The 115,343-nt window shown below is 35.2% G+C and carries 89 protein-coding genes (2 of these 89 running past the window's edge); 60 read left to right on the top strand and 29 right to left on the bottom strand.

The genetic code is table 11. The features are described from left to right. From HN014_RS16215 to HN014_RS16150, 14 genes are all read left to right on the top strand, one after another. Window positions 1-231, top strand: the 3' portion of a protein-coding gene (locus HN014_RS16215; protein ID WP_254884024.1) for a class I SAM-dependent methyltransferase. It extends 441 nt beyond the left edge of the window; the window shows 231 of its 672 coding nt (coding positions 442-672); its start codon lies off the left edge, out of view; its stop codon occupies window positions 229-231. A gap of 23 nt (window positions 232-254) precedes the next feature. After that, window positions 255-698: a GNAT family N-acetyltransferase gene (locus HN014_RS16210; protein ID WP_176029896.1), complete on the top strand. Its 444-nt coding sequence runs from the start codon at window positions 255-257 to the stop codon at window positions 696-698. 251 nt (window positions 699-949) lie between these two features. Further along, a complete protein-coding gene (locus HN014_RS16205) occupies window positions 950-2,266 on the top strand; it encodes a short-chain dehydrogenase (protein ID WP_176029895.1) in 1,317 nt (438 codons plus the stop codon). A gap of 234 nt (window positions 2,267-2,500) precedes the next feature. After that, entirely contained in the window at window positions 2,501-4,426 is a 1,926-nt protein-coding gene (locus tag HN014_RS16200; protein ID WP_176029894.1) for a BatA and WFA domain-containing protein, read from the top strand. After that, on the top strand, window positions 4,423-5,676 hold the full coding sequence (locus tag HN014_RS16195; RefSeq protein ID WP_176029893.1) for a dihydroorotase family protein: 1,254 nt from the start codon (window positions 4,423-4,425) through the stop codon (window positions 5,674-5,676). Before HN014_RS16200 ends, HN014_RS16195 begins: the two co-directional genes overlap by 4 nt. A 21-nt stretch (window positions 5,677-5,697) precedes the next feature. Further along, complete coding sequence (locus HN014_RS16190) at window positions 5,698-6,027, top strand: hypothetical protein (protein WP_176029892.1); 330 nt, start codon at window positions 5,698-5,700, stop codon at window positions 6,025-6,027. 216 nt (window positions 6,028-6,243) lie between these two features. Beyond that, window positions 6,244-6,840 (top strand): hypothetical protein, encoded by a 597-nt coding sequence (locus tag HN014_RS16185; protein ID WP_254884023.1) that lies wholly within the window; start codon window positions 6,244-6,246, stop codon window positions 6,838-6,840. 12 nt (window positions 6,841-6,852) lie between these two features. Next, complete coding sequence (locus HN014_RS16180; RefSeq protein WP_176029891.1) at window positions 6,853-7,515, top strand: alpha/beta hydrolase; 663 nt, start codon at window positions 6,853-6,855, stop codon at window positions 7,513-7,515. A gap of 385 nt (window positions 7,516-7,900) precedes the next feature. Then, window positions 7,901-8,521, top strand: coding sequence for a GNAT family N-acetyltransferase (locus tag HN014_RS16175; protein ID WP_176029890.1), 621 nt, complete (start codon window positions 7,901-7,903; stop codon window positions 8,519-8,521). A 219-nt stretch (window positions 8,522-8,740) separates the two neighbouring features. Then, window positions 8,741-9,715: a sterol desaturase family protein gene (locus HN014_RS16170; RefSeq protein ID WP_176029889.1), complete on the top strand. Its 975-nt coding sequence runs from the start codon at window positions 8,741-8,743 to the stop codon at window positions 9,713-9,715. Window positions 9,716-9,738: 23 nt separating this feature from the next. Continuing rightward, window positions 9,739-10,836: a heparan-alpha-glucosaminide N-acetyltransferase domain-containing protein gene (locus tag HN014_RS16165; protein WP_176029888.1), complete on the top strand. Its 1,098-nt coding sequence runs from the start codon at window positions 9,739-9,741 to the stop codon at window positions 10,834-10,836. 63 nt (window positions 10,837-10,899) lie between these two features. Beyond that, window positions 10,900-11,991, top strand: coding sequence for an alpha/beta hydrolase (locus tag HN014_RS16160; RefSeq protein ID WP_217704339.1), 1,092 nt, complete (start codon window positions 10,900-10,902; stop codon window positions 11,989-11,991). A 38-nt stretch (window positions 11,992-12,029) separates the two neighbouring features. Then, window positions 12,030-12,869, top strand: a complete 840-nt coding sequence (locus HN014_RS16155; RefSeq protein ID WP_176029887.1) for a crotonase/enoyl-CoA hydratase family protein — start codon at window positions 12,030-12,032, stop codon at window positions 12,867-12,869. Window positions 12,870-13,027: 158 nt separating this feature from the next. Then, window positions 13,028-15,898, top strand: coding sequence for an esterase-like activity of phytase family protein (locus tag HN014_RS16150; RefSeq protein WP_176029886.1), 2,871 nt, complete (start codon window positions 13,028-13,030; stop codon window positions 15,896-15,898). Window positions 15,899-16,311: 413 nt separating this feature from the next. On the opposite strand, the gene HN014_RS16145 is transcribed toward HN014_RS16150, so the two are convergent. Together HN014_RS16145 and HN014_RS16140 are read right to left on the bottom strand one after the other, a co-directional pair. Next, entirely contained in the window at window positions 16,312-16,809 is a 498-nt protein-coding gene (locus HN014_RS16145; RefSeq protein ID WP_176029885.1) for a hypothetical protein, read from the bottom strand. A 2-nt stretch (window positions 16,810-16,811) separates the two neighbouring features. After that, window positions 16,812-17,573, bottom strand: coding sequence for an MBL fold metallo-hydrolase (locus HN014_RS16140; protein ID WP_176029884.1), 762 nt, complete (start codon window positions 17,571-17,573; stop codon window positions 16,812-16,814). A 387-nt stretch (window positions 17,574-17,960) separates the two neighbouring features. Between HN014_RS16140 and HN014_RS16135 the strand changes: the two genes are divergently transcribed. After that, the gene (locus HN014_RS16135; RefSeq protein WP_176029883.1) at window positions 17,961-18,218 is read left to right on the top strand and encodes a hypothetical protein; all 258 of its coding nucleotides are present in this window, start codon (window positions 17,961-17,963) and stop codon (window positions 18,216-18,218) included. Window positions 18,219-18,398: 180 nt separating this feature from the next. Next, window positions 18,399-19,844, top strand: coding sequence for a TonB-dependent receptor (locus HN014_RS16130; protein ID WP_176029882.1), 1,446 nt, complete (start codon window positions 18,399-18,401; stop codon window positions 19,842-19,844). Between the two features lie 90 nt (window positions 19,845-19,934). Here the strand turns inward: HN014_RS16130 and bcp are convergent, their stop codons facing one another. Then, window positions 19,935-20,384 (bottom strand): thioredoxin-dependent thiol peroxidase, encoded by a 450-nt coding sequence (gene bcp / locus HN014_RS16125; RefSeq protein ID WP_176029881.1) that lies wholly within the window; start codon window positions 20,382-20,384, stop codon window positions 19,935-19,937. A 271-nt stretch (window positions 20,385-20,655) separates the two neighbouring features. On the opposite strand from bcp, the gene nth reads away from it, so the two are divergent. After that, a complete protein-coding gene (nth, locus tag HN014_RS16120; RefSeq protein ID WP_176029880.1) occupies window positions 20,656-21,324 on the top strand; it encodes an endonuclease III in 669 nt (222 codons plus the stop codon). Window positions 21,325-21,338: 14 nt separating this feature from the next. Here the strand turns inward: nth and HN014_RS16115 are convergent, their stop codons facing one another. Both HN014_RS16115 and HN014_RS16110 read right to left on the bottom strand, forming a co-directional pair. Further along, entirely contained in the window at window positions 21,339-21,482 is a 144-nt protein-coding gene (locus HN014_RS16115) for a hypothetical protein (protein WP_176029879.1), read from the bottom strand. A gap of 78 nt (window positions 21,483-21,560) precedes the next feature. Beyond that, complete coding sequence (locus HN014_RS16110; RefSeq protein WP_176029878.1) at window positions 21,561-22,145, bottom strand: RNA polymerase sigma factor; 585 nt, start codon at window positions 22,143-22,145, stop codon at window positions 21,561-21,563. Between the two features lie 239 nt (window positions 22,146-22,384). On the opposite strand from HN014_RS16110, the gene uvrA reads away from it, so the two are divergent. From uvrA to HN014_RS16070, 8 genes are all read left to right on the top strand, one after another. Beyond that, a complete protein-coding gene (gene uvrA, locus HN014_RS16105) occupies window positions 22,385-25,165 on the top strand; it encodes an excinuclease ABC subunit UvrA (protein WP_176031138.1) in 2,781 nt (926 codons plus the stop codon). A gap of 71 nt (window positions 25,166-25,236) precedes the next feature. Then, window positions 25,237-25,872 (top strand): peroxiredoxin-like family protein, encoded by a 636-nt coding sequence (locus tag HN014_RS16100; protein WP_176029877.1) that lies wholly within the window; start codon window positions 25,237-25,239, stop codon window positions 25,870-25,872. 137 nt (window positions 25,873-26,009) lie between these two features. Further along, window positions 26,010-26,696, top strand: a complete 687-nt coding sequence (locus tag HN014_RS16095; RefSeq protein WP_176029876.1) for a hypothetical protein — start codon at window positions 26,010-26,012, stop codon at window positions 26,694-26,696. 168 nt (window positions 26,697-26,864) lie between these two features. After that, entirely contained in the window at window positions 26,865-27,590 is a 726-nt protein-coding gene (locus HN014_RS16090) for an AraC family transcriptional regulator (protein WP_176029875.1), read from the top strand. 138 nt (window positions 27,591-27,728) lie between these two features. After that, window positions 27,729-28,403, top strand: coding sequence for a peroxiredoxin-like family protein (locus HN014_RS16085; protein ID WP_176029874.1), 675 nt, complete (start codon window positions 27,729-27,731; stop codon window positions 28,401-28,403). A 20-nt stretch (window positions 28,404-28,423) separates the two neighbouring features. Continuing rightward, window positions 28,424-29,497, top strand: a complete 1,074-nt coding sequence (locus HN014_RS16080) for an L-dopachrome tautomerase-related protein (protein WP_176029873.1) — start codon at window positions 28,424-28,426, stop codon at window positions 29,495-29,497. 445 nt (window positions 29,498-29,942) lie between these two features. Further along, the gene (locus tag HN014_RS16075; RefSeq protein ID WP_176029872.1) at window positions 29,943-31,466 is read left to right on the top strand and encodes a hypothetical protein; all 1,524 of its coding nucleotides are present in this window, start codon (window positions 29,943-29,945) and stop codon (window positions 31,464-31,466) included. 290 nt (window positions 31,467-31,756) lie between these two features. Further along, the gene (locus HN014_RS16070) at window positions 31,757-33,061 is read left to right on the top strand and encodes a hypothetical protein (protein WP_176029871.1); all 1,305 of its coding nucleotides are present in this window, start codon (window positions 31,757-31,759) and stop codon (window positions 33,059-33,061) included. Window positions 33,062-33,129: 68 nt separating this feature from the next. Here the strand turns inward: HN014_RS16070 and HN014_RS16065 are convergent, their stop codons facing one another. The 4 genes from HN014_RS16065 to HN014_RS16050 all read right to left on the bottom strand — a co-directional run bounded on the left by HN014_RS16065 (window position 33,130) and on the right by HN014_RS16050 (window position 38,662). Beyond that, window positions 33,130-34,590, bottom strand: coding sequence for a polysaccharide biosynthesis C-terminal domain-containing protein (locus HN014_RS16065; RefSeq protein WP_176029870.1), 1,461 nt, complete (start codon window positions 34,588-34,590; stop codon window positions 33,130-33,132). 31 nt (window positions 34,591-34,621) lie between these two features. After that, window positions 34,622-35,905 (bottom strand): glycosyltransferase family 4 protein, encoded by a 1,284-nt coding sequence (locus HN014_RS16060; protein ID WP_176029869.1) that lies wholly within the window; start codon window positions 35,903-35,905, stop codon window positions 34,622-34,624. Window positions 35,906-35,911: 6 nt separating this feature from the next. Continuing rightward, window positions 35,912-38,251 (bottom strand): YfhO family protein, encoded by a 2,340-nt coding sequence (locus HN014_RS16055; RefSeq protein WP_368660060.1) that lies wholly within the window; start codon window positions 38,249-38,251, stop codon window positions 35,912-35,914. Window positions 38,252-38,389: 138 nt separating this feature from the next. Further along, the gene (locus HN014_RS16050; RefSeq protein WP_176029867.1) at window positions 38,390-38,662 is read right to left on the bottom strand and encodes a DUF4834 family protein; all 273 of its coding nucleotides are present in this window, start codon (window positions 38,660-38,662) and stop codon (window positions 38,390-38,392) included. A 100-nt stretch (window positions 38,663-38,762) separates the two neighbouring features. On the opposite strand from HN014_RS16050, the gene HN014_RS16045 reads away from it, so the two are divergent. The 3 genes from HN014_RS16045 (at window position 38,763) to HN014_RS16035 (ending at window position 42,279) form a co-directional block, all read left to right on the top strand. Beyond that, window positions 38,763-40,424, top strand: a complete 1,662-nt coding sequence (locus HN014_RS16045) for a transporter (protein WP_176029866.1) — start codon at window positions 38,763-38,765, stop codon at window positions 40,422-40,424. 91 nt (window positions 40,425-40,515) lie between these two features. Beyond that, entirely contained in the window at window positions 40,516-41,634 is a 1,119-nt protein-coding gene (locus tag HN014_RS16040) for a GTP cyclohydrolase (protein WP_176029865.1), read from the top strand. Between the two features lie 150 nt (window positions 41,635-41,784). Then, window positions 41,785-42,279: a hypothetical protein gene (locus HN014_RS16035; RefSeq protein ID WP_176029864.1), complete on the top strand. Its 495-nt coding sequence runs from the start codon at window positions 41,785-41,787 to the stop codon at window positions 42,277-42,279. Between the two features lie 118 nt (window positions 42,280-42,397). Here HN014_RS16035 and HN014_RS16030 read toward each other — a convergent pair whose 3' ends face one another. From HN014_RS16030 to HN014_RS16020, 3 genes are all read right to left on the bottom strand, one after another. Beyond that, window positions 42,398-43,657 (bottom strand): aminotransferase class I/II-fold pyridoxal phosphate-dependent enzyme, encoded by a 1,260-nt coding sequence (locus HN014_RS16030; protein WP_176029863.1) that lies wholly within the window; start codon window positions 43,655-43,657, stop codon window positions 42,398-42,400. Window positions 43,658-43,905: 248 nt separating this feature from the next. Beyond that, complete coding sequence (locus HN014_RS16025; protein WP_176029862.1) at window positions 43,906-44,946, bottom strand: PLP-dependent cysteine synthase family protein; 1,041 nt, start codon at window positions 44,944-44,946, stop codon at window positions 43,906-43,908. Between the two features lie 74 nt (window positions 44,947-45,020). Next, window positions 45,021-47,159 (bottom strand): S9 family peptidase, encoded by a 2,139-nt coding sequence (locus HN014_RS16020; RefSeq protein ID WP_176029861.1) that lies wholly within the window; start codon window positions 47,157-47,159, stop codon window positions 45,021-45,023. Window positions 47,160-47,229: 70 nt separating this feature from the next. Here HN014_RS16020 and HN014_RS16015 point away from each other — a divergent pair, with 70 nt between their 5' ends. Then, a complete protein-coding gene (locus tag HN014_RS16015) occupies window positions 47,230-47,553 on the top strand; it encodes a YbaB/EbfC family nucleoid-associated protein (protein ID WP_176029860.1) in 324 nt (107 codons plus the stop codon). Window positions 47,554-47,627: 74 nt separating this feature from the next. Here HN014_RS16015 and HN014_RS16010 read toward each other — a convergent pair whose 3' ends face one another. Next, window positions 47,628-48,731 (bottom strand): OmpA family protein, encoded by a 1,104-nt coding sequence (locus HN014_RS16010; RefSeq protein WP_176029859.1) that lies wholly within the window; start codon window positions 48,729-48,731, stop codon window positions 47,628-47,630. Window positions 48,732-48,965: 234 nt separating this feature from the next. Between HN014_RS16010 and HN014_RS16005 the strand changes: the two genes are divergently transcribed. Then, window positions 48,966-49,286, top strand: coding sequence for a YegP family protein (locus HN014_RS16005; RefSeq protein ID WP_176029858.1), 321 nt, complete (start codon window positions 48,966-48,968; stop codon window positions 49,284-49,286). A gap of 77 nt (window positions 49,287-49,363) precedes the next feature. Here HN014_RS16005 and HN014_RS16000 read toward each other — a convergent pair whose 3' ends face one another. Together HN014_RS16000 and HN014_RS15995 are read right to left on the bottom strand one after the other, a co-directional pair. Continuing rightward, complete coding sequence (locus HN014_RS16000) at window positions 49,364-50,374, bottom strand: low specificity L-threonine aldolase (protein ID WP_176029857.1); 1,011 nt, start codon at window positions 50,372-50,374, stop codon at window positions 49,364-49,366. A gap of 24 nt (window positions 50,375-50,398) precedes the next feature. Then, complete coding sequence (locus tag HN014_RS15995) at window positions 50,399-52,732, bottom strand: zinc-dependent metalloprotease (RefSeq protein WP_254884022.1); 2,334 nt, start codon at window positions 52,730-52,732, stop codon at window positions 50,399-50,401. 192 nt (window positions 52,733-52,924) lie between these two features. Between HN014_RS15995 and prfB the strand changes: the two genes are divergently transcribed. The 3 genes from prfB to HN014_RS15980 all read left to right on the top strand — a co-directional run bounded on the left by prfB (window position 52,925) and on the right by HN014_RS15980 (window position 55,538). Then, window positions 52,925-54,023 (top strand): peptide chain release factor 2 gene (gene prfB / locus HN014_RS15990; protein WP_176029855.1). Its coding sequence is split into 2 segments (ribosomal slippage): window positions 52,925-52,987 and window positions 52,989-54,023, totalling 1,098 coding nucleotides; the frame shifts between segments, so codons are not numbered across the junction. 18 nt (window positions 54,024-54,041) lie between these two features. Then, the gene (arsC, locus tag HN014_RS15985; protein WP_176029854.1) at window positions 54,042-54,383 is read left to right on the top strand and encodes an arsenate reductase (glutaredoxin); all 342 of its coding nucleotides are present in this window, start codon (window positions 54,042-54,044) and stop codon (window positions 54,381-54,383) included. Window positions 54,384-54,536: 153 nt separating this feature from the next. Next, window positions 54,537-55,538 (top strand): hypothetical protein, encoded by a 1,002-nt coding sequence (locus tag HN014_RS15980; RefSeq protein ID WP_176029853.1) that lies wholly within the window; start codon window positions 54,537-54,539, stop codon window positions 55,536-55,538. Between the two features lie 73 nt (window positions 55,539-55,611). On the opposite strand, the gene HN014_RS15975 is transcribed toward HN014_RS15980, so the two are convergent. Continuing rightward, a complete protein-coding gene (locus tag HN014_RS15975) occupies window positions 55,612-57,114 on the bottom strand; it encodes a hypothetical protein (protein ID WP_176029852.1) in 1,503 nt (500 codons plus the stop codon). Window positions 57,115-57,453: 339 nt separating this feature from the next. Here HN014_RS15975 and HN014_RS15970 point away from each other — a divergent pair, with 339 nt between their 5' ends. Next, complete coding sequence (locus tag HN014_RS15970; RefSeq protein ID WP_176029851.1) at window positions 57,454-59,895, top strand: outer membrane beta-barrel family protein; 2,442 nt, start codon at window positions 57,454-57,456, stop codon at window positions 59,893-59,895. Window positions 59,896-59,974: 79 nt separating this feature from the next. On the opposite strand, the gene HN014_RS15965 is transcribed toward HN014_RS15970, so the two are convergent. Then, entirely contained in the window at window positions 59,975-60,151 is a 177-nt protein-coding gene (locus HN014_RS15965) for a hypothetical protein (RefSeq protein ID WP_176029850.1), read from the bottom strand. 184 nt (window positions 60,152-60,335) lie between these two features. Between HN014_RS15965 and fumC the strand changes: the two genes are divergently transcribed. Both fumC and HN014_RS15955 read left to right on the top strand, forming a co-directional pair. Then, window positions 60,336-61,733, top strand: coding sequence for a class II fumarate hydratase (gene fumC / locus HN014_RS15960; RefSeq protein WP_176029849.1), 1,398 nt, complete (start codon window positions 60,336-60,338; stop codon window positions 61,731-61,733). Window positions 61,734-62,276: 543 nt separating this feature from the next. Continuing rightward, window positions 62,277-62,732 (top strand): Lrp/AsnC family transcriptional regulator, encoded by a 456-nt coding sequence (locus tag HN014_RS15955; protein WP_176029848.1) that lies wholly within the window; start codon window positions 62,277-62,279, stop codon window positions 62,730-62,732. 17 nt (window positions 62,733-62,749) lie between these two features. On the opposite strand, the gene HN014_RS15950 is transcribed toward HN014_RS15955, so the two are convergent. Continuing rightward, the gene (locus HN014_RS15950; protein WP_176029847.1) at window positions 62,750-64,000 is read right to left on the bottom strand and encodes a cystathionine gamma-synthase family protein; all 1,251 of its coding nucleotides are present in this window, start codon (window positions 63,998-64,000) and stop codon (window positions 62,750-62,752) included. Between the two features lie 293 nt (window positions 64,001-64,293). Between HN014_RS15950 and HN014_RS15945 the strand changes: the two genes are divergently transcribed. Further along, complete coding sequence (locus tag HN014_RS15945) at window positions 64,294-65,028, top strand: SDR family oxidoreductase (protein ID WP_176029846.1); 735 nt, start codon at window positions 64,294-64,296, stop codon at window positions 65,026-65,028. 11 nt (window positions 65,029-65,039) lie between these two features. Here HN014_RS15945 and holA read toward each other — a convergent pair whose 3' ends face one another. Next, window positions 65,040-66,044 carry a DNA polymerase III subunit delta gene (gene holA, locus HN014_RS15940; protein WP_176029845.1) on the bottom strand — a complete coding sequence of 335 codons (1,005 nt, stop codon included), beginning with the start codon at window positions 66,042-66,044 and terminating at the stop codon, window positions 65,040-65,042. Between the two features lie 26 nt (window positions 66,045-66,070). Here holA and HN014_RS15935 point away from each other — a divergent pair, with 26 nt between their 5' ends. The 4 genes from HN014_RS15935 to HN014_RS15920 all read left to right on the top strand — a co-directional run bounded on the left by HN014_RS15935 (window position 66,071) and on the right by HN014_RS15920 (window position 70,809). Then, entirely contained in the window at window positions 66,071-66,514 is a 444-nt protein-coding gene (locus HN014_RS15935) for a type I restriction enzyme HsdR N-terminal domain-containing protein (RefSeq protein ID WP_176029844.1), read from the top strand. Window positions 66,515-66,552: 38 nt separating this feature from the next. Continuing rightward, window positions 66,553-67,539, top strand: a complete 987-nt coding sequence (locus HN014_RS15930; protein WP_176029843.1) for a glycosyltransferase family 2 protein — start codon at window positions 66,553-66,555, stop codon at window positions 67,537-67,539. 107 nt (window positions 67,540-67,646) lie between these two features. Next, window positions 67,647-68,513, top strand: a complete 867-nt coding sequence (locus HN014_RS15925; protein WP_176029842.1) for a flagellar motor protein MotB — start codon at window positions 67,647-67,649, stop codon at window positions 68,511-68,513. A gap of 193 nt (window positions 68,514-68,706) precedes the next feature. Then, window positions 68,707-70,809 carry a DUF5723 family protein gene (locus HN014_RS15920; protein ID WP_176029841.1) on the top strand — a complete coding sequence of 701 codons (2,103 nt, stop codon included), beginning with the start codon at window positions 68,707-68,709 and terminating at the stop codon, window positions 70,807-70,809. Between the two features lie 93 nt (window positions 70,810-70,902). Here HN014_RS15920 and HN014_RS15915 read toward each other — a convergent pair whose 3' ends face one another. Then, the gene (locus HN014_RS15915; protein WP_176029840.1) at window positions 70,903-71,523 is read right to left on the bottom strand and encodes an L-threonylcarbamoyladenylate synthase; all 621 of its coding nucleotides are present in this window, start codon (window positions 71,521-71,523) and stop codon (window positions 70,903-70,905) included. An 81-nt stretch (window positions 71,524-71,604) separates the two neighbouring features. Beyond that, a complete protein-coding gene (locus tag HN014_RS15910) occupies window positions 71,605-73,938 on the bottom strand; it encodes an ATP-dependent helicase (protein ID WP_176029839.1) in 2,334 nt (777 codons plus the stop codon). 269 nt (window positions 73,939-74,207) lie between these two features. Between HN014_RS15910 and HN014_RS15905 the strand changes: the two genes are divergently transcribed. From HN014_RS15905 to HN014_RS15880, 6 genes are all read left to right on the top strand, one after another. Then, window positions 74,208-74,495, top strand: a complete 288-nt coding sequence (locus HN014_RS15905; protein WP_254884021.1) for a hypothetical protein — start codon at window positions 74,208-74,210, stop codon at window positions 74,493-74,495. A gap of 249 nt (window positions 74,496-74,744) precedes the next feature. Next, entirely contained in the window at window positions 74,745-77,129 is a 2,385-nt protein-coding gene (locus tag HN014_RS22745; protein WP_176029838.1) for a PKD domain-containing protein, read from the top strand. Between the two features lie 211 nt (window positions 77,130-77,340). Beyond that, on the top strand, window positions 77,341-77,961 hold the full coding sequence (locus HN014_RS15895) for a DsrE family protein (protein ID WP_176029837.1): 621 nt from the start codon (window positions 77,341-77,343) through the stop codon (window positions 77,959-77,961). Window positions 77,962-77,965: 4 nt separating this feature from the next. Beyond that, window positions 77,966-79,258, top strand: coding sequence for an amidohydrolase (locus HN014_RS15890; RefSeq protein ID WP_176029836.1), 1,293 nt, complete (start codon window positions 77,966-77,968; stop codon window positions 79,256-79,258). Between the two features lie 4 nt (window positions 79,259-79,262). After that, window positions 79,263-80,834, top strand: coding sequence for an FMN-binding glutamate synthase family protein (locus HN014_RS15885; RefSeq protein WP_176029835.1), 1,572 nt, complete (start codon window positions 79,263-79,265; stop codon window positions 80,832-80,834). 20 nt (window positions 80,835-80,854) lie between these two features. Continuing rightward, window positions 80,855-81,367 (top strand): hypothetical protein, encoded by a 513-nt coding sequence (locus tag HN014_RS15880; RefSeq protein ID WP_176029834.1) that lies wholly within the window; start codon window positions 80,855-80,857, stop codon window positions 81,365-81,367. 70 nt (window positions 81,368-81,437) lie between these two features. Here the strand turns inward: HN014_RS15880 and HN014_RS15875 are convergent, their stop codons facing one another. The 3 genes from HN014_RS15875 to HN014_RS15865 are packed head-to-tail and all read right to left on the bottom strand — an operon-like array spanning window position 81,438 to window position 85,378. Then, window positions 81,438-82,361, bottom strand: a complete 924-nt coding sequence (locus HN014_RS15875; protein ID WP_176029833.1) for a patatin family protein — start codon at window positions 82,359-82,361, stop codon at window positions 81,438-81,440. Window positions 82,362-82,364: 3 nt separating this feature from the next. After that, a complete protein-coding gene (locus tag HN014_RS15870) occupies window positions 82,365-83,258 on the bottom strand; it encodes a patatin family protein (protein ID WP_176029832.1) in 894 nt (297 codons plus the stop codon). 8 nt (window positions 83,259-83,266) lie between these two features. After that, window positions 83,267-85,378: a M1 family metallopeptidase gene (locus HN014_RS15865; RefSeq protein WP_176029831.1), complete on the bottom strand. Its 2,112-nt coding sequence runs from the start codon at window positions 85,376-85,378 to the stop codon at window positions 83,267-83,269. Window positions 85,379-85,576: 198 nt separating this feature from the next. On the opposite strand from HN014_RS15865, the gene recG reads away from it, so the two are divergent. Next, window positions 85,577-87,679 carry an ATP-dependent DNA helicase RecG gene (gene recG, locus HN014_RS15860; protein WP_176029830.1) on the top strand — a complete coding sequence of 701 codons (2,103 nt, stop codon included), beginning with the start codon at window positions 85,577-85,579 and terminating at the stop codon, window positions 87,677-87,679. 71 nt (window positions 87,680-87,750) lie between these two features. Here the strand turns inward: recG and HN014_RS15855 are convergent, their stop codons facing one another. Beyond that, window positions 87,751-89,331, bottom strand: coding sequence for an endonuclease (locus tag HN014_RS15855; protein WP_176029829.1), 1,581 nt, complete (start codon window positions 89,329-89,331; stop codon window positions 87,751-87,753). Window positions 89,332-89,736: 405 nt separating this feature from the next. On the opposite strand from HN014_RS15855, the gene HN014_RS15850 reads away from it, so the two are divergent. Then, complete coding sequence (locus tag HN014_RS15850; RefSeq protein ID WP_176029828.1) at window positions 89,737-90,474, top strand: outer membrane lipoprotein-sorting protein; 738 nt, start codon at window positions 89,737-89,739, stop codon at window positions 90,472-90,474. A gap of 180 nt (window positions 90,475-90,654) precedes the next feature. Then, window positions 90,655-93,723, top strand: a complete 3,069-nt coding sequence (locus HN014_RS15845) for a hypothetical protein (RefSeq protein WP_176029827.1) — start codon at window positions 90,655-90,657, stop codon at window positions 93,721-93,723. Window positions 93,724-94,235: 512 nt separating this feature from the next. On the opposite strand, the gene HN014_RS15840 is transcribed toward HN014_RS15845, so the two are convergent. Then, on the bottom strand, window positions 94,236-94,937 hold the full coding sequence (locus HN014_RS15840; RefSeq protein WP_176029826.1) for a VWA domain-containing protein: 702 nt from the start codon (window positions 94,935-94,937) through the stop codon (window positions 94,236-94,238). 885 nt (window positions 94,938-95,822) lie between these two features. Here HN014_RS15840 and HN014_RS15835 point away from each other — a divergent pair. From HN014_RS15835 to HN014_RS15805, 7 genes are all read left to right on the top strand, one after another. Then, on the top strand, window positions 95,823-97,640 hold the full coding sequence (locus HN014_RS15835; protein ID WP_176029825.1) for a type VI secretion system Vgr family protein: 1,818 nt from the start codon (window positions 95,823-95,825) through the stop codon (window positions 97,638-97,640). Between the two features lie 20 nt (window positions 97,641-97,660). After that, window positions 97,661-98,122: a PAAR domain-containing protein gene (locus HN014_RS15830; RefSeq protein ID WP_176029824.1), complete on the top strand. Its 462-nt coding sequence runs from the start codon at window positions 97,661-97,663 to the stop codon at window positions 98,120-98,122. Between the two features lie 11 nt (window positions 98,123-98,133). Next, on the top strand, window positions 98,134-102,138 hold the full coding sequence (locus tag HN014_RS15825; RefSeq protein ID WP_176029823.1) for a hypothetical protein: 4,005 nt from the start codon (window positions 98,134-98,136) through the stop codon (window positions 102,136-102,138). Next, window positions 102,104-103,150: a M949_RS01915 family surface polysaccharide biosynthesis protein gene (locus HN014_RS15820; RefSeq protein ID WP_176029822.1), complete on the top strand. Its 1,047-nt coding sequence runs from the start codon at window positions 102,104-102,106 to the stop codon at window positions 103,148-103,150. The genes HN014_RS15825 and HN014_RS15820 overlap by 35 nt, the downstream gene beginning before the upstream one ends. 2 nt (window positions 103,151-103,152) lie before the next feature. Further along, the gene (locus HN014_RS15815; RefSeq protein WP_176029821.1) at window positions 103,153-103,449 is read left to right on the top strand and encodes a hypothetical protein; all 297 of its coding nucleotides are present in this window, start codon (window positions 103,153-103,155) and stop codon (window positions 103,447-103,449) included. A 20-nt stretch (window positions 103,450-103,469) separates the two neighbouring features. Continuing rightward, window positions 103,470-103,694, top strand: coding sequence for a hypothetical protein (locus HN014_RS15810; RefSeq protein WP_176029820.1), 225 nt, complete (start codon window positions 103,470-103,472; stop codon window positions 103,692-103,694). A gap of 185 nt (window positions 103,695-103,879) precedes the next feature. Then, window positions 103,880-104,698 (top strand): YARHG domain-containing protein, encoded by an 819-nt coding sequence (locus HN014_RS15805; RefSeq protein ID WP_176029819.1) that lies wholly within the window; start codon window positions 103,880-103,882, stop codon window positions 104,696-104,698. A 295-nt stretch (window positions 104,699-104,993) separates the two neighbouring features. On the opposite strand, the gene HN014_RS15800 is transcribed toward HN014_RS15805, so the two are convergent. The 3 genes from HN014_RS15800 to pta form a co-directional block, all read right to left on the bottom strand. After that, on the bottom strand, window positions 104,994-105,599 hold the full coding sequence (locus HN014_RS15800; RefSeq protein WP_176029818.1) for a hypothetical protein: 606 nt from the start codon (window positions 105,597-105,599) through the stop codon (window positions 104,994-104,996). Between the two features lie 285 nt (window positions 105,600-105,884). Then, window positions 105,885-107,069, bottom strand: a complete 1,185-nt coding sequence (locus tag HN014_RS15795; RefSeq protein ID WP_176029817.1) for an acetate/propionate family kinase — start codon at window positions 107,067-107,069, stop codon at window positions 105,885-105,887. 9 nt (window positions 107,070-107,078) lie between these two features. Then, window positions 107,079-109,172, bottom strand: coding sequence for a phosphate acetyltransferase (gene pta / locus HN014_RS15790; protein WP_176029816.1), 2,094 nt, complete (start codon window positions 109,170-109,172; stop codon window positions 107,079-107,081). Window positions 109,173-109,627: 455 nt separating this feature from the next. Between pta and HN014_RS15785 the strand changes: the two genes are divergently transcribed. The 3 genes from HN014_RS15785 to HN014_RS15775 all read left to right on the top strand — a co-directional run. Next, on the top strand, window positions 109,628-110,965 hold the full coding sequence (locus tag HN014_RS15785) for a LamG-like jellyroll fold domain-containing protein (RefSeq protein ID WP_176029815.1): 1,338 nt from the start codon (window positions 109,628-109,630) through the stop codon (window positions 110,963-110,965). A gap of 133 nt (window positions 110,966-111,098) precedes the next feature. Then, complete coding sequence (gene pheT / locus HN014_RS15780; protein ID WP_176029814.1) at window positions 111,099-113,525, top strand: phenylalanine--tRNA ligase subunit beta; 2,427 nt, start codon at window positions 111,099-111,101, stop codon at window positions 113,523-113,525. Window positions 113,526-113,787: 262 nt separating this feature from the next. Continuing rightward, window positions 113,788-115,343, top strand: the 5' portion of a protein-coding gene (locus tag HN014_RS15775; protein WP_176029813.1) for a PQQ-binding-like beta-propeller repeat protein. 307 nt of this gene lie beyond the right edge of the window; 1,556 of the gene's 1,863 nt are visible here — the first part of the coding sequence; it begins with the start codon at window positions 113,788-113,790; its stop codon lies off the right edge, out of view.

The raw sequence follows: 115,343 nt of genomic DNA, 5'->3' as shown, positions 1-115,343 counted from the left end.
GTATTAAAAGGGAATGGTCGAGTAAATATCACTTATGCTCATAAAGATTTTATGGAAAAATTACCTTTTACAAAATACGGTTTCACCTTATATGATGATGAAAAAATAGTAGAACTAATTAGAAAATCTCCTTTTAAAATAGAAAAAAAAACTACGTTTACAGAAACAATTACCAGCAAAACAGGAACAGCTGTTGAACGCTTCTTTTCTGTTGTTTCTCTGATTAAATAACCAGTATTTTAGTTTGATTCTACATGAATGTTTCCATCAGAATAAAAAATGCGACACTTGATGATATGCAATGGGTAAATAACACCTATTCCAGCATTGGGTTTACACATTCTGATTTTTCAAATGAATTTATTGTTATCGCAGAAACTGATCAACAAAAATGTGGAGTCGGACGCCTGGTATTCATTAATAACATACATAAAGAACTAGGAGGAATTTTTGTTGCTAAAAAATATAGAGGACTAGGAATTGCAAAAAAAATTGTCTTGCGGCTTCTCCAGGAAAAAAGCAAAGGACAAAAAATATGGTGCCTTCCTTTTAAACATCTATTTCCCTTTTATAAACAATGTAATTTTATACTATACGATCATAAAACACAACGCGATGTTCCCCAGAGTATTCTAGATAAGCATCAATGGTGTAATAAGACATATGATCAAAAAGTACTACTTCTTGTTCAAGAATAACGTAAGACAAACAGTTTCTCGAAATTCCTGAAGCTGTTTGTCATATATTTTGTCTCTATATTTAACAGGACTTTTAGTTTTAAGAATGACATAAATTCGTTTTTTAGTTGATATTTGTCAGCTACAATCCTGTATTGTCTTTTTATAGAACGTTCATATATTCAGGTCTCTTGTGAATGATCTATAGATAGCCAATCTGTTTTTTATTAAAATGTAGAAGATCTATCTGATGCACTTGTAACTTAGACCCTATGAGAATTCAATTTTTACTTATCATTTCCTTTCTTTTTTGTAGTTGTTTTAATGAAAAATCGGATAAAGCCCTCTTAGAACAAGATAAATTAGCCTTGGAATCGCAATTAGACTCCGATAAAGTACTCCTCTATAAGTTTGGAAAAATATGTATTCGATCCGCTGGTGCCGAAAATCATAAAAATCAGGAATATCAAAAATTCAAAAAAACATTAGACAAAGTATCGAATACTTTTCTCTCAGAACAGGCTAAATCTCCTGAAGAATGGTCTCTAATGGATTATATAAACCTCTATAAAGATTATAATTCTATTAAAAAATTTATAAAAAAAACAGATGAAGATTCTTTTCCTACCCTCTTAGAAGTATTCCATAAAATTAGTGGGGACTCCATCTTGGTACAACATCCGATTGCCGAAAAAAATGATAAAGAATTTATTCAAAACATGGAACATGCTTTATTAAGCATTATTGTCATTGCCAGCCGTGATCTGGGAAAAGAAATTTCATTATATGAAAGTGCAAAAACGCATCCAGAACGTCTCCCTGATGGAGAAATCAAAGCACTATTACAATTCTTCAGAGGATTTCTCTTCTTTGAGAAAAAATTATTTTATTTATCAGAAGATGAAATTTCTAAAAATATCGAATGGCTGGAAAAACACCCTACAATAGACCTGGCTTTTACCAGAACAATTTTTCAGTGGGGAAAGCTGGATAATAAAAAAACGCACATTGCATTTCATGCGATTAATCATTTGTTCAGAGGTTTCGATCGATTAATGATGGATCGCGAAATTGATGAAAAAAGAGCCCTTAAGGATTTTGAAAGTTTTATTTCAGATGCAAAAGAAATAGGATTAGACAATGAAATTGTCTGGGCAATAGAAACGTTTTTGTACCTAAAAAATGAAGAACCCGAAAAAGCAATTATTGCCATAAAAAAACTAAAAACCAGTCCCCTGCTATCAAATACCGAAAGAGCATCTATGAATGAATCAATAACATACCTGCAAAACAGAGAGACCGGAAAAGTACTAAATGGGGTATACGACAAATATTTCCTCAGTAAGGTTGCCACAAAATATATGATTTCGATACTTATCAAAGTGGATTGGAAAAAGCTGATGAAAGCACATGAAATCCCTTATACTGACGAGGTTTTTGACACGATCGATTCCTTTAATCATTTTATTGAAAATATCGACAAATACTCAAATATGGAAACTATCGAAAATGCAGGAAAAACACTGAAAGATGAAGGGAGTAAATTATGGGATAAGGCAAAGGAATTATTACCCGAAAAAGAAGAATAACCCCTTAAAATAAGTATCTATCTAAAATCTTCTTTTATAAAGAATCTTAATTCCGATGCATCTAAGTACTGATGATCAGAAAATAACTGTGTTTCAAATTGACCATTCGCATGAAAATTTCTCTCATACTAAATCATTAAGTTTAAATCTTATAGTATATTTACGAAATAGAAGAAAATCCTCATTTTTTTAGAGGATATGTATAACTAAACTTATTACCTACGTACCATAGAAATGCAATTCAAACATCCTGATTTTCTATATGCACTTTTAGCACTTATCATTCCGATACTCGTTCATTTATTTCAATTAAGAAAATTCAAAAAAGTTGCTTTTTCTAATGTACAGTTCTTACAATCAGTAACACTCCAGACCCGAAAGAGTTCTAAAATAAAAAAGTGGCTAACTCTCTTGACCCGTTTGTTGCTTTTGGCATGTGTTATTATTGCTTTTGCTCAGCCATACTTTTCTGCAAAAGAAAATAGCAGTAAGCAAACTGAAACTGCAATCTATCTCGACAATTCATTTAGTATGCAGGCTAAAGGACAAAAAGGACCTCTGTTGCAACGAGCCATTCAGGAATTATTAGCAGCAATAGACGATGATGAACAAATTTCTATTATTACCAATAATGAAAGTTATAGAAAAGTCTCCAAAAAAGATATTCAGAATGATTTACTCCAATTAGATTATAGTGCTAATCAATTACCGTATAGTGCAGCCTATCTAAAAGCGAAACAATTACTCAGTACAGATTCCAAAACGAACAAACGGGTAATCATGATTTCAGATTTCCAGCAAAAAGAAGAATCCTTGTCAATCCCTACCACTACAGATACTCAAACAAACCTCGTACAACTACAACCAGTAACGCATCAAAATCTTTCTATCGATAGTCTATATGTAAATTACGATACGAATAATGAGTTGCAACTTCATGTAGAGCTTAGTAGTTCTGATAATGCAGTGGATAATGTTCCTGTGGCGGTATACAATGAAGAGCAGTTATTGGCTAAAACAACCGTTTCTATCCCCGAAAAAGCAAAAAACACCGTTACCTTTAGATTAGAAGAAAACACAAAAATAAATGGGCGTGTTCTAATTGAAGACCCAACGATCTCCTTTGATAATTTTAGATATTTCAATATCAATACCCCTGAAAAGATTAAGGTTATAGCAATTAATGAGAGTGATGATAAGTTTTTAAAAAGTATATATACTCCTGATGAGTTTACCTTAATCAGTAGCCTTTTACAGGATGTTAACTACAATAATTTACAAGATGCCAATTTAATTATACTGAACGAAGTAAAACAAATCCCGGTATCGCTTATTGATGTACTTCAATCGTTCTATAAGCAAGGAGGCACACTTTGTTTTATTCCTGCTACTGACGGTAATATTCCTTCGTATCAGCAATTAACCAGTCAACTTGGGGTTACAGGACTAACAGCAAAAAAAACACAGGAAAAGCAAATCACAACTATTGCTTTTTCTCATTCATTATACAATGGGGTTTTTGATAATACGGTTCGTAATTTTCAATACCCAAAAGTAAACAGTCTCTATACAACAAATGCATCCAACACGATCCTCGCTTATGAAGATAAAAGCCCGTTTCTCTATACATCAGGAAATTTTTATGCCTTTACTGCTGCTATAAACACTGAAAATTCTAATTTCAAAAATTCTCCTCTAATCGTTCCTACTTTATATAACATAGGAAAACAAAGTTTACAATTATCTGATATATCATATACTATAGGGCAAAATAATTCTTATGATGTCGCTATAAAACTAGGACAAGATGGGATCCTCTCATTGGTGAATGAAGAAGAAAATATCATTCCCCAGCAACATAGTTTTTCTACGAAAGTTAGAATTACAACAAATGAAATTCCGACAAAAGCAGGAATTTATTCCCTACAAAACAAAGAAAATATCATACAGCATATCAGTTATAATTATGACACCTCAGAAAGTGATTTACAATACTATAGACTAACTACTAACGATCAGTATGAGGTTTCTGATGCAGTATCCAGCCTTTTTAATCAAATAAAAGAAGACTCCAGAGTCAACGAACTTTGGAAATGGTTTATTATTTTTGCGCTGTTATTCCTCATTATTGAAATACTATTATTAAAATATCTGAAATGAACTTTTTATTAAAGGCAGCTACCATAATCGATCCACAATCAAGTTTTCATAATAAAACTGTAGATATTCTTATCAAAGACGGAATCATTAGGTCTATCGGTTCTTTAATTGAAAAAACAGAAGACACCACAGAAATCAATTTAAAAAATCTTCATATATCACAAGGATGGTTTGATAGTAGTATTAGCTTTGGAGAGCCCGGGTATGAAGAAAGAGAAACTATTTCTCAAGGGCTGGATGTTGCCGGAAAAAGTGGTTTTACTACTATTGCTCTTAATCCGGATACGAATCCTATTATCGATAACAGTACAGCAATAGGATTTGTAAAAAACAAAGCATTGGGGCACCCGGTAACCGTACACCCGATTGGAGCACTAACTATCGGATCTAAGGGAATAGATCTGGCAGAATTGTACGATATGAAAAAAGGGGGAGCAATTGCTTTTGGTGATTTTAAAAAATCAACTCCTAATCCTAATCTGATGAAACTTGCCCTGCAATATGCACAAAACTTTGACGGGCTGGTGTTATCTTATCCACAAGACAATGATATTGCCGGAAAAGGTATGGTAAATGAAGAAGAACAAGCTACGTTATTAGGATTAAAAGGAATTCCTGCCCTCGCTGAAGAATTACAAGTATCCAGAGATCTATTTCTATTACAATATACAGGAGGTAAATTACATATTCCAACAATTTCTACCGCTAAATCCGTAGCCCTGATAAGAGATGCTAAAGAAAAAGGATTACATGTAAGCTGTAGTGTAGCGATCCACAATACAGTGTTAACAGATGAGGAGCTAAAAGAATTCGATACTTCTTTTAAGCTACACCCTCCTTTAAGAACGCAAACAGATCTGGATGCCATTTTAGAAGGAATTAATGATGGAACCATTGATATGCTTACCTCTGATCATATCCCTATGGATATTGAACATAAAAAAGTAGAATTCGACAATGCTAAATATGGAAGTATTGGGCTAGAGAGTGCTTTCGGAGTACTCAATAATTATTTGGGAACCTCAAAAACAATAGACGTACTAACGCAGGGGAAGAAAATATTCGGAATTCCCAACACTCCTATCGAAGAGGGCGCTATTGCTGATATATCATTATTTAACCCAGAAGGAACTCAAACATTCTCTGAAGAAGCAATTTTATCCAGTTCTAAAAATAGTGCCTTTATAAATAAGGACACTAAAGGACATGTATATGGGATTATTGCGAATGGAATACTTTTAGAAAAATAAATCATAAAATCAATACAACGTATGCAATCAGATTATGCCAAACAAGGAAAAACAGCAGCTATCGTTGCCTACCTGTCTGTCATCGGAACCATTATTGCTTTTTTCATGAATCATGATGATAAAAATGAATTTGCCAGTTTTCATATCAGACAAGGATTTGGGTTATGGGTTACATTTTATATTGTCGGGGCGATTGCTAATATTTTTAATAACTGGATTATCGATACGCCACTGTATATTGGAGTTATTATTCTTATCATTTACGGTTTAGTTACCGCAATAAAGGAAGAACAAAAAGAAGTCCCAATTCTGGGAAAATATTTTCAGGAGTGGTTTACTTTTATCCGATAAAATCTCAGTATTTTGATCTCGTTATTCAAAATACTTTCCAAATGTTTTTTAGTAATATTTCTTACTATACTAACGCAGCTAGGAGGAATATTATATCTGATTACGGAACTTGTTATTACTAGAAAAACTCCTTTCTATCGGCTAAAAAAAATACTCGTATTTGTTCTGGTTTACAGCTTGACTACTTTTTTTATTATTCCTAATACAGCTCCTCTATTGGGTCGAATAAAAATAAAAGACACCCCTTCTATAACTGCACATACATTGCTAACTAAAATATGTAATAGAGATTATGTCACTCCAGATACATATAAAGTATTAACTACAGTAGCAAAACAGTTATCATATAAGTATCCTTCTATTAAGTTGGTATATCTGGATGCCAATTTTCCTTTTATAGATGGATACCCCTTGTTTCCACATCTAAGTCATAATGATGGAAAAAAAATTGATCTTTCTTTTATATATAAAACAACTAATGAAAAACTAACAAATAAAAAACCCGGGATTACCGGTTATGGGGTTTTTATTCCTCCTCCTAATAACAACAATCAAACTGAGTATTGCAAAAAAAAAGGATACTGGCAATACGACATTACTCGTTTTTTTAGTTTAGGAAACTGGAATAGAAAATTAATACTGTCAGAGAAAGCTACAAAAGATTTACTTTTGTTACTTTCTAATCAGCCAATGGTTCGAAAAATTTTTATAGAACCTCATCTAAAACAACGTTTAAGAATCAGTAACACTAAAATACGATTTCATGGCTGTCAAGCAGTAAGACATGACGACCATATACATATACAATTATAAAATAAAGTACACATGCAAACTACAAAAGCATTATCCCTTCATCATATTATAAAAACCCCTACAGTACAAAAAGAAAAAACTCCGGTATTATTTATGTTTCATGGATACGGAAGTGATGAAAATGATCTTTTTTCCTTTGCTTCAGAATTACCGGATGAACTCTGTATTATCTCTGTTCGTGCTCCGTATCCGATGCAACCAAGCGGAAACGCCTGGTATGCTATCTATTTCGATGCTGATAACGGAAAATTCAGTGATGATGAACAAGCAATCGAATCCAGAGATAAAATAGCAACATTCATTGACGAAGCAATAGAAGCCTACCATTTGGATGCTTCTAATGTATCCATTCTCGGGTTTAGCCAAGGGACTATTCTAAGCTATGCCGTAGCCTTATCATATCCCGAAAAAATTAAAAATGTTATCGCATTAAGCGGTTATCTGAATGAAGCTATTCTTCATGAAAACTATTCTAAGAATGATTTTTCTAAACTCAATATCTATTGCTCTCACGGAAGTGTAGATCCTGTTATCCCAATAGACTGGGCCAGAAAGGCACCAGCATTCTTCGATACACTTGGAGTCAAAACAACATTACAAGAGTTTCCTGTAGGTCATGGGGTTCATCCTCAAAACTTTTATCAATTCAAAGAGTGGTTGCAAAATCACATATAATTACATACACTTTACATGCTGACTATACTGTCAGCATGTAATTCTCCCCCCTATACCTTCCTATTCCTTATTCCTTGACAGGCTATAGCAACAAAACAGTCCCATTAATACGATAAAACACTTCGTATAAGACTCTTTCTTCCTTCTTAGTTTACAAGAATATTTTGAAAAAAATATTCTTGAACGAATTAGATAGTTTTAACGTCTTTTTTATTCCCCTTATCGTCATTTTATTATTTAAGTGCCTTCTATTTTTGTATAACATTATTTAGATTAAATAAAAACAGTAAAATAACAAACGTAATACCTCATTTAATAGAAAAACCAAATTATTAATAAGGTGTTTAAGAAATATTAAAAGCGAAAATACGGCTCTTAAACATACATGATACAACGAACTCAATTACCAAATAAAAGTAATGAAAGTACAGTGTACTCCATATTTATAGAAAATTTCGGCCATGTATCTTTAAAGCATTTTGATATCAAAAGGGATGCTTCGATTTTACATACATGGGTGAATGAACCATATGCTTTTTTTTGGGGAATGCAAGGTTCTTCTTTAGAAGAAGTAAAAAAGGAATACATCGAGCTGCTCAAACCTGATCACTATGATATTTTTACAGGATATCACAATGATCAACCAGCTTTCTTCTTAGAGCGTTATACTCCATCAAAAGACATCATCAGTAATTATTATGATGCAAAAAACAGCGATTGTGGAGTTCATATTATAGTTGCTCCTCCGGTACAAAATAAAATCCCAGGGTTTACACTTCATTTATTTCAAACCATTATGGATTTTGTATTTACCAACACTACTATAGACCGAATTCTTGTAGAACCGGATATACGCAATAAAAAAATGTTTACGCTTTGCGAGCGCATTGGTTTTGTAACCGATAAAACGGTAGAATTACCTCATAAAACTGCTCAACTAGCATTCTTAGATAAAAACAGATATCAACAACAGAAAACACACAAATTATCCATACATAAACAATGATAAATACAATTTAAAATCAACTAGAAATTGATATTATTCCATTTCTACAATCTCTAAAACAAAATTAAAACCTAATGCTCTTACAAACCTCCCCCTACTACAATTCAAGAAAAATATAAAACCTCTTGATTAATAGATTTCAGATTAATCAGCATACGATCCTATTTGGCGTATTGTGTCGTATGATACATCAATCATATCTATTAATCAAAAAAAATTATGAACCAAGCAATACAATCATTTTTCGGGGAATCCAGAAGTCTGTTTTTTATAGTTTCAATTAGCTTAATAGTTCTTGAATGGATCATTCTTTTATTCTCAAAAGATATAAAAAGTAATAAAGAAGGTTTTGTGAATATCCTATCTTATTTACTAGAGATAATTCCCTACACCCTTTTGGGTAAAATTGTTATTCTGGGTGGAATGATGTGGATGTACCAATATCGCCTGTTTACATTAGGAACAGAATGGTATATCTGGGGTTTAGCATATCTATTATATGATTTTATGTTCTATAGTATTCATGTACTAGGGCATAAAGTACGATTCTTCTGGTGCATTCATGGGGTACATCATACTGTAGAAGAAATGAAATTAACTGCTGCCATCAGAGGATCTTTTATTGGTTTTATTCAAGGACCACTTACAATTATTTTTATTCCACTCCTGGGTTTTGATCCCTTTATGGTTTTTATTGTAGAATCAATCGCTCGAATTTACGGATTATATGAACATATTCACGAAAAGTTCGTAGGGAAACAACCTTGGTTGGAAAAAATATTTATTACCCCCTCTGTACACAGAGTACATCATGCAAAAAATCACAAGTATTTAGACACCAATTACGGAGAAACTTTTTCTTTCTGGGATCGCATATTTGGAACTTTTCAAACACAACTTGAAGACGAAGTTCCTGAATATGGGATTGTTCATGATAAAATAAACAGTGAGAACTTATGGGATGTACAGTTTATTTTATGGAAAGACCTCTGGAGAGATATCAAAAGTGCTCCCCGGTTTATTGATAAACTAAAATATATTGTTATGTATCCAGGCTGGAATCATATTGATGGTGGAAAAAAAGCTAGTAAATATAGAAATGACGCCTGGGAATCAGACGTAAAACAAAAAGAAGCTACTCAAATACTTCTCTCTGATACTACACCTAAAACGCTAGAAAATAACACTAACTAAAACTTCAAAAAAACAACTCAAAAATGAATCCACAAAAAAAGAAGAATCGAATACTAGCCATAGACTTTGTACGAGGGTTTAGTGTGCTTGCCATTATACCGGTTCATTGCATGCTAATCTATGGAAGTTCTGAAGCCTGGGGCTCTTTTATAGGTCAAATTATTAGAGTTATGGAAAAAGGGACTCCTATATTCCTGGTCGTAATGGGAATTTCATTTGCCTTTTCTTCCAGAAATTCTTTTTCTACCGCTATCAAGAGAGGTCTTAGTATCTTGGCGCTCGCCTATTCATTAAATATCATACGATTTGTTATTCCTCTTTCTATAGGTATCATCCCGGACTCTTTCGTGCTTAGAAACAGATTAACTCTGGGAGACCCCTATAACTATGTATACTTTTTCCTCTTAGGGGATATTCTGCAATTAGCGGGACTTTCTCTCTTACTAATGGCTGTTATCAATAAAATTTCAAAAAACAAATATGTAATATTATTTTTTGTCTTACTTATCGTATCTGTCTCCAAAGAACTAAGTGGTTACAGAGTCGGACATCCCGTATTAGATTACCTCTGTGATTTATTTTGGGGAAACAAATTCAATATATATTTCCCTGTATTTCCATGGGTATCCTTCATCCTTATAGGCTTATTTTTTGGAAAATGGTATAAAGAACTCAATCAGGACGCTGTAAAAATGTACACCTGGATGTGGCGTATAGGGCTTTTATTTGTCGCCGCAGGAATTGGTTTATGCTCGTATAATTACGAATACCATTTTGGAGACTACTACCATCTGGGGCCTGGAGGATTTGTATTACTCATAGGGATTAATTTATTGGTGGTTTGGACAGGACATATTATTGTCAAATTTTGTAAACACAATAAGTTCTTCGAGTTGCTATATTTTGCCAGTAGAAATGTCACCGTATTTTATATCATCCAGTGGATTCTTATCTATTGGGGAATTGCTCTTTTTGGAGTTTCTATTAAAAACGAATACACTATTCTGATGATAATCGTTTTAGTCACTCTTACTACTTTTTCAATTTTATACTTAAAAAAAATCGGAATGAAATATCTAAAAAATCAAAAAAAGCATCGGATGCAAAATTCTCTAAGTTAGTAAAAGAAGTACTACTACTACAACTATTACTTATATAACTACTACTTCTTTCTACTACTACATATGAAATATTCAGTACTAATAATTAAATTCATATGTTTTTCATATATCTCATTTTGCACGGGACAAGAAAAACATAACGTTCTAAACAATATAGATTTAGACAAAGACGTAAAAGCTTTCCTGGAAACTATAAACTCATATACAGGACCTCCTATTGAGACTTTTCCCGTATCCAAAGCCCGGCAAAGTTATATCAACTTACAGGCTGGTGAAACTGAACACTCGAATTGTTCTATGACCCATCATCAAATAACTATGCCTTCTGATCAAAAGGTAGATATTACAATAGTAACCCCCAAAACTACTATAAAACCTCTTCCCGTTCTCCTCTATTTTCATGGAGGAGGATGGATTCTTGGTGGATTAGAAACACACGAAAGGTTTATAAAAACAATCTCAGAAAAAGCAAATACTGCGGTTGTATTTGTTCATTATTCACTAGCTCCCGAAGCGATATACCCTACAGCATTAGAAGAGGGCTATGCCGCACTGGAATGGATAAAAGAACATGGGGATTCCTTTGGGCTAGACTCCCAAAGAATCGCAATCGGAGGCGATAGTGCCGGGGGAAATATGGCTACTGTTATATCCCTGTTGTCTAAAGAAAGAAAAGGACCAAAAATTGATTTTCAATTATTGTTCTATCCTGTCACTGATACCCGAATGAACACTGTATCCTATAAGAGGTTTGCAGAAAAGCATTATCTGACAAAATCAGCAATGGAATGGTTTTTATCCTCCTATGCTCCTGATAAAAAACTACGAAAAAAACATACGGTTGCTCCCCTGAGAACGAAAAGAAGGAAACTATCTCAATTACCTCCTGCACTAATTATCACAGCAGAATACGATGTATTAAGAGATGAAGGAGAAGCCTACGCTAATAAATTAAGAAAAGCAGGAGTTCCTGTAATTTCCACCCGATATCGTGGTACGATACATGATTTTGTAATTCTAAACCGATTAGCGAATACAGCACCTTCTAAAAAAGCAATAGAGCAAGCTACAGCTGCTTTACTATTTTTTTATAATAAGAAAAAACCCCTCTCCCAACAACCATTTTGTTCTGTACATAAAGGCAGTAATGACTAAAAAGGCTTCAAAATGGTAATCAAAAAAAAGATACTAATATGAAAACATTCAATTGTGTAACCATAGATTACTACAGAGAACATGAACTTCTACTCTGGAAGATTAAAAATACAGGAATGCCCAATTTTTGCTATCACGGATTAAAAGAGTTTAAAGATTGCATCCAATGGATACAATCTTATTTCTCACATCCTGACCGCCCTGTAAAATTCGTTGTATCTGCCTCAGAACACGAAGGAATCTATAACATGGGAGGAGACCTTCCTTATTTTTTAAAGCATATCAAAACAAAAGATAAAGAGGCATTAACACGATATGCACACTTATGTGTAGATGCCATTTATGCAATCTATACTGCCTTTGGCTTGCCTGCTATCTCCATAGCTTTAGTAGAGGGAAATGCTTATGGAGGCGGGTTTGAGTGTGCCCTTGCTCATGATTTTATTTTGGCAGAAGAACATGCCAAATTCTGCTTTCCTGAACAAAAATTTAATCTCTTCCCAGGAATGGGAGCCTATAGCTTTCTTCCCAGAAAAGCAAACTTTCTGGATGCACAAACCATCCTGAAAAATGGAGAATTATACAGTGCAAAAGAATTATATAAAAAGGGACTCATTCATAAAGTAGAGCAAAAAGGACAAACAATGATGGCATTGTACGATTTTATAAATAAAACTAAATCTGCCTTTAATTTTGAATATCACCATATCAAATGTCTAAAGAAAATGAACCCTGTTTCTAAAGAAGAGCTCATAGAAATTACCGATTTATGGGTAGACGCTTGTTTAAAAATCGGAGCATTTGATCTTAGAAAAATAGAAGCTTTTGGCAATGCACAATCCAGAAAAGCTGGAGTTTCTCTGAATGCAACTCCCTAGTTTGGTAATTCCAATATTCTGGCAACTTAAAAAACATTTTCTTCATTTTTTAAAAGCAGAAATTCATAACCATATCGTAATCTTTTATTTATAAAAAGCAAACAAGAAAAAGCGGTTCTCATAATATCTTTATGTCATAAACTTAAAGCTTATCACACATGAACCGCTCTTATTACCCTAAGTCTAAAATAATGTTAGTAGTATGGTGTTTAACCTTGTTATATCTGCCAGACGCTATCAACGCACAAGAACGTACAGTTACTCAAAAAGGGGTTTCCTTACTGATGGAGAATACATCTCCCACATCCTCTTTGTACAAAAAAATATATCCAAAAGGAACCGGTAAATCTTTCTACAACTTTGGTGACATTCTTGTAGCAAGAGCCGTATTACCTGCTGCTAGTTTTTCTAATGGGCCGACCTCCGGAAATTACATTGGTACTGCTCCTATCAATGATCAAATAATTCCTTTCCCTAACAAACAACCTATTCAGGGATTTTCTGCTGTATTAAACAATCATGACGGAACTTTTTTGGCTATGTCTGATAACGGTTTCGGAACCATTGAAAATTCTGCAGATTACCATCTGAGGATCTATACAATTCGTCCTAATTTTAAATCCATCTTTGGACTTGGAAAAGGAACCATCGAAATAATAAATCACATCGAATTAAAAGATCCTAATCGTTTAATTCCTTTCGCGATTACAAATGAGTTTTCTTCCGATAGGATATTAACTGGAGCTGATTTTGATATCGAATCAATCCAACAAACTCCTAATGGAGATCTGTGGATTGGAGATGAATTTGGTCCTTTTTTACTTCATTTTGATCGTAACGGTATTTTACTAGAAGCTCCTTATACGCTTCCCGATTATGACATTCCTGGAAAAGAGCTTCGTTCTCCCCAAAATCCATTTAGTGAAGAATCCAGTGCTATCCGTATCATGAATGCTATGAGAGCACATGCATTTCAGAATGGGGCTAAAGCTCCGGTTATGTCACCATGGTATGTAATGCTTGATGACGAAAATAAAGCGACATATGTTTCTTCGAGAAAAACACCTCCTTCGGGGTTATCCCCTGCTTCTAGCGAGCTTTTTAATGTAGAATCACTGCAAAAATCAGGACATCCCATCGTAGTATATACGGTTAATGATAGCATACATATCAATCAATTGTTAGATACTGGTATTAATGGCATTATCAGTGATCGTCCTGACTTATTACTGACTGCAATTCAAAACTTTGACAAAAATAAAGATGGAACTCCTGACTACATTGATAAGGATGGATTAATTGACATCAATAAATTTGATGCGCAGGGGCATCGAGGAGCCAGAAATCTACGTCCAGAGAACACACTCCCTTCTATGGAAGCTGCCTTGGATTTTTTAATGCCTACACTGGAAACTGATTGTGGTATAACTAAAGATGGAATCCCTGTTCTTGATCACGATCCACATATAGAAGCTGCCAAAACCAGAAAAGTAGACGGGGCTTCTTACGAATATAAAGACGAGGTACTGGTTAAGGACATGACATTAGCCAGTATACAAACTACTTTTATAGCAGATAAACTTTTATCCGGCAGACCTCATCAAACCAATGAACTCTCTCTATCTCCTGTATCCGTAGCATATGCAAACCAACAAAATTTTATACATCCATACATCATTCCTTCACTGCAGCAAGTATTCGATTTTGTAACATACTATGTAGCTTACTATAAAGACGGTGCAGGAAAAACACATCCTGAGGCTCAAAAAAGATGGAAAAATGCTGCTAAGGTTCGTTTTAATATAGAAACCAAAATAAATCCAAGAACAGATCGTGATGAAAGAGGTGATGTCTTTTCATTAAGAACAGTAGATTTTGCCTCTTTTACAAAAGCTATTGCAGAAGTTATCCAGACGAATAAGATGGAAGAACGCGCTGATATTCAAAGTTTTGATTTTCGTACATTATTATACACACATAAACACTATCCATCCATAAGAACAGTCTGTCTGTTAGGAGATTTCCCTAAAGTAGAAAATGCTGGTGATGGAACCAACCTACAAGATCAAAATGGTGAAAATACTCCTTGGTTAGCAGGAATGTATTGGCCTTATAGAAGTACAAAGTTAACTACTCCCTTTAAAGTGAAAAAAAGTGGCGGTTTTGAAGGAATGGCATTATCCAAAGACAAAAGAAAATTATTGCCCTTATTAGAAAAGCCATTAGAAGGAGAAGAGAAAAATCACCTTCTTATCCATGAGTTTGATATTAATTCAGCTTCGTATACGGGGAAAAAATACATTTACCCGCTACACCAGAAAGCTACTGCAATTGGAGAGTTTATTATGTTCTCTAAAAAACGAGGAGTTATTATAGAACGTGATGGTACTCAGGGAGATTTAAAAGGGTTTAAAGCAATTTATGAAATACAATTAAATCCAAAGCAGGAAAAAATAAAAAAGAAAAAAACAATCAATCTTCTTAAGATCAAAGATATCAGAAGAATTTCCGAACCAGGATCAGAAGGAGACATTGGTATCGGTCGTGCCTTTGCTTTTCCTTTTGTTACTATCGAGAGTGTAATTGTTTTTAACCCATTTTTAATCGGTGTGGTCAATGACAACAACTATCCTTTTAGCGTAGGTAGACATGCAGGGACAAAACTACCAGACGATAATGAATTTATCTTAGTCTGGCTAGATACTCCATTAGGTATGTCCTGGGAAAAGAAGAATGCCCCTCGGGTAAACGATCACCTAAAAGTATTCCCCACTACTTTTGATAGAGAAGTAACATTTTCTATCCCAGAGAACACATTAACACAAGATCATACGACAATTACTATCAATATTTACGATTTATACGGAAAACAAATTACATCATATACTCAAAAAAATGACTTATCCCTTCCTTTTTCATATAGCTGGAATGGTATAAGTGATAATGGTCTGCAGGTAGCAAGCGGAGTATACATTGCAGTAATTGAAATCAATGGAGAATTTATCAAAAGAAAAATAATCAAAAAATAACAACAATAATTGTGTTAATTGATGATCAGAAAAGACCCTGTCTTAACATTGATACACTTCAATTTCATGACAGGGTCTTATTGATATCATTTTTATGTTTTTACAAAATGCTCTATAAAACAAGTATTTTTTCATTATCATCTAAAACAATACTATGACTGAAAAGTGCAAAACTCAATCGATGTTTTGGGCTTATCCCATAATACCACCTCCTCTTAGCCAGTGCATAGTAATTTTATAGGGCATTTTTTATGTATTAGCATTTCATAATAAAGTTTGAAAATGAGATAAATAAGATGTTTCATCTAGTTAAGCATAACAATACGATGGTCAATAAGAGAAATATAACAGAATGACATCTATTGAAGTCGTGTCTGATTGTAATAGATTTCTAATATACAATCTTAATTAAATCAGTTTCTAGGATATAAAAAAGACTTTTCTACCTCAAAATCCACTGTTTGATCTTTATTTACTTCATAAGAAATGAACAATTCTCCCCAATATACTCCATCGGTAAAATCTGCAATAATCCATTTGTGATTCAATAAGCGTACTTTATTAATTTTCATATTTCCTTCCATTCCTGCAAATGGAATTATCGGATTATCATCGTCTACTTTATTCTGTCCTATAATCTGATCAGATATTGTTGAGGCCAGCTCTGAAGCATTGTATCCATTTTCTTCAAAATAAGAAACCGCTTCTTCACTACTCTCCAAAGAAAAATATGTCAAATCCATCGTTACATCTACTAACGAATCAATGGCAGCTTCTTTTTCTTTAACTTTAGTTGTTAACCGATCAATTTTTTTATCATACGCTTCTTTTGCTTTTTTAGCATTCATAAACATAAAAAGGATGAACAATAAGGAAAATACAAACAGATACAGAAATATCTTACTTCTCATTTTTAAATAGTAATTTTTAGGTTGTCATATGCAATAAAAACATGCTCTGGCAATGTTTTTTCTACTGCTGCATGAAATCCAAGATTAGGGCTTATATGCGTTAAATACGCTTTTTCAGGAGCAACTTCTTCAATAAATTGCAAAGCTTCTTCTAAATTAAAGTGTGAATGATGCGCTTCTATTCTCAATGCATTTACCACCAACACTTTTAATCCTTTTAATTTTTTTACTTCTTCTGCGGCTACAGTCTTTACATCTGTGAGATAAGCAAACTCCCCAAATCGAAATCCAAATACCTGTAACCTGTTGTGTGATGCATTAATCGGAATCACATCCAGGTTTCCCAGCGCAAATGGTTGGTTAGTTAGTACATTTTCTATGACGCTGGGAGCTCCCGGATATTTATTTTCTGAAGAAAAAATATAATCAAATCTAATTCGTAATGCTTCCATCACACGTTTATGTGCATAGATCGGAATATCTCCTTGTCTGAAAAAGAACGGACGAATATCATCCAATCCCATGGTATGATCTGCATGTTCATGTGTAAACAATACCCCATCTATTCGTCTAACGTCATTAGACAACATCTGCTGTCTAAAATCCGGTCCACAATCTACCACATAGGTATAATCATCCCAGGATACCAATACAGAGACCCTTAATCTCTTATCTCTGGGATCTTCACTTTTACACACAGGATGATCACTCCCTATAATCGGAATCCCCTGAGATGTTCCCGTACCAAGAAATATTACTTCCATTCTTTATTGAAATCAATAGACTCGGAGCAAGCTCGCGAGGGATGCTTCCGAACAAAGATCCTGAGGTAGTCTCAGGAAATTCCTTCCAGAAGAAGGATTAAAAACAAATGTACTTATATTTTTTTTACCAAAAAGTACGCACTTCTTTATTTTATTCTTCTCTTAGAAGAATCTTTCCTCTTTTCTGCAAAAAACAGCCTCTTATACTTCTAATATATAATTACATCTTATACCGCTATGAGGATAAGTAATTACACTTTATAATAAAAGCACTAAAAAAAATGTAATTATGTATATAACTAACAGTAAAAGTTTTAAAACTAAAAATCGTTACCAGCGTTCCCCTTTTCTCTGTGTAACGAGCTAATAAATAATCAAACACTACTTATGATAAAACGAGCAAATATCCGGGTACACAATTTAGATTGCCCTCAATGTGCGGAAGGACTAAAAAAAGAATTATCGAGTATAAAAAATATTTCTTTTATAGAAATACGACATACACAAGCTACAATTGCTTTTAATTTTACAAAAGCGAACGATATTTCTACAGTAGAAAATCAACTTACATATCTGGGATACCCCCCTTTTGGTGATAAAATAAGTTCGAAAAAGCAATTTGAATGCTATTGCGACAATGCTTAAACCACCCATACAAAGTGTTGATTCCCTTCATTTACCCAACTAGTAAGCATAGGCTTATCGATGCCAATACACATTTTTATTATTTTGAATTAATAAAAAATACAGAATTTCCTTAGGCTCCTTTTTTATTTTTATACAGGTATTAGTACCTTTACATAAACAAAAAAAGCCCATTCAGCTATGCCTATCACGATTATGGGAGACAAAGAATTCGAATCTGTCCCCTCTATTAAAAGTAAAGCGCTACGAATTAACCTTAATGAAAATATCTATGGTACTTTTGCAGAAATAGGTGCGGGCCAAGAAACTGTTCGAAATTTTTTTAGAGCAGGAGGAGCATCTGGTACGATTGCAAAAGCGATGAGTGCATATGACAAGGATTTTAGTGATGCTATCTATGGAATCGAAGATGATAAAAGATACGTCACAGAAGCGCGATTGAAAAAAATGCTTGCTCATGAAGTAAACTTAATTGAAGAGCGAATATCACGAGACAAACATCCTAACAAATTATTTTTTAGTTATGCTAATACCGTAGCAACTATTGATTTTGCTAAAAAATACAAAGGACACGGGTGGGTTGGTATTCGATACCAAACTACACCTAATGAAGCATATAACGAGATTGTTTTACACATCCGTTTTCATGAGAATGATGCCCGGTTACAGCAAATAACTTTGGGAGTATTAGGAGTAAATCTTATTTATGGTGCATACTATAAATACGATAATCCGAAAAAGCTTCTTCGTTACTTGTACGATAATCTTGATAAAGATCAAATAGAAATCGATACTATTAATTTTTCTGGTCCAAGATTCTCTAAGGTAGATAATAGACTTATGAGTCTTCAGTTAGTGAAAAACGGAATGACGGAAGCTGTCATGTTTGGTCCTGACGGAAATAATATCCTTCCTGCCAGAATCCTGTACAAGAAAAACATTTTAGCCCTTAGAGGTAGTTTCAGACCTGTTACCAAGGTAAATATGGATATCTATGAGAAATCGTTAAATATGTTTCTCAAAGAAAATAAGGTAAACAAAAACAAAACTGAAGTTATTTTTGAAATTACTTTATCTAACCTTAGAGCAGAGGGAGAAATCGATGAAAAGGATTTCATGGACAGAGCACAATTGCTTTGTTCTCTGGGACAAACTGTAATGATTTCTAATTTCCAGGAATATTATCGAATGGTTGAATACTTCTCTAACTATACCAAAGAGCGTATGGCCTTAGCTATGGGAGTGAATAACCTTATCGAAATTTTTGACGAGAAATATTATCGCCATCTGAGTGGTGGAATCCTAGAAGCTTTTGGTAAACTATTTTTCAAAGATCTCAAAGTATATTTATATCCGCTAAAAGATCATAAAACCGGAAATATCACCACTAGTGATAACCTAAAAGTTCACCCTCGTATGAAAGAGCTGTACAAGTTCTTTAAATACAACGGAAAATTACAAGACATTGTAGACTACGATCAAAGTATCATGGATGTATTCTCCAGAGAGGTGCTACAATGGATACAGGAAGGGAAAGATGGATGGGAAAACAAGTTACCAGAAGGAGTTTCTCAAATAATAAAGGACAATCATCTATTTGGTTATAAAGAGAAAGAAACAGTATAATACTTTATTCTTTATTATATATAAATTAAGAGCGGTTAGTATTTTTCTAACCGCTCTTATTATTTTTATTGTGTAACTCAATGCTGTTCTCTACAGTATCTGAGCAGCGTGTTCTTTAGTTTTTACCTTGGAGATTACATCTGTTATTACGCCTGATTCGTCAATAACAAAAGTAGTTCTGTGAATTCCATCGTATTCTCGTCCCATAAATTTCTTAGGTCCCCATACACCAAAAGCTTCTATTACTTTTTTATCTTCATCTGCTAATAAAGGATAAGGCAGTTCATTCTTGGTTTTAAAATTTAATTGACGTCTGGCACTATCTGCACTTACTCCCAGAATCTCATATCCTTGTGCTAAAAATGTCTGGTAATGATCCCTTAAATTACAAGCCTCTGCAGTACATCCCGGAGTACTTGCCTTAGGGTAAAAGAAAACTACTAGTTTTTTTCCTTTATAATCTCCCAATGTTATCGTATTTCCTTCCTGATCTAATGCAGAAAATTCAGGAGCTTTATCTCCTATTTTTAATGTTGTCATAAATCTGTTATAAAATTAATAAGACCGGTTCTTATTTCTGAAATTAAAAAAAATAGTACCTGGCAATTTTTGCTATAAAAGTATAACAAATATTTAAGGTCTCTCAGATTGGAATTATAATATTTTTCAATCTGCTTATTATCTTTTCATATTATAAAAACCTTCCTTTTTTATAAAATAACTCCATTTTTGATATCACATATTCAAAATATGAAGCCCTCTGACAGCAGATATGCGTCTTTGATTTTATATTTTAGCAAAAAAATACACCATGACGAAACAGGAAAAAGTTGATTTTACCATAAAAACACTTCAGGAGCTCTATCCGAGAATTCCTGTTCCTCTTGATCACAAAGATCCATATACATTATTAATCGCTGTACTAATGAGTGCCCAGAGTACGGATGTACGGGTTAATCAAATCACTCCTTTATTATTTGAAAGAGCAGATAATCCTTATGCAATGATTAAACTCTCGGTAGAAGAAATCAGAGATATTATCAGACCTGTAGGATTAAGCCCTATGAAATCCAAAGGGATTTATGAATTATCCCATATCCTGATTAATAAACACAATGGAGAGGTTCCTCAGACTTTTGAAGAACTAGAAGAACTTCCTGCAGTAGGACATAAAACTGCTGGAGTGGTCTTATCCCAAGCATTTGGAATCCCTGCTTTCCCTGTAGACACTCACATTCATAGGTTGATGTATCGCTGGGGGTTTAGCAACGGAAAAAATGTTACACAGACAGAAAAAGATGCCAAACGATTATTCCCTAAAGAACTATGGAATGACCTTCATCTTCAGATTATATGGTATGGAAGAGAATACTCTCCTGCACGTGGATGGGATCTGGAAAAAGATATAATTACTAAAACTATCGGAAGAAAAACCGTTATCAACGAATATCTCAAAAAAAATAAAGCCTCTATTAAATAGAGGCTTTTTGTTTCTTAGTTAAGAAGTGCTTCAAACTTTAACTTCTTATATTCTAAAATTTCTAATGCTTTCGAATAATTAAGAATAAAGTCGATTGTACTTTTTCTTGGGTTTAATTGTTTATCTCTCTGTGAGGATTCAAAGTAAAATTTTGCCATAAATAATGTTATTGTTTTGTTATAATTCAATAACGAGGCAAAAAATACTTTATTACATTCTTAACACTTTTTAACTTTTTAATTAGTTAATACGATATTATTTTTATCTATCACTTTTCTTAAATTAATCAAAGCATATCTCATTCTTCCTAATGCCGTATTGATACTTACTCCTGTTTTATCAGAAATTTCTTTAAAACTCATATCTTTATACATACGCATTACCAGTACTTCTTTCTGGTCTTCAGGCAATTCTAGGATAAGATTTCTCAAATCTTCCTCTACCTGATCTTTAATCAATCTTCGCTCTGCATTTAAATTATTATCACTAATCACAGAAAAAATACTGAACTCTCCATTATCTTCGAACTTAGGCATGCGATTTCCTTTTCTAAAATGGTCAATGACCAAATTATGAGCAATACGCATTACCCAAGGAAGAAATTTTCCTTCTTCGTTGTATTTTCCTTTTTTTAATGTTTGAATCACTTTTATAAAAGTGTCTTGAAAAATATCTTCAGAGATATCTCTATCAAAAATTTTCGAATAAATAAAGCTGTAGATTCGTTGTTTGTGACGTTCGATTAAAATAGACAAAGCACTTTCGTCACCTTTGATATAATTATTAACCAAAACAGCATCAGTCAGGGTGTACTCTTTCATACTTTTTACTTTTTACTGCACCAACAAGCTTGGGGTCGGGCCATGTTAAACTTAAAAGTAAAAATGTACTATAGGCTATCTTTTCTTAGTTAATAATATGAGTGTTTCGGTCGCTAATATAATAACTATCCTTTAAAATCAAGTATTTTTTGTTAATTTTTTTATCAAAACTTCATTTATAAAAGCATTATAATACTTTTATCGTAATGATTATCTTTGCTGTTTTACTGTATTTAATCATGGTTCAGGACATCTCAACTAAAGACCCAAAACATCATATTTTAATCAAAGGCGCTAAGCTCCACAACCTTAAAAATCTGGATGTATCAATTCCCAGAAATAAATTGGTAGTCATTACAGGCTTATCTGGTTCCGGAAAATCCAGCTTGGCTTTTGATACACTATATGCAGAAGGACAACGTAGGTATGTAGAGAGTCTTTCTTCTTATGCCAGACAGTTTCTGGGGCGATTAAATAAACCAAAGGTAGATTATATAAAAGGAATCGCTCCTGCTATTGCTATAGAACAAAAAGTAAACTCTACCAATCCAAGATCGACAGTCGGAACTACTACTGAGATCTATGATTATTTAAAACTTCTCTATGCGCGTATTGGGAAAACCTACTCCCCTGTTTCCGGAAATCAGGTAAAGAAAGAAACTGTTAGTGATGTAGTCGCCTATGTAAAATCATTCGAAGAAGGCGCTAAACTATTACTTTTATCTACTATAACCGTAGAAGAAGGCAGAACACTCGAAAAAAAGCTGCAGGTACTCCAACAACAAGGATATGCCAGAATCAAAGTAAATGATACTGTATACCGAATTGAAGAAGCTGAATACAAAGAAACTGATGAGATACATTTAGTCATTGACCGAATCATCAAAAGAGATAATGAAGATTTTTATAACCGATTAGCAGATGCTGTCGGCACCGCTTTTTTTGAAGGAAAAGGAAGCTGTTATATACAAACCCTACAAGACAATACCCTGAGAGAATTTAGCAATAAGTTCGAACTGGATGGGATTACTTTTTTAGAACCTAATGTCCATCTTTTTAGTTTTAACAATCCTTATGGAGCTTGCCCCACTTGTGAAGGATATGGAGATGTTATTGGAATTGATGAAGATCTGGTAATTCCCAACACAGCACTTAGTATCTATGAAGGCGCTGTATTCCCCTGGAAAGGAGAAAGTATGAGTTGGTACAAAGATCAATTAGTCAATAATGCATATAAGTTTGATTTCCCAATCCACAAACCATATTATCAGTTATCAGAAGAAGATAAAAGCTTGCTGTGGAAAGGAAATGAATACTTTGAAGGAATTGATAGTTTTTTTAAAGAACTAGAAGCCAAAGCATATAAAATCCAAAATCGTGTTATGCTATCCAGGTATCGAGGTAAAACCAGATGTAACACCTGTAAAGGGACCCGTTTACGTCCAGAAGCTAACAATGTAAAAGTAGGAAATAAAACTATAACGGAGCTGGTAGAAAAACCACTTCATGAAGTCAGTGATTTTTTTAAAAATCTAGAACTAAGTACACATGAAATATCTATTGCCAAACGCCTACTAAAAGAAATTAATAGCCGTTTGGGCTTTTTGGAGAATGTAGGACTTGGATATCTTACACTCAACAGAAAATCCAATACACTATCAGGAGGAGAATCTCAACGTATAAATCTGGCAACATCACTGGGAAGTAGCCTGGTAGGTTCTATGTATATTCTGGATGAACCCAGTATTGGACTACACCCTAAGGATACGGAAAAATTAATTAATGTATTGCTATCTTTACGTGATCTCGGTAATACTGTGATTGTTGTTGAACATGATGAAGATATTATGAAAGCCGCAGATGAAATTATCGACATAGGACCGGAAGCCGGGAGTTTTGGAGGAGAAGTTGTCGCTACAGGTACCTATGATCAAATTATTAAAAAAGACTCATTAACCGCAAAATATCTCAGTAATAAGTTATCAATTGAGGTTCCTGAAAAAAGACGTACTTCTAAATATCACATCGATATCGTAGGAGCCAGAGAAAACAACCTGAATAATATAGATGTAACTATTCCTTTAGGAGTTTTTACTGCTATTACAGGAGTATCTGGAAGTGGAAAAAGTACTTTAATAAAAAAGATTGTCTACCCTGCACTCCTCAAAGAACTGGGAGGTTATGGAGAAAAAGCTGGACAATTCACAGAAGTAAAAGGAAACTACAGCAATATAAAACATGTAGAGTTTGTCGATCAAAATCCAATAGGACGATCGTCCCGTTCTAATCCTGTTACATATATTAAAGCTTATGATGATATTAGAGCTCTTTTTGCCAATCAGAAACTATCTGCAATAAGAAATTATAAAAGCAAACATTTTTCTTTTAATGTAGATGGAGGAAGATGTGAAACCTGTAAAGGGGAAGGAGAAGTTACCATAGAGATGCAGTTCATGGCTGATGTACATTTAGTCTGTGAAACTTGTAATGGAAAACGATTCAAAAAAGAAATTCTGGAAGTTACTTTCCAAGATAAGAATATCGATGATATCCTCAACATGACCATTGATGATGCTATTGATTTTTTCTACACTCATAAACAAACTAAAATCACCAGAAAACTTCAACCGTTACAGGATGTCGGGTTAGGGTATGTCAAATTAGGGCAAAGTTCCTCTACGCTATCCGGAGGAGAAGCACAACGAATCAAACTGGCCTCTTTTCTAGTAAAGGGAAATACCAAAGACAAAGCCTTATTTATTTTTGATGAACCTACTACTGGATTACACTTTCATGACATCAAAAAATTGTTAAAATCTTTTAATGAATTATTAGATAAAGGACATTCTGTTTTGGTTATAGAACACAATATTGATCTGATCAAATGTGCAGACTATATTATTGACTTAGGTCCTGAAGGAGGGATACTTGGAGGTACAATTATAGGGCAGGGAACTCCGGAAGAATTAATAAAAATTAAGGCTTCTCATACAGGAAAATACCTCCGTGATAAATTATAAAGCTTTGTTAATAGATGTAAACCAATCACTGTGCTTACGACTACAAGGATATAACAATAAATATAACCTATATGTCACTCACAAAAGATTTAAAAGCATATGCAGATCTTTCTGCTACTAAAATTCCACAAGCTTCTCAAAAAGTAATGGGCGCTGCAATTGAACAATTACGCACCGAGAAAATCCTTGCTCAGGCATTAAAGAAGGGAAATAAAATTCCTGAAATTACGCTTCCTAATGCTAATGGAAAACAGGTATCTGTACAAGATATTTTAAAAGAAAAGAAAGTGGTACTTTCATTTTATAGAGGAGGATGGTGCCCTTATTGTAATTTAGAACTTAAGGCGCTCCAAAATGTATTACCAGAAATAGAAAAAAACGGAGCTACCCTGGTCGCCATCTCTCCAGAAACTCCTGATCATTCTCTGAGTACAACCGAAAAAAATGAACTCAGTTTTCAAGTGCTTTCTGATAAGGATAATGTAGTTGCTAAAAATTTTAATCTGACTTTTGCACTACCTGATGAACTGGTAGAAATCTATAAAAGTTTTAACATTGATGTAGAAACAAGTAATGGCAATTCAGACCACGAATTACCCATCTCTGCTACCTATATAATTGAACAAGATGGAACCATTAGCTATGATTACCTAGAAGAGGATTACAAAAAAAGAGCAGATCCTCAAGACATTATAAACCAGCTATAAAGCCTATAACACCTATTAAAAGTATCATTTTTTTTATCCAAATAACTGCTTTTGGCACATCCTTTGGTTATTTCTATCTCAAAAACAGTGAATACCGAAATGCTAGCCAGTAGGTGTACACAGTAAACGTTTTAGATATGAAAAAAATGGTACTTTTATTTGCAGCTATGCTACTGGTAGTAGCAACTGCTCAGGCAAACCATCCAAGATACACACCACATCACACAAAAGGAAAAAATTCCTTTTATCACGGGGAAGCTGTTATTTTTGAAGAAGCTGGAGTTAAGTTTTTTGTATTTCCAGGGGGGCAATTAGATTATAGAATTCCCAGATATCACCATCGTGATCACTGGACAAATGCAAAACGCTACAAAACTCCCCATAGAGATCGGCGCTATCGCCATCCCAGGTTAGACATACGATATGATCAATTTGGCAGGATACGAAGAATCGGACGTGTGTCTATTAATTATGATCGATATGATCGAGTTCGAAGAATTGGTACTGTCGGGGTACGCTATAGAAGAAATTTAGTATCTCAGATTGGTGGATTATATATCTATTATGATCGTTTTCATAATATTAGGTATACAGAAGGTGATATCTTTTTTGACTATTGTCAATATTGTCGCTATTCCGAAGAAGATAATTGGTACTACCTGGATGGCAAACGATACAAGCCTTATAGAAAAGGGGATGTTCATCATCATAAAAGAACATTTAGGAAAAGAAAATATGACGACGATGATGACGATGATGATGACGATGATGATGACGATGATGACGATGACGATGATGATGACGATGATGATGACGATGATTAAAATAAATATCCTCTTTTGAATAGTTCTCAAAAGGGGATTAATCATATTTATTTTTTAACGAGGAATCGATAAAATTGATTCTGTTAATAAAAAAAGCTGTTTTTTTTAGATTTTATAATTAGCTCCTGTGCAAGTTTTTGCATATATTAATCTAGTATTTTTTAAGAAATGATATCTTTTGTCAAAAACAATCAAACTATTACTCCTGAAAGCAAAAATGTATGTATTCTTTTTGGAGGAACTATTAGTATAGAAAGAAATGGGAAACAACAGATTATTCCTTCCAAAACATATTTCTTTTTTGACACTTCTTTTGATATCATTACAGCTTCCCCTTTTATAGACGGTTTCATCATTAAACTGACTCCTGATTTCCTATCGTCTTTTCCAGAGATAAAAACAGGGCTGGAACAGTTGCATTCTAATTTTGAATTTCACACTATAAAAGATATCCCACAGAAAAAAAAACAAATTCAATCACTTCTTCACAACAAAAACAACAAACCTATAACTAACAGCTACTTACACATTTTATGGAATGAGTTGTTAAACGATTACATTAATAGTTTACAAGAATTATCAATTGTTGAACAATTTTCAGAGCTCATAGATCAGCATATAGATCAAAACTATTGCGCTGGAACCTATGCCGAAATGTTGGGAATACCTTTAAAACAACTTATCAGAGAGGTCAAAAAGGATGAAAACAAAACTCCCTGTAATTTCATTACCGGAAAAGTGATTGAAAAAGCCAAAGAAAAATTACTAACCACAGACGATACCAGTCAGATGATTGCCTACCAATTAGGGTTCGAAGATCCATATTATTTTATTAAATATTTCAAAAAAAACACACTCTTTACTCCTACTCAGTTCAGAGCTCAATTTCAATAGAAATACGGGGAATTTTTTCCATCTTTTTGTTTTTTTTTCTATTTCCTTCCTCCTCCTATAGTTCCATCTTTGTTCTATAAATAACTCATTATTGTTTGAGTTCATTACAACAACTATAACAATATAATACATATAAAGATGAAATTATCAAAAACACTTGCTGCCAGAAAAGCAAAAAACAAAGAAAACATCCCGGCAGCTACCTGGGATATTATGGAACGAAGTACTGAGGAGCTCAAAAAGCAATCTTTGAGTAGTAAAGCCATTCAGAAAGGAAACAAACTTCCTGATTTTAAGCTCCCAAACAGCACTAACAAATTAATGTCTATTGCTGATTTTACACATGATTTTTTAGTCATTTCTTTTTATAGAGGAGGATGGTGTCCTTTTTGTAATATGGAATTACGAGCACTTCAGGAAGTACTACCTAAACTTAAAAAACTAAATACTGAGTTAGTAGCAATTTCTCCGGAAACGCCTGATCATTCACTAACAACAACAGAAAAAAATGCACTGACATTTTCTGTTCTTAGTGATCTTAATAATGAATATGCTACATCACTGGGACTTACTTTTGCCCTTCCTAAAGATTTGATAAATATCTATCACTCCTTTAACCTTCATGTGGATATTCATAATGGGAATACAGACTATGAATTGCCTATGCCTGCTACCTATATCATCAATAAAAACAGAGAAATTCTGTACAGTTTTATTCCAGAAGATTACACCCACCGATTAGATGTAGAAACAATTTTGGAAGTGCTCAGCTCACACCAAAACGAATCTTCAACTCACCATAATCATCACTAAACAAATAATTTATACTATATATGAAACTTCATATTATTTCTCTGGTTCTACTAGCGATAACGGCTTGTACTACCAATAAAGAAAAAGAAACGAATCCTATATCCAAGGAAAAACCCATAGGTACGCTGGAAGTTGTAGCAGAAATGGATATCAACCCAGGAAATGTCGCTGTATCTAAAGAAGGAAGAATTTTTTCCAGTATTCATCCATTACGAGCTACCAATCTACAACTTGTAGAGATAACAGATAGCACTAGCTATAAAGCGTTCCCTACTGAAGTAGTGCAATCGACCATAGACACCAAATCAGATACCAAATTAGACACTCCGTTAGGAATCATTTTTGACACCGAAAATCGTTTATGGGTAATCGATGCTGGATTAAACATTGGTAAAACAAGAGTATTTGCTTTTGATATTGATCGTAAAAAAGAAATCATGCGTTTTGACATTCCAGTGGAACTTGCCCCTAAAACCAGTTTCGTTCAGGATCTGGCTGTGGATGAAAAAAATGGGTTTGTATATCTGGCTGATTTTGGTAACCCAGGAATCATCGTAGTAGATATTCATAAAAGAACGTATAGAAAAATAAGCCATCCCGCGAGCATGAAATCAGAGGACATCGATATGATTATCGACGGAAACGTTCAACACTTTTTGGGTAACCCTGCCAGAATAGGTCTAAACCCTATAACACTTTCGGCTGATAGAGAAACCTTATTTTACGGAGCTATGAATGGTACTAAATGGTATCAGGTTCCTACCAAGATAATACGAGATCAAAGTGAAGATGCTGAAATTTTCTCACATATCACCATAACTGGAGCAAAACCGATATCAGATGGCGCTGCAACTGATCGTCAAAACAATCACTATTTTACCAATATTCAAAACAATAGTATTGATGTCTTAACAGCTAATAAAAAATTAAAGACACTAAAAAAAGATCCTTTATTAGATTGGTCTGACAATCTACGAATTCATAAAGACTGGCTTTATATCGCCGTAAATCAATTGCATAAATCTTCTGCTTTTACAGGAGGGAAAGACCTGGCAAAAACTCCATTCAGAATATTAAAACTAAAATTTAAATAAAATGCTAAAATAATCTCAGAGTAATACCAAGTACACAACAAGCAAATATATGAACTAAGAATAGCTGGAGTGTATCAGATAACCCCTTATTTATCAGATACATTTACATTTTAACGTTTATAGAAATTCCCAATTAACAACTGTTTAACGTTCAGAAAGGATATTAATAATACTTTTGCGCACGCATTGATACCAGATAATCTTAGTACGATACTAAGAGGTATATTTTAGTTGCTATACCATCATAATATGGAACTCCCCGTAGCATCTCGTGCAAAAGCATATTATCTTCTTGTTAGCTCATAAGATATTTGCTTGTTTTTTTTCGTTTCGAAATTCAAGCTGAAACATCAATTGCTCACTTTGTGAGTTATATATCATTGCAATATTAGATTGAATTGCAATGCTTATTAAGTATATAATAAACCTTTAGAAAACAATTAAAATGAAAAAAACAGTGTACTATCTCGGAGTTCTTCTTTTATTTATCTACGCCTGTCAGAGTGATGATGATACTAGTAACGCTCCAAACTCCCCAATTATTAATCCCGAAAATATCTATAAAGGAGACCTCTATCTAAATAGTCAAGAAGCTCTCATTGATTTTTACACTAAAAACAACTACCTACGTATTGATGGAAATGTATTTATTGCTGGTATTCATGATATCTCTCCATTCAAGGATGTTGTAGAAATCACAGGAAATCTTTCTATAAGCTATACTAAAGAAAATGCTTTATTAGACACTCCTGACCTGAAAACAATCTCTCCAATAGCCTTAGAAAAAATAGGAGGATCACTCTCTATTTCCAAAGCAGAAGCATTGACTAATATTAGTGGTTTATCACGATTGCAATTCATAGGAGGTGATTTATCTTTAAATAATAACGGACAATTAAGTTCTCTTGATGGATTAACGTCTCTTACCGAAATCGGAGGAAGTCTTATCATTGCCAACCATCCCTCTTTTATTCAGTGGAAAGGACTTAACCTATTACAAAAAATAGGAGGATCGGTTCATATTCGATCCAATAACAATCTTTCTGATCTGGAAGGACTACAGCAGTTAACATCAATAGCAAAAGATCTTTCAATTACATCCAACACTTCCTTATATAATTTTTGTGCTTTGCAAAATACAACTATTCAGGGGAACATCATTATTAACGGAAATGGATATAACCCAAGTAAAGAACACCTTACTAATGACAATTGTAAAACCGCAGGGGAAAAAGTATTTACAGGAAATAAATTTATTAGTAATCAAGACGAATTAGAAATATTCGCTGCCAAACAATATACTAAAGTAGAAGGAAGTCTTATTATCAATAATGTTATTGATATGAGTTCCCTAAAAGATTTGAAAACAATTACTGGCGAACTACGTATCAAAAACAATCGTTCAACAGTATATTCCAACGGAACAAAAAAAAACTTAAAAAATCTGAGAGGATTAGAAAACCTACAAACTGTCGGTGCTAAACTAACAATACAGTATAACACTTTTTTAGAGAATGTTGATGCACTGGAAAACCTTACTTCCCTAACCAATCTCTTTATAGAAGATAATGGATCCTTACACAATCTTCAAGGCTTCAAAAACCTCGAAAATATCACCGAAGAATTACGTATAAAAGACCTTCCTTCACTTACCGCTCTTACAGGTTTTGACAATCTGCGCACAGCAGGCTTTATTCGCATTGTCTCTAATGATAAATTGGAAAAAATCAACACATTCGAATTGCTTCAAAAAGTTGATAATTTATGGATTCTTGCTAATCCAGAGTTAATCGATGTAAAAGGATTTACAACCCTAAATAATGTTGATAACAGACTATGGATTTTTAATAATAAAAAATTATCCAATCACTGTGCTTTTAAAAACACCGTGATTCATACGTTTCAATGCAGTAAAAATGCTTATAACCCAACAAAGGAAATGTTAGCCACAAATGCATGTAGTCTTTAAACACTAATCCGTTTTATAATATATATAAACAGTAATGGAATATCATTACTGTTTTTTTATTTAAAAAAGTAAAAAAATCTGATTTTCCGAGGTCTTTCCTCTACTCTATCAGGAGGATTTCCTCTCTATAACTATTATCATTATATCAATAAATTCAGCACTTCACAACAGATTACCCTATACAAACTCCACTTTCTTTAACATATTCTCATAGTTTTTGGCACGCTGCTTGCATATAACTAATCGAGTTCGGAATTAAAATTTCTGCACTTTCTTAAAAAACACTGATTATGAAAAAATTTATGCTATTATTTGCCGGGGTTATGTTAGCGACAATATCTGCTAATGCATATGAATCAAATGAAGGAACAAGTTATAATAGATCCTATAACTACGGAAAGTCTTTTATCTTTACAGAAGGAGGCATTGAATTTTCTATATACCCGGATGGTCAATTTGATTTTTATATCAACAGACCTAACAATCACATTAATGTAAATGTAAACGCTCCCGGGATTAACATCAGTTTTAATTCAGGATACAACTATGATCCGTTTGTACAGTACGATGATTATGGAGCTGTAGTACAGGTAGAAGAAGTACCTATATTCTATGATTATTACGGAAGAATTATACAAGTAGGTGATGTATTTCTTAACTATAATAACTTTGGTCGTTTATCCAGGTTAGGAGGGTTATATATCAACTATAACAGCTACGGAAATTTCACTTATTGTACCGGATATATCAATAGGTTCAACAGGCATTACGTATACAGACCTTACCACAGATATTTTACAGTACCCGTTGTGAGCAGATGTATTGTATACAATAGACCATATAGAAGATATTACACTCCTTTTAGATGTTCTTACAGAACCTATAGAACTAATTACTATAGCGGGTATTACAGAACTCCTTATAGAAATAGAAATTATTACAGACCTAGTCAGCGTTCTGTAGCATATCACAGAGGATCAAGAGCTCGTTCTGCCAGAAGTCTGGCATATCAGTCTAGAGACCGAAGAGCTGCTATGTATTCCAGAAATGACAGAAACTATACTGCATATTCTTCTAGAAGCAGAGGTGCTAATCGATCTAATGCAACTACCAGAAGCCGATCTAATTATAATACCAGATCAGTAGCTCCTACCAGAAGCAGAAGTACAAGTCGTTCTACCGTGAATACCAGTAGATCTACTCATACTAGCAGAAGCACGACTCCTTCCAGAACCAGTAGAAGTAACTATTCGAATTCTAGAAGCAAAGCGCCAAAAGCAAGAACGGTGACAACTAGCACCACCAGAAGTAGAAGTAGTGTAACAAATCGTCCTTCGTATACAAAAACAAGAACACATACCACTACTAGAACTACAACAAATCGAGCTCCAAGAACTGTTTCTCGATCTGCGAACAGAAATTTCTCAGGAAATAGAGCTAATGGTGCAACAAAACGCTCATATAATCGTCAATATAGTAGTAAAAGCAATGCTGCTACCAGAACGCAGACAAGAAAAAGTAACGCTTCCCGAAGTAACAGAACTTCAGGTTCGAGAGCTACAAGTTCTCATAGTCGCTCCAGGAGAAGCATTTAAAATAAAATATACTTAGTATATATATTTTTTGGTTGGTTAGTTGAAAAATCCCTCAAGAGTTGAATGCCTTATGCACCTCGAGGGATTTTTCTTATTATGTCAGTAATATCAGGAGAAAGCTTTGTAAGTAAGACTGCTCCCACATAACTTATCCCGATCAAAATACTCTTTAAAACAATATTCACTATCGGAGAAAAAGAAAATTCCCAAAAATAAAAAGCAGCAGTAGCCGTGAGAATAAGAATCCCTCCTCCAACAATACGCTTCGAAAAAGGATGCATCCCGAATTTTTGATAAACAATCCAAAGCTTCATTGTGTTATATACAAAAACAGCAATGAATGTAGCCAAAGCAGCTCCTTTTATCCCAAAAAAAGGAATACACAATGCATTTAGTACAAAAGCTAACAAAGCCATTCCAATCCCTATTATCAATACAATTCGATAATAATCCGAATTATATAAAACCGCATTATTATTCCCTAAAAAATTATCATACAATTTGGTAAGTCCTATAAAAAGAATAACCCAAATATGTAATTGATACTTATCTGAAATCAATTCGAAAAGCTGATGTACATTACACAAAATCAAGACAAAAAACAATCCGCTAATCACAAATAAATTCAAAGCACTTTTTCGATATAAAGTTCTCAGAGCATCATACTGCTTCTCATTAATCAACTTTGCTGTTAATGGATATGTTATTTGATGCATAGCTCTGGAAGGCATAATAATCACACTGGCGATATAAGCACAAATCGTATAATTGGCTAAATTACCGATAGGCATAAAACGTTCAATCATTACTTTATCCAAATCAATCAAAAAAGAAGCTACTGACCCCGCTAATACAATTAAACCGGAGTATTTAAAAACAGAGCTATAATTAGATGGAAGCGTCCATCGAAACCTAAAAGTACGATGAAGCGATAAGGCATAGCCCATCATTATAAATAACCGAAGTATATAAACCGCCATTAACCAATAAACAAATGCTTGGACTTCTATTATCTTTACTGCTACTAATATCAATAAAACAGCAATTCCAAATCGGGTAAATATTTCTTTGAGAAAGTTTCCAAAAGCACTCTGCAGTTTTACTTTGGCCCAGGCATAAAACACTTCAAAATATGTAATAGCAAATGCCAACACAAAAATAGTCCACACATAAGGCTTTACAATCGCATTCTCTCCATCAAAAAATACGAGTAACTGCTGATAAAGCAGTATTCCCATTCCTGCTAATACTACAGACAAGAATAATGGAATTAGTAATAACCAACTCAATAAACGATGCTGTTCTGATGAATCTGTATAGGCGGAAAAAAACTTCACTAATGTATTATGAGCTCCAAAAATTAAAAAAGGCCAAACAAGATTGGCTGCAGATATTACATAACTAATCAATCCGTAATACTCCTGCTCCAGAAACCAGGTCATTAAAAACAAGGTATTAACAGCTCCAAGACCAAAGCCCACACAGGTAGTAATTATATTACGTATGGATTGTTTTATGACGACCCCCACTCAAGATATTTTTGATATTTGTAGTATAAAATTATAATTTCTTCAGGACTTCTGATAACGTACGGGTTAATTCTTTTCTACTAAAACGCTGCAAGCCTATTGGCTGCGTTTGTAATGTCCCTTTTAAAAACTGCTGATAGTATTCCCACAGTTGTTTTTTGATATCCGTATAATCCCTATATTGATAAAAAACTCCAGTATTTGTTTCTTTGATCAACCCTTCAATATCTGCTCCTTCCGGTCCAATAGCTAATATCGGGCGATTTGACACCATATACTCAAACAATTTACCAGGGATGATACAGCGTGTCTCTGGAACATCGATTTCTATTAAAACTAATAATTGACTGCTACGCTGAATAGCCACTGCTTCTTGATGAGACACATATCCTTTTAATGTTAAAAAAGAGGTCAATCCTGCTCCTTTTATACTTTCTAATACATCCTCACTTACTGCTCCTACCAATTGTATCTCTAATGAAGTAGCAAAATCAGGATGTTCTTCGGTAAGATCGTATAGTGCTTTCCATAACATAACAGGATTTCTCCCTGACAATAAAGAACCAATATGAGAGATCGTAAAACGATCTGACAATGAAACTTCTACTCCCTTCTCGTAATCATAACCATTAGTAATTACTGTTATTGGTTGTAGTGTGATGGCTTCAAACTCATGTTTTGTGGTATTACTTGTTACCAAAACATGATCTGCATTCGTCAATACTTCCTCTTCTAATGATGTGTGTTTTTCTTTAGCCCGTTTTCCCAGCTTCAATTTATCATGATACCCGATAGTAGTCCAGGGGTCTCTAAAATCTGCCACCCATTTACTGCCCATCTCTTTTTTGAGCTCTAAGCCTATAAGATGAACACTATGTGGAGGACCGGTTGTAATAATCGTATCTATCTGATGTTTTTTGAGATATTTTTTTAAAAAGCGAACCGATGGTTTTACCCAAAACTTTCTGGCATCCGGGATAAAGTAGTTCCCTCTAATATACAATAACAACCGCTGTATAAATGATTGTTTTTCTCCCCTAGCTATAATTCCTTTACTAATTGTATTGGTGTCTTTTTTAGAAAAAAACTGAGCAAATCGATAGGGTTCGAAAATAGAACGCTTAAGTACCGTAATATCCTCAGGTATTTCTGTCGATAATGAGGTATCTTTTATAGGATATGTCGGATTTTCCGGGACAAACACCACCGGATCTATAGCATATTCTCTAAGGTATTTTACGAACTTTAACCATCGTTGTACCCCTGGACCTCCTGCTGGCGGCCAATAATATGTTATAATCAATACTTTCTTCATACTAACTTAATGCGCCTGATCAGTATGTGTTCCTTTTTTATTTTTTCTAAAGTCATAGAAGATAAAACCTGCCAATAACAGTATAAACAAAATAGAGCTTGCAACTGTAATTGTACTTCCTGTTTGTATCACCTGCGGTTCAAAGGCAAACGTAACTGTATGCTTTCCTTCTGGAATCTCTAACCCTCTTAGTATATAATTTACACGAACATGAGATACTGGCTTCCCATCAATATATGCCTGCCATCCATCTTTGTAATAAACTTCAGAAAAAACAGCAAATCCTGCCGCTGAATTATTCGTAGTATATACTAGCTTATTAGGTTGATGAGTTTGTAACTTAATCGTTGCCAAACTATCTACCGAATACTGAGTATTTTTTACAGAAAAATCAGTATGAATAAGTGCCGTCTCTTTATTTTTTAATCCTTTTAATCCTAGAATTTCATCATCAGCTGTTGTTACTTCCTTCAGAGAAGAAACAAACCAGGCATTCCCATTCGTATAAGGGTTTTCCTGTACTATCGCTCCTTTTTCATCTTTGGTAATAAAATACTTGACATTAAACATATTCAATATACTTACATCTCCTTTGGAAATATAAAATTCGAATAGATCTTGAATTCTTCCCATTTTTGCTGCATGATATCCTCCTAATGCATTATGAAAATACGAAGCTCTTCCACTATTAAAAGGATCTCCTAATAAATCGTATACACGATAATGTCCTTTATCTTCTAATATCTTGTTATCTGCTTTAGTGGCTACAAAAGCACTTCGAAACTCTTTAGCAGATACGAAGTTATCATTATTCACATATTTGCGATCTATGACCACTAAATCAAATACGATCAATATCGCTATTCCTACTATGAGCAGCGGTTGTTTAATTTTATTCTTTAGGTATGCCCAACAGCCTCCGGCAACTAATAACACTAATACTAAAGATCGTAAAGTATCTGCCGTAAAAATAGCTTTTCTATCCTCCTTAAGTGCATCGACAAAATCAAGCCCTAGTTGCTGTATCAACATCCCATCTCTGGCTCCAACAAAATTAAAAAGAGTCCCTTTTAGCAACAAAAACAAGATAGCAATTCCTCCGACAATTCCAGTCGCATACTTCAGGGCTGTTGTTTTTTCTTCTTCAGTAACCTTATTACTAAAAAAACGTTGTAAACCAACAACTGCTAATATAGGTACACATAATTCTATAATGACCTGTATAGAAGATACCGCTCTGAACTTATCATACATTGGGAAATAGTCAATAAACAAAGTAGTCAATACACTGAAATTCTTCCCCCAAGATAATAGTAAGGTTAGTACAGAAGCACCTACTAACCACCATTTTAGTTTTCCTTTCACTAAATACAACGCCAATACAAACAAAAATAGTACTACTGCTCCTATGTAGGCCGGGGCGCCTACAAAAGGCTGATCTCCCCAATATGTTGGAGCTCCCTCTGTATACATAGATGCCTGAGAAGGACTGGCTCCCATAGCCAATAATTTCTCATAGATATGCGCATCTTTTCCTATATTTTCAGAAGAAGACCCTCCCATAAAACGAGGAATAAATAAATTAAAGCTTTCCAGAATACCATAACTATAAGTAGTAATATACTCATAATCTAAGCCCGAACTTGTTTTTTGCGAACCATCTGCCGTGATCGTTATATCAGAAGACCCCCTGGTACTGTATTTTGTGTATTCTTTTGTAGCCAGCAAGCTTGTGGCATTCATCAATACAGAAAACAACACTGCCACAACCATAATTCCTACAGATTGAAAAAAAGCAGGAAGTGTTTTCTTCTTAAACGCATCGACCAAATAACATATTCCCATAATCAATACTGCCAAAAACAAGTAGTATGTCATCTGAAAATGATTAGCCGCTATCTCTAATCCCATTGATAATGCTAATACTCCGAACCCTAAGATTCGTTTTTTCTTAAAAATCAATAAAATTCCACTTAATACCAAAGGCATATAGCCTATAGCATGTGCCTTTGCATTATGTCCCACTCCAATAATAATGATGAAATAGGTAGAAAAACCAAAAGCCAAACTCCCTAGAAAAGCAAGCTTATAATCTACTTTTAGCACCAATAACAAAATATAAAACCCTATAAAATAAAGAAATAAATAATCTGCTGGTCTGGGTAAAAACCGAATCAATCGATCTATTTTTTTTAAATAACTATGTGGATACTGCGCTCCCAACTGGTAAGTTGGCATTCCTCCAAAAGCACTATCTGTCCAATAGGGCTCTTCTCCGGTATTATTTCTGAAATCTGTTTGCTGACGTGCCATTCCAGTGTATTGGACAATATCACTTTGCCGCATTTTTTTTCCACTTAACACCGGGTTAAAATAAAGAAGTGAAATAATAACAAAACCTATAAAAACAAATATATGCGGTAAAAATCTTTTGAAAAAAGATGTCATGAAATGTGTGTTTTTAGACCTATTGAAAAAGTCAAATTAATCAATCTCTTCATAATCGATATACTCCCCTACCTCTTTATTAGAAGTGCTTCGTTTCGATTTTTTAGTATAGTTAATTTCTCCATCAGTAGACGGCTGCTGTTGCTGTTGATACTGATCGAATTGTTGTTGGAATTTCTCTCCTGCTTTCTTTGTTACATACTTAAGCAATAGAGGACCAAATATTCGCGTTATAATCTTTACCCCATAATACACTAATGCGATAATGAGAATAATTTTTAATACCCCTACAACGGAAGCTTCTTGCATATTATTTTTTTTCAAAAATAATGAACTCCACATACAAATACCCGCATTCAATCCCAAAAAAATGATAATTTCTCCTATATTTGGTCTAAATCTGTTGAATATGAGCCCAAAATCTATTCTGATACTTATTAGCTTTCTCACAATAAGCTATTCTTTATCAGCGCAGTACACCAAAAAAATAAACACAAACAGACCTGGAAGATCTCAGGGAGCATTCTCTGTGGGGAATAATGTGCTTCAAGGAGAAGGTGGTTTCGGGTTTGGTAAAGAAAAGCATACATTGCGCGATACCCAAACAAGCTTTTTTACAATGGACTACGAAGCACGCTATGGGTTATTGATAGAACAATTAGAAATACGCCTTGATGGAACTGCTCGCGGGGATGTAGTAAAAAGAACCGTTGGTGCTAATGAACAGAAAACAACTCGTTTTAATTTTGTCAACAATACAATTGGAGCAAAATATTTGGTATTTGATCCTTATAAAAGACCTAAGAAAGATTCTATAGACCTCAATAGTTGGAAAGCACAACATCGATTTAAATGGAAAACACTTATTCCAGCAGTTTCTGTATATGCCGGAATGAACTTCAATACAGCTGATAACCCATTTACACCTGTAGATGACCCTAGTATCAGCCCTAAATTTGTACTAATTACCCAAAACAACTGGACTACCAATAATTTTAAAAACTGGGTATTAGTCACGAATATCATTATAGATAAGATCACAACCGAAAACCCTACATATGGATGGATTATCACCACCACGCATACGATCAATGACAACTGGGCTGTCTTTGGGGAATATCAAGGGCAAAAAAGTGATTTCTACAGTGATGATCTTTTTAGAATCGGAGGAGCTTATCTATTAAATAACGATATACAGTTTGATGCCAGTTTGACTACAAATTTTAAAGACACTCCTTCTATATTCTCACTAAACTTTGGAGGAGCCTATCGATTTGATTGGCACAAAAAAGATGAAATTATCTTAGAAGAAGGAGAAAGTATCGGAATACAAGAAAACCCGGATGACCTCGAAGATAATGAAGAGGATGATTTCGAAGATATTGATTCTGAATTCGAAGAAGAAGAAAACGATACATTAAACGCTAGAAAAACACCATTCATTAACGACTTCGAAGATGATGATCATCGACAGGAAATCGAAAGAGAATTGGATGAACGCAGAACAGCAGAACGATTAGAACGAGAGCGAATCGCTAATGAAAAACAAGCTAAAAAAGACGACAAAAAATTCAGAAAAGAAGAACGAAGACGTCTTAAGCGAGAAGCAAAAGAAGCTAAAAGAGCTGAAAAAGCCCGTTTAAAAGAAGAAAAAGAAAAGGCTAAGATGATCAAGGAAATTGACAAAGAGCTTGATCAAATGGAAAAAGAACAAGGAGTCGATCAGGAACTGGATGAGATTGATAAAGAACTACAAAAACTAGACAATCTAGAAAAGGAGCTCTTCAATGAAGAAGAAAAGGATACGAAAGAACTTGAAAAAGCGAAAGAAAAAGAGCTGGAAGAAGAGGAAGAAGACATTGATGCTCAATATGAGCAAATGAAAAAAGAAGAAGAAAGGGCTCAAAAGGAAGAAGAAAAGCGATTAAAGAAAGAAGAAAAGAGAAGAAAAAAGGAAGAAAAGAAAAGAAAGAAAGAAGAGGCAAAAGCTAAAAAAGCTGCAGAAAAAGCCAAGAAAGAAGAAGAAGAAAAGGAAAAAGAGTTAGAAGAGGATGACGGAGAAGGATTATAACATATTTTCTCAAAACATATAGAAATCATTCCTCTCTAAGCAGTATATTTTCATAAAAGAATATATATTTGCTATGAACTAGAGAATATCTATGATTACGACAAAAGAAATTACCTCAAAAGGAGATTTAACCACGTTTGTTAAATTTCCTTTTGAAATATACAAGAATTCCCCTTATTATGTTCCCCCAATCATAAAAGAAGAACTGGATGCCATTGACCCTTTAAAAAATCCTGTCTTCAAAAATGCCGTAGCTAAATATTTTTTAGCCTACAAAAACAATAAAGTTGTGGGACGTATTGCCGCAATTATCAACTGGATAGAAGTAAAAGAACAAAAAAAGAAAAAAGTTCGCTTTGGTTGGTTAGATATGATTGATGATATCGAAGTTACCAAAGCATTATTACAAGAAGTAATCAAATTTGGCGTAGAACATTCTCTGGAATTTATGGAAGGACCGGTTGGTTTTTCTAATATGGACAAGGCGGGAATTCTTATTAAAGGTTTTGAAGAACTCAATACCATGATCACCTGGTACAATCATCCTTATTATCGTACCCACCTAGAACAGTTAGGTTTTGAAGATGCTGCTACCTGGGTAGAATATCGCATAAAAGTCCCCACCAAAACAAAAGACAAGGTTGTTAAGTTTGCAGATATTATTAAGGATCGCTATAATCTAAAACTTATCACTTTCAAAAACAGTAAGGCAATTTTACCTTATGTAAATGAAATGTTTGATCTTTTAAACAAAACCTATAGCAGCCTACAAACCTTTGTCCCTATACAACAATATCAAATCGATATGTATAAGGAGAAATACATCCCATACATCAACCCTGATTTCATTACCTGTATTAGCGATGAAAAAGGAAAACTAATTGCATTCTCTATCGTTATGCCATCTTTCTCCAAGGCACTGAAAAAAATGAAAGGAAAAATGTTTCCTTTTGGCTTTTTACACATTCTTAAAGCACAACGAAAAAACAATACAGCAGCCTTTTATTTAATAGGAATTGATCCTGAATATCAAAACAAAGGAGTAACAGCACTCATCTTTAAGGAAATGAATGAAACCTTTATCAGAAAAGGGATTAAAATTGTAGAAACCAACCCTGAACTGGAGGAAAACAAAGCAATACAAGCATTGTGGAACGGCTATGAGCACGAACTACATAAAATGAGAAGAACCTATAAAAAAGCATTGTAAACAACCCCATAAAAGAAAGAAAGCAATAGTTCAACCCCTAGCACAATTGTCTGATCACTTTCTAAAAACAACCCCTTATTTAGATTACTGAATTCTTACGTCCCTTTCCCTATACGATAATATTAATTTTTAATACAGAAAAGAGACGAAATGAAAAAGTTTGTAATGTACAGTTCGGCAATCACATTGCTGGCATTAACCGCAATCACTACTGGAGCTTGCTCATCAGATGATGATATTCCAGCAACTCCGGTCGGAGATATCAGCCCCACTCTAGATTCCGATGGAGACGGAGTTGTTAATATTACTGAAATTAGTATAGGAACCGATCCTTATAACGGATGTGATTTCACCACGCAAGATCAAGATCGGGAGCTTATTGACGACGATTGGAAATCCGGTGATTGTGATAATGACGGATTAGAAAACGGTATTGAGCTTGATCTGGATATCGATCCTCTGGACAGGGATTCTGACGATGATGGAATTGATGATAAAAAAGAAATTGACTGGGAACTGGATCCCAATGATGAGGATTCTGATGATGACGGAATTCTTGATGGAGATGATGATTTTGATAACGACGGTACTCCCGATAGAGATGACGATCACGATGACCGTGATGACCGTGGAGAAAAACTCTAACCCCCTTCCCTGCTTTTAAAAATTCAAAAAACAATTGTACGAAATAAAAAAGGAGTTTACTTTATCAAGTAAACTCCTTTTTCTGTTTGGATTCAGCCTTTATAAAGACTGTTAATATTTATTCTCCCATTACAGAAATTAATTCCGCAGAGATTTTTCTATATGTTCCATTTTCCAGTGTTTCTCTAATAGCAGAGAAAGCTGCAAGAGTCTCATCTATATCCTCCTGTGTATGAGAAGCTGTAGGAATTAATCTTAATAAAATTAATCCTTTAGGGATTACCGGATACACTACAATAGAACAGAAAATCCCATAATTTTCTCTAAGATCTTTTACCAATGCCATTGCTTCAGGAATACTTCCTTTTAAGTATACCGGAGTTACACAACTCTGAGTAGTTCCTAAGTCAAACCCTCTTTCTCTCAATCCGTTTTGCAACGCATTGACATTCTCCCAAAGTTTATTTTTAAGTTCTGGCATTGTTCTGATCATATCCAGTCTTTTTAATGCTCCAACCACCAATTGCATCTGCAATGATTTAGCAAACATCTGAGATCGTAGGTTGTACTTCAAAAAGTTAATAATTTCCTGATCAGCAGCAATAAAAGCTCCAGTACTAGCCATAGATTTTGCAAAAGTAGCAAAATACACATCTATTCCATCCTGAACTCCTTGTTCTTCTCCTGTTCCAGCTCCTGTCTTCCCTAAGGTTCCAAATCCATGTGCATCATCTACAAACAATCTGAAATTGAACTTTTCTTTTAGGGCTACAATTTCTTTTAGCTTTCCTTGCTCTCCACGCATCCCAAAAACTCCTTCAGAGATCAATAGTATTCCCCCTCCGGTTTTTTCAGCCATTTTGGTAGCTCTCATCAGATTTTTCTCAATACTAGCCATATCATTATGTCTATAGGTATATCGCTGTCCCTGATGAAGTCTAACCCCATCTATAATACACGCATGTGCATCTACATCATATACGATAATATCATCTTTGGTAACCAAAGCATCAATGGTAGAAACCATTCCTTGGTATCCAAAGTTTAATAAATATGCTGCCTCTTTATTGACAAAAGCAGCCAATTCATCCTGTAATTGCTCATGAAGGTCAGTATGCCCACTCATCATTCTTGCTCCCATAGGATATGCAGATCCATAGGCCGCTGCTGCCTCTGCGTCAACTTTTCTCACCTCTTCTTTATTTGCTAATCCGAGATAATCATTGATACTCCATGTTACTACTTCCCTTCCCTGAAACTTCATTCTATTAGATATGGGTCCTTCTAACTTAGGAAAAACAAAATATCCTTCTGCTTGATCTGCCCATTTCCCTAATGGTCCTTTATCTTTGTATATCTTATCAAATAAATCTTTCATTTATCAAAAAATTGACTTTATTAAGATTGCGAAAATACATAAAATCGAGTTCATGACATAATATTATCTCCATTGAGTTTCATTATATCCAAAATTGTCATTATTATTTTCTACTATACTCTTACGAAAGAGCAAACAATTCTTATTTACTAGTATTCTTATATTATTAAAATAATTCTCAAAAAAAATAAGCACTATAAGATACATCCTTATAATGCTTTATTTTCTATATCAGTTTATACCGTTAGCTACTTAACAAACTGAACTTTTATATCTTCTAATTCGTGATTACTATCTGAAAAACCTTGTTCCATCATCCAATCATCACTAAAAACTTTACTCATATACCTGGATCCGTGATCTGGTAATATTACAACAATATTGCTATCTTCTGTAAATTCACCTAATGCTGCAAATTGCTTTATTCCCTGAACAGCAGCACCACTAGTATATCCTAAGAACAATCCTTCTTTTCTAACCAGTTCTCTTGCTGTATGAGCACTATCTTCATCACTTACTTTTTCGAACTGATCAATTACATCAAAATCAGTTGCCGTAGGAATCAGGTTTTTCCCTAATCCTTCTATTCGGTATGGATAAATTTCTTTATCGTCAAACTCTCTGGTTTCATGATATTTCTTCAGAACAGATCCATACGCATCTATTCCTAAAATCCTTATATCACTATTTTGTTCTTTTAAATATTTTGCTGTTCCTGAGATAGTTCCTCCGGTTCCACAGCAAGCTACTAAATGTGTAATTTTACCATTTGTTTGGTTCCATATTTCAGGACCTGTAGAATTGTAGTGCGCATCAATATTTAATTGATTAAAATACTGATTTATATACACTGATCCTTTGATCTCTTCATGTAATCGTCTGGCTACTTGATAATAGGATCTAGGATCATCCGCACTAACATGAGCTGGACAAACATATACTTTGGCCCCCATATTTTTTAGCATCGCTATTTTATCCTTAGATGACTTGGAGCTAACTGCCAGAATACACTCATATCCTTTTATTACACTCACCATTGCCAAACTGAAACCAGTATTTCCACTGGTTGTTTCAATAATGGTATCTCCCGGCTTAAGGATTCCCTGACGTTCTGCTTCTTCTATAATGTAAAGTGCGATTCTGTCTTTTGTGGAATGTCCCGGGTTAAAGGATTCTATTTTAGCATAAAAATTCCCAGGAAAGTCTTCTACTATTCTGTTAAGTTTAACAAGTGGGGTGTCACCTATAAGCTCCAGAACATTGTTATACGCTTGTATGTCTTCTCTCATAAGGTAGTGTTTAACGCCTTTTTATTTTTTCAAAACGTTACAAAAACTTCACGAAGTTACGTTATTTTTTTTAATTACTTATTTATCCCTTCTAAATCTAATAAAAATGCATATTCTTCCGCCACATCTTTTAGCGCTTCAAATCTTCCTGAAGCCCCACCATGACCTGCATCCATATCCGTATGCAGTAATAAAACATTTTTATCAGTTTTTAATTCTCTTAATTTGGCTACCCATTTTGCAGGTTCCCAATATTGTACTTGCGAGTCATGAAATCCTGTTGTCACTAATACATTTGGATACTCTTTTGCCGCTACATTATCATATGGCGAATACGATTTCATATACTCATAATATTCTTTTTCGTTAGGATTCCCCCATTCATCATATTCTCCGGTAGTTAAAGGAATCGAATCATCAAGCATTGTTGTTACCACATCTACAAATGGAACCGCTGCTACAACTCCATTATACAATTCTGGTGCCAAATTCATCACTGCTCCCATCAATAATCCTCCAGCTGAACCTCCCATTGCATATAAATGTTCTGGAGTAGTATATCCTTCTGCTATTAAAAACTTAGAACAATCAATAAAATCTGTAAAAGTGTTCTTCTTTTTTAGCAATTTCCCGTCTTCATACCAGTTTCTTCCTAAATATTCGCTCCCTCTTATATGAGCTATTGCAAAAATAAACCCTCTATCCAATAAACTTAATCTAACTGTAGAGAAGTAAGGGTCAATCGTTGATCCGTACGAACCATATCCATATTGCAATACTGGATTCTTTCCATTTTTTTGTATTCCTTTTCTATAAACTAAGGACATTGGAATTTTAGTTCCATCAGCTGCTGTCGCCCAGATTCTTTCTGAAACATAATTTTCTTTATCAAATCCTCCTCCGAGAACTTCCTGTTCTTTCTTGACTTCTTTCTCCTTAGTTTCCATATCGAAATCGATAACGGAATTTGGAGTTGTCAATGCATTATAGGAATATCTCAATACTTGTGTATCAAAGTCAGGATTGGTACCTATGTATGCTGTATAAGTCTCATTGTCAAACGGCAGGTAATAATCAGCCTTGCCATCCCATCTTTTTATATTGATTTTATTAAGACCATTATCTCTTTCTGTAATAACCAGATAATCTTTAAAAATTTCGATATCTTCTAATAAGACATTTTCTCTATGAGGAATTACATCCACCCAATTTTCTTTTGCTGTTTCTTTTTCCGAAACTTTCATCAATTTAAAATTAGTGGCATTGTCTTTATTTGTCAACACATAAAACTCATCTCCATAATGTGCAATCGAATATTCGAGTCCTCGTGTTCTTTCCTGAAAAACCTTAAATTCTTCCAGAGGCGCATCTGCCTTTACGATACGGCACTCTGTCGTCATAGTACTATTAGAACCTATAATGATATACTTATCTGACTTTGTCTTGTACACATAAGTATTAAAAGTATCATCATCTTCACTATACACAACTACATCTTCTGATGCTGGTGTTCCCAGGATATGTCTGTAAATTTTATGTGATCTAAGTGTCTTGGGATCTTTCTTAGTATAAAACAATGTTTTATTATCTGCTGCCCAGGTACTGGATCCGGTAGAAGCATCAATCGCTTCTGGATACAACTCCCCCGTTTTCAGGTTTTTTATACGAATAGTGTAATTTCTTCTACTTACTGTATCAACACCAAAAGCTACTAAAGAATTATCGGGACTTACATTCAGGCCTTTCATATTAAAATAACTATGACCTTCTGCTTCTTTATTACAATCAAACAGCAATTCTTCTTTGGCATCCAGACGCTCCTCTTTTCTTAGGTAAATAGGATAATCTTTATTTTTTTCGAATTTGGTTATATACCAGTATCCGTTATATTTATATGGTACTGAAGCATCCTCCTCCTTAATTCTTGCTTTCATTTCTTCAAAAAGATTTTTCTGAAAATCTTTTGTATGAGCCGTCATCTTATCATTATAATCGTTCTCTCTTTCAAGATAATCGATCACTTCAGGGTTTTCTCTTTCTTTTAACCAGAAATAATTATCCAAGCGTCGGTCCCCATGTTTTTTATGATATGTTTCTTTTTTTTCAGCAATTGGTGGTTGATGCACTTCTGTCTCCAATGTCTTCTTTGAATTAGTATTACACGAAGCTCCAAAAATAAGTGATAATAGGAACATAACCTTCAGACTTTTCATAATATTATTTTAGTTTATTAACAAGCAAAGTACTAATTTTGTTCTTAACTAATTCTTAAAAGACATATAAATGTTTGGAGACATGATGGGAATGATGGGTAAATTAAAAGAAGCCCAGCAAAAGGTTGAAGACACCAAAAAAAGACTTGATACTGTTTTGCTAGACGAGACAAGTTCTGATCAATTACTAAAAGTAACTATCACTGCTAATCGCACAATAAAAGACATTAGCATTAGTGATGAATTATTAGAGGACAAGGAGCAATTAGAAGACTACCTAACCTTAACAATCAATAAGGCAATTACCCGAGCCTCTCAGGTTCATGAAACAGAGTTGGCTGCAGCAGCTAAAGAAGGAATGCCTAATATTCCAGGAATGGATATGTTTAAGTAATATTATTTTCTTTATATAACAAAAAAACGGAAGCTTAAAAGCTTCCGTTTTTTTGTTCGTTAGTCTCTATTTGATTAATTATTGATTAATCTAAATTCTGTTCTTCTGTTTACTGCATGCTGACGTTCTGTACAAGAAACTCCATCTGCACATCTATTCTTCAATCTGTTCTCTCCATATCCATTTGCTACCAAACGGCTCGTATTAATTCCTTTTGTTATCAGGTAATCAACTACCGCTTTTGCTCTTCTGTCAGAAAGATCTTTGTTACTAGCTTTACTACCTCTGGAGTCTGTATGAGAAGCGATTTCCATTTTAGTTCCCGGGTTGTTTGCCAATACCGGCATTAATCTGGTATCAATAATATTTTTAGCTTGTGCCGTTAATGTTGCGCTTCCTAAGTTCCAGTTGATTGGTAACGCAGAATACTCCACTAAAGAACATTCTACTTCTCTCCAGGTAGTCAATCCTCCTTTTTTAGAAACAACCTCTTTTTTCACCGTCTTATAAGTGGCTGGCACAACAATTTCTTCTGAATATGCATCTTTTACCAATACCGTTTTCTTTACTGTAGAGTATTGTGCTGGAATTTCTTTTTCTACAACTCTAGCTGGTTCAGAAACCACTCTTTTAGTATATGTTGCTGTTTGCTCAGATATAGGCGATTTCTGCACATTTGCATTACTTGCTAATGTCTTGGTAGGAATTGTTGTAAACTCTGCCGGGTATCCTTTATAACACCAGTAACGACAATCATCAGGATTAGAAGAAGCACAATCAGGTGCAGGCGCTCCTAATTCCCATTGTGCATATGCAGGTTTAATTTCTACTGTTTCAGACCCATTTCCTAATTTTGCAGGAATAACTTTTAATGTAGAAGCTCCCTGTTTCTTTACATAAGTAACCGTTTCTGTTTTGTATTTAGCAGGAATAACAGTTAATACTTTAGATGCTTCTTTGACTAAAACTTTCTCAGTAACAACTTCATAAGTTGCTGGATACGATTTTAATTTTTTATACTCAGGAGTTACCATCACTTGTACATCTTGATTTTCATACACATCTGGAGTAGTACAGCGAACATAACATTTCCCTGGTTCCGGATTTTGGGGTAAATCTTGAGCTTTAAGCCCTGTACCTAAAATTAAAAAAGACACTAGTAAAGCGATTTTTTTCATAGTCGATTATTTATGTGGTTATTACTTGTTGATTTTTAAAGGTACAAAATTAAATACATGAAAAACAGGACTTCCAACTCTTAGTTTAAAAAAAAGACGCTTTTCGACCACTTGTTCTTTTTTTCGACAAAAGGCAATCCAGAAGGTTTTTGAGATCAGAATATATTTTTCATTTTCCTTTTAATTCCATATTTTTATCAAATTCATCATTAGTAATAACTAAAATTTGACACTATGTTTGAACTTAAAAATAAGGAAGGATCACAATATCATTTTACACTCAAAGCAAAAAACGGACAGGTGATATTAAGTAGTGAAGTTTACAACAGCAAAGCTGCTGCTCAAAATGGAATTGCTTCTGTTCAGAAAAATGCTTCACAGGATAATCGATATGAACGAAAAACAGCTAAGGATGGAAGATTCTTCTTTAACTTAAAAGCTTCTAATGGCCAGGTAATCGGTAGTAGTCAGATGTATACCTCAGAATCCGGTATGGAAAACGGAATTAATTCTGTAAAACAAAATGCTGTTGATGCACAAATCAATGAAATTTAATTTTTTTTAAGTGTTTATAAAAACATTAGAAATTTATTTGTCTGGACATCCCTTACGATATATAATTTCTAATGTTTTTACTTTTTCAAAAGCTTCAGCACATAGTTGTGCTGCTCTTGTGTATAATCTAAGTGAGTAACAAATCGCAACTTCCCTTCTCCCATCCCATAAAAAAGGACTCCTTTTGCCTCCATATCTGCAATAAATTTTTGTGCGTCTCCTTTTATTTTAAAAATAACAATATTAGTATCCACTGGGGCTACTTCTGAGACAAATGAAGCTTTTTTGAGGGTTTCTTCCAATTCTTTTGCTTTCTTATGATCTTCGGCTAATCGATCGATATGATGTTCCAAAGCATATAAACCTGCTGCTGCCATATACCCTACTTGTCGCATTCCTCCTCCAAGTACTTTTCGAACCCTTATCGCCTCTTTCATAATAACCGAATCTCCTAATAAAACAGATCCTATCGGTGCACCTAAACCTTTACTCAAACAAACAGAAATCGTATCAAATACAGCTCCGTATTGAAGCGGGCGCTCCTTTTTTTCTACCAATGCATTCCATATTCGGGCTCCATCCAGATGATACCCCAATCTATGTGTTCTGCAAACCTCTTTTATCCTTTCTATTTCTGAAAAATCATAACACGCCCCTCCTCCCTTGTTTGTTGTATTTTCGATACACACTAAACTTGTTTTAGGACTGTGATAAAAATCCGGAGGATTTATAGCTTCCTGTACTTGATCATATGTGATCCTTCCTCGTTCTCCAACCAGTAGCTTACAGGAAACACCACTATTAAAGGACACTCCTCCTCCTTCATAGTTATAAACATGCGCATAATGATCCGCTATTAATTGTTCCCCGGGATTGGTATGCAATTTAATTGCTGCCTGATTCGCCATGCTCCCAGAAGGGAAAAACAACGCTTCTTCTTTACCAAACATGGTGGCGAGTTTTTCCTCCAATGCATTCACACTTGGATCTTCTTTATACACATCATCCCCTACTGCTGCACACATCATCGCTTCTAACATCTCTGGAGTAGGTTTGGTTACCGTATCACTTCTAAGGTCTACTTTCATTTCTTTTACAACTATACATTTTAATTAATACATGCAAGAATCACTTCCTATAGGAGAGCCATCCGGAATTTTTGGAGCAGAAATCACTTTAAAACCTTCCGGCTTTTTCATAAAGTCCCGAATTTGTTTTTCATAATATTGATCATACATTCGCTGAGCTCCCTGAGCTGTACTTTTTTTAAGCATATCCATAATCGAAATAAGTTTAGCCTGTGCTATTGCATTCACCTGAGGATATACTTCTTTATGCACACTTAAATTCTTTAAATATTTCAGCAAGTTCCGTTTTACAACCTCCTGAATTTCCTGATAGTACCCATCTTTTTGTTTCTTTTTAAAAACCTCGGCAATCAATTCATCCATAACCTCTGACAATCCTAACTGAGAAGAATCCATTCCTTTTTGTAGCACTAATCTCGAAGCCCTCTGAGGGTGGAGTAATAATGACAAGCTCATATCACTGGCCGTCTCTGCTACACTAATCGGATCGAAACTCACTCCTGTTTTCCCTTTAAATGATTCTCTTGTTCGCCAATACCCATAAGCTCTCGGAGGAAATAGCTTTAATTTATCTTGTGGAATTGCCAGTGTTTCCGGCAATATTGTTTTTATCAATGTATTAAGTGCTACTCGTTGTTCCACATTAGAAACTACCGAAGTAATATGTTGCTCATCTCCTTTCACAGCATAATTATAAGACAATCCTCCTATCAACTTTACTGCTGCTTCTGTTTGATACCTGTGAAAAAAGTACAAAGGAACAAATACATCTTCCAAAACAGTATAGGGTTCTCCGCTTCTGATATTATCTTTAGAAAAATGTGCAATCGCAGTATTACGTACTTCAAGTACCCTTTTTAACTCTTCTGAAGCACTTGCGCCGTTATCCCACAAATGTGCTCCGGCATGTGCCCCTCCAGGGGGTCTCGCATCACTATCTGAGATAAATCGATGCCCTTCCTGATATGCTTTATCCAAAATTGCATTCAACGCTTTTTTCTCCTCTATTCCAGCTTCAAATTGAGAATAACTGTATGCCACAGTCACTTTATCCCAGTCTCCTATTCCTACAGCGTATGCATTCGACAGGTCAATCTGCCCATCTTTGAGTGTAATAAGCGGATGCGGATAATCCATAACAGAAGCTCTATTATGCATACTTGCTGCAAAATTATGTGCAAACCCAATAGTATGCCCCACCTCATGAGCTGATAATTGACGTATACGACTTAGCGCCATTTCCAACATCTCATTATAATTATCATCTCTTTGCTCGAAAGGTTTGTTCAACAATGCCTGGGCTATTAAGAAATCTTGCCGTATTCGCAAGCTTCCCAAGCTTACATGACCCTTTATAATCTCTCCTGTTCGGGGGTCCACAACACTTGCCCCATAACTCCAACCTCTCGTCGAGCGATGCACCCATTGAATAACATTATACCGTACATCCATCGGATCTGCATCTGCAGGTAACATTTTTACCTGAAAAGCATTTTTAAACCCAATAGCCTCAAATGCTTCACCCCACCATTTTGCTCCATCCAGTAAGGCCGATTTTACAGGCTCTGGCACTCCCGGATCCAAATAATATATAATAGGTTCTTTTGCCTCACTTATTGACTGTGCAGGGTCTTTCTTTTCCAAACGATGTCGTGTCACAAACCTTTTTACGATTGGCTCTTGTACAGGAGTAGCATAATCCAGATACGATATAGAAATTGCTCCACTTCTAGGATCAAAAACTCTTTTTTTATACCCTTTATCTGGCAAAGCTACAAAAGAATGATGCTGTACCAAACTAAAAGAACGAGCATCCGAAGCCACAGACCGAACTTGATGCCCTTTTGGTGTTCCTTTAAAAGTAACCAATGCTTCAAATTCTACATTATTAGGGAACGCCTTGGTTCTTTCTAACTGAATAGCACTCCGGCTCTTATCAATCGAATACACCCCGTCTTTACGCCTTTTTAACAACCCGATAACCCCATTAACATCTTCTAATAGAAAAGATGTGATATCAATTATATACGTATTCCCTTTTGTTTCTTTAATCGGAAAACCATGTAAGACAGAACTGGCAAAAGCTTGCCCCACACTCTTTTTTTCTAACTCATTGGAAGTAATCGCCCTGTATTTCAGATTTGGCTGAACTAATAACAATTTATTTCCGGCTTTCTGAAACTTAACCACAACCCCATTTCCTATTTTTCCTCTATCCAAACCTACATCATTAGACCCTAATCCCGAAGCAAGAGAATACACATACAAAAACTCTGTATCCAGTTGATCCACTGCTAAAAATATCTTATCCTCCTCCTGACTGTAATAAAAATCAAAAAAACCTTTATAAGAAGACATATTTTTTTGTTTTTCTAAAAATTGCCCATGTGATAACAATCCTATCAATAAAAACAAGAAAAAGTTATATTTTTTAAAAAAAGAAGCCTTCATAATGTTAAAATTTTATAAAAGCCTAAAACTATAAAATTATATCAAATTTGTTTCTTGCTGAATTGTTAAATCTTATTTTTGCCAAAAAAGTAAACGATTATGATCAATACTGAGACGATATTAGATCTTAGAAAGCGCCTGGTTGCGTTAAGGAGGTATCTTTGACATTGATGCCAAACTTATAGAAATAACTAACGAAGAAGAAAAAACCTTTGCTCCCGATTTCTGGAATGATGCACAGGAGGCAGAAAAGATAATGAAAGCCTTAAATGCAGAAAAAAAGTGGGTAGCAGATTATGACAAAGCAGTCTCTTTGGTAGATGATTTAGAAGTTCTCTTCGAATTTCATAAAGAAGGAGAAAGTAGCGAGCAGGAAGTAATGGATCGCTATAATGAATCTATTACTGTTATTGAGGATTTGGAATTTAAAAACATGTTGAGTGATGAAGGTGATAATATGGGTGCCGTATTACAAATTACAGCTGGAGCCGGAGGAACGGAAAGTTGTGATTGGGCAAGCATGCTTATGCGAATGTACTTAATGTGGGCAGAAAAACAAGGATACAAAGTAAAAGAACTCAATTATCAAGAAGGAGATGTTGCAGGAATTAAGACAGTCACCTTAGAAATTGAAGGCGAGTATGCTTTTGGATGGCTCAAGGGTGAAAATGGTGTACACCGCCTTGTCAGAATTTCTCCTTTTGACAGCAATGCTAAGCGTCATACTTCCTTTGCTTCCATCTATGTTTATCCACTTGCAGATGATAGTATCGAAGTAGCCATTAACCCTTCTGAATACGAAATCATCACCTCTAGATCCAGTGGAGCCGGAGGACAAAATGTAAACAAAGTAGAAACGAAAGTGCAATTAACTCACTTCCCTACAGGAATTCAGATTTCTTGTTCAGATTCCAGGTCACAGCATGACAATAGAGAAAAAGCTTTACAAATGCTAAAATCACAACTGTTTGAAATCGAATTAAAAAAACGCCAAGCGCAACGTGATGAGATAGAAGCCTCTAAAATGAAAATCGAATGGGGATCTCAAATTCGCAATTATGTAATGCACCCCTATAAATTGGTTAAAGATGTTAGAACCAGTGAAGAAACCGGAAATGTAGATGCTGTAATGGATGGTAATATTAACCCATTTTTAAAAGCATATCTAATGATGATGGGACAGCGAAACGATGAATAACACAACCGTATAATAATTATGACAACAATATATCACAATCCCAGATGCAGTAAATCCAGACAGACGCTGGCTATTGTAGAAGAAAGCACAAAAGAAGTGAACATTATCAAATATTTAGACACTCCTCCTACAATAGAAGAATTATCTGAAATCATTTCTCTTTTGGGTATAAAACCAATCGAGCTCATTCGAAAAAATGAGGCTATCTGGAAAGAAAATTTCAAAGGAAATGAATACAGTGATCAGGAGCTTATAGAAATTATGAGTCAACATCCAAAGCTCATTGAGCGTCCTATTGTAATCAACAATAATAAGGCTGTTATAGGCAGACCTCCTGAAAATGTAAAAAATATTCTTTAAAAGAAGAATATATCATACTATCTAAAAGAGTTGTTTTCTCAGGAAAGTAACTCTTTTTTACTGCTTACAAATTCATTTCGCTATTCATTAAGTAATTTATATTCACTTTTAGTGGGCTTCTTATACTTGCGACGTATTACTAAAACACTATATATGAAAAAAATTACTTGGCTCACATTACTGATAATTTGCTTTATTGATTTTTCCAGAGCACAAGATCAAACCCAACAGCTGACCAATATTCAAAAGGGGAACTATCTTTCTTACCTAACAACCCGAAATTCTTCAGGAAAGTACGAAGGGGGTCTCAGAGACTTAACATATCGAATTACCAGTATTAAAGACTATAGGATTTTCCCTGAACACAAAGAAGTTTATATGATACGCGGTGGGGATCCTGATCGACCAGACAAAGATAAAGAACTTATGTTTCTTCCTGATAATGAAGCATACCCTATCACATACATAGAAAAGGTTTTTGAAGGAAATAAATCAATGCAAGAGGAGCTCGGTTTTGCTCCCAGAATTAATCCTTATACAGACGGAAACAGACTGGTTTTTCTGGACCAAAAAATCTATATGATTGAAAACTGGAAAGATAAAGATAACTACACCCTCCTGGCCGTACTGGAATATCAACCCAAAAAAGTGAGTAAATTTAAGTTAATGAAAGAGACGATGAAGTCTCCCAAAAAGATGAATGCGTTACAGCCCCATGAGAAACTTCAGCAGTATCTGGATACCGCTTTTAAAAAACAAAAAGAGCACTATGCTACATGGATTAAAAAAGCAGAAAATGCTAACAAAGTAGCACACACTAAATCAGTACTTGATCTCACCCTCAAGGCTATCAAAAAGAAAAATGAAGACTGGAGAAACTCTGCAGAATACAAACGTATTAAGGAGCGAAATCAAATGGCAAAAAGTCATGCTCAAAACAGCTATGCAATTGTTATCAACCAAACCGGACAAGATATCTACCTCTATGCAGAAGGCTCCAATAACGGTTCTGTTATAAGAAATGGAAGTAGTGTTTCTACTATAGATTGCACTAAAAATCAATATTATACCTTTAGCGCAGGAATGTCATCCAGAGAAGGAACTAAAATCATAACCGCTAACCAATCATGTGGTTTACAAGTCATCGTTAAGTAACAATCATCGTTATTTAAAAATAAAAAAGCTCAGGAATTCCTGAGCTTTTTTATTTTTAAATATGTCAAAACTATTATTCACATATTTTTTTATATTGTGTATGAGTATCCTTAACCCACTCATAAGAAGTATTCGAATTCATGTACGTTTCTGCCTTCTCTATATCATCTACCTGCACACATTGTAGTTCAGGGTTATCACTGGTATCTAATGATTGAAGTACTTCATTATTTCCATTATTAATATTCAAAAATGTCAGTTTATTTTCGGAAACATTCAGATAATTAATCTTGGTAAGATGAGATATATTTACAGATGTCAGTTCATTACCTGCTAAAAAGAGATGTTCTACATGTTTACTCAATGGAATTGATAACTCCTGAAGCCCACTAAAGCCACATGACAATTCTCTTAGTGCTTCACTATTTACTTCTAGCTTCACTAAGTTATTTTGAAATAGTTTTATGCTTTCTATCTTTTGATTCTTACTTAAATCGATAGCCGTCATCCCATTTTTTTCTGCCTGAATATCTTTTAAGTGCAGATTCTTAGAAAGATTTAGTACCGCAATTTGATTATTATCAATATTCAACCTTTCTAGATTTTTAAAATATTTAATCTCATCCAAACTGTTAAGTCCTTTATCTTTCAAGTTTAATTCCCTAACTGCTTCTGCTTCTATCAACGAAATTTCTCCATCATTATTAAAATCTACATCACTATCTAGGTTAACTCCATTTAATGAAACAACTTTTTCAAAACGAAGCACTTCTTTGAATGTTTCATTTGTAAAGACAATGATTTCAGAACGATTGCAATCAGTAGCATACAATGTAATTGTATCTTTTTTCCAACTGATATTCGTATCTGCATAGATAACATCTGGCACTCCAATACATTCCAACTCATTATTTACAACATTAAGATTTTGCAAAAGTTCAATTTTGTCAATATTCAAAAGTAACCGCGACAATCGGTTATTAGCTACTGATAACGAAACTACTTTTTCATGAGCATTAATATCTAATGTTATCAGCTTATTATTATCCAATTCAATAGTATGAAGTTTTTGATTCCAAAAGAAATCTACTTCAACTAACTGATTATTCTGTAACGATACCTTTTCTAAATTAGGAAGTTTTTTAGTATCGACAGATCTAAGAGCATTCTCATCAGCTACCAACTCTCTTATTTCTAAATTTGTTAATGCTAACGTTTCTAAATCATGCCCACTTACATCCAGAGTAAATAAGTTTTCAAAATATTCAATTCCTTTTAGGGATGTTAATTTTTCATCTCCCCCTTGCAAATCACTTCTCTTAAGAATCATATTAAAAACTGCATCCGCTTCTGTTTTTTGAATTTTTCCATCTTTATTTTGATCCAGACTTGCATCTCCTTTTCCATCAGAATCCGTATCAATCACCAATTCATTTAATAATATGTTTTCCAGGATAGGGTTTTCTAGCGTGATAACTGTATCCAAAAAGCTTTCTTCTTGCACATCATTCTCTGATGAGCATCCAAAAATCATCATAACTAAAATAAATACAACACTAATTTTACCTCTTGTCATTTTTTCTATATTAATTCGTATTAAAAACCAATAAATCAATAGATTAATACATCTATTTCTTTTTTTTGCAAAAAAAATAATTTTAAACCATTTTAAAAAAAACATCATATACATTTTTCTTATGATAAGTATAAATTATTACTATTGTACTTTTTTAATCCTTCTTCTGACAAGAATAAACACACAAACAAATGAATACCAATAAATTACCTAAAACCCCCTTCCCTATTAACAATACTTTAACTTTTAAACAATTAATCCTTTAAACAATTAATTGGTCTTAGATCTTATGTGCTACAGCCCTACTACACATTAAAAGTTTATATTAAAATAGATCAAATGAAAAAAACTACATTAGTAATTCTTTTTTGCCTTTTATCCCTCTTTACTTTTTCGCAAAGAAAAGAGGTCTCTATCAGCGGTACTGTAATTGACAAAGACTCTTCCATTCCTCTGGAATATGCCACCATTTCATTTTATAGCCCCAAACAAAAAAAGGTAATTACAGGAGGAATAACTGATCAACAAGGAAGGTTCTCCATTAGCATTCCAGTAGGTCTTTACGATATTCGGATAGAATTTATTTCATTTGAAACCAAACGATTCAATAAAAGAAAGCTTTTTTCAGATGTAGATCTGGGAACGATCGCATTAGCATTAAACACTGAATCTCTTGATGATGTCCTTGTTGTTGCAGAAAAAACAACGGTAGACATTAAACTAGACAAAAAAATATATAATGTAGGAAAAGATCTAACAGTTAGCGGAGGAACGGTTAGTGATGTTCTGGACAATGTACCTTCTATTTCTGTTGATGTAGAAGGAAATGTCGCATTGCGAGGAAATGACAATGTACGCATCTTAATCAACGGAAAACCTTCGGGTTTAGTAGGATTAAACAGTACCGATGCTTTGAGACAACTCCCTGCCGAGTCTATTGAACGGGTAGAGGTAATCACCTCCCCTTCTGCCAGGTATGATGCTGAAGGAACTGCAGGTATCGTCAATGTTATTTTAAAAAGAAGTAAACTTCAAGGACTAAACGGAGCCATAACAACCACAACCGGATATCCTTTTCTTGCTGGAGTATCAGGAAACATCAATTACAGAACAGGAAATTTCAACTTATTTACGACCTCTGGATACACATATAGAGAATCTCCCGGAAATTCTTTTTTAGAAACGCACTATTTTAATTCAGAGACTCCAGATACCTTTCTTGAAGAAGACCGCACATTCGATAGAATTCGAAAAGGGGTAAATGTCAACACAGGAGTAGAATGGTATATCAACGACAGTTCTTCATTAACCGCTTCTTTTCTTTATCGATCCAGTGCTAATGATAATAATACAACAAATATAACTACTCAAAAAGATATAAATGGAGCCCCTATCAGTAGCTTTACCCGTTTTAACCCCGAAAAGGAAGATGATAAAACCAGACAATATTCATTAAATTACACAAAGGACTTTGGTGAATCCAATCACAAACTAACAGTTGATTTTCAAATAGAAAACAGCGAAGAAACAGAATTATCCCATATCACCCAGGATAACATTTCGGTAATTGAAATGGTGGATACACAAGAACAGCAAGATCGTATTTTATTACAAGCAGATTATGTTATTCCTCTGAACGAACAACAACAAATAGAAATCGGATATCGGGGAAATTTTAATGATTTAGCTACAAACAATCTCGTAGAAAAAGATAGCTTAGGTACTATTATTAAAGATGAAGGACTTTCTAACATACTACATTATGGAGAATCAGTAAATGCTGTATACGGACAATTTGGAGGAAAAACACAAAAGTTGTCATACTTAATGGGATTAAGAATGGAAGGAACCAGAATCACTATAGACCAACAAACCAGTAATGATTTCTCCAGGAAAAACTACATAGATTTTTTTCCGACAGTTAATTTGGGATACAGCATATCAGAAAACGAAACCATAACACTCGGTTACAACAGGAGAATCCGACGTCCCCGATCTCGTTTTATCAATCCATTCCCTTCCAGATCAAGTGCTACCAGTCTTTTTCAGGGAAATCCAGACTTAGATCCTAGCTACTCCAATGCTTTTGACCTGGGATACATTAACAAAATAGGAAAACTTACATTGCAATCCTCCATCTATTACAATCGGGCTACTCAGGTATTTACATTTATACGAGAAGATACTGGGGAAACCATCGTCATCAAAGAAAATGATACTGATCCGGGAGTCGAAGTTCCTATAACAAGATTAAACCCTATCAATTTATCTCGTTCTGACCGGTATGGAGCTGAATTCACCATCACATATAGCCCTAATAGAAAATGGCGCATTAATGGAAACTTCAATGCTTTTGCCAACAGTATCAGAGGGTCACACAATGAAGAATCATTTGATGAAGATACGTTTAGCTGGTTTGCCCGTGTAAGTAATAAACTCACACTTCCCTATAAAATCAATTGGCAAACCACTATGATGTATAGAGGACCTAATGAGAATGCTCAGAACGAATACAAGAGTATGTTCAGTGCCAACACAGCTTTCAGTAAAGATATATTCAAAGAAAGAGCTTCTTTGACCTTAAGTGTTAATGACATATTCAATTCTCGAAAAAGAATGAGTATCACTACTACGGATACTTTTAGAACAGATAGTGAATTCCAATGGAGAGAACGAAGTTTTGTCCTTGCATTCACTTATAGGTTTAATCAGAAAAAGAAAAGACAAAGATCTCGGAATACTTTTGACAATGAAGGGGGAGAAGGTTTTGGCACCCCATAAACCTCTGTTATCACCCCATTAAGAACTAAAAAAGGAGCTATTCAAATAGCTCCTTTTTAATAGTATATATCAAAATATATTATGCCTGCTCTCTTGCTTTTTTCTTAGCCTCTCTTCTTAGCTTAAAGTTTTCTAAGTTAGCTCCTATAATCCAATAAGGTACTACAAAAGTTAATAAAAATATCAATAACCAGAATCCTATGGTAAGAATCGTTAAAAATGCTAAAAAACCAAGATATTGATCAAATTCAAACATAACAATTTATTAATTTTCAATTTTGAGCAAAGATAGCAACTCTATCCTATATCTCATAATATAAACTGCAATTATTTAAAAAATAAAAAAAGCCCTTCAGGAAGCGTTAAAAATTGAGCGTTTATGCTAAAATAGTGGCTCAAATTCTTAAATTTGCCTTCCTAAAAATTCAAATCATCGTACTATGGAATTTAGAATAGAAAAAGACACCATGGGTGAAGTAAAAGTACCAGCTGATAAATTATGGGGAGCACAAACAGAGCGTTCCAGAAATAATTTTAAGATTGGTGCTCCAGCCACTATGCCATTAGAAATCGTATATGGTTTTGCTTACCTAAAAAAAGCGGCTGCTTATACGAATTGTGAATTAGGTGCTTTACCTATCGAAAAAAGAGAGCTTATCTCTCAGGTATGTGATGAAATCCTAGAAGGTAAACACGATGATCAATTCCCGTTAGTTATCTGGCAAACAGGGTCCGGTACCCAAAGTAATATGAATGTTAATGAGGTGATCGCTAACAGAGCACATCAATTAGCAGGAAAAACGATAGGAGAAGGAGAAAAAACCCTACAACCAAATGACGATGTAAACAAATCACAGTCATCAAACGATACATTCCCTACCGGAATGCATATCGCAGCGTATAAAAAAATTGTAGAAACGACAATTCCTGGAATTACTAAACTAAGAGACACTCTTAAAAAGAAGTCGGAAGATTTCAAAAATGTTGTTAAAATCGGGAGAACGCATTTTATGGATGCCACTCCACTAACGATAGGACAAGAGTTCTCCGGATATGTTTCTCAGTTAGATCACGGATTAAAAGCGCTGGAAAATACCTTGCCACATTTAGCTGAATTGGCATTGGGAGGAACAGCAGTAGGAACCGGACTGAATACTCCTAAAGGATACGCAAAACGAGTTTCTGAATTTATCGCTCAGTTTACCGGACTTCCTTTTATTACTGCCGAAAATAAATTTGAAGCATTGGCGGCACATGATGCATTTGTAGAAACACATGGAGCGCTAAAACAACTAGCGGTTTCATTAAACAAAATAGGAAATGATATCCGTATGCTTGCATCAGGACCTAGAAGTGGTATCGGAGAATTAATCATCCCTGCAAATGAGCCTGGAAGTTCTATCATGCCTGGTAAGGTAAACCCTACGCAATGTGAGGCACTAACTATGGTATGTGCTCAAGTAATGGGTAATGATGTAGCGATCAACGTAGGAGGAATGCAAGGACATTTCGAATTAAATGTATTCAAACCTGTAATGGCTGCTAATTTACTACAGAGTGCTCAGCTTATAGGAGATGCTTGTGTATCATTCGATACGCACTGCGCACAAGGTATTGAACCTAATCACAAAAGAATTACCGAACTATTAAACAGTTCATTAATGCTTGTAACAGCATTGAATACCAAAATAGGTTACTATAAAGCTGCAGAAATTGCCAATACCGCTCATCAGAACGGAACCACATTAAAAGAAGAAGCTATCGCACTTGGACATGTAACTGAACAAGAATTCGAAGATTGGGTAAAACCAGAAGATATGGTAGGTAGTCTTAAATAAAGACTTCAATACTACTAAAAACAAAACCTCCTGCATTATTGATAATACAGGAGGTCTTTTTGATATGAGATTTATTGTATTTTGATTTGAAAAATCTGGGCCGGAATAAACATTTTTATATGTATAACTGATAACAATCCTTCCATAAAACGAGTAATATCCTTTTCCTAAAAAAAATGTACTCTATTCAATTTACAGAAGCACAGACTTCTAAAAATTAACCACTAACTTCCTAACCCAGACATCACAAAAACTATCCTATTTTTGTTATTGCCAGTTATTTACCCTTCATAAAGCTTTTGTTATTCTATCCAATGTCCAATGGATCTAGAAAGCCTATCTATTAATTTACACTAAAACTCTACTCAGGATAAAAGCCTGGCAAATCTATCTCTGAAACAGGTTAAAAGTAAGTAATACAGAATTTAAACCATAATAAAAAGAAAGAAACAGAATATTTAACCTACATTTACGTTTTAATAGAATTAAATTCTATTAAAAGGAATTTTAGACATCATTTATAGAAAAATAATATTCTCACACATGGACAAAATTGACAAATCTATACTACTACTCCTACAAAAAAATGGCAAAATTACCATAAAGGAGATCGCTGAACGATTAAACCTTACCACTACTCCTATATTCGAAAGAGTAAAAAAACTGGAACGCGATGGGTTTATAAAAAACTATAAAGCAATTCTGGATAGAAAAAAAGCCGGCTTGCAATTAATGGTTTTTTGCAATGTCACTCTAAACCTTCATCAAACCGATTACCTCAAAAAATTTGAAAAAGATATTCTTCAATTTCCAGAAGTTGTAGAATGTTATCACGTAGCCGGTATGTTTGACTATCTAATCAAGATATATGCTCAAAACATGGAACAATACCAGGATTTTTTATCAAACAAGTTAGCTTCTCTGGAAAATATTTCCAAGGTACAAAGCTCTTTTGTTATGACAGAGGTCAAAGATTTTTCTTTCTTACCGATTCCTTAAGCAGTATCATAAGATTATCATTCTACCCCTAAAGCTTGTTCGATATCCCAGATAATATCATCACTATTTTCTACCCCTATCGAAAGACGAACTAGCTTCTCTGTGATGTTTATTTGTCTTCTGTGTTCAGGATCTACTCCTGCATGTGTCATCGTCATTGGATGCTGAGCCAAACTTTCTGTACTCCCCAAACTAACCGCCAATTTTATTAATTTTAAGCGATTTAAAAACGTAAACGCTTCTTTCTCCCCTCCTTTAATATCAAAAGAAAGCATTGCCCCAGGGGCACTACATTGCTTTTTATAAACAGCATATGCTTTCTCTTCTTTTTCCAAAAGTCCTAAGTAATATACCTTTTCTACTTTTGGATGCTCCTTCAGGAACGCTGCGATTCGACTTGCGTTTTTTGTCTGTTGATCCATCCGAACCTTTAATGTCTCCAAACTTCTCAATAACAGCCATGCCGTATGCGGGCTTACCATATTCCCTAAAAAAGTACGTAGAACTTTGACCCTGCCTATCAGCTCGCTATTACCTAAAACAGCCCCCGCAATTAAATCACTATGCCCTCCTATATATTTAGTCGCCGAATACACCACTAAATCTGCTCCACATTGTAGAGGATGCTGCCAAAGCGGTCCCATATAAGTGTTATCTACTCCTATCAATACTTTTTTATCTCCTGTACTATAGCGTTTAGCTAGCTCACTGAATCCCTCTATATCAAACAACTGATTTGTCGGATTTGCAGGAGTTTCTAAAAAAAACATAGCTAACCGGTCTTTCTTTCCACTAGTCTCTATTAAAGCCGCAACTTCTTCTATACTTTGATTAGGCATCACCCCAATAGTATGCACTCCTATTTTTGATAAAAAATGATTGATAAAATGATCCGTACCTCCATACAATGGATTACTATACACCAACAAATCTCCCGGATTTAAAAACTCTAACAAACAAGTACTTATCGCTGACATTCCACTCTCGAAAACAGCACAATCATCCGACTGATCCCACAAGCATAAGCGATTTTCCAGTATCTCTAGATTAGGGTTATTAATCCTGCTATATATCAATCCTAATTCTTCTTTTGGTTTTTTTTGCCGAAGCCCATAAGCCAATTCAAAAAATGCTTTTCCTTCTTCCGCAGTTTCAAAAACAAATGTGGAAGTTTGAAAAATAGGACACTTAATAGCACCTTCAGAAAGCTCTGGCTTATACCCATAAGTCATCATCAGACTTTCCGGATTTAAATCTTTTCGTTTCATAAATGAATTATTCCTTTATTTTTAACAAATTATCTACGTAAATGTAACCAAAAGACAAATAAATCTAAATTTATATCAAAAAATAGATTTATTTTATTTAAAAATGAAAATAATAGATTATTTTTCTTTATACCGTTTTTTCAACACTCGAATTTAGAAAAATAAACTTCTCAAAATTGCTGACAGACAATTACACTGATAAAACTGAAAATTAAATTACAAAACACCTAACCTGTTTAACAAAAGATTTAGAACACATACCTTATTTTTGAATAAAAACAAATACCTATAAGATGAATATCAGAGAAGCAAAAGTATTAATCACAGGAGGAAGCTCCGGAATAGGAAAAGAAACTGCTAAATTACTAAAAGAAAAAGGAGCTGCTGTTACTATTAGCGGAAGAAACGAAACTACCCTAAAAGAAATTGCAGAAGCCCTAGATATTTCATATGTCAAAGCAGATATCACTAATGAAGAGGATGTAATAAAAATGGTGGCTACTGCCAATCAAAAAATGGAAGGGCTAAATGTACTGATTAATAATGCTGGTTTTGGCTACATATCAAAACTCACCGAAATAGATGCTGTTAAATTCACAGAACAATTTAAGACTAATATTCTGGGAGCTACTCTAGCTGCTAAAGAGAGTGCTAAACTATTTATAGATCAAAACAGAGGAAACATCATTAATATTGGGTCTACTTCTGCTCTAAAAGGTTCTCCTAATGCTTCTCCTTATGTAGCTACTAAATTTGCTCTGAGAGGAATGACAGAAAGCTGGAGAAATGAACTTCGAGCACATAATATCCGAGTAATGTTAGTCAACCCCAGTGAGGTAATGACCAACTTTGCTAATAATATATTGAACAATGGCGATACTAGAGGACAAAAGGAATATACCCAAGAAGAAAAACGCACTAAATTACGAAGTCTGGAAATTGCACACACCATTGCGAGTTTACTGGAAATGGATGATAGGGGCTTTATCACAGAAGCGACTGTATTTGCGACCAATCCCAAAGTATAAGGTATTTGTGTTCATCCCATGATCTTCACCAGCAGTTCTTTTAGAATATCTCCGGGCGGTAAACTTGCCGCCCCTACTCCTTTACTTTTTACATCTGCATTTCTTAACAATGCAATAATCTGACTGACTTTTTTCATGGGATAGTTTTTTGCAGCATCTGCATAATCACTCACAAAATAAGGATTAATCTTTAAGGCACTCGCTACATTTCCCTTGGATTTATCGCTAAGACCATGATATTGCAACACCTGAGAAAAAAATGCATATAACAGGGAGATTGTTACAACAAGAGGATTATCCTTTGGATTTTGAGAAAAGTAATTAATAATACGATGAGCCTTTATAACATCTCTCATTCCCACTGCTTTCCGCAATTCGAAATTATTAAAATCCTTACTAATTCCTATATTTTCTTCTATATGAGATGCTGTAATAGCAGATCCTTTGGGAAGGATGAGTTTTAATTTTTCAAGCTCGTTATTAATTTTTCCCAGATCCGTTCCTAAAAACTCTACTAACATCTGGGCGGCCTTGGGTTCTATCTGATATTTAGCTCCAGAAAGTACTCTTCTAATCCAATCAGCTATCTGGTTTTCATATAACTTTTTACTCTCATAAATCACTCCGCTCTTTGCTACCGATTTATAGAGTTTTTTACGCTTGTCTATTTTCTTATACTTATAGCACATCACCAAAACAGTTGTCGGTTGTGGATGATCTGCATACGACACTAATTTTTCTATTGTTCGGGATAATTCCTGTGCTTCTTTGACAATAACGACTTGTCGTTCTGCCATCATAGGAAATCGTTTAGCATTAGATACGATTTCTTCCACTGTTACATCCCTACCATATAAAACTACCTGATTAAACCCTTTCTCCTCCTCCGCTAAAACATTCTTTTCTATATATTCACTAATCTTATCTATATAATATGGTTCTTCCCCCATCAAAAAATAAATGGGTTTAATATTTCCATTTTTTATATCACTTACAATCTTCTTTACTTCCTCCATTCAGAAAAAATCATCACTTTTGTGGTATGGTCAAACTTAATTTCCCTAATTATAACTTTCGATTCAAAAATAGCGAAAATAAAGTTTCTATTTTTGATCGGATTCGCAAAAAATTTATCATATTGACCCCCGAAGAATGGGTCCGTCAGCATGTTGTACATTTCTTAATCGAACACAAAAAATATCCCGAAAGTTTAATCAATGTAGAGAAAATGATTAAAGTCAACGGATTGACCAAACGATATGATGTAATTGTATACAAACCAAATGGGGAAATTAACGTTATTGTAGAATGCAAATCTGATAAAGTAAAAATCACTCAGGAAGTTTTTGATCAAATTGCCCGGTACAATCTGGTGTTAAATGCTGATTATCTTATGATCAGTAATGGCTTAAATCATTACTATTGCCAGATGGATTACCAAGAGCAATGTTATAGTTTTTTAAGAGATCTTCCTGATTATAAATAAGAGGCAGAAAGTTACTTTTTGTTTATTTTTTTTAACATATGAATGTAGCCGTAGTAATATTAAACTGGAATGGCAGGCAAATTCTGGAAGAATTTCTTCCTTCTGTAATACAACATTCCAAAGAAGCAACCATCTATCTGGCAGATAATGCCTCTACTGATGACTCTATTGCATTTGTCAGTGCACAATACCCAGAAGTTAGTATCATTAAAAATAAAACCAATGGAGGGTATGCCAAAGGATATAATGAAGCCTTGGCCAAGATTGATGCTGATATTTATTGTTTATTGAACAGTGATATCGAAGTAACAAAAAATTGGCTTCCTCCGATTATCAATGCATTTGAAACATCTGAAACAATTGCTGCAGTACAACCCAAAATACTGGATTATAAAAAGAAAACTCATTTTGAATATGCCGGTGCTGCCGGAGGTTTTATCGATCGTTTAGGATATCCTTATTGCAGAGGTCGTATATTCGACACTCTGGAAGAAGACAAAGGACAATACGATGATATATCTCCTATATTCTGGGCTAGTGGTGCTTGTCTCTTTATCCGAAAAGATATCTTTGAAAAAGTAGGGAAATTGGATGAAGATTATTTTGCGCATCAAGAAGAAATTGATCTCTGTTGGAGAATTCACAATTACGGATACCAGGTACTTTATGTCGGTACCTCTACCGTGTACCACCTGGGAGGGGCAACGCTAAACAATATGAACCCAAAAAAAACCTATCTTAATTATAGAAATAGCTTATACTCTCTATTAAAAAATGTTAAAGGAAGAAACGTCTGGCTAATCATTCTTTTGCGTTTGTTTCTTGATGGAATTGCAGCTATTAAATTTTTAATCGACAAAAAACCATCTCATATCCCAGCCATTTTAAAAGCGCATTTTGGCTTTTATACCGCTATAAAAAGCTTACTAAAAAAAAGAAAAAAACTCCCCAAAAAGGAAAAATATTATTCTATTTACTCCGTTGTATGGATATACTATATACTAAACCAAAAAAAACTAAATTAGTTCTGGGATAAAAAAACTAAATTATTGTTAATAGCCGTACGTCCTGTCACATTTTTAATAATTTTGAGTCTTATAAACTAGAACTAAAGACTAAAACAAATTTTCTAATGAAAAAAGCGATGATTATTGGGGCCTCTATGGCGGTATTTTTATCTTCCTGTGTATCTCAGAAAAAATTTGCCGAGCTAGAAGCCAAACAGAAAGAAACCCAAGACTTACTAAACACAGCTACCGTAAAGCTAAATAGCTGTCTTGAAGAGAAAGCTAGTTCTAAATCTGAGTTAAAAGTACTTCAGGATCAAGTAAAAAACCTAAAAAATACAAATGCTGCCCTACTTAACAATGTTGGTAACCTTGCTACCCTATCAACAAAAGAGGCAGAAAACTTAGAGCGCTCACTGGAAAGCATCAAAGAAAAAGATCTACAGATCAAAACTATGAATGATGCATTAAACAAAAAAGACTCTGTGACATTAGCCTTAGTTACCAGTCTAAAAGGAGCCCTAGGAAACCTTGCAGATGAAGATATCGAAGTAAATGTAGAAAAAGGAGTTGTTTACGTTTCTATCTCTGATAAACTTTTATTCAAAAGTGGTAGTTATAATGTATCTAGTAAAGCAAAGTCTGTGCTAGGTAAAGTAGCAAAAGTAGTAAACGACAAACCAGATATCGAATTCCTGGTAGAAGGACATACTGATAATGTGCCAATTAAAAATAAAGTTTTATTAGATAACTGGGATTTAAGTGTCAAAAGAGCAACGGCAGTAGTACGGGTATTACAAAATACATTTGGAGTAGATCCTAAACGTATGACAGCAGCCGGACGTAGCCACTACATCCCTGTAGCCGATAACAGTTCTGCCGAAAACAGAGCAAAAAACAGACGTACAAGAATCGTTGTACTTCCTAAACTAGATCAATTCTACAATATGATAGAAGATGGAATGAAAAAAGCTTCCAATAACGGACAGTAATTACTGATTTCCAGAAAGAATTAAAAAAAGGGTTGCCAGTTGGCAACCCTTTTTTTAATTTTAAGAATATCAACCACTTAAAACCTATTTAATGAAAACACTGCAATTAACTAACACTTCCCTTGATTTTTCAAAAAAAATAAGAATACTTTTGCATTGCTAAAATCTAATCATAACTTAAACCAATTAAACTATGAAAAAAACCTTATTTCTAGGGCTATGTCTATGCGCATCTGTCTCTATTAAGGCACAATCATTTATCGGTTTTTTAACTGATAATTATAGCGGTGTAAATAGTGTTATCAGTAACCCTGCTAATATTGTTGACTCGCGATTCAAGACAGATATCCATTTAGCCGGAGCAAGTGCTCTAGGAGGAAATGATTATTACAGTACTGATCTTGATAAACTCCTGGACAGCGACTTTGATTTTGATAGAGATGGAACCAAATCCCCGAAAGAAAAGAATTATGGATTCGGGAATGTAGATGTATTTGGACCAGCTTTTATGTTCAATCTAAATGAAAAAAGTTCTATTGCCGTTTTTACCCGAGCCAGAGCCTTTGTCAATGTCAATGAAATAAATGGAGATACTTTTGATAATTTTGAAAATGACTTAGATACCAGTAATGACTTCTTTATAAACGAAGGAGATATTTTTGCAACCACTCATGCCTGGGCTGAAATTGGTGTCTCATATGCACGCGTTATTCTTAATAACGACACAAATTTCCTGAAAGGAGGAATCACACTAAAATATTTACAGGGATTAGGAAATTCTTATGCCTACGGTAGAAATGTACTAATTGATTACGATGCAGACGGTACTTTATTACCCGGAGGAAACAGAACAGGTAGCATCGATACTCAAGGAGAAGTCGCTTATGGATATAGCAATAATGTAAAAGAAGATTTTGAAGATTTAAAACTGCAAAACGGTGCCACAGGAATCGGTGTTGATTTTGGAGTTGTATATGAATGGAGACCAGAAATTGACTCTTATAAAATCAAGGATAGTAAAGGAAAAACTTACTTACCAAAAGATGTTAACAAATACAAACTAAAGTTTGGTTTATCAATTACCGATCTCGGGGCAATCTCATATGATGAATCTACCGAAGAAGTGTACGATATAACAAACGCTATAGGAGAAGATGACTTTAATAACTTCGACGATTTTGATGATAAGTTAGAAAACCTATATACCTTAGTACGATCAGGAGGTACTTCAAAAGCAGTACTTCCTTCTGCATTACACCTTACCGCTGACTGGAACATAAACAATTACTTCTATGTAAACCTGAACACAGATTTATCACTGGTATCAAAAACAAAAGAAAACGCTAATCAAGTTGCAAACATGCTATCTCTAACACCTCGATTCGAGAGAAAATGGTTTAGCTTTTACTCCCCTATTAGCCTACAACAATACTCAGGATTCCAATGGGGAGCAGGGTTCAGAGCAGGTCCTCTCTATGTAGGTTCTGGGTCTGTATTATCAGTTTTACTAAGTAATGATTCCAAAGCTGCTGATGTATATGCAGGATTAAAAATACCTGTATATCAATCTAGGTTAAAGGACAAAGACGGAGATGGTGTATTAGACAAAGTTGATGATTGTCCTGAAGAAGCAGGTCCAGAAGAAAACTTCGGATGCCCATGGCCGGATACGGATGGAGATACAGTACTTGATAAAGATGATCAATGCCCTGAAGAAGCAGGACCTGTAGAAAACAACGGATGCCCATGGCCTGATACAGATGGAGATACGATCTTGGACAAAGATGATCAATGCCCTGAAGAGGCTGGTCCTGTAGAGAACAACGGATGCCCATGGCCAGATACAGATGGTGATAGTATATTGGACAAGGATGATAACTGTCCTAATGAAGCAGGTACCGTAGCAAATAACGGATGTCCGGAAGTAAAGGTAACTCAAGAAGTTCAGAAAACACTTAATGAATATGCCAAGACTATTTTATTCGACTCAGGAAAAGCCACTATCAAGAAAAGCTCATTCGAAGTATTAGATGATATTGTAAAAATATTAAATGAATATCCTAAAGCAGCTTTCAAAATAGAAGGACACACAGATAGTTCAGGAAGCAACGCTTTCAACCTAAAATTATCAGATGCCAGGGCCAATGCAGTAAAAACACATTTAATCAGTAAAGGTATTAACGCTGTGAGACTGTCTTCTATAGGTCATGGAGAAGAAAAACCTATTGCGACCAATAAAACTAAAACCGGAAGGGAACAAAACAGACGAGTAGAAATAAACCTCATAAAAGAATAATCCCTTCTCTATAAAAAAAATCCCTGATGTATTCAGGGATTTTTTTTATTATAAATTTTCCCGGAGTATAGAAACCCGAGTATTAGACACTTATTAAAAGATGTCAATCTCTCCTTTTCCTTCTCTTACTATCACAGGGTCTTCATCAGTTAAATCAATAATTGTAGAAGGAATATTCCCTCCGTAGCCTCCATCAATAACAATATCTACTAAGTGATCCCACTTCTCCAGAATTAATTCTGGGTCTGTTGTATATTCAATTACCTCATCTTCATCATGAATCGAACTAGAGACAATAGGATTCCCTAACGCTTCTACAATTGCATTACTGATAGAATTCTCTGGAATTCGAATTCCAACTGTTTTCTTTTTCTTGAAGACAGTTGGCAAGTTATTACTCCCAGGCAATATATAGGTATACGGTCCCGGCAATGTTCTTTTTAGCAACTTAAAAGTACGATTATCAATCTGTCGTACATAATCTGATAAATTACTAAGATCTTTACAAACAAAGGAGAAATTAGCTTTTGCTAATTTTACATTTTTGATTTTTGCAATGCGTTCCAATGCTTTGACATTTGTAATATCACACCCTAAGCCATACACTGTATCCGTCGGATAAATAATAACACCGCCTTTTTTCAGACATGCTACAATTTTTTCAATCTCTCTCGGATTAGGATTATCATTATATAATTTTATAAATGCTGCCATACATTGGTTTATTATTCTTTATTAACAAATAAAAAATAGCGGTTATTAGTGAATATACATATAATTAACAAAAAAGCTCTATTACTCAATAACTTTCAACTTAGCAAAGCGAAGTAACAGTTTTTTTAACCCTCCGTTATCAAAATTAATTTCTGCTTTCCTGTCTTGACCCATTCCCTCTACTCTAACAATTTTCCCTAGCCCAAATCGCATATGTTCTACTCTCATTCCTGCCGCTAGATTATCAGACGGGGTACTTGTAATTCTTGTCGAACCTGAAGGAGCATTAGACACAGGTCGTAACTTACGTAATTTCCTTAACTGTTCTTCTGTCGGTTTATGTGCCAATGGAGGAGTTCCTGAGATAGGCTTTTTTAATCGTAACTTACTCTTATCTACTTCTCCAAAAATATCCTTATCCACCAGAGGCTTATACCTTCGAGTTTCTATTGGTGTTATATACTCCAGGTATTGGTCATCAATTTCTTCTATAAAACGGCTAGGCTCAGCATCTACCAGCTTCCCCCAACGATACCTTGATTGTGCATAGGTAAGATATGCTTGTGTCTCTGCTCTGGTCAGTGCTACATAAAAAAGACGTCTTTCTTCTTCCAGTTCACTTCGGGTATTCATACTCATTCCCGATGGAAACAAGTCTTCCTCCATCCCCACGATATAAACATATGGGAATTCCAATCCCTTGGCTAGGTGAATAGTCATTAACGCAACACGATCATCATCCCCTTTATCCATATCCATATCGGTTGCCAAGGCTACATCTTCCAAAAATTCTGATAAACCTCCAGTACTATCTACTACTTCTTTTTGCCCTTCTACAAAATCCCGAATACCATTGAGTAACTCTTCTATATTTTCCATTCGAGCCACTCCTTCCGGGGTACTGTCTTTTTTAAGTTCTTGTACCAAACCTGTTTGTTTTGCTACCATTTCAGTAAGAGCAAAAGCATCCATTGTTTGATTACTAACCTGAAAACTTTTAATCATATTCATGAAGTTCTCTAGTCGGGTCTTCGTACCACTATTAATCTTAAGATTAATTCTATCCAGATGTTCAATAACTTCAAAGATAGATCGTCCGTAGTGATTCGCCGCTACAATCAACTTATCTACAGTCGCATGACCGATCCCCCTTGCCGGATAGTTAATAACCCGCTTTAATGCTTCTTCATCTTTTGGGTTTACAATCAATCGAAGGTACCCCAGCAAGTCTTTTACCTCTTTTCGCTGATAAAATGACAGTCCTCCATAAATTCTATACGGAATTCCGCGTTTTCTCAGCGCATCTTCCATGGCTCTGGATTGCGCATTGGTTCGATATAGAATGGCAAATTTTCCATTATCTAACTGATGTTCCATTTGGTTTTCAAAAATAGAACTCGCTACATATCTTCCTTCATCAGCATCAGTAATCAGCCGGTTTACTTTAATCTTTGGACCATATTCATTAGCTGTCCAAACAACCTTATCCAGTTTCGTTTTATTCTTATCTATAATTGAGTTCGCCGCTTCTACAATATTACGAGTAGAACGATAGTTCTGTTCCAAACGGTACATCTGTACATTATCATAATCCTTCTGAAAATTCAGAATATTATTAATGTTCGCCCCTCGAAATGCATAAATACTCTGCGCATCATCCCCTACCACACATATATTCTGAAACTTATCAGACAGTGCTCTTACAATAAGGTACTGAGAATGATTCGTATCCTGGTACTCATCTACTAATATATATCTAAAACGATCCTGATACTTAGCTAACACCTCGGGGAATCTATTTAACAGCTCATTGGTTTTTAACAACAAATCATCAAAATCCATAGCACCTGCTTTGAAGCAACGATCCATATAGGCTTCATAAATTTCTCCCATCCTCGGGCGTTTAGCCATAGCATCTGCCTCCATTAACTCTGCATTCTGATAATATGCTTTTACGGTAATAAGACTATTCTTATAGGACGAAATACGAGATTGAATCTGTTTATATTTATAAATATCTTTATCCAGTCCCATTTCTTTTATAATAGAAGAAATCAATCGCTGAGAATCCTGAGTATCATAAATGGTAAAATTAGAAGGGTACCCTAGTTTATCTGCTTCATACCTCAGTAATTTTGCAAAAATAGAGTGAAAAGTTCCCATCCATAGGTTTTTAGCTTCACTTGCTCCTACAATCTTAGCAATACGGGCTTTCATCTCTCTGGCCGCTTTATTAGTAAAAGTCAATGCCAATATATTAAACGAATCCACTCCCTTATACATCAGATAGGCAATCCTATATGTCAATACCCTGGTTTTTCCGGAACCTGCCCCTGCAATAACAATCATCGCTCCATCAACCTGAAGCGTTGGTGCTCGCTGCGCATCATTTAATTCTGCAATATAATCTTCCAAATCTTTACTCCTTTAATAAGATGTGAAATTTAAGTAATGTATCGATCTTTTAGAACCAATATGCATATAAATTATGAACAAAATATAAAACGATTATTTATAAGAGATAAAAAGCGTCTTTCACCTCTCATTTTTCCTACCTTTTAATATAAAATTTAAAAAAACATCGACAAAAAGCATAAAATATAGATAAAAAACACTATTTTTACATAAATTAACAAACAAACCAAAAAGTAAAAATTGCTGAAACCCCAAAATTCTTAATGCATATGACCCCAAACATGAACATTCAAACCATTGAAAAAGAACAAATTAAATTTTTAAAATTTCCAAAAAAAGAAGTACTCAATAAAAGAAAAGATCAAATCGATCGAATTTTAGAATTACAACGTGCAATGGTTCTTGGAAATATAGAACATCAAAAAGTAAAAATTGTTTTCGTAGACGACAATGGGATAAAAAGAGTGGAAACTACTATATGGGGAATTACTGATAAAGAAGTAATCCTAAAAGGATCCACGATTATTCCATTAAAAAGAATTATTAGAATATCATAATCATGAAAAACTGGTATATAAAAAAACTCTCAATAATTCCTACCATATACATACGTTCTACCTACAACATTGAGAGTTTTTTATATTCAGCTACCAAGAGCATGTTTACGAAAAACGCAATTATTTAAAAAAAATAAACGAAAAAATATTTATATGTTAACAAAGCCCCTCTTAAAGCTAAAAATATTTAATTACCTTGCGTCGGTCCCCCTTTAAAAAACAAAGTAAACAAACTCGTTAATTAAAAAAATGAATCATACGAACCTAACCCCCTTTATCTTACTAAACCTACTGTTTATTACTTTTATTTCTTTTGGTCAAGTTCCCGCTGATTATCTGATTTCATCAGATATAAACAACTTTATCCAGGAAATTGAATCAACGAAATCAAAAAACCTTGACATTACAATAGAAAAGGGCATATCAATGTCTTTTGCTATAAAAAATAAAATAACTTCAGGACATACTTCCTCTTATCTGGGAAACATTGTTAATGAACCCAATTCTTCTTTTGTTTTCCTTGTACACGAAAACGTTGTAGAAGGACATGTTCTTTTAAAAGATAAAGAAAGTGCCTATAAAATTTTTGCCAATACAGATGGCAAAATCTATAGTAAGAAAGTTGATATTCACAGTATTCTCTGTGTTAATTATGAAAAACTAAAAAAACCGGAAAAATCCACCGGAAAAAACAATCAGGTAATTCCGGAACTAGAAAGTTTGCCTGGTGCCGCCGGAGTTGTATACCTGGATTTTGACGGGGAAATTGTAGAAAACACCTGGTGGTTGAATGGAGCTAGAATTGATGCACAACCGACAAACTTCTCTACCAGACAGATCGAAGAGATATGGCATATCATGGCAGTTGATTTTCGTCCTTTTAATATTAATGTTACAACGAGAAGAGCTGTATTTGATGCTGCTCCAAGGACACAGCGAATGAAGTGTATCTTTACACCGACTACAGATGCTGAGCCGGACTCTGGAGGTGTTGCTTATTTAAACTCTTTTTCCGAAGGGCAAACCGACAATCCATGTTGGGTATTTAATATTGGAAATGCCAGAGTAGCTGGAGAAACAGGTTCTCATGAAGTAGGTCATGCACTAGGATTATCTCATGATGGTCAACAAAACCCTAATCAGGAGAAAACAGAATATTATAGTGGTCATGGCAATTGGGGACCAATTATGGGATGGAGTGCCAGTAACTCCATTGGTCAGTGGAGCCGTGGAGAATACACCAATGCTACTCAGCGAGAAGACGATATCGCCATCATTGCGAACAATAGAAACAATGTAGGTCACAGAGATGATGACCATGCTGATACCAGTGAACAGGCTACTCCTATTCTAGTCAGTGATCAGGGAGTTGTAAGTGCAGATAACAATAAAGGCATTATCACTACCCGTGCAGATAAAGATGTTTTCTCTTTTGTTACAGAAACAGGAGATGTTTCTCTATCCATAGAAACAGAAGCTACTCATGCCAACTTAGACATTCAAGTTCGGTTATTAAACGGAATTGGAGAAGAAATTACCCTTTCTAACCCAGAAGGGCAACATGCAGCTATCAATCAAACCTTAGAAAAAGGGCAATACTTTCTGGAAATAGATGGTGTTGGAGATGGGACCCCTTCTAATGGATATACTGATTATTCTTCTCTTGGTAATTATTACATTTCCGGCACCTATACTCCTGGAGATAACAACCTGCCGCCATTGGCTAATTTTTCTGTACAGGTAAGTTGTGATGAAGTACAATTTACAGATGAAACATTTAATCAGGCTACTGAATACTTATGGGATTTTGGAGATGGAACTACAGCTACCGAACAAAACCCTACACATACGTATACCGCTAATGGGAACTATACAATTACCTTGACTTCTACCAATCCATATGGTAAAAATGTAAATATTAAAAAAGACATTGTATCAATAAATCTTCCGGATTCCCCTACAGTAAGTGATCAAAACATCTGTACAGGAGAGACAGTTATGCTTTCTATTTCCGGAAACAGTAATTACAGCTGGTTCGAAACATCTACAGGTGGAGAGGCAATCGCAACCGGAAATGAATTTACCACACCACAATTATCTGAAACTAAAACTTATTATATAGAAGGTGCACTCAATAACTGTATTTCCAAGACACGAACACCTGTACAAGTGGTGGTAAATGACACCCCAGAAAAGCCAATAATACAGATAACAGATACCAAAACACTATCATTATCCACATCTCATACTAATTACAAATGGTATATTAATGATGTCCTTATAGAAGAAGCCACATCCCCTACACTACTTCCTGAAAAAGAAGGTTCTTATACTGTAGAGGTGTTTAACGAATTAGGGTGTAGTTCTTTTACTGATCCTTTCTTCGTTTCCCTAACACAAGTAAATATTAGCCAATCGACAGAAGTATTAAAATATTATATAGACCCTATAACCAAAGAATTGATTGTAGAAGGGCTCACTCAAAAAGATCGTTCATTAACAATTGTCGACCTGAAAGGAATTATTGTTCAGGAAATGGACCCGGTCAGAGAGATTAATATAGATGTATTATCCAGTGGATTATATATTTTATTAATAAACAATAAAGCCAAAGGTAAATTCGCAAAACTATAAGGTATTTACAGGAACGAATCTCTACTTTCTAAAGAGACTTTTCTCAAATACTTTATTCTTTAGGATCAGATATATTTCCTGTACCATATAAATACCTCTTATAAAAACTCAATCTTTATAAGAATCAAAATATCAGAAAATCACATCTTAACTTGTTTAAGATGTGATTTTTTAAATATATTTAAGAAAAAACATATATTTTGGGATAAACATGGAACAAAATAAGAATTCGACACATATTGATGCTCTGTTTACATCGCACTATCAATTCGTTATTTTATACATACATTCCTCTCATAAATATAGTATCTGGACATTATGTTTCTTACTCTCTTTTACATGTATGGGACAACACTCTAAACAAAACAACGACATTATAAAGGAATATGGAAGTACTTATACTGTAGAGAACCCTGATTTTAAAACTGATCTTTCTCAAGACTTTAAAGCCGTATTTGATGTAGGGCGGTCGTTTGGTGCTCCTGCTAAGGTCAATCCACTAATCAATACGGCAGCCAGGTTTATAAATATGCATTACAAAGCAGGAGTTCCTCTTGACAAGATCAAAGTGGCGCTAGTCATCCATGGAGATGCTGCATTTGATGTTTTAAACAATACTGCATACCAGAAAAAATACCATATAAAAAACCCAAATACACCATTGATTCAGCTACTTTCAGAGCAAGGGGTAAAAATTATTCTCTGTGGACAAACAGCGGCATATCGCAACATCACGAAACAACAAACACTTCCACAAGTACAGTTTGCTCTTTCTGCAATGACTGCATTGGTACAATTACAAAACACAAACTTTCGTCTTATCAACTTTTAACTCCATGAAAAACAATCAATACCTAGTAGGCATCACATTTCTTCTTTCCTGTTTCTTTCTTCAGGCTCAAAAAATAGATCCTGCTATCAATTCAACCGCTGAAAATGTAGAAAAACAAGTAATTAAATGGCGACGTGACTTTCATCAAAATCCGGAATTATCCAACAGAGAGTTCAAAACAGCTAAAAAGATAGCCACTTTCCTTACCTCATTAGGAATGGAAGTAACAGAAAATGTTGCAAAAACAGGAGTAGTCGGCATTTTAAAAGGAAAACAACAAGGCAAAACAGTAGCCTTAAGAGCTGATATTGATGCCCTTCCTGTAACAGAAAAAGTGGACATCCCATTTAAATCTACTGTGAAAACAACCTTCCTTGATCAAGAAGTAGGTGTTAGTCATGCCTGCGGTCACGATACACATACCGCTATCCTTATGGGGGTAGCCAAAACACTCAGCAGTCATAAAAACAAACTAAACGGGACTGTCAAATTTATTTTCCAACCAGCAGAAGAAGGTCCTCCTCCAGGAGAAGAAGGAGGTGCTAAACTAATGATTAAAGAAGGAGTGCTGAAAAACCCAGATGTAGATGCTATTTTCGGGTTACACATCAACTCAGGGACACCTGTTGGTATGATTCGATATACTCCGGGAGCTACAATGGCTGCAGTAGAAAGATTCGTGATTAAGGTTCAGGGAAAACAAACCCATGGATCTGCCCCCTGGACTGGGGTCGATCCTGTGATTATCTCTGCTAAGATTATAGACGGATTGCAAACTATTGTGAGTAGAGAGGCTCCGTTGGTAAAAGAAGCTGCCGTTATTACAGTAGGAAAAATTACCAGTGGGGTTCGTTTTAATATTATTCCTGATACGGCAGAAATGATCGGTACTGTACGTACCTTAGATACACAAATGAGAAGCCTTATCATACGAAGAATGCAAGAAATGGTTCCTGCTATCGCCAAAGCATACGGAGGAGAAGCAACTATTGAATTCCAAAACAATACCGCAATTACCTATAATGATCACAAATTAGTAAAACAAATGCTTCCTACAATAGAAGGAATCGCAGGAAAACAAAATGTAATCCTGGCACAAGCGACCACCGGAGGAGAAGATTTTTCTTATTTTCAGGAAAAAGTCCCCGGTTTTTATTTCTTTCTGGGAGGAAAAGCCATTGACGATACTAATCCGCCGTCGCATCATACCCCCTATTTTAAAATTGATGAAAGCGGCCTTTTATTAGGCGTAAAAGTGCTTTCGCAATTAGCTATTGACTATTTAAATCACGAATAACTATATGGAAGTTTTTTTTACGTTTATTCAATCAATCCCATGGTGGGGATGGATTCTAATTATTCTCTGTCTCGTCGCAATCAGGGATGTCTTTTTTAATAAGAGACATACAATTAGTCATAATTTCCCGATTGTTGGGCACTTTCGATATGCCCTGGAGAGTATCGGACCAGAAATAAGACAGTATTTTGTAGCGAATAACAGAGAAGAATTACCTTTTAACAGAATTGAAAGAGGCTGGGTATACGCCTCTTCCAAAAAGGAAAACAATTACGAAGGGTTTGGAACAGATAGAGACATCTATCTTCATCAACACATTTTTATAAAAAACTGTATGATTCCTTTTCAACCTTCGGAAAATCATCCCAGTAAAAAAGACAAAACATTTCTTCCCTGTGCCAAAGTTATGGGAAGCTATAATAAAAGAAGAAAACCATATCGCCCGGCATCTGTAATCAATATTTCTGCAATGAGCTTTGGGTCTCTATCTGCAAAAGCCGTGGAATCTCTTAACCTTGGAGTTAAGGGATGTGATGCATACCACAATACAGGAGAAGGGGGATTATCTCCCTATCACAGTAATGGAGGTGATGTTGTATTCCATTTCGGGACAGGATATTTTGGAGTAAGAGGAAAAGACGGTAATTTTTCCATGGATAAAATGAAGGAACTAGTACAAAATAACCCTTTTGTCAGAGCCATCGAAATAAAGTTATCTCAGGGAGCCAAGCCCGGGAAAGGCGGAGTACTCCCAGGATCAAAAATTACTCCTGAAATTGCAGAAATCAGAGGAGTTGAAATAGGAAAAGATGTACTATCCCCCTCTGCACACACCGCTTTTAGTACTGTTCCTGAATTGTTAGAGTTTATAGAAGATATTGCCGAAGAAACTGGATTACCTGTAGGTATCAAAGCTGCTATCGGAAAAACTGAACAATGGGAAGTACTCGCTAAACTCATGAAAGAAACTGATAGAGGACCTGACTTTATTACGATAGACGGAGGTGAAGGTGGAACAGGAGCTGCTCCTCCGAGTTTTGCTGATCACGTTTCCTTACCCTGGGTTTACGGATTCACTGCTATTTATAAAATATTTCAGAAATATGAACTTACTGATCGCATTGTTTTTATCGGAAGCGGAAAACTGGGGTTTCCCGCAAAGGCAGCAATGGCATTTGCTATGGGAATTGACTGTATCAATGTTGCCAGAGAAGCCATGATGAGTATCGGGTGCATACAAGCTCAAATTTGTCATACCAATAAATGCCCTACGGGAATTGCAACACAAAGTATGTGGTTGCAAAGCGGAATCAATATTCCCCTCAAGGCTGATCGATTAGCACAGTACTTCAAAACCTTTCGAAAAGAATTTGTAGAAATAACTCATGCTTCAGGTTATGAACACCCCTGTCAATTTACTATGCAAGATATTGATCTTAATGTAGATGACGGAGAATTGACAAAAACGCTGGAGACCTCTTTTAAATATTCAAAAACTCCGGTTCCTTTTTCCGGTATGCAAAGTTTAAAAGATTGTATGTATCTTGGCGGACATTCTAAACAAGTAGAAGCTTAACCTTATTTTTTTACATTACAATGACTATTGAAACCATTTTATTATCCTTAATCCCCTCAGCACTTATTGCTGTCATTACCATCTATTTTTTTAATCTTCATACCAAGAATGAAGAAAAACGCCGCCGGTATTTATTACACAGGGAACATCAAAAACAAGCATTGCCCTTACGATTACAAGCCTATGAACGAATGGCATTGTTTCTGGAAAGAGTTTCTCCTGGGAAACTGTTATTGAGAACCCCTCCAATTGCCGAGGATAAAAAAAGCTATGAATCCTTACTAATCAATACAATAGAACAAGAATTCGAACACAATCTCACGCAGCAAATCTATCTTTCTGATGAATGCTGGAATCGAATAAAAGCTGCTAAGAATGGCATCATTACCCTTATCAGAAAATCTTCTTTACAGGATAGTATAAAGGATGCTGATGCACTTAGAGAAGCTATTCTTACAGAAATAGTTGAAAAAGGATCTCCCAGCGATATTGCACTAACCTTTATAAAAAATGAGGTTGGAGAATTGTTTTAATCCTATTCTAACAGGAATAACAACTACAGCAACTTACATATAATATACAACGAGGTGTCCGGGTATACTGTTATCCGGACATATCTATATCTTTCAATTTGTTCTCTTCTCTTCGTTTGGCTTTTTGAGCAGCATATTCATATCCTTGCTTCCACCACGTACGCATCAGTTTTTTATTAAAGATCAATGAATTCTCTGTCAATTTACTAGGCGTATAATACAGGTTTAATTTGACATCATTATGCGTAGCTGCTAATTTGCCCAGTAAGGTATCATGTCGTTCCACCTGATCCAGCATAAAACCATACAGTCCAACCATTAATGAGAATGGGTTTTTCCCCAATACCTTGTGATATTCCATATTTTCTGATTCCAGAATAATTGCATCGACCTCTGTTGCTCCACGGCGAATCGCTTCTCTAATGGGCACGATACAACCGAACCCTCCATCTGCATATTCACAGTTTTCTTTGGTAACCAAACTCATAAACGGAACATAATTACAGGAAATCCAAATCCAATCGCAAAAATCCTCATATGAGAAATCGTTAATCGACTTATATTCTGTTCGGTTCTTCGTCAGGTTTGATACGGTAACAACAATATCCTTTACTTTCGCCTTAGCCTCATCAAATTCCACTTCAGAAAAATTTCTGCGTATAGAACGTCTCAGATTTTTACTCTCTCCGAAGGTTCGTTTCATTTTGATAAACTGTAATAAAGAAGAAAAGAAATTTATAGAGACAAACTCCCTATTTCCTTTTTTTCGTACGATAAAGGGATTGATATTAAAAATAGTATGTTGGGTAACATTGGTATAAATCTCTCTTACCTTGGATACATTGCCCAGCGCTAATTGAGGAATCAATAAGCTTCCGGTAGACGTTCCTAAGAAGAGGTCGTATCTTCTTTTTTCCTGTTCTATGAGGTATTCTGCCACTCCTCCAGCATAAGCTCCTTTACTACCGCCTCCAGAAATAACTAATGCTCTCATACTTTATACTCTATTAAATCGGTTTTGTTTTTTAGCAAATTCATAGCCATCTTTCCACCATTTGGTCATTTTTACTTTGTCAAAAATCAAAGAATTAGTCGTTAATACCGTTGGAGTATAATACAGATTCATCGACACTTCCTGATTCATTGCTTTGAACTTTCCTATTCTTATGTTTTGTATTTCGATCTGATCCATCATAAAGTTAACCATATTGGTAATCAAGGAAAAGGGGTTTTTAGTAGGCATTCTATTTAAGTGATTTACTTCAGTTTCCAGAATAATAACATCTATTTCTTTAGCGCCTCTGGTAATTGCTTCTTCTATGGGGACCATTGACCCTAATCCTCCATCTACATAATCACAATGGTTTTTTCGTACCAGACTCATAAAAGGAGGGTAATTACACGAAATCCATATCCAATCCAGAAAGTCCTCATATGTACACGCTTTGATCGATTTGTATTCTACTTCATTAGTAGACAAATTTGTTACCGTAACGATAATATCTTTTGAGCTTTCTCTAAGGCTCGTATAATACTCCCGGGGAATAGATTCAGAAAGTAACGTTCTAAGGTTTGTACTATCTCCAAATGATTTCTTCCTCCGAATCAGATTCCGCAATACATTATAATGATTAATTCCTATAATCTCATACCCTTTTTTTTTCTTGATACTAAAAGGGCAATTAGAAAAAATTGATTGCTGAGTAACAGAAGTATAAATTTCTTTTATTTCTTCGATTTTAGACAATGCCAGATGAGAAACTAATAAGCTTCCGGTAGAAGTTCCCAGAAACAAATCATACTCCATTCCCAAATCCTGGATCAAATGCTGCGCAACACCTCCTGCAAAGGCTCCTTTACTCCCTCCTCCGGAAATGACTAATGCTCGCATAGCTTTGTTTACTTTGGGGTTAACTTTCGCTCCAAAAATGCTTGTTGCTTTTCGGACAATCGATCCTTTAAAGCTACATATTTCTTTTGATATTTAGAATCCTTCAGTAAATTATCTACTATTTTTCTGCAAAAATTTCTGAATCTCCAGTTATGATGTGTCGCTCCCTCTATCAGATAGGCTAATGATGTATCAGAAAAAGCACCTAGGCTCTCCAGATATGAAAAAGCATTCTCCCGGGTACTAAAGTGATATGCAGGAGAGGTATATGCTGATAATTCACTATAAAAATCCTGATGTTTATCAATGTGATACCCTTTAGTACTCAATGCCAGAACCAACCATAAGGTACGTACATTTTTATCAGAAAAACCGATTACGTCTTTGGTTTGATCCAGATAGCTTGCTCTATCATTGGGAAAATTTACCCAAAGGTGATATAACGCCGCTTCTTTAGTCGCATATGAAGCATCAGACAATAATGATTCGAATTGTTTTTTAAGGCTTTTAGGAATCGTATTCATCGTAGTACCTATGGTCTGCCGAACAATCAGATTATCCGTATCAAAAGCTTTGTCATACAGAGCAATCGCTTCCGGTGATGTCTCTCCCTGTAATTGATAGATAACTTCCTGCCCTATAAAATCATTCACCAATCCATCTAAACCCCTTGCCAAAGTTCCCCATTTTCCTGCCAATGGTTGTGTTCGTTCCTTAGCTAAGCTCAGATAGTTTTTAATAAAAGGAATCTGTGCCAATATTTCCAATGCTTCTTGAGATGGAAATGCTACCTGTTCCAACCACAATTTTCTGTACAATGACATGTCTTTTCCACTTACTTCTTCTACAATAGTTATAAAATCATCTGTATTTACATTTTTGAATCGATGTGTTTCCAGGTAATTATTGATTGCTATTTTAAAATTAGTTGCTCCAATCTCATTTTCCAATGCAAACAACGCCCAGGCTCCCCGCTGGTAAAAAGTCAGTGAAGTTGCTTTGGCATCTAGTAAACTGGTCGCTTCTTTTTTCTCTGAAGCTGCTGTCAGTTGCTCTGCACTCTCATACAATTTATAATAAAAATGATCCGAGCCAAAAATCTCTTTTTCTGCCAGCAAGGCATAATAGGTTGCAAAACCTTCTTGTAACCAATGATGTTTTCCTTCTGTTTCTGTAACCAAATCACCAAACCACTGATGTGCCAATTCATGGGCATTGACATTTATATAGTTTCTGTCTTGATATGCCACCTCATCCACTACAAAAGCATCTGAGAATATTGTAGTTCCCGTATTTTCCATGCCGGCATATAAAAAGTCTTTTACAGGGATTTGTTTATAATTTTGCCAGGGAAAAGGAACTCCAATGGTTTCTTCCAGAAAATTAAAAATTCGGGTACTATGGGCATAGGTCGATTCGAACATATCCTTATCCGCAGGATAATAGTACATCTCTAATGGAATTCCACTCTTAGATGTTTCGACAATTTTATCATACTTCCCTACGACCATAGCCAATAAATAACTACTCATCGGATCTTTCATATCATAGGTCCAGGATTGAATAGAATCATTGATCATTTCTTTTTTCTGTAACTTCCCATTGGCGATCACTTCATAATCTTTATGGTAGCGAATCGTCAGGTCAAAAATTACCTTCTCATTCATATCATCAAAACTAGGAATCCAGTTCGAACTGTATTTCCCTTGACCTTGTGTCCATATTTGGTCATTTCCCTGATAATCTTTTAAGAAATACAATGCTTTTTGAGGTTGTGCTTCATATTGGATTTTTAAGGTATATTGTTTCCCTTTTTTCAACGAATTCGTTATCCTTATTTTTTTATCGTCATATGAATAGTTCGCTTTTACTCCATCCAGTGTTGCCGAATGAATTACCATCTTCTGTGCATCGATAAACACCGTCTCTGTTAGTTCTTCTACCGTCATTGTATAGGTAACTGTCCCCGTTACTTTTTTACTCTTTGCATCTAGCGATATACTGGCTTTTCCTGTTAAGAAATCAATGGCAGGCTGTTCTTTTTCTAAATAAGTATCAGAAGCCTTTACTATCGCTATAGAATAGATACTAATAATAAGGAATGTCAAAAACTGTTTCACACGAATAAACTTTTAATTACGCATACTATCTGTCAGTAGAACTGATATGTTCTCTCTAACAAAAGATCTGCCAAAATAACGATTTTAAAACCGCATTGTGGCAATATTGCGATGTATTTCTACCGATTCTTCCTATCTGTATCTCAAATTTTATGGTCTGTATTGAACTATTTTATCAGATGTAGTATCTTCGCTCAGATGAATCCTACTATCCTACAAACCCCAATTGATTATTTAAAAGGTGTTGGTCCTGCCAGGGCTGACTTACTTCGGTCGGAATTAGGAATCCATACGTATCAGGATTTGATTAACTTATTTCCCAACCGCTATATTGACAAAACCAGATACTATAAGATCAATGAATTACAGCGTACTTCTGCTGAAGTTCAAATGGTAGGAAAGATCATTCATCTCAAAACGGTTGCTCAAAAAAGAGGAAAACGCCTGGTCGCCAAATTTATTGATGATACCGGAGAGATGGAACTGGTATGGTTTAGAGGTCATAAATGGATTAAAGAAAATATAAAACTAAACACTCCTTATGTTATTTTTGGCAAAACCAAATACTATAATGGTTTTAATATGCCACACCCTGAGATGGAGTTACTTACGGAGCATGAAAAAAATCTTAGAATTTCGATGCAACCGGTTTATCCTTCTACAGAAAAGCTTACCAATAAAGGAATTACGAATCGGGTGATTAATAAAATCATGCAACAGCTCTTTATTGAGACCAAAGCTCGGTTTTATGATACGCTTTCACAGGAAATTTTAGGCGAATTAAAATTGATTTCAAAAAGTGAAGCCATGTTTAATATTCACTTTCCCAAAAACCAGGAAGTTCTCGCTAAGGCACAGTATCGTTTAAAATTTGAAGAACTCTTCTATATCCAATTACAACTCATTACAAAAAAATTAGTCCGCAAACGAAAAATAAAAGGGTATCCATTTACACATGTAGGTGATCATTTTAATGATTTCTATTCTAATCATCTTCCTTTTGAACTGACAGGAGCTCAAAAACGAGTGATCAAAGAAATCAGAAAAGATATGGGAAGTAGTGCCCAGATGAATCGTTTATTACAGGGGGATGTAGGTTCTGGAAAAACAATCGTTGCCCTACTGACTATTTTATTAGCCATGGATAATAATTTTCAGGCATGCCTAATGGCTCCAACTGCTATTTTGGCAAATCAACATTATCAGGGAATTACAGAATTAACCAAAGACCTGCCTATCAATGTTCGATTATTAATGGGAAGTACTAAAGCAAAAGAAAGACGAGAAATTGCCGCAGCTCTCGAAGATGGTTCCCTACATCTATTAGTAGGAACACACGCTATTCTGGAAGACAAAGTACAATTCAAAAACCTGGGGCTTGCCATTATAGATGAACAACATCGATTTGGAGTAGCACAACGTGCCAAACTATGGCATAAAAACACCTACCCACCTCATATATTAGTGATGACGGCCACTCCTATTCCCAGAACACTTGCAATGAGTTTATACGGGGATTTGGATATCTCTATAATCGATGAGCTTCCTCCCGGAAGAAAAGCCATTAAAACAGTACATCGGTATGATAGTAACCGACTAAAAGTATTCAAATTTATTCAGGAAGAAATCGAAAAAGGACGACAAGCTTACATTGTCTATCCGCTCATTCAGGAATCCGAAGCGATGGATTATAAAGATCTGATGGATGGGTATGACAGTGTTGTCCGGTATTTTCCAATGCCAAAATACCAAATATCTATTGTACATGGTAAGATGAAACCCGCGGATAAAGATTATGAAATGGATCGGTTCGTACGAGGAGAAACACAAATCATGGTGGCTACCACGGTAATAGAAGTAGGTGTGAATGTCCCTAATGCCAGCGTGATGATTATCGAAAGTGCTGAACGATTCGGACTCTCTCAATTACACCAATTACGCGGACGTGTAGGACGTGGAGCAGATCAGAGTTTTTGTATTCTCATGACCGGATACAAGTTATCATCGGATAGCAAAGTACGCATAGAAACCATGACACAAACCAATGATGGTTTTGATATCGCAGAGGTCGATCTAAAATTAAGAGGTCCCGGAGATATTATGGGGACCCAACAAAGTGGTGTTCTCAACCTGAAAATAGCAGATATTGTACGTGATAATGACATTCTAAAAACAGCGCGTTATTACGCCCTCAAAATATTAAAAGAGGATCCAGCGCTATCCTTAGAAAAAAACAAAATCATTTTATATACCTACCAGCAACTTGCCAAGCATAAAAATATCTGGAACTATATTAGTTAGCAACCATAAGAAAAAAACACCCCTTTTTTAAGCGGTGTTCTTTTATAACGCATAACCAATACCAATTCTCGTTATCTTTTTATAAATTTCTTTGTAATGATTGAGTTTCCCCTATTAAGGGATACAAAATACAACCCGGGTTGTAGACCTTCTATAGGAATTACATTCGTATACAGGGTTCCCTCTTTCACCAACTGTCCTGCATAGTCTAGCATCCGGTATTGTTGTCCTTCTTTTGAGGAAACCTCTAAAGTAATGGAATCCGAATCTACCCCAACAATAGAAAAATCCCAAACAGGAATCATTGCTCGTTCTTCTATGGAAGATTGCTGGGATATATCGGTCGTTAGATGAATTCCATCTATAGCCATGTCTCCTTTCCAGGTAGTTCCAGTCACCCCATTCAATCGTAGTTGAATCTTCTTTCCGGCATAATCTGATACATCTATAGTTGCTGTTTTCCATGAATTCCCCTGATTTCCCGAACGACTCCATATCGAAGACCAGTTTTTTCCGTCTAGACTGATTTCTACATCCAGGCTTCCCATAGAAGAAGCTCCATACATATGATATCTAAAAGAAATAGAAGCCTGATGCACACCTGATAACTCATAGCAGGGACTATAAAGAATGGCTTTTTTTCTTGAATAATTCGGTCGAGAAGACTCCATATAAATATAATAAGTTCCTAAGGCAGCCCCACCGGGACCTGTATAAGAAGATGAAGTCTTTCCTCTATGCCGGGTCCAGTTAAAATCATCTGAAGAAACTGCCTGTTTCCACTCGCCAAAATCAGTTTCAAAACTTTCTAGATAAGGGAAATTAGCTACCGTAGAACGGCACAATGTATTTCCTCCTCCATCAGTACCTCCAAATCGGTTCTCTGCCTGTGGTCCTCCCCATATACTAGTAGCAAATGCTGGATTATCTATAAATGGATTCCTATTTCCCTGTAATTCCTCCAGAATAGGATTTCGTTGTAGCTCCAAAGAAGACACAGGATCTTCTGCATTCCACCTCAGGAATAACTGTAACATGTTCGCATCACTTGCTGCCACAGCTCCTATTCCCACATTTGATGGCAGACATCGGTTACCATATCGGATATACATATACATCATCATTCTAGCGACATCTCCTTTGAATTCATCACCAGGATACCAATATCCCTGAGGAGTAATGGTTGAATTCCCTGATCCATCGGCAAATTTCCTGTTTCCTCGTTTCGAATTTCGGCTTACATCCGCAGGTCTCAGGTGATGTGCATCTGCTCCGGCACCTGAAGTTCCCAAATTCGGATTTCCTAATGATTTTGGATATACATGCTCTCTGTTCCAGTCTGTTGTCCCTCCTCCATTTTGATGTATACTTCGGGTTCTATCTGTCGATGGTGTATTATCTGTATCATCATACCCGTAAATCAAAATAACTTTTCCTGATCCCGGAGCAGTAAGATCCGTCTGTTTTAAAGCATTCCAGACTCCAGGTGTATATGACAGATCTGTATGATGTGTATGAATTACTTTTGAGGATAGTTCATTTTTTAATGCAGTTCCTGTAGCATTGATATTAACATCATTATAATAAGAAGGAACCTGACTATATCCTATATAAGAAATAGGAATCAACAAAAATAAAAGAGCATTTTTCATGAGTATGTAAGTGGTTTTAAAATTAGGCTAAAGGTACACCCCACCAGATCACGATATTGTAATGTACAGGTTACAAAATCATTACTATTTTTCTACGACAACTTTCTTCATACGATAATGGGTATTTATATAACGTTACGAATCTATTTTTATTCAGGTATTATCTAATTAGATCAAGAAATGGTCTTAATGCAAGCTAAGCTTCCGAGTATTTTAAACATTTGATTATCTGGTACAATTATGTTCAAACCTCCTTATTCTTCTAACGAATACTTGTTTTGATTTCTTAAAAAAAAGGAATGATATCTGGTCAATTCACTATATATTAATTTAATACACAAAAAAATAATGTAACAAAAAAAACTTTTTACAGACTAACGTTATACAGATAAAAAATACACACTCATGAACGCACTTAAACATTTTATAGTAGGGCTTTTTTTTATAGCTGCACTCTCTTCACAGGCACAGACTGCCGATGAAATCATTGACACCTATTTCGAAAATACCGGTGGAAAAGAAAACTGGAACAAGTTAAAAGGTGTCGAAATGATCGGAGTTATGAAAATGCAGGGACTGGAGATCCCTTTTGAGCAATTGATGACCAAAGATGGAAAACAATCTACTACCATTGAATTCCAGGGACAGCGCATGATATGGGCTGCTTATGACGGAACCACTTCATGGTCTAGAAATCAAATGACAATGGAACCCGAAAAAAGCGATAGTGAAGCTACGGAAAATATGAAGAATGCGGCAAAAGACTGGCCTTCTCCATTCCTTAATTATAAGGAAAAAGGATACACTGTAGAATTAATCGGTAAGGAAACTGTAGATGGTACAGAAACCTTTAAGGTTAAAATTACTAAAACTCCACTACTGATTAACGGACAAAAACAACCTAATATCTCTCACTATTATTTTGATACAGAAAACTTTGTTCCAATTGTAGTTGAGGAGCAAATTACAGAAGGTCCTATGAAAGGACAATCTATAAAAAGTTCAATCAGTGATTATCAGGAGGTAAACGGATTATATTTTCCGTTCTCTCAGAGTAATCAATTCCAAACAATGGAGTTCAAAGAATTCAAAATTGATCCAGAAATAGCAGCAGAGAAATTCGCTTTCCCTGAAAAAAAATAATCCACTACTTTGATCTCTATTGTGCTATCGCAATAGAGATCTGTTTTTAAGTATTAAATAACATTCCCCCTTCTATCTGTTTTCTACTAAAAGCTATTTTCTACTTTTGGTTACCGCCTAAAGTATACACCACCAATGTGGAACTCACTCAGTGAGCAAATCATCAAAAAACAATATACTATGTACAGAAAATTAACCATTGCCTGTATGGTTATTGCTATGTCATTATCCATACAAGCTCAGGAAATCGTACTCAAAGGAAAAGAACTCTTCGGTAATCTCGAGGCCAGACATATTGGTCCTGCTCTTATGAGTGGTCGTATCATTGATCTGCAAAACCACCCTACCAATGATCGTATTATATATGCTGGTGCAGCAGGAGGAGGAGTTTGGAAATCCACTAATGGCGGAGCCAGTTTCTCTCCCATATTCGACAAACATGCGCAATCTATCGGGGCGATTGCTATAGACCCTAATGATCCTGATAACACGATCTGGGTTGGAACTGGAGAAATCTGGACTAGAAATAGCGTCTCTATCGGAGATGGGTTATACAAATCTAATGATGGAGGAGCCAATTGGAAAAAAATAGGTTTCGATAAATCTGAACGTATCAGTAGTATTCAGATCAATCCTAAAAATTCAAATGAAATATATGTAGGTGTATTAGGTGCTTTGTGGGGTGATAGTGAAGAACGAGGCGTATATAAAACCACCGATGGAGGAAAAACATGGAATAAGGTATTGTATATAGATGCAAAAACCGGAATCAATGACCTGGTTATGGATCCAGATAATCCGGCAATTCTATATGCTGCCATGTGGGAATTCAGAAGAACCGCCTGGGGATTTAACTCCGGAGGTCCTAACAGTGCCTTGTATAAATCTACAGATTCCGGAAAAACATGGAACAAAATACACAATGGATTTCCAGAAGGAGACTTAGGACGATTGGCAATAGCAATAGCTCCTTCTAATCCTTCTATTATCTATACCGTAATCGAAAGTAAAAAAGACAAAGGACTATACCGATCAGATGATGCGGGAGCTAGCTGGAAGCTTCTCAATGGAGATTTTGGTTTAGTGGTACGTCCTTTTTATTTCTCCAGAATTGTGGTAGATCCTAAAAATCCGGACATACTGGTCAAAGGTGGTTTATTCGGGTCTATCTCCAGAGATGGTGGAAAAACCTTTAAGAACCTGGGAAATATGCATGCCGATATTCATGATATTGTATTCGATATTCACAATTCGGATCGTATGTATGTAGGAACTGATGGAGGAGTATATCGCAGTTGGGATGGAGGAGCTACTATGGATATGGTTGATAACCTGCCTCTTTCTCAGTTTTACCACATCAGTGTAGACAATCAAGAACCATACAATATCTATGGAGGATTACAAGATAACGGATCCTGGTACGGTCCTTCTACTTCGCCGGGAGGTATCGAAGCAAGAGACTGGAAATCGGTGGGGTATGGAGATGGATTCAGGGTATTAAAACATCCTAAGGAACATATTATTTATTCCGAAATGCAGGGAGCACAAAGCGTATGGAGATACGATGTCACCAAAAACAAGGTAAAAGACATTAAACCCCTACAAATAAAAGGTGAAGCGGAGTTACGGTTCAACTGGAATGCCCCCATTGCCATCAGTGAGCATCAGGCTGACAGAATCTATATTGGTAGTCAGTTTGTACATGTCAGTAATGACAAAGGAGATACCTGGACTAAAATATCTCCGGACCTTACTACCAATGACTCTGCAAAACAAGACAAAGAATCAGGAGGGATCTCTACGGACAAATCAGGAGCAGAAACGCATACGACTATCTTTACTATTGCCGAATCTCCTATAGATGAAAACATCATTTGGGTAGGAACCGATGACGGGAATGTACAAATTACCAAAGACGGAGGGAAAACCTGGCAAAATAAAACTTCCAATATTCAGGGAGTTCCTGCCCATACTTGGGTCTATCATATAGAAGCAAGTGTACATCACAAAGGAACTGCCTATGCAGTATTCGATGGTCATACGCAAAATGACATGAAACCTTATGTCTATAAAACCACGGATTATGGAGATACCTGGACCTCTTTGGTTACTGATGACATTGTAGGATTCGCCAGAAATATTCAGGAAGATTATGAAAATAAAGACCTTTTATATCTGGGAACAGAATTTGGTTTATTTATCACTATTGACGGAGGAAAACATTGGTCGCGTTTTACCAATAACATGCCGGCAACCGCAGTACATTTTATAGACCTGCAAAAGAAAACCAATGATCTGGTCATGGGAACTCACGGACGAGGAATTATCATTATTGACGACATCTCTCCCCTGCGTCAAATCAATCAGTCTATGCTACAAAAAAACGTTCACTTTTTTGATAGCAAACCTATGGTTATTAAGGAAGAAGGTGGTTTTGGTGGAGGAAGTACCGAACTTCAATTTGTCGGAGATAATCCACCCTCAAATGCCCAGATCATATACTATCTCAAAAAGCGACACACATTCGGAAAAATGAAGCTGGAAATTGCAGATATGAATGGGAATGTATTAGTAGATCTCACTCCTGGAAAATCCAAGGGAATCAATATTGTTTCCTGGAACTACAGAACAAAAGCGCCTAAAGTAGCAGCCGGAAAGACATTTACTTTTGGAGGATTTACTGCCCCCAGAGTCCCTGCCGGAACCTATAAGGTACTCTTGACTAAAGGAAAGAAAACATACGAGTCGCTTATCACCCTGCAAAACGACCCTACCTCTATTATCACTTCTGAGGAGCGAATTGCTCAACAAAAAGTAACAACAGCTCTGTTTAATGATATGGAAACTCTTGCCTATCTGGTATATCAAATCGATCAGCCACTACAGCGAGCACGGCAATTATTAAAAGAAGATCCTGCTGCTAAAAAAGTAGCCACTCAGGCGATCACCGCCTTAGAAGAGTTAAAAAATAGTTTGGTTGTTACCTCTGGGGATAATTATGTAAATGAAGCTGAACCTCAATTACGTGAAAAATTAGCCGATCTATATGGAGATGTTGCCAACCAGTTCGAGAAACCATCTGCAGCACAGTTAGAAAACAAAGAAGTACTGGAAACTCGTTTGAAAAAAGGAAGCACTGCTTTTGAAACAATTTCAAAAAAACAATTGGCAAAATTGACGAAATACCTGGCTAAAAAGCAGCTACCACCAATTGAAGTAAGTAATAAAACTGATTTTCTCAAAAAATAACTACCCAGAGAATAAAAAACGCTTCTTTATACTTATGAAGTGGTTTAAATTCATAAAAAAGCACCCTCAGGAATAATGAATATTCCTGAGGGTGCTTTTTTTAAAGGGTTTAGGGGGCTCTTATCTCCTATAGCATCACTAACCGCTTTTGAGTTGATATGATACCCCTCTGCCCCTATTGTCAAACTTCTTTTGACATCCTATACAACTATCCCTAATAATCAATGTGATGTTTTGAAACAGTATATAGAAAGCATAGCTGCCCAAAAATCGGGCAATCACCCCTCACAGTAAGCCCTATAATTCATTATTTTGGGCAACTATTTATACACCTGGTAGATCCTCATGTAATTGTTCTCATTTACTACGTCATATATTCACAGCAAACAGATTCCCTATTACTGCTTTAAATAAGGAGTACAAAACATTCTTGCTTATGATAATATCAAAAATTTTTAGAATCCCATTCTTATTCTCGCTGGGGCAAACTCGCAAAAATCGCTACTTTTATATCACATTTTAGAAGTCACGAAGGTTCCTCCATTCTCCTGTGCCAGTGTTCTCATAAAATTATGATCCGCATCTTCTCCAAATGCAATGGTATGAATCACAATTCCTTTAGTATTGCTTTTTCGTATTTCTTCCAGTATCTGATCAGGGTTTGTATTTGGTAATCCATCACTCATTAATACGATTTCTTCTACTCCATTCAGAACCAGCCCTTCTAAGAGTGCTTCCATCGTATGAGTTCCTCCGGAAGCTTTGAGATGCTCTACAAAAATATTAGATGAAGTTCTCGAAGTATTACTGGCTATTCTCAACTCATTCGATTGTTTTGTCACCTTATCTGAGTATGCATATACCGCAAACTTTTTACCATCAGGTAACCCTTTGATTGCAGGAATTAGTTTACGCTTTACTGCTCCTAGTTTTGTCGCTTGTTTCGTTACTTGTTTCCCCAATAGACTTCCGATCTTACCTCCTATTAATTTCCCTACTTCACTTCCTGCTTTGTTTCCTGCTTCCCGCATCAACTGATCTTTTACAGACCCTTCATCTATTCCCTCCATACTCCCGGAAATATCAATCACGTATAAAGTATTCTTACCCGTAGTTCCAATCCCATAAAAATCATCTGATTTTTTTAATACATAACAAGAGTTGAAAGACAGTAAAAGAATACAGCAGCTTACGGTAATAATAATTCGCTTCATAATCAATTAAGATGTTTTTTTTAAAAAGTACCTGTGTTTTAATGTTGAATTTGTGTTCCTCAAAGAATACATTTCTGTTCCTTTTCGGTTCTACTCATTATACCAAGTTGTAATCGTAACTCCCTTACTAAACATCGTTTCGGTATTGATAAATTCAAATCACAACGGGTATAACGCCTACGAAAGTACGCTGTTTCCGTACAGCATCCCTCAGGCATTAGAATTCTCTAGTAAAAGAATAGAAAACACGGGAATTTGATGAGAATTCAACAATAAGAACAACAATCATCATCGTTCTTTTCTAGCCCCCCTCTCTCTAAAACAATTCAGCGCGAACCTGATCTTCCTCCACTCATCTGAAATTTGTATAAAATAACCTATTTTATAAAAATGTGGTATAGAACAAGAAAAAGAGCCTGTTATTTTATAAGAAGCTTATACTTCCTCACACCAGAGCTTCCTAAAAGTAAGAACTAAACTATAAAAACACGGCTTTACAGAGAGATTTTTAGTTCAAAAACATTAAAAAATGCTGTAAAATCAACAGTTTATCTACTACTTTTTATACAATAATCAAGGGACATATTTGAATGAATTTCTCTTAAGTACCCCGCTGTGAGAACTATAAATACAGTTTTTTTTGAGTATCAATAAACAATATACGCAAGAATTGAAATTTAATGTCCTGAGGCATTCTCTGAATGAATCCTCTTTTCTCGTAAGAACATTTCTCGTTTTTACGCTGAAGTGATTTACTGAAACTACTGCAAAAAGGGGAAAAATCCCCTCCCTGTCTTATTTTTTAATTCATTTTTTCTTTTTATTTTTGGAACTCCCCGCGCTTAAAAACCTAATTAATAACCACATACAGACTTTTCTCTCAACATGGCAACGCTTAGCAATACCCAAATAGCAATCTCCGGAAGGGTCATTCCTTCGTTTCGCAGCTTATCTATTCAACAACATTTAGGGGATCATCACTATCTCGAATTGGTGTGTAGAACCGATGTATTAGAGCATGCTTCTGATGAAATTATCGGAGACAGCAAGGATCTTTTAGGAGAAACCATTATTGTACAGGTACAGGCAGAAGCACAGTATCAGGATTATCGCGAATTACAGTTCAAAGGATTAATCACAGCAGTTAATGCGACCAAAGCACATCAGTCTGGAGCTTCAGGAGATATTGTGATCATTGAAGCAATGAGTACGACAATATTGGCAGATGATGGAATCCATACGACTTCTTATATGGATCTCGACCTCACAGAGTTGTTAGAACGAACCTATCAGGGGTACGATGTAGGGAAGTTAGCCACTGCTTTTGCTCCCAGACAATCTGATACCATTCATTATAGTGTACAAAAAAACGAAAGTAATTTTGCCTATAGTGCCCGCTTAGCAGCTAGTACGAATAACTGGTTCTATTACGATGGTGTACAACTGGTTTTTGGAACCCCTTCTAATGAAGAGACCCAACTTGTATATGGAAGAGATCTGGAATCTTTTTCGGTACGAATGCGGCCTACACCTAATAAATTTGCCTATGCAACACAAGATTACTTAACCAATGAACTGTATCAGAAACGAAGCAGTGAAGTCGCAACCGCTGCAGCAGGCTATCACAGTCTGGCGACCAATAAAGGGAATGTACTCTATAGCAAGGAAACCAATATCTATCATCACGGAGTAACGGATCAAAATCTCCAACAACGTTTTGAGCAGCAAGTAGAGTTCCATACACAAGCTATAGAATCCAAGCAGGTGATTGCTCATGGTGTCAGTGACAATCCCGGAATACAGTTGGGAGCAGTGGTTCGGGTCGAAGGCTATGGAAGCTTTCGGGTAATTGAGGTACGCCATACCAATATAGAAGGCGGAAATTACAAAAATCACTTTCAGGCAATTACCACAGAAATAGATGTATATCCTTTAGCCACTATGTTACAGCATCCGGTTAGTACTATCGAAATAGGGAAAGTGACGGACAATGCTGATCCGGAGGGGATGAGCCGGGTAAAAATACAATTTCCTTTTCAGGAAATTACCGGAGAGACCACTCCCTGGATTCGGGTATTAACACCTCATGCCGGGGCAGATAAAGGATTTCATTTTATTCCGGAAACCGGAGAAACCGTAGTATGTCAGTTCGAAAATAACCATTCAGAACGTCCCTATGTAGCAGGGAGTTTATATCATGGAGTCGCTAAGGCAGAGAACTGGCAAAGCGAGCAAAATAATGTCAAAGCTATTCGAACCCGAAGCGGTCATACCATAGAACTCAATGATACCGAAGGAGAAGAAAAGATCAATATTTATGATAATGATGGTAGTATCATCACTTTTGATACCCAGGCAAAATCATTGACTATTAATGCTACAGAAGATATTAATATCTCGGCAAAAAATGTACATATCACTGCCGAAGAAAACATCACCCTTGGTGCCCAGCAAAATGTAGAAGTCGCTGCCGAAACAGCGGTAAAAGCGATCAGTCAGGGAACCGTAGAACTGCAATCCGAAGCAGATACGACAGTACGCAGTAATGCAGCACTGGCAATAGAAGCCAGTAGTGATATGACTGCCAAAGGACAAAATGCCATTGTAGAGGGACTGGCTGGGGCAGAGCTCAATAGCCCACAAACCAAAGTCTCCGGTAGTGCCATGACTGAAGTATCCGGAGGAATCTTAAAATTAAATTAATCGCTAAAACCTAGAGTATTATGCCAGGACCCGCCGCCACCATCGGAAGTATGCATACCTGCCCTATGTGCAGTGGAACCACTCCTCATGTAGGAGGACCTGTTACCGGTCCCGGAATTCCCACCGTACTGATCGGAGGTAAACCCGCCGCAGTTATCGGAGATCAATGTACTTGTACCGGCCCTCCGGACACCATCGTTATGGGGTGTGCGACTGTACTAATCGGGGGAAAACCTGCCGCTACTGTGGGGGATATGACAGCCCACGGAGGAACGATCACTGTAGGAGAAACTACCGTATTAATCGGTACCGGGTGTACTGCCCCAACAGCAGTAATGCCTATACAGCAACTCCCCTTTCCCGAAATCAGTATCCTGAATCGCATCCTGAGAAACACCCGGGAAGCACAAGCGAATCAGGAAAAAATAAGAGAAGAAATCAAAAAGCAAGGACGATTAGGTCAATTCAGTATTAGTTTTTAACCGGTAGTAATATGAAAATACGTTATCCCGAAAAAAATGGTAGAAAGGAAGATCTGAAGTTTACCAACTCATTCGGTAAGTACCTCATTAACCATTTTAATACCTGGCATGGAGGAATTCATATCGAAAAAGCCAACACTCCTATCCAAGCTATTGCAGATGGTAGAATTATTGCTTATCGATTTATGGATGATTATGAAGAGCTTCCTAAAACCGAATACACTACAGATGGAAGCACCACTACAAAAAGTGAAAATCCCGATCAGAAAGAACTAAACAACTATAAATATTCCAATTGTTTTGTACTGTTACAGCATGATCTCTTATTACAAAAAGAAGTCAAAGTCAATGAAGGAACAACACAGGAAACCTCTGAGCTGGAAAAAAAATATATAACCTTTTATAGTTTATACAACCATTTAATGCCGATCAATCCCTTAGAAGGAGATAAGTTCCTCGAAGCACCTGAGCTTTTTAGTAAAGAAGAAACGGTAGTAACCAGCAATGAAGGGTACATCTATAAAGTACAGGGGTTGAATGCACGAACCCTAAATAAACAAGGAAAAATTTCCAGTGTCAAATTAATCATTCCATTTGGAGAAAAAGTAAATATTGTCAAAGATGAAGACGGAAAAGAAATAAAAAAAGGAGCATACACAAAAGTAACTTACACGGATGATCAGGGAACCACTTATAAAGATATCTATATTCATACCAGTACAAAATATGTCAAAAAAATAGGGGACAATAAATATGAAATCATCACCTATAAAGAAGACACTAAAAAATGGGAAGGAGATTCTCCTAAGGGAGCAAGAGTTCGGCATGCTACAAAAACCAGAGCCGTTATAAAAGACATTATCCCTCACGGAGAAAAAGTAATAATCAAAGAAAAAAAAGAAGATTGGTATGTCATTGAAGGATATGAAGGCTATTCACACAAGACAAACTTCAATGTCAAAAAAGTATTTGACCCAACAAAAATAGAAAAAAATAAAATCGTAGCCTGTGATATTCCAATTGAGGCAGGGCAGAAAGTAGGATACACTGGATCTTTACAAGGAGAACTCAGTAATTGGTATTATGCAGCCCAGGTCGATGTATTTATGGCAGAAGGCACAAAAGCCTTTCTTAAGAATGAATTTGGTGCAGGAAAAGATAAGAAACACTTTACCATTCTTCCCAAAGGAACCCTATTACAGAAAAGTATTACAATCCAGGTCAATCTTCCGGAAAAACTTGAAGTTAAGGTTACTGACATCAAAGGTGTATATGCAAATATAAAAGAAGCCAAAAAAAAGATTACAGCTACTGTCAAAAAATCACTGTTAGGAACCTATAAAGATCCGGCAGGAAGTAATAATGCTTATTATACAATTCCATCTGATAAATTTGATACAATTAACAAAACCTATTTCGACAATCAACTTCCCAGTCATAAAACCCCATTATATTGGGTATCCAGAGCTAAAAAAGATGGCACCAATATTTCTAAATCACAAGAAAATGAATTGTTAAAAAACAAGGAATATATAGCACACCGAAAACTACAATACCGCCCAAAAAACAATCCAAAAACGTATTGGGTAAAATTAAAAGACCTTTTTCCTGTTACTGAGATAAAAACCAAAGAAAAAGTGGTAAAACAGTTGGTTCCACTGGGTGTAAAAACCGGATCGATCATAGAATATTTTATGAAAGAAGATTGCAGGTTCGAAGAAAAAACAATTCAGATTGAATATATAGATACACATCCAGCACAGAAGGGAGACCATACCACTCTAAACAAGGCTATTACCACAGCCTATATTGCCACCCCGGAACAGGAAACCGATATTGATGAAACCCTACCTAAAGATGTCATCGTAGATCTGCGGAATACCAAAAAAGTTTCTCAGGATACAAATACAGAATGGATACAGGTACACTGTTCGTATGCATCTGGAAGTAAACGTGAAACCAAAAAAGGCTGGATCGAAAATAAAAATTTTGATACCTTTAGTGCCTATAACTGGCAAAAATTTGGATTTACTCCCCTTGATGGCGGAGATGAATATATGTATGATATAAAAGACCTACGGGAAGCTACTGATACAGAGAGTGAGTTTATAAAGAAACTTTGGAAAACGATATCCTCTACCAAAGATGAAGTCTTGTGTTTTTTTGAAATTGAGGCTGCCTATAGTACTCTTGAAACTCAATTGGAAATTGCCAAAATGGTTTGTAAACACAAACTTGAATGGGCTTATTCTCCACAAGAAATCGCAGACGAGGTGACCTCCTTTTATGATTATATCATAAGTAAAGAAGAAGACGAGGTAAAAACCTTTCTGGAAAAATTAAAAAATCAAAAACTAGACGGTATTAAAGGACAGGTTGAAAAAATGATGTTTTGGCAAAAAGCAGCCAAACTGACCTATTCCCCTCCCCCTTCTCCTCCAAAAGAGAACACTCCTAAAAAACGAGATTTTGGCATTACCGAAGAAGATAGGAAAGAACTCAGTTCCCCGGTACCAACAACGACTACAAACTCTACTGTCGAAACAAAAAAAGAAAAAGAAGTAGAAATCCCAAAACGTACCTTTCCGACCACGGAGAATGTATATCATTTTCATCCTATTGCTTTTGTTAATCAGATGAAATTGATTTTTGGGGAACAGACTGGAAAATGTTCTTGTAACCGTGATCTTACTGTAGAAGAATTTACCGATATTTTTACAAGACTAAGAAGAAGTGAAAAACTTGGTAATGACATCTTAAATCATGATAATTGTAATATTTCAAATAATGAGAAAACATTTGAAAGATTAACCGAAGAGTTCAATAAAACTACAAGAAAGTACGGCATAAACCATTGTGTTCAAAAGATACATTTTATCGCTCAACTTTATTGGGAATCTGCACGATTTACCACAGGATTAGAATACGCTAATGGTAATAATTATAATCCAGGAAATCATACTGAAGCAAAAAAGAATGGCAATACACAGATTGGTGATGGTCCCAAATATAAAGGTCGTGGCTTTATGCAATTGACTTGGCGTAATTCTCAAATCAAATATCTTAAATACGCAGCAAAAAATATAGAAGGAGTATTAAAAGGAAAGTCTGAAACAGAGCTAGAATTAAGAAGTAATAATTATGAAAAATTTATTTCGAATGATTTAGTATACGCAATGGATTCTGCTGGATGGTTTTGGTCAAAATACAAGAAAGTTAGTTTTTCGAAGAAATCTTCTAAACAAAAATATGCTGATATTTATGGAAAATCATTAAATGAAGTAGCATTAGAGGTTGATAAATATCAAAATTTGATTTCAGTTTTTGTTAACGGAGGAGGAAATGGGAAAAAAGAACGAGAAAAGTATTATAAAATATTAAAACGAATTTTTAGATATGATACAAAATGTATCAATAATAAATACTCCCAAGCAAACACAATAGATAATAATTCTACAACACCTTGGATTGAAATTGCAAAAATGGAAATTGGAGTGGAAGAGATTTATGGCATAGATTATAATGACCCTAGAATTTTAGAATATCACAAAACCGCAGGATATACTAAAAAATTAATGGGAAGGGAAATTACTGATGATTATATTAAATCCAAAAAGATTTTTGATCCTTGGTGTGGTTCATTTGCATATTGGTGTTATTCAAAATCTGGAATTGCAAATGAAAATCTAAATGATACAGGTTACAATGCCTTTTCTTGGAAAAATTGGGGTATAGCCCCAGACAAATTTGAACCGTGTTATGGTGCATTAGCAATTTGCGATTATTCACACGTAGCTTTTGTCATTGGGAAAAAAGGAGATAAAATCGTTTTACTTGGAGGTAACCAAACTGGAGGAGATAAATCATCAAATGGTATGGTCTGCTATAGTGCAATTGACAAATCAAAAATTATAGGATATCGGTATCCTAAAAACTATAAAATAAGCGACATTAATTATGATCTTAAAGAGATTTCAACAGATGCGAAAGGAGATAATCACTCTACTAGTCGTTAGTACTTTTCTAATAAACTGTAACAATGATTCTAAAAAGAAGAATCTACAAGTTTCAGAAAACATTACTAGTCATGAAAAGGTAAAAGAGGAAAAAGGAATATGTGATAATTATAAAAGTAAAGGAAGTTTATTAATTGCCTGTAAATCTTGGAAGGATAAACTTGGTGATAATGCTATTATTTTTTCAAAAAATATTAAAGGGACAGAAAAAGTAGAGTTTTTCGCGGAATTAGTTAAAAATAATTCTAATTCATCATATTTAAATATATATGATTTTATAGAAAATTGCCCTGTAGATTTTGACATTAATTACATAGAGAATTCTTTATCTATTACTGATCTTGACTCAGATAACATAAAAGAAATTTGTTTTTTATATGAATTAGCATGCCAAGGTGGTATTGGTCCCACTACCATGAAACTAATGATGATAGAAGCAGATCAAAAGTATAAAATTAGAGGACTTAGAAAAGATGAAGTTAGTATAAGAAATCCTGATATTGCTATTAATTACGATAAGTCAATAATTGATAAATCATTTTATAAAGCACCAAAAAAATTTCTCTCTTTTGCCCAGAAAAAATGGGAACAAAACTACGGTACAAAATTACGAGAAAATATATCGACATTAAGAAAAATTCAAAAAGTAAAATCAAATGATGAAGGTATAGCAACTGTTACTTTATCGGATAATACAGTAATTAAATTTGAGGATCCTAGCCCGAGTTTTTATAATTTATCTAGCTATAAAATACAACACGAAAATATAATAGTATCAAGTTCTGGAGATAGTTACGGAAATGAAATCTCAATATTTTTAAAATTAGATTCTAAAAAAAATGAATTTTATGTTACAAAGGTTATTGTAAATTTTGTTTTAAAACAAAAGTCCGAAAATAATCTCAAGATTTGTACTATTGATAATATTAATATTCCGTTAGTAAATTATGATTCTGATGAAATCTATGAGAAATTAACAGAAGCCGAGGATTGTATTATAAAAACCCAATAATAATGTCCCCCACTGCTCCTAGTATGAGTTATGTTAGTACTTTAGCTCAAGTTAGTGCAGAAACTGGTTTGTTTAGACAATCGATTGAAGAACCGAATAAATTTAAATCCAGTCAAAGTACATATAAAGGTAGAGGAATAATTCAATTAACTGGCAGTAAAGATAATACAGGCTATTATAATAATCCTGGAACTTACAAAGATTATGCAGATTATATCGGGGACCAAAGTATCGTTAGCAATCCAGACAAGATTTCTCACCTGTATTTTATACTGATGAATATAGTATTAACGTGGTAGATAACCGAAGTATAGAGTTAATGAATAGAGATTCTAGATCGGATACTAAAATTGAATCTTTTTGGTATTTTGATCCTCAGAAAAACACACTAATACTTTATAAAATTAAAGGATCATTTTTACTAGAAGATAGTAAAAAAATATGTATTCTTAATAATATTAATTATGATATTAAAGACATTAATCCTGATGAAATTATAGAAATCCTTAGAAAAAACAGTGAATGCGTTGAAAAACCTTTTTAATATAATACCTGATAACACGGATTTTTAATCGGTACGTCTGCTGCTCTACACCCTCTCTTCGAATTTTTCAACGTTATAGAGGTATTAGTTAATCGGTATTGCAATAAACCACTTTTAGAAGCATTAGCTGGACACGCAGGATGGAAAGGCTACTTTATACCTAAAAATTATACAAAACAATTATAATGAAAAGAATAGTAATGTTTCTAGTAATATGTGCTTTCTTGTCTTGTAAAGGACAAACTGAATCTAAAGTAGTAACATCATCATTTAAGTACTTATCAGAAGAAGTGTTAAAAACAAAAACCAAAGAAGAATTACGTTTGATTAGAAATGAAATTTTTGCTCGTAAAGGGTATGTTTTTAAAAGTGAAGACCTAAATACGTATTACAAAACTAAGTCCTGGTATAAACCTGACTCTACTATAGAAGTTACTTTATCAGATAAAGAACAAAGCTATATTGATAAGATAAAACATTTGGAAAGTCAATTTACTTTAAAAGGGAATAAAAACTCCTTATATTATTTCGGTCTAAATAAAATAGACTTTTTTCCATTAACACATGATAAGCTTTTAAGCGATAAATATGTAGATGATTTAGAAAAGTTTAAACTTAAAGATTTAAACGAGGTCGTTGAAGGTAATCTTTGTGGAGGAGGCAGTGTATGGGATATCATGCATTATGAAACCATAAAATATCAATTGCTATTTTATACTTGTGACAGTGATAATTTATACATAAAAATGGCTATCATTGACAACGGTCAAACAAAAGAGTTTATTCAGCTTTATGGCTCTTCCCTTGCACTAAATGGGGATAGTGTTATAGATGGTTACTATGATATTACTTTTAAATTAGATAAAGATAAATTAGAAGTTTATAAGATTTTTAAAATATGGGATAAAGAAAACAGTACAGAAAAAAACATGTATCCGGTTAAAGAAGTTCGAAAAGAAGTAACCAAATACAAGCTTACTGATCAAGGGTTGGTAGAGTTATAAAGATGGGCTATCACATAATCAATGTAAGCAATGTTTTTTACAGCACGACTATGTAGAGGATTATGTAGAAACAAAACGCGAAACAGCCGAAACGTATCTTTCCTGCTAATTCTACCGTATATCATTTTCATCCTATTGTGTTTGTTAATCAGATTCTCTGGGAAAAGAAAATAACATACTTATACGAAGTAAGTTCAAATCTGTTTGGTTAGTAACTGCTCTATTTCCCTTTAAGAAACAACACCTCTTATAAAAAACAACTGCCTTTACTAAGTAAAGGCAGTTTTGCTTTCTTTTAGAAAAAAGAATCTGCTTTGTTGTCAAAGGGAGTATGGACAACAGCAGTGGGTCCTGGAATAATGGAAAATAAGACAAACTTACTTCCTTTAAACCATTTCTTATCACATAACACAACTGTTCCCGGGCTTATAGGTGACCAGCTGGATGCTTTATTTCTCTTGCTGGCTTTCAGGTTCAAAGGGATAGTGGTTACACTTAAAAACCCAGTAGCATGACCATCCCATAATATTCCGTTTGTCGATTTGTTATATACTTTATGATTACTATATTTTTGCTGTATTTGCTGGCTGTATTTCTTTTCCACATCGGGATCTGTTAAGTCCAGTGTACTTGCATACTTCATCTCTTTTTGGAATAGGTTAATCTTACCTATCGCATTTTTTACTGCCTTGTTATTTTGATCATAGCGTTTGGCTATAATTACTTTTACTTCATCAAGACTTTTTACCGTAATGGTTTCATCTACATCTGCCAGATATAATGTAATTGATTCCTCTTCTGTAATATTTACCTCTTCTGCAGGAAGCGCTTCTTTAGTACAGCTTAGTAATGTCGTGAAAGAGAGTAAAACCAGTAATAGTGTAATGTGTGTATTGTTCATAACGTTAGATTTTTTTTCCTACTCTTTTTATCAATTGGATTTTCGGATTCCTCCACATGGGTTTCTATTGATAAGAGTGTACGCATGTATTTCATTACCCAAAAAAGAGGATTTTTATTAAAATTATTTCCAGTTACTGAATTATCTATTTAGAACAACAAAGAAATTACCTGTGACCTTTTAGCAATCTACCGAGGAAAAGAGATTGAATACTGCTTAAAAAAATACCCGGTATTTCTTGTTAAGAAACACCGGGTACTATTCGTACTATCATTTATATCGCTATTATTCTAATAACGCTACAGATTGTTTGGCGATTTCCAACTCTTCATTAGTCGGTACTATCAAGATTTTTACCGAAGCATCTTCCTTGTTAATCGCTCTGATTTCTTTGGATCGTACTGCGTTTTTTTCTTCATCCAGCTGAATTCCCAGAAAATCGAGATCAGTACATACCAATTTTCTGATCACGTCTGAGTTTTCTCCAATTCCTGCAGTAAAGACAATAGCATCAAGTCCATTCATAACAGTAGCAAAAGCTCCTATAAACTTTTTTATCCGATATGCATTCATTTCTAATGCCAGCTGACATTCTTTATTTCCAGCTTCAGCGGCAGCTTCTATATCCCGGAGATCACTAAAACCTGTTAAGCCCAGCATACCACTTTCTTTTTGTAGTAACGAACTCACTTCCTCCATGGTATACCCTAATGAATCTACCAAATGAAAAATAATTCCCGGATCAATATCTCCGGAACGAGTTCCCATAATAAGACCATTCATAGGAGCGAATCCCAATGAATGCTCTATACTTTTTCCATCTTTTACAGCAGTCATACTACACCCATTCCCTAAATGAATGGTAATTATTCGGGAAGCAGCCTTCCCTAAAAAAGCATTGGCTTTTTCTGATACATATTTATGACTGGTTCCATGAAACCCATATACCCGAATATGATGGGTATCCAAAAACTGATTTGGAATTGCATATTTATATGCCACTACAGGCATCGTCTGATGAAATGCGGTATCAAAAACCCCTACCTGAGTTGCTTGGGTAAAAATAGTTTCTGCTACTTCAATTCCTATCAGATTAGCTGGATTGTGCAACGGAGCCAAAGGAGCTAATTCTGCAATCTTTTGTTTCACCTCCTCTGTAATTACTACCGTCTCTGCAAACGAGCTTCCTCCATGTACCACTCGGTGCCCTACAACGGCAATATCATCTGCGGCATTAATCACCCCTGTCTTCTGATCCATCAGATAGGATGCAATGCACTCTAATCCTTCTTTGTGATTGGTTATAGATACCTCCTCCTCTAGAGTATTTATATCGGTTTTATACGTAATCCGGGCATTCTCCAAACCAATACGTTCTACCAGACCTGCGCAGATTACCGTCTCCTCTGGCATGGTGAATAATTGAAATTTTATAGAAGAGCTTCCTGAGTTTAAAACGAGTACTTGCATATAGGCTTTTTATAATCCTTGTGCCTGAATGGCTGTTATTATTACGGTATTGTATACATCATCAGCAGTACATCCACGACTGAGATCATTTACCGGTTTATTTAATCCTTGTAGCATCGGTCCGATGGCTAATGCACCTGTCTCCCGCTGAATTGCCTTATACGTATTGTTTCCGGTATTGAGATCAGGAAAGATCAATACACTTGCTTGTCCAGCGACTTCAGAATCCGGAAGTTTGCTTTTTCCTACTTCCATATCTACCGCCGCATCATACTGTATCGGTCCTTCGATTTTGAGATCCGGACGTTGTTTTTTTACAATCTCCGTAGCAGAACGCACAATCTCTACATCTGCTCCTTTTCCTGATGTTCCTGATGAATATGACAGCATCGCTATTTTAGGTTCTATACCAAAAGCTGCTGTAGAATCAGCAGAGGTAATTGCGATTTCTGCCAGTTCTTCTGCATTTGGGTTGGGGTTAATCGCACAATCTCCAAATACCGATACCCGATCGTCCAGACACATAAAAAAGATAGAAGAAACAATATTCGCACCTGGTTTGGTCTTAATAAATTGTAATGCTGGTCGTATCGTATGCTGAGTAGTATGTACAGCTCCGGATACCATTCCATCTGCATGACCTTTATAAATCATCATAGTTCCAAAATATGATACATCAGCCATCATATCTCTAGCCATATCCATGTTCACATTTTTGTGCTTTCGCAACTCGTATAATGTCTGCGCATATTCCTCAAAATATGGAGATTCAGTTGGAAAAACAATGGTTACCTTATCAAAATCGATGGCAATATCCAGAGAAGAAGCCTTGCTTTTTATTTTCTGTTCATCCCCTATCAGGGTTACATCCACTACCTCTGATGCTACTAAACGTGCAGTGGCTCTCAGAATGCGCTCGTCTGATCCTTCTGGTAATACGATATGTTTTTTATGGAGCAAAGCTCTTTTAAACAAATCATATTGAAACATACTAGGTGTCAACCCTTCTGATGTAAAAGTGATCAAAGAATTAGATAAGTGTTCCTCGTCTACATACTTTTCGAAAGTACTGATAGACGTATTTATTTTCTGTAAGTTATCAGCGTATATTTTGGGCTTTATTGCTCCAATCTGATTGGCTATAGAAAAGGTCCCGCTAGGTACTGATACAATAGGGAAAGATAGGGAGACTCCTTCTATCAATTTCAGAATAGGTTCTTCCGGCACAATACCTCCGGTAAGAATAATTCCTGAAATTTTAGGGTAATTCGCAGAAATATCTGCCTGCAATACACCCAAAATAACATCTGCCCGATCCCCTGGAGTAATGACTAGGCTATTCTCTTTGAGATGGGTAAGGTAATTTCGCAACTGCATTGCTCCAACACCAAAGTTAACTGCCTGATTATTGAGATGTTCTTTTCCAAATAGTACCTTGCCATCTAACTCTTTTACAATTTCTTTAATTGTCGGACTAATTAAGGAAGCTACCTGTGGAATGACTATCTTATCAATTTGATCTCCGAATTCTTTTGACAAATCAACTTTTAACTGCTCCTCTTTTCCGTTTAATACCTTATTAGCAAAAACGCCCAGTACTTCCACGTCTTTTCCATGAAAGGTATCATGTGCTAATTTTAGATTCGAAACAATCTCTTCATTGGTTTTATCCACTCCATTTGCTACAATAATCGCAGGAATCCCTAAATTTTTAGCAATCACAACATTGATATCAAATTCGATAATACTCCCTTCATCAGAAAAATCAGTTCCTTCTACCAGAATAAAATCGAATCGCTCTGTCAGATTTTTATATTTTCTGATGATTCCATCGATCACCTCTCCGGATTTTCCCTGATTGTATTTTTGTAATACCTCATTGCGAGTAAAAGCATAGGCATTTTTGAAATTAATATCCAGTTCGAAATGGGAGATTACCGTATTGATATGATTGTCGACCTCTCCTTCTTTGGGGTCATCAATAATAGGTCTGAAATATCCTACTCTGGCAACCTTTCCTAGCAGCATACGCATTAACCCTAAAACAATTATGGATTTACCACTGTTTGGTTCAATGGTCGCTATATAAACAGATTTACACATGTACAGTTAATTTGGTGCTGCAAAGATACGCCAATATTGAATATTTTCCACAAAAACAGCCAAATCAAAGAAATGTTATAGGAATTTTACAACAAATTAACCAATATTGTAACAATACCATAATTTTAATTTAAAAAACAAATGTACTTTACTAAATAACTCTTCATTTTTTAACAAGTAATTTCTGTCTTTATACATTTCGAAGAGTCTTCCATAAATATTTAGTAAAAACACCCCTATGATTTCTCTCATATTCCTTTTACAAAGAGGAATCGAAATATCTTTTATACACAGCGTTTTTTCTGAATTCCCCATTAACTTATCGCTTGGTTTTAACAGCTTTTTACTTTTTTTTAAGTAATTTGCTTACAATCGGATCTAGTGTGGTATCATTCTTAGTGAAAAACCATAACCCCCTATTAATTTTCCGGTTGATGTACTACTAATAAATCAATATGAAAAAGTACTTACTTAGCTCTTTTATATCTATACTTTGTATCCATAGTTTTGGACTCGCTCAAACAGGTCCGGGAGGAGTTGGTACCAATGATGGAACTTCATCTCTTGTCCTTTGGTTAGATGCTAATACGATGACAGGAACCAATGGGAGTGTATTAAACAGTTGGGGCGATAACTCCGGGAACAATTTTGATTTATCGGCAGGAAACGGGGCTACATTTATGTCTGCGGCGATCAACGGATACCCTGCATTTAATTTTAACGGGACTTCCCAATACTTTGAAAGACCGTTTACAGCAGCAATTACTCCTGCAAGTTTCACTGTTTTTTCCGCTACGAGAGTTGCAGCTACAAATCGATATAAAGCGGTTATCTCCAACAGAGATGATCCTGGAGGAAGACCGACTGCCGGTTTTATATTGTACGCTACCCCTAACTCTAATATATGGCAATTCTGGACCGGAAGAGCCAGTGGTCCCTGGCAGGTAAATTCATCTGGAGTTTCTACCGCAGGAAATTGGGCTTCTCAGATGATCGAATATCAAAATGCTGCCAATGGAAAACGATTAGCTGTCAACGGGACAATCAATTCGACAAGCTCTCATGTAATGACATCTAATCCTTCTCGACCTATTCGGGTTGGTGCCGGAAGAAACGAAGGAACTCCTAATTATTATTTTTCCGGAGACATCGGAGAGGTTATCATGTTTAATACAGTTATTAATGATGCACAAAAGATCATTATTCATAACTATCTGGCTGCCAAATATAATTTTGCCTTATCTGTGAATGATGTTTTTAATGAGGATAATGCGACAGCAGGAAATTACGATCATGATGTGGCAGGGATCGGTCGAATTAGCGCTACTCATCTTCATACAGATGCCCAGGGTACCGGAATTGTGCGGGTACTCAACCCTACAAACCTGGGAAATAATGAGTTTTTTATGTGGGGGCATGATAATGCTGCCTTAGAATTCAACACCACAGCTGATATCCCTGGAGGTATTCGTACACGACTGGACAGGGTCTGGCGAATCAGTGAATCCAATACAGGAGGGACAGCTATAGATGTAGGTGCTATTGATCTTCGATTCGATTTATCGGGAATTCCTGCTGCTACTGCTGCCAATTTGCGGTTGATTATCGATACGGATAATGATGGTACATTCAGTGATGAGCTTCCTATAGGAAATGCTACAGCGATTGGAAGTGGGGTATTTAGTTTCGCAGGTATTAACCAATTTACTGATAATACCCGGTTTACCTTAGGGCTAGGAATCACCACTATTATTACCAATAGAAAAATAACGTTCAGAGTGCGAAATAACTAATCCGATTTTTGAATTTACCCCCCTTTTTCTTCGCTTCGACATTTTCTTTATTTTTTTAAAATCTACACTAGTTGCAGTTTGTCAGCTGTATTCAATATAGTATCTTTACCAACTAAATTCAGAAAGTTCACAAATGAAAATTTCATACAACTGGTTAAAGCAGTTTATCAAGCTAGATTGGGAAGCAGAAAAAGCAGGAGAATTACTAACTGACCTGGGACTAGAAGTCGAAGGAATTGATCCCTACCAAAGTGTAAAAGGAGGATTACAAGGAGTAGTAGTAGGTCATGTTTTGAACTGTAGCCAACACCCAAATGCTGATAAGCTAAAAATAACCCGTGTAGATGTCGGAGAAGCAGAACCATTACAGATTGTTTGTGGGGCTCCTAATGTTGCAGCAGGTCAGAAAGTACCAGTTGCCACGATTGGTACCAAACTGTATGATGAAGATGGAAAAGAATGGGTGATCAAAAAGGGAAAAATCCGAGGAGAAGAAAGCTATGGTATGATCTGTGCCGAAGATGAATTAGGTCTTGGAAAAAGTCATGACGGAATTATGGTACTCGATCACGATATTCCTGTAGGGACGCTGGCTTCTGAAATTTTTAATATTGAAAATGATGCTGTTTTCGAAATTGGTTTAACTCCTAACCGGGCTGATGCAATGAGTCACTGGGGAACTGCCAGAGACCTAAAAGCAGGATTACAACAACAAGGAACCAAACTGGAACTAATCACTCCTTCTGTGAGTAATTTCAGAGTAGAAAACAGATTGCACAAAATAGATATCGATGTTATCAATAAAGAGTTAGCTCCCAGATACTGTGGTGTTACTATTTCTGGATTACAAGTTGCAGAATCTCCTGCCTGGTTACAACATCGATTGTTAGCCATAGGAATTACTCCAAAAAACAATGTAGTAGATGTTACTAATTATGTATTACACGAATTAGGACAACCATTACATGCTTTTGATTCTCAATTAATTGAAGGGAATAAAATCGAAGTAAAAACAGTAGCCAAAGGAACAAAATTCACTACCCTTGATGAAGTAGAACGAGAATTACACGAAGAAGATTTAATGATCTGTGATGCTAATAAACCACTGTGTATCGCCGGAGTTTTTGGTGGTATTAACTCGGGAGTGACCGAAAATACTACTTCCATTTTCCTGGAAAGCGCCTATTTCAACCCGGTAAGTATTCGAAAAACAGCTAAAAGACACGGATTAAATACCGATGCTTCTTTTAGATTCGAAAGAGGAATTGATCCGAATATAACAGAATACGCTCTCAAAAGAGCAGCACTGTTAATTCAGGAATTGGCAGGAGGAGATATCACCAGTGATATTATCGATTTATACCCAAGAAAAATTGAAGATTATCAGGTATTTCTTTCTTTCGACAACGCTACAAAATTAATTGGAGAAGAATTACCAAGAGAAACGATCAAGAGTATTCTCACATCACTGGATATTAAAGTAAACAATGTAACTGAAAGTGGAATCGGGCTCACAATCCCTTCCTATAGAAATGATGTCCAAAGAGAGGTTGATGTCATCGAAGAAATCCTGAGAGTATATGGATATAACAATATTAATTTCACTCAAAAATTAAATGCCTCTATCTCTAATTCAGACAAATTTTCTGATCACAGTGTGCAGCAAACCATATCATCTCTATTAGCGGCAAAAGGGTTACATGAAATGATGGCTAATTCACTTACTTCACCTGCGTATATCGAATTGAGTGAAGATCTACAAGCGGATAATAACGTCAATATGCTCAACCCGCTAAGTAATGATTTATCAGTGATGAGGCAATCCATGCTTTTCTCAGGTCTGGAAGCTGTATCGTATAATGTCAATCGAAAAAGATCCGATATCAAACTTTTTGAATTCGGAAAAACATATCACGCATATGATGATAAGCGTATAGAGAACAAACATCTTAGCATTATCATTAGCGGAAATCAGCACAAAGAAAACTGGAACACTCCTACACAAAAAAGTGACTTCTTTTTCTTAAAAGGAATTGTTCAGGCAACATTAGAACGACTTGGTATCAATAATGCCAGAACGACTCCTCTAAAAAATGACGTATTCTCTGAAGGACTTGCTCTAAGCATTAGCAAGACCAAATTAGTAGAATTCGGTATGATCAAAAAAACAGTCTTAAAGCATTTTTCTATTAATCAGGAAGTACTCTTTGCTGATTTTAACTGGGATAATATTTTAGAGGTAGCAAAACGTACCAAAATAAAGTACACAGATATTCCTAAGTTCCCTGAAGTTCGAAGAGACTTTGCGTTACTATTAGACAACAAAGTTACCTTTGCCGAGATTCATACCATCGCAAAACAAACAGAAAAACAACTGCTAAAAGACATTAATCTGTTTGATGTATATGAAGGAAAAAATCTTCCTGAAGGGAAAAAATCATACGCAGTAAGCTTTATTATTCAGGATGAAAAGAAAACCCTGACAGATAAGCAAATTGATAAGGTAATGAATAAACTGCTTCACAATTTTGAAAATAAATTAGGAGCAGAATTACGATAGAACAATACGCCGCTTTGATACAAACAAAAGGCGCTACACTAAAAAATAAATCCTACTTCAAAACTTTCCGAGAAGTAGCATATCACGATAATCGAGTCAACGTAGTACTCAAAAAAAGCAGGTTATAAAGTCTTTATAACTTGCTTTTTTATAAATGGACATGTCTATTTTACACTTTCTTCATTATAAAGCTGACGAAATTTTGTAGTATCAAAAAAACAGTAGATATTTAACAAAATTTAACATTATCAGCTATATTTTTATGAAAAAAATCATACTAATAGCACTACTTATCTTGAGTAGTGTCCCTACTATCTATTCTCAAAAAAAAATATGGGAAGTCAACCTAAAAGAACAATTATATGAAGTAGGTTGGATCAAACAATCCAATGATGGATATATTATTGCTTCGGGTGCAAAAGGTTTATTAGCCATGAACAATGCCACCGGAGAAATCATATGGCACAACAAAGAACTCAAAGCTATTGATAAAAACACTTTTCTGACGATAGATGGTCTTCCTCTTTTCTACATTGAATATGTTCCCATTGCAGGAAAAACTCGTGGAATAATCATCAATTCCAGTAACGGAAATATCGTATACGATACCAAAGATGAAGGAGCTAGAATAAAAAATTTCTCCCTCTATCCGGATAATAAAATCATCCTTTTTGAACTCCTAAAAGACAAAACAAGAAAACTAATGTGTTTTAGCCTGGAAAGCTGGTCTAAAAAATGGGTTGCAGATCTTGGAGAGTCAAAAGGACTTATCCAAAAATACTTCTCAGGATCTTTTATTAATCAAGGTCCCTATTTTAGCAAAGAAAACAACTTAATTCTGGGAATTAAAGAAAAGATATATACGATCAATGCAGAGACCGGTGCTATCGTTTGGACACATGAGGCTAATAAAAAAATAAAAGCATTAGTATACTCTGAAAAAAATAACAGCCTATACCTTGGAGTAAAAAAAGCAAAAACCCTAAAAGTATTACAACCTGCTACAGGAGAAGATATCACTCCTGGAAAACTAAAACTACGAGGAACATTAATCGATGTACGTCCAGATAAAGACAATAACCTCATCCTGGTTGAGACAGAAGGGTTTAACATTATCGATCCACAAACAAATGAGTTTAAATGGAAAAAGAGTTTTAAAATTGATTACCTGGATGAAGTAATTCCTCATGAAAAAGGACTAATTGCTATTGGGAAAGACGAAAAAGACGGAACTATATCTTTAGTAGATCCTAACGGAAAGAAAATATGGACCAGTAAAGTAAAAGGATATGCTTACTACATTACCCCTACAGAAAATGGAGTATTATATGTATCTACCGAGCGTTCTAACATCCTTGATTACGACAAAGGAAAAGATGTATGGGACAAAGATGTAAAGTTCAAAAGCATTCCTGCCGTTACTTTTGATGAGCAAGAAAAAAAGGTAATGCTTTTTGAAAATAAAAAAGGATACAAATTTGACTTATCTTCTGGAAAAATTGATCTTTTTGCGCAAGATATCGAATTGGAAAATGTAAAGAGAAAGACCCCTTTAATGGCTGAGTATGTAGCCGGAGCTGGATACCTTATCCAAACACCTCAACACATCTCTTTATTAACTCCTGACGGAGCTGTTAAGTACAGTAAATATTTTGATCCTCCTTCTTCTATCGGAGGACTGGTACAAGTAGCACAACTAGGGCTTAATATTGCTGGAGTTGACCTGGATATCAAAGGAAACCTGGACAATATAAAAATGTTGTCTTCCTTATCAGGAGGAGCATTACGCGCATCCAATGATCAAACAGATGCAGTTGT

The sequence above is a fragment of the Aquimarina sp. TRL1 genome (assembly GCF_013365535.1).
In the GTDB taxonomy this organism is placed as follows: Bacteria; Bacteroidota; Bacteroidia; order Flavobacteriales; family Flavobacteriaceae; genus Aquimarina; species Aquimarina hainanensis.
The sequence above is the reverse complement of the archived record's forward strand: the minus strand, read 5'-3'. Positions and strand labels throughout refer to the sequence as shown.

Excerpts from the sequence above, each read along its gene's own strand:
- HN014_RS16210 (WP_176029896.1), top strand. The coding sequence starts at position 255 with ATGAATGTTTCCATCAGAATAAAAAATGCGACACTTGATGATATGCAA.
- HN014_RS16205 (WP_176029895.1), top strand. The coding sequence starts at position 950 with ATGAGAATTCAATTTTTACTTATCATTTCCTTTCTTTTTTGTAGTTGT.
- HN014_RS16200 (WP_176029894.1), top strand. The coding sequence starts at position 2,501 with ATGCAATTCAAACATCCTGATTTTCTATATGCACTTTTAGCACTTATC.
- HN014_RS16195 (WP_176029893.1), top strand. The coding sequence starts at position 4,423 with ATGAACTTTTTATTAAAGGCAGCTACCATAATCGATCCACAATCAAGT.
- HN014_RS16190 (WP_176029892.1), top strand. The coding sequence starts at position 5,698 with ATGCAATCAGATTATGCCAAACAAGGAAAAACAGCAGCTATCGTTGCC.
- HN014_RS16180 (WP_176029891.1), top strand. The coding sequence starts at position 6,853 with ATGCAAACTACAAAAGCATTATCCCTTCATCATATTATAAAAACCCCT.
- HN014_RS16175 (WP_176029890.1), top strand. The coding sequence starts at position 7,901 with ATGATACAACGAACTCAATTACCAAATAAAAGTAATGAAAGTACAGTG.
- HN014_RS16170 (WP_176029889.1), top strand. The coding sequence starts at position 8,741 with ATGAACCAAGCAATACAATCATTTTTCGGGGAATCCAGAAGTCTGTTT.
- HN014_RS16165 (WP_176029888.1), top strand. The coding sequence starts at position 9,739 with ATGAATCCACAAAAAAAGAAGAATCGAATACTAGCCATAGACTTTGTA.
- HN014_RS16160 (WP_217704339.1), top strand. The coding sequence starts at position 10,900 with ATGAAATATTCAGTACTAATAATTAAATTCATATGTTTTTCATATATC.
- HN014_RS16155 (WP_176029887.1), top strand. The coding sequence starts at position 12,030 with ATGAAAACATTCAATTGTGTAACCATAGATTACTACAGAGAACATGAA.
- HN014_RS16150 (WP_176029886.1), top strand. The coding sequence starts at position 13,028 with ATGAACCGCTCTTATTACCCTAAGTCTAAAATAATGTTAGTAGTATGG.
- HN014_RS16145 (WP_176029885.1), bottom strand. The coding sequence starts at position 16,809 with ATGAGAAGTAAGATATTTCTGTATCTGTTTGTATTTTCCTTATTGTTC.
- HN014_RS16140 (WP_176029884.1), bottom strand. The coding sequence starts at position 17,573 with ATGGAAGTAATATTTCTTGGTACGGGAACATCTCAGGGGATTCCGATT.
- HN014_RS16135 (WP_176029883.1), top strand. The coding sequence starts at position 17,961 with ATGATAAAACGAGCAAATATCCGGGTACACAATTTAGATTGCCCTCAA.
- HN014_RS16130 (WP_176029882.1), top strand. The coding sequence starts at position 18,399 with ATGCCTATCACGATTATGGGAGACAAAGAATTCGAATCTGTCCCCTCT.
- bcp (WP_176029881.1), bottom strand. The coding sequence starts at position 20,384 with ATGACAACATTAAAAATAGGAGATAAAGCTCCTGAATTTTCTGCATTA.
- nth (WP_176029880.1), top strand. The coding sequence starts at position 20,656 with ATGACGAAACAGGAAAAAGTTGATTTTACCATAAAAACACTTCAGGAG.
- HN014_RS16115 (WP_176029879.1), bottom strand. The coding sequence starts at position 21,482 with ATGGCAAAATTTTACTTTGAATCCTCACAGAGAGATAAACAATTAAAC.
- HN014_RS16110 (WP_176029878.1), bottom strand. The coding sequence starts at position 22,145 with ATGAAAGAGTACACCCTGACTGATGCTGTTTTGGTTAATAATTATATC.
- uvrA (WP_176031138.1), top strand. The coding sequence starts at position 22,385 with ATGGTTCAGGACATCTCAACTAAAGACCCAAAACATCATATTTTAATC.
- HN014_RS16100 (WP_176029877.1), top strand. The coding sequence starts at position 25,237 with ATGTCACTCACAAAAGATTTAAAAGCATATGCAGATCTTTCTGCTACT.
- HN014_RS16095 (WP_176029876.1), top strand. The coding sequence starts at position 26,010 with ATGAAAAAAATGGTACTTTTATTTGCAGCTATGCTACTGGTAGTAGCA.
- HN014_RS16090 (WP_176029875.1), top strand. The coding sequence starts at position 26,865 with ATGATATCTTTTGTCAAAAACAATCAAACTATTACTCCTGAAAGCAAA.
- HN014_RS16085 (WP_176029874.1), top strand. The coding sequence starts at position 27,729 with ATGAAATTATCAAAAACACTTGCTGCCAGAAAAGCAAAAAACAAAGAA.
- HN014_RS16080 (WP_176029873.1), top strand. The coding sequence starts at position 28,424 with ATGAAACTTCATATTATTTCTCTGGTTCTACTAGCGATAACGGCTTGT.
- HN014_RS16075 (WP_176029872.1), top strand. The coding sequence starts at position 29,943 with ATGAAAAAAACAGTGTACTATCTCGGAGTTCTTCTTTTATTTATCTAC.
- HN014_RS16070 (WP_176029871.1), top strand. The coding sequence starts at position 31,757 with ATGAAAAAATTTATGCTATTATTTGCCGGGGTTATGTTAGCGACAATA.
- HN014_RS16060 (WP_176029869.1), bottom strand. The coding sequence starts at position 35,905 with ATGAAGAAAGTATTGATTATAACATATTATTGGCCGCCAGCAGGAGGT.
- HN014_RS16055 (WP_368660060.1), bottom strand. The coding sequence starts at position 38,251 with ATGCGGCAAAGTGATATTGTCCAATACACTGGAATGGCACGTCAGCAA.
- HN014_RS16050 (WP_176029867.1), bottom strand. The coding sequence starts at position 38,662 with ATGCAAGAAGCTTCCGTTGTAGGGGTATTAAAAATTATTCTCATTATC.
- HN014_RS16045 (WP_176029866.1), top strand. The coding sequence starts at position 38,763 with ATGAGCCCAAAATCTATTCTGATACTTATTAGCTTTCTCACAATAAGC.
- HN014_RS16040 (WP_176029865.1), top strand. The coding sequence starts at position 40,516 with ATGATTACGACAAAAGAAATTACCTCAAAAGGAGATTTAACCACGTTT.
- HN014_RS16035 (WP_176029864.1), top strand. The coding sequence starts at position 41,785 with ATGAAAAAGTTTGTAATGTACAGTTCGGCAATCACATTGCTGGCATTA.
- HN014_RS16030 (WP_176029863.1), bottom strand. The coding sequence starts at position 43,657 with ATGAAAGATTTATTTGATAAGATATACAAAGATAAAGGACCATTAGGG.
- HN014_RS16025 (WP_176029862.1), bottom strand. The coding sequence starts at position 44,946 with ATGAGAGAAGACATACAAGCGTATAACAATGTTCTGGAGCTTATAGGT.
- HN014_RS16020 (WP_176029861.1), bottom strand. The coding sequence starts at position 47,159 with ATGAAAAGTCTGAAGGTTATGTTCCTATTATCACTTATTTTTGGAGCT.
- HN014_RS16015 (WP_176029860.1), top strand. The coding sequence starts at position 47,230 with ATGTTTGGAGACATGATGGGAATGATGGGTAAATTAAAAGAAGCCCAG.
- HN014_RS16010 (WP_176029859.1), bottom strand. The coding sequence starts at position 48,731 with ATGAAAAAAATCGCTTTACTAGTGTCTTTTTTAATTTTAGGTACAGGG.
- HN014_RS16005 (WP_176029858.1), top strand. The coding sequence starts at position 48,966 with ATGTTTGAACTTAAAAATAAGGAAGGATCACAATATCATTTTACACTC.
- HN014_RS16000 (WP_176029857.1), bottom strand. The coding sequence starts at position 50,374 with ATGAAAGTAGACCTTAGAAGTGATACGGTAACCAAACCTACTCCAGAG.
- HN014_RS15995 (WP_254884022.1), bottom strand. The coding sequence starts at position 52,732 with ATGTCTTCTTATAAAGGTTTTTTTGATTTTTATTACAGTCAGGAGGAG.
- arsC (WP_176029854.1), top strand. The coding sequence starts at position 54,042 with ATGACAACAATATATCACAATCCCAGATGCAGTAAATCCAGACAGACG.
- HN014_RS15980 (WP_176029853.1), top strand. The coding sequence starts at position 54,537 with ATGAAAAAAATTACTTGGCTCACATTACTGATAATTTGCTTTATTGAT.
- HN014_RS15975 (WP_176029852.1), bottom strand. The coding sequence starts at position 57,114 with ATGACAAGAGGTAAAATTAGTGTTGTATTTATTTTAGTTATGATGATT.
- HN014_RS15970 (WP_176029851.1), top strand. The coding sequence starts at position 57,454 with ATGAAAAAAACTACATTAGTAATTCTTTTTTGCCTTTTATCCCTCTTT.
- HN014_RS15965 (WP_176029850.1), bottom strand. The coding sequence starts at position 60,151 with ATGTTTGAATTTGATCAATATCTTGGTTTTTTAGCATTTTTAACGATT.
- fumC (WP_176029849.1), top strand. The coding sequence starts at position 60,336 with ATGGAATTTAGAATAGAAAAAGACACCATGGGTGAAGTAAAAGTACCA.
- HN014_RS15955 (WP_176029848.1), top strand. The coding sequence starts at position 62,277 with ATGGACAAAATTGACAAATCTATACTACTACTCCTACAAAAAAATGGC.
- HN014_RS15950 (WP_176029847.1), bottom strand. The coding sequence starts at position 64,000 with ATGAAACGAAAAGATTTAAATCCGGAAAGTCTGATGATGACTTATGGG.
- HN014_RS15945 (WP_176029846.1), top strand. The coding sequence starts at position 64,294 with ATGAATATCAGAGAAGCAAAAGTATTAATCACAGGAGGAAGCTCCGGA.
- holA (WP_176029845.1), bottom strand. The coding sequence starts at position 66,044 with ATGGAGGAAGTAAAGAAGATTGTAAGTGATATAAAAAATGGAAATATT.
- HN014_RS15935 (WP_176029844.1), top strand. The coding sequence starts at position 66,071 with ATGGTCAAACTTAATTTCCCTAATTATAACTTTCGATTCAAAAATAGC.
- HN014_RS15930 (WP_176029843.1), top strand. The coding sequence starts at position 66,553 with ATGAATGTAGCCGTAGTAATATTAAACTGGAATGGCAGGCAAATTCTG.
- HN014_RS15925 (WP_176029842.1), top strand. The coding sequence starts at position 67,647 with ATGAAAAAAGCGATGATTATTGGGGCCTCTATGGCGGTATTTTTATCT.
- HN014_RS15920 (WP_176029841.1), top strand. The coding sequence starts at position 68,707 with ATGAAAAAAACCTTATTTCTAGGGCTATGTCTATGCGCATCTGTCTCT.
- HN014_RS15915 (WP_176029840.1), bottom strand. The coding sequence starts at position 71,523 with ATGGCAGCATTTATAAAATTATATAATGATAATCCTAATCCGAGAGAG.
- HN014_RS15905 (WP_254884021.1), top strand. The coding sequence starts at position 74,208 with ATGACCCCAAACATGAACATTCAAACCATTGAAAAAGAACAAATTAAA.
- HN014_RS22745 (WP_176029838.1), top strand. The coding sequence starts at position 74,745 with ATGAATCATACGAACCTAACCCCCTTTATCTTACTAAACCTACTGTTT.
- HN014_RS15895 (WP_176029837.1), top strand. The coding sequence starts at position 77,341 with ATGGAACAAAATAAGAATTCGACACATATTGATGCTCTGTTTACATCG.
- HN014_RS15890 (WP_176029836.1), top strand. The coding sequence starts at position 77,966 with ATGAAAAACAATCAATACCTAGTAGGCATCACATTTCTTCTTTCCTGT.
- HN014_RS15885 (WP_176029835.1), top strand. The coding sequence starts at position 79,263 with ATGGAAGTTTTTTTTACGTTTATTCAATCAATCCCATGGTGGGGATGG.
- HN014_RS15880 (WP_176029834.1), top strand. The coding sequence starts at position 80,855 with ATGACTATTGAAACCATTTTATTATCCTTAATCCCCTCAGCACTTATT.
- HN014_RS15875 (WP_176029833.1), bottom strand. The coding sequence starts at position 82,361 with ATGAGAGCATTAGTTATTTCTGGAGGCGGTAGTAAAGGAGCTTATGCT.
- HN014_RS15870 (WP_176029832.1), bottom strand. The coding sequence starts at position 83,258 with ATGCGAGCATTAGTCATTTCCGGAGGAGGGAGTAAAGGAGCCTTTGCA.
- recG (WP_176029830.1), top strand. The coding sequence starts at position 85,577 with ATGAATCCTACTATCCTACAAACCCCAATTGATTATTTAAAAGGTGTT.
- HN014_RS15855 (WP_176029829.1), bottom strand. The coding sequence starts at position 89,331 with ATGAAAAATGCTCTTTTATTTTTGTTGATTCCTATTTCTTATATAGGA.
- HN014_RS15850 (WP_176029828.1), top strand. The coding sequence starts at position 89,737 with ATGAACGCACTTAAACATTTTATAGTAGGGCTTTTTTTTATAGCTGCA.
- HN014_RS15845 (WP_176029827.1), top strand. The coding sequence starts at position 90,655 with ATGTACAGAAAATTAACCATTGCCTGTATGGTTATTGCTATGTCATTA.
- HN014_RS15840 (WP_176029826.1), bottom strand. The coding sequence starts at position 94,937 with ATGAAGCGAATTATTATTACCGTAAGCTGCTGTATTCTTTTACTGTCT.
- HN014_RS15835 (WP_176029825.1), top strand. The coding sequence starts at position 95,823 with ATGGCAACGCTTAGCAATACCCAAATAGCAATCTCCGGAAGGGTCATT.
- HN014_RS15830 (WP_176029824.1), top strand. The coding sequence starts at position 97,661 with ATGCCAGGACCCGCCGCCACCATCGGAAGTATGCATACCTGCCCTATG.
- HN014_RS15825 (WP_176029823.1), top strand. The coding sequence starts at position 98,134 with ATGAAAATACGTTATCCCGAAAAAAATGGTAGAAAGGAAGATCTGAAG.
- HN014_RS15820 (WP_176029822.1), top strand. The coding sequence starts at position 102,104 with ATGCGAAAGGAGATAATCACTCTACTAGTCGTTAGTACTTTTCTAATA.
- HN014_RS15815 (WP_176029821.1), top strand. The coding sequence starts at position 103,153 with ATGTCCCCCACTGCTCCTAGTATGAGTTATGTTAGTACTTTAGCTCAA.
- HN014_RS15810 (WP_176029820.1), top strand. The coding sequence starts at position 103,470 with ATGAATAGAGATTCTAGATCGGATACTAAAATTGAATCTTTTTGGTAT.
- HN014_RS15805 (WP_176029819.1), top strand. The coding sequence starts at position 103,880 with ATGAAAAGAATAGTAATGTTTCTAGTAATATGTGCTTTCTTGTCTTGT.
- HN014_RS15800 (WP_176029818.1), bottom strand. The coding sequence starts at position 105,599 with ATGAACAATACACACATTACACTATTACTGGTTTTACTCTCTTTCACG.
- HN014_RS15795 (WP_176029817.1), bottom strand. The coding sequence starts at position 107,069 with ATGCAAGTACTCGTTTTAAACTCAGGAAGCTCTTCTATAAAATTTCAA.
- pta (WP_176029816.1), bottom strand. The coding sequence starts at position 109,172 with ATGTGTAAATCTGTTTATATAGCGACCATTGAACCAAACAGTGGTAAA.
- HN014_RS15785 (WP_176029815.1), top strand. The coding sequence starts at position 109,628 with ATGAAAAAGTACTTACTTAGCTCTTTTATATCTATACTTTGTATCCAT.
- pheT (WP_176029814.1), top strand. The coding sequence starts at position 111,099 with ATGAAAATTTCATACAACTGGTTAAAGCAGTTTATCAAGCTAGATTGG.